General features: G+C 33.4%; 112 protein-coding genes, 10 tRNA genes, 1 rRNA gene, 1 other RNA gene and 5 pseudogenes (1 of these 129 only partly in view). 54 read left to right on the top strand and 75 right to left on the bottom strand.

The features are described from left to right. Positions 1–54: 54 nt before the first annotated feature. Positions 55–1,047 carry a hypothetical protein gene (locus ACN1AG_RS03420; RefSeq protein WP_417905455.1) on the top strand — a complete coding sequence of 331 codons (993 nt, stop codon included), beginning with the start codon at positions 55–57 and terminating at the stop codon, positions 1,045–1,047. Between the two features lie 242 nt (positions 1,048–1,289). Here the strand turns inward: ACN1AG_RS03420 and ACN1AG_RS03415 are convergent, their stop codons facing one another. From ACN1AG_RS03415 to ACN1AG_RS03405, 3 genes are all read right to left on the bottom strand, one after another. Continuing rightward, the gene (locus ACN1AG_RS03415) at positions 1,290–1,550 is read right to left on the bottom strand and encodes a hypothetical protein (RefSeq protein ID WP_417905454.1); all 261 of its coding nucleotides are present in this window, start codon (positions 1,548–1,550) and stop codon (positions 1,290–1,292) included. Between the two features lie 601 nt (positions 1,551–2,151). After that, entirely contained in the window at positions 2,152–2,832 is a 681-nt protein-coding gene (locus ACN1AG_RS03410; protein ID WP_417905453.1) for a MobA/MobL family protein, read from the bottom strand. Between the two features lie 647 nt (positions 2,833–3,479). Beyond that, positions 3,480–4,217 carry a hypothetical protein gene (locus tag ACN1AG_RS03405; RefSeq protein ID WP_417905452.1) on the bottom strand — a complete coding sequence of 246 codons (738 nt, stop codon included), beginning with the start codon at positions 4,215–4,217 and terminating at the stop codon, positions 3,480–3,482. Between the two features lie 585 nt (positions 4,218–4,802). On the opposite strand from ACN1AG_RS03405, the gene ACN1AG_RS03400 reads away from it, so the two are divergent. The 5 genes from ACN1AG_RS03400 to ACN1AG_RS03380 all read left to right on the top strand — a co-directional run bounded on the left by ACN1AG_RS03400 (position 4,803) and on the right by ACN1AG_RS03380 (position 9,019). Beyond that, positions 4,803–4,940 (top strand): hypothetical protein, encoded by a 138-nt coding sequence (locus ACN1AG_RS03400; RefSeq protein ID WP_341758559.1) that lies wholly within the window; start codon positions 4,803–4,805, stop codon positions 4,938–4,940. 48 nt (positions 4,941–4,988) lie between these two features. Next, complete coding sequence (locus tag ACN1AG_RS03395; RefSeq protein WP_417905451.1) at positions 4,989–5,117, top strand: hypothetical protein; 129 nt, start codon at positions 4,989–4,991, stop codon at positions 5,115–5,117. Positions 5,118–5,326: 209 nt separating this feature from the next. After that, positions 5,327–7,177: an AAA family ATPase gene (locus ACN1AG_RS03390; protein ID WP_417905450.1), complete on the top strand. Its 1,851-nt coding sequence runs from the start codon at positions 5,327–5,329 to the stop codon at positions 7,175–7,177. Between the two features lie 424 nt (positions 7,178–7,601). Further along, complete coding sequence (locus ACN1AG_RS03385) at positions 7,602–8,342, top strand: IS1380 family transposase (RefSeq protein ID WP_417905584.1); 741 nt, start codon at positions 7,602–7,604, stop codon at positions 8,340–8,342. A 155-nt stretch (positions 8,343–8,497) separates the two neighbouring features. Next, positions 8,498–9,019, top strand: coding sequence for a transposase (locus tag ACN1AG_RS03380; RefSeq protein ID WP_417905449.1), 522 nt, complete (start codon positions 8,498–8,500; stop codon positions 9,017–9,019). Positions 9,020–9,768: 749 nt separating this feature from the next. Here ACN1AG_RS03380 and ACN1AG_RS03375 read toward each other — a convergent pair. Next, on the bottom strand, positions 9,769–10,659 hold the full coding sequence (locus ACN1AG_RS03375) for an IS982 family transposase (RefSeq protein ID WP_367363772.1): 891 nt from the start codon (positions 10,657–10,659) through the stop codon (positions 9,769–9,771). Between the two features lie 264 nt (positions 10,660–10,923). Between ACN1AG_RS03375 and ACN1AG_RS03370 the strand changes: the two genes are divergently transcribed. Further along, entirely contained in the window at positions 10,924–11,487 is a 564-nt protein-coding gene (locus tag ACN1AG_RS03370) for a transposase (protein ID WP_417905448.1), read from the top strand. Between the two features lie 43 nt (positions 11,488–11,530). Continuing rightward, a complete protein-coding gene (locus ACN1AG_RS03365; protein ID WP_417905447.1) occupies positions 11,531–12,571 on the top strand; it encodes an IS630 family transposase in 1,041 nt (346 codons plus the stop codon). Between the two features lie 75 nt (positions 12,572–12,646). Here ACN1AG_RS03365 and ACN1AG_RS03360 read toward each other — a convergent pair whose 3' ends face one another. The 5 genes from ACN1AG_RS03360 to ACN1AG_RS03340 form a co-directional block, all read right to left on the bottom strand. Next, on the bottom strand, positions 12,647–13,600 hold the full coding sequence (locus ACN1AG_RS03360) for an IS110 family transposase (RefSeq protein WP_417905446.1): 954 nt from the start codon (positions 13,598–13,600) through the stop codon (positions 12,647–12,649). 826 nt (positions 13,601–14,426) lie between these two features. Further along, entirely contained in the window at positions 14,427–14,579 is a 153-nt protein-coding gene (locus tag ACN1AG_RS03355; protein ID WP_417905445.1) for a hypothetical protein, read from the bottom strand. A gap of 50 nt (positions 14,580–14,629) precedes the next feature. Next, positions 14,630–14,705: transfer RNA gene (locus ACN1AG_RS03350), tRNA-Thr, on the bottom strand. Positions 14,706–14,767: 62 nt separating this feature from the next. Then, entirely contained in the window at positions 14,768–16,096 is a 1,329-nt protein-coding gene (gene tolB / locus ACN1AG_RS03345; RefSeq protein ID WP_417905444.1) for a Tol-Pal system beta propeller repeat protein TolB, read from the bottom strand. Positions 16,097–16,204: 108 nt separating this feature from the next. After that, positions 16,205–16,281 (bottom strand) — tRNA-Val (locus ACN1AG_RS03340). Between the two features lie 278 nt (positions 16,282–16,559). On the opposite strand from ACN1AG_RS03340, the gene cmk reads away from it, so the two are divergent. The 3 genes from cmk (at position 16,560) to murA (ending at position 20,947) form a co-directional block, all read left to right on the top strand. Further along, the gene (gene cmk, locus ACN1AG_RS03335) at positions 16,560–17,222 is read left to right on the top strand and encodes a (d)CMP kinase (protein ID WP_417905443.1); all 663 of its coding nucleotides are present in this window, start codon (positions 16,560–16,562) and stop codon (positions 17,220–17,222) included. Positions 17,223–17,646: 424 nt separating this feature from the next. Further along, positions 17,647–19,389, top strand: coding sequence for a 30S ribosomal protein S1 (locus ACN1AG_RS03330; protein WP_417905442.1), 1,743 nt, complete (start codon positions 17,647–17,649; stop codon positions 19,387–19,389). Positions 19,390–19,672: 283 nt separating this feature from the next. Further along, positions 19,673–20,947 carry a UDP-N-acetylglucosamine 1-carboxyvinyltransferase gene (murA, locus tag ACN1AG_RS03325; RefSeq protein WP_417905441.1) on the top strand — a complete coding sequence of 425 codons (1,275 nt, stop codon included), beginning with the start codon at positions 19,673–19,675 and terminating at the stop codon, positions 20,945–20,947. A gap of 192 nt (positions 20,948–21,139) precedes the next feature. Here the strand turns inward: murA and ACN1AG_RS03320 are convergent, their stop codons facing one another. Next, positions 21,140–21,643 (bottom strand): CarD family transcriptional regulator, encoded by a 504-nt coding sequence (locus ACN1AG_RS03320; RefSeq protein ID WP_367364254.1) that lies wholly within the window; start codon positions 21,641–21,643, stop codon positions 21,140–21,142. 1,473 nt (positions 21,644–23,116) lie between these two features. Here ACN1AG_RS03320 and ACN1AG_RS03315 point away from each other — a divergent pair. The 10 genes from ACN1AG_RS03315 to ACN1AG_RS03270 all read left to right on the top strand — a co-directional run bounded on the left by ACN1AG_RS03315 (position 23,117) and on the right by ACN1AG_RS03270 (position 32,822). After that, positions 23,117–23,191: transfer RNA gene (locus ACN1AG_RS03315), tRNA-Cys, on the top strand. A gap of 278 nt (positions 23,192–23,469) precedes the next feature. Further along, positions 23,470–24,399 (top strand): site-specific tyrosine recombinase XerD, encoded by a 930-nt coding sequence (locus ACN1AG_RS03310; protein WP_341753515.1) that lies wholly within the window; start codon positions 23,470–23,472, stop codon positions 24,397–24,399. 225 nt (positions 24,400–24,624) lie between these two features. After that, positions 24,625–25,983, top strand: a complete 1,359-nt coding sequence (locus ACN1AG_RS03305; protein ID WP_417905440.1) for a PleD family two-component system response regulator — start codon at positions 24,625–24,627, stop codon at positions 25,981–25,983. Between the two features lie 104 nt (positions 25,984–26,087). Continuing rightward, on the top strand, positions 26,088–26,591 hold the full coding sequence (locus tag ACN1AG_RS03300) for an RNA pyrophosphohydrolase (RefSeq protein WP_341753513.1): 504 nt from the start codon (positions 26,088–26,090) through the stop codon (positions 26,589–26,591). A 680-nt stretch (positions 26,592–27,271) separates the two neighbouring features. Further along, a tRNA-Lys gene (locus ACN1AG_RS03295) sits at positions 27,272–27,347 on the top strand. A gap of 125 nt (positions 27,348–27,472) precedes the next feature. Then, positions 27,473–27,549 (top strand) — tRNA-Ile (locus tag ACN1AG_RS03290). Positions 27,550–27,565: 16 nt separating this feature from the next. After that, positions 27,566–29,071: a hypothetical protein gene (locus ACN1AG_RS03285; RefSeq protein WP_417905439.1), complete on the top strand. Its 1,506-nt coding sequence runs from the start codon at positions 27,566–27,568 to the stop codon at positions 29,069–29,071. Positions 29,072–29,312: 241 nt separating this feature from the next. Next, on the top strand, positions 29,313–29,885 hold the full coding sequence (gene folE, locus ACN1AG_RS03280; protein ID WP_417905583.1) for a GTP cyclohydrolase I FolE: 573 nt from the start codon (positions 29,313–29,315) through the stop codon (positions 29,883–29,885). A 14-nt stretch (positions 29,886–29,899) separates the two neighbouring features. Next, positions 29,900–31,198: a proline--tRNA ligase gene (gene proS, locus ACN1AG_RS03275; RefSeq protein ID WP_417905438.1), complete on the top strand. Its 1,299-nt coding sequence runs from the start codon at positions 29,900–29,902 to the stop codon at positions 31,196–31,198. Positions 31,199–31,784: 586 nt separating this feature from the next. After that, positions 31,785–32,822, top strand: coding sequence for an IS630 family transposase (locus tag ACN1AG_RS03270; protein WP_417904842.1), 1,038 nt, complete (start codon positions 31,785–31,787; stop codon positions 32,820–32,822). 34 nt (positions 32,823–32,856) lie between these two features. Here ACN1AG_RS03270 and ACN1AG_RS03265 read toward each other — a convergent pair. Further along, positions 32,857–33,108 (bottom strand): annotated as a pseudogene (locus ACN1AG_RS03265) (transposase family protein); the annotation flags it as partial. Between the two features lie 486 nt (positions 33,109–33,594). Between ACN1AG_RS03265 and ACN1AG_RS03260 the strand changes: the two are divergent. Genes ACN1AG_RS03260 through ACN1AG_RS03250 form a run of 3 tightly spaced genes read left to right on the top strand, consistent with a single transcriptional unit; the run spans position 33,595 to position 34,862 of the window. Next, complete coding sequence (locus tag ACN1AG_RS03260) at positions 33,595–33,726, top strand: hypothetical protein (protein ID WP_417905437.1); 132 nt, start codon at positions 33,595–33,597, stop codon at positions 33,724–33,726. Positions 33,727–33,783: 57 nt separating this feature from the next. After that, entirely contained in the window at positions 33,784–34,335 is a 552-nt protein-coding gene (locus ACN1AG_RS03255) for a winged helix-turn-helix domain-containing protein (RefSeq protein WP_417905436.1), read from the top strand. Next, positions 34,335–34,862 (top strand): IS630 family transposase, encoded by a 528-nt coding sequence (locus tag ACN1AG_RS03250; RefSeq protein ID WP_417905435.1) that lies wholly within the window; start codon positions 34,335–34,337, stop codon positions 34,860–34,862. The genes ACN1AG_RS03255 and ACN1AG_RS03250 overlap by 1 nt, the downstream gene beginning before the upstream one ends. On the opposite strand, the gene ACN1AG_RS03245 is transcribed toward ACN1AG_RS03250, so the two are convergent. Then, complete coding sequence (locus ACN1AG_RS03245) at positions 34,859–35,089, bottom strand: hypothetical protein (protein WP_417905434.1); 231 nt, start codon at positions 35,087–35,089, stop codon at positions 34,859–34,861. The two genes, ACN1AG_RS03250 and ACN1AG_RS03245, sit on opposite strands and share 4 nt — an antisense overlap. A gap of 453 nt (positions 35,090–35,542) precedes the next feature. On the opposite strand from ACN1AG_RS03245, the gene ACN1AG_RS03240 reads away from it, so the two are divergent. The 5 genes and pseudogenes from ACN1AG_RS03240 to ACN1AG_RS03220 all read left to right on the top strand — a co-directional run bounded on the left by ACN1AG_RS03240 (position 35,543) and on the right by ACN1AG_RS03220 (position 37,688). Next, a complete protein-coding gene (locus tag ACN1AG_RS03240; protein WP_417905433.1) occupies positions 35,543–35,791 on the top strand; it encodes a hypothetical protein in 249 nt (82 codons plus the stop codon). Then, entirely contained in the window at positions 35,775–35,960 is a 186-nt protein-coding gene (locus tag ACN1AG_RS03235) for a hypothetical protein (RefSeq protein ID WP_417905432.1), read from the top strand. Before ACN1AG_RS03240 ends, ACN1AG_RS03235 begins: the two co-directional genes overlap by 17 nt. A 146-nt stretch (positions 35,961–36,106) precedes the next feature. Beyond that, positions 36,107–36,421: pseudogene (locus tag ACN1AG_RS03230) on the top strand (hypothetical protein); the annotation flags it as partial. A 10-nt stretch (positions 36,422–36,431) separates the two neighbouring features. After that, entirely contained in the window at positions 36,432–36,632 is a 201-nt protein-coding gene (locus ACN1AG_RS03225; RefSeq protein WP_417905431.1) for a hypothetical protein, read from the top strand. 84 nt (positions 36,633–36,716) lie between these two features. Further along, positions 36,717–37,688 (top strand): recombinase family protein, encoded by a 972-nt coding sequence (locus ACN1AG_RS03220; RefSeq protein WP_417905430.1) that lies wholly within the window; start codon positions 36,717–36,719, stop codon positions 37,686–37,688. 555 nt (positions 37,689–38,243) lie between these two features. Here ACN1AG_RS03220 and ACN1AG_RS03215 read toward each other — a convergent pair. From ACN1AG_RS03215 to ACN1AG_RS03195, 5 genes are all read right to left on the bottom strand, one after another. Beyond that, positions 38,244–38,320 (bottom strand) — tRNA-Arg (locus ACN1AG_RS03215). 188 nt (positions 38,321–38,508) lie between these two features. Beyond that, on the bottom strand, positions 38,509–39,351 hold the full coding sequence (locus tag ACN1AG_RS03210) for a M23 family metallopeptidase (protein WP_367364383.1): 843 nt from the start codon (positions 39,349–39,351) through the stop codon (positions 38,509–38,511). Further along, positions 39,352–40,629, bottom strand: a complete 1,278-nt coding sequence (locus ACN1AG_RS03205) for an amino acid permease (RefSeq protein ID WP_417905429.1) — start codon at positions 40,627–40,629, stop codon at positions 39,352–39,354. It abuts the gene before it with no gap. Between the two features lie 316 nt (positions 40,630–40,945). After that, a tRNA-Glu gene (locus ACN1AG_RS03200) sits at positions 40,946–41,020 on the bottom strand. Between the two features lie 307 nt (positions 41,021–41,327). Continuing rightward, positions 41,328–41,789: an outer membrane protein assembly factor BamE gene (locus ACN1AG_RS03195; protein WP_417905428.1), complete on the bottom strand. Its 462-nt coding sequence runs from the start codon at positions 41,787–41,789 to the stop codon at positions 41,328–41,330. 386 nt (positions 41,790–42,175) lie between these two features. On the opposite strand from ACN1AG_RS03195, the gene rpmF reads away from it, so the two are divergent. From rpmF to tnpB (ACN1AG_RS03170), 5 genes are all read left to right on the top strand, one after another. Further along, positions 42,176–42,376 carry a 50S ribosomal protein L32 gene (gene rpmF, locus ACN1AG_RS03190; protein ID WP_341754105.1) on the top strand — a complete coding sequence of 67 codons (201 nt, stop codon included), beginning with the start codon at positions 42,176–42,178 and terminating at the stop codon, positions 42,374–42,376. 6 nt (positions 42,377–42,382) lie between these two features. Continuing rightward, positions 42,383–43,336, top strand: a complete 954-nt coding sequence (locus ACN1AG_RS03185) for a beta-ketoacyl-ACP synthase III (protein ID WP_341754106.1) — start codon at positions 42,383–42,385, stop codon at positions 43,334–43,336. Further along, positions 43,330–43,650 (top strand): HU family DNA-binding protein, encoded by a 321-nt coding sequence (locus ACN1AG_RS03180; RefSeq protein ID WP_417905427.1) that lies wholly within the window; start codon positions 43,330–43,332, stop codon positions 43,648–43,650. The genes ACN1AG_RS03185 and ACN1AG_RS03180 overlap by 7 nt, the downstream gene beginning before the upstream one ends. 223 nt (positions 43,651–43,873) lie before the next feature. Next, positions 43,874–44,299, top strand: a complete 426-nt coding sequence (locus ACN1AG_RS03175) for a hypothetical protein (RefSeq protein ID WP_417905063.1) — start codon at positions 43,874–43,876, stop codon at positions 44,297–44,299. Then, entirely contained in the window at positions 44,287–44,640 is a 354-nt protein-coding gene (gene tnpB / locus ACN1AG_RS03170; RefSeq protein ID WP_341757307.1) for an IS66 family insertion sequence element accessory protein TnpB, read from the top strand. Before ACN1AG_RS03175 ends, tnpB (ACN1AG_RS03170) begins: the two co-directional genes overlap by 13 nt. Here the strand turns inward: tnpB (ACN1AG_RS03170) and ACN1AG_RS03165 are convergent. Together ACN1AG_RS03165 and ACN1AG_RS03160 are read right to left on the bottom strand one after the other, a co-directional pair. After that, a complete protein-coding gene (locus ACN1AG_RS03165; RefSeq protein WP_417904515.1) occupies positions 44,637–45,746 on the bottom strand; it encodes an IS66 family transposase in 1,110 nt (369 codons plus the stop codon). The two genes, tnpB (ACN1AG_RS03170) and ACN1AG_RS03165, sit on opposite strands and share 4 nt — an antisense overlap. Positions 45,747–46,048: 302 nt before the next feature. After that, entirely contained in the window at positions 46,049–46,282 is a 234-nt protein-coding gene (locus ACN1AG_RS03160; protein WP_417904495.1) for a hypothetical protein, read from the bottom strand. A gap of 159 nt (positions 46,283–46,441) precedes the next feature. Here ACN1AG_RS03160 and ACN1AG_RS03155 point away from each other — a divergent pair, with 159 nt between their 5' ends. The 4 genes from ACN1AG_RS03155 (at position 46,442) to ACN1AG_RS03140 (ending at position 49,828) form a co-directional block, all read left to right on the top strand. Next, positions 46,442–47,266 (top strand): hypothetical protein, encoded by an 825-nt coding sequence (locus ACN1AG_RS03155; protein ID WP_417905426.1) that lies wholly within the window; start codon positions 46,442–46,444, stop codon positions 47,264–47,266. Between the two features lie 278 nt (positions 47,267–47,544). Continuing rightward, the gene (locus ACN1AG_RS03150; protein ID WP_417905063.1) at positions 47,545–47,970 is read left to right on the top strand and encodes a hypothetical protein; all 426 of its coding nucleotides are present in this window, start codon (positions 47,545–47,547) and stop codon (positions 47,968–47,970) included. 212 nt (positions 47,971–48,182) lie between these two features. Next, complete coding sequence (locus tag ACN1AG_RS03145; RefSeq protein WP_417904495.1) at positions 48,183–48,416, top strand: hypothetical protein; 234 nt, start codon at positions 48,183–48,185, stop codon at positions 48,414–48,416. Positions 48,417–48,718: 302 nt separating this feature from the next. Continuing rightward, on the top strand, positions 48,719–49,828 hold the full coding sequence (locus ACN1AG_RS03140) for an IS66 family transposase (RefSeq protein WP_417904515.1): 1,110 nt from the start codon (positions 48,719–48,721) through the stop codon (positions 49,826–49,828). Here ACN1AG_RS03140 and tnpB (ACN1AG_RS03135) read toward each other — a convergent pair. Together tnpB (ACN1AG_RS03135) and ACN1AG_RS03130 are read right to left on the bottom strand one after the other, a co-directional pair. After that, positions 49,825–50,178 carry an IS66 family insertion sequence element accessory protein TnpB gene (gene tnpB, locus ACN1AG_RS03135; protein WP_341757307.1) on the bottom strand — a complete coding sequence of 118 codons (354 nt, stop codon included), beginning with the start codon at positions 50,176–50,178 and terminating at the stop codon, positions 49,825–49,827. The genes ACN1AG_RS03140 and tnpB (ACN1AG_RS03135) overlap by 4 nt on opposite strands. Next, positions 50,166–50,591: a hypothetical protein gene (locus tag ACN1AG_RS03130; protein ID WP_417905063.1), complete on the bottom strand. Its 426-nt coding sequence runs from the start codon at positions 50,589–50,591 to the stop codon at positions 50,166–50,168. The genes tnpB (ACN1AG_RS03135) and ACN1AG_RS03130 overlap by 13 nt, the downstream gene beginning before the upstream one ends. Positions 50,592–51,091: 500 nt before the next feature. On the opposite strand from ACN1AG_RS03130, the gene ACN1AG_RS03125 reads away from it, so the two are divergent. Then, positions 51,092–51,394, top strand: coding sequence for a MerR family transcriptional regulator (locus ACN1AG_RS03125; RefSeq protein ID WP_417905425.1), 303 nt, complete (start codon positions 51,092–51,094; stop codon positions 51,392–51,394). Positions 51,395–51,552: 158 nt separating this feature from the next. Here the strand turns inward: ACN1AG_RS03125 and ACN1AG_RS03120 are convergent, their stop codons facing one another. The 9 genes from ACN1AG_RS03120 to mnmE form a co-directional block, all read right to left on the bottom strand. Beyond that, complete coding sequence (locus ACN1AG_RS03120) at positions 51,553–51,720, bottom strand: hypothetical protein (RefSeq protein WP_367364388.1); 168 nt, start codon at positions 51,718–51,720, stop codon at positions 51,553–51,555. 374 nt (positions 51,721–52,094) lie between these two features. Then, positions 52,095–53,840 (bottom strand): ABC transporter ATP-binding protein, encoded by a 1,746-nt coding sequence (locus ACN1AG_RS03115; RefSeq protein WP_417905582.1) that lies wholly within the window; start codon positions 53,838–53,840, stop codon positions 52,095–52,097. A gap of 23 nt (positions 53,841–53,863) precedes the next feature. Beyond that, positions 53,864–53,938, bottom strand: a tRNA-Thr gene (locus ACN1AG_RS03110). A 332-nt stretch (positions 53,939–54,270) separates the two neighbouring features. Further along, a complete protein-coding gene (rpsP, locus tag ACN1AG_RS03105; protein WP_341757928.1) occupies positions 54,271–54,606 on the bottom strand; it encodes a 30S ribosomal protein S16 in 336 nt (111 codons plus the stop codon). 14 nt (positions 54,607–54,620) lie between these two features. Continuing rightward, the gene (rpmG, locus tag ACN1AG_RS03100) at positions 54,621–54,791 is read right to left on the bottom strand and encodes a 50S ribosomal protein L33 (protein ID WP_341747615.1); all 171 of its coding nucleotides are present in this window, start codon (positions 54,789–54,791) and stop codon (positions 54,621–54,623) included. A gap of 152 nt (positions 54,792–54,943) precedes the next feature. Continuing rightward, on the bottom strand, positions 54,944–55,234 hold the full coding sequence (locus ACN1AG_RS03095; RefSeq protein WP_417905424.1) for a SemiSWEET family sugar transporter: 291 nt from the start codon (positions 55,232–55,234) through the stop codon (positions 54,944–54,946). Between the two features lie 26 nt (positions 55,235–55,260). Further along, positions 55,261–55,680, bottom strand: a complete 420-nt coding sequence (dksA, locus tag ACN1AG_RS03090; RefSeq protein ID WP_341747613.1) for an RNA polymerase-binding protein DksA — start codon at positions 55,678–55,680, stop codon at positions 55,261–55,263. A 63-nt stretch (positions 55,681–55,743) separates the two neighbouring features. Next, positions 55,744–56,688 (bottom strand): tyrosine recombinase XerC, encoded by a 945-nt coding sequence (locus tag ACN1AG_RS03085; RefSeq protein ID WP_367364390.1) that lies wholly within the window; start codon positions 56,686–56,688, stop codon positions 55,744–55,746. A 3-nt stretch (positions 56,689–56,691) separates the two neighbouring features. Then, entirely contained in the window at positions 56,692–58,155 is a 1,464-nt protein-coding gene (gene mnmE / locus ACN1AG_RS03080) for a tRNA uridine-5-carboxymethylaminomethyl(34) synthesis GTPase MnmE (protein WP_367364391.1), read from the bottom strand. A gap of 81 nt (positions 58,156–58,236) precedes the next feature. On the opposite strand from mnmE, the gene ACN1AG_RS03075 reads away from it, so the two are divergent. The 6 genes from ACN1AG_RS03075 (at position 58,237) to ACN1AG_RS03050 (ending at position 66,394) form a co-directional block, all read left to right on the top strand. Next, positions 58,237–63,060, top strand: coding sequence for an NAD-glutamate dehydrogenase (locus ACN1AG_RS03075; protein ID WP_417905423.1), 4,824 nt, complete (start codon positions 58,237–58,239; stop codon positions 63,058–63,060). Positions 63,061–63,066: 6 nt separating this feature from the next. Further along, the gene (locus ACN1AG_RS03070) at positions 63,067–63,420 is read left to right on the top strand and encodes a helix-turn-helix domain-containing protein (RefSeq protein WP_417905422.1); all 354 of its coding nucleotides are present in this window, start codon (positions 63,067–63,069) and stop codon (positions 63,418–63,420) included. Beyond that, complete coding sequence (locus ACN1AG_RS03065; protein ID WP_367364394.1) at positions 63,417–63,626, top strand: hypothetical protein; 210 nt, start codon at positions 63,417–63,419, stop codon at positions 63,624–63,626. Before ACN1AG_RS03070 ends, ACN1AG_RS03065 begins: the two co-directional genes overlap by 4 nt. A gap of 7 nt (positions 63,627–63,633) precedes the next feature. Further along, positions 63,634–63,951, top strand: coding sequence for a cell division protein ZapA (locus tag ACN1AG_RS03060; protein WP_341757919.1), 318 nt, complete (start codon positions 63,634–63,636; stop codon positions 63,949–63,951). A gap of 43 nt (positions 63,952–63,994) precedes the next feature. Then, positions 63,995–64,153, top strand: a non-coding RNA gene (gene ssrS / locus ACN1AG_RS03055) — 6S RNA. Between the two features lie 15 nt (positions 64,154–64,168). Further along, positions 64,169–66,394 carry a DNA translocase FtsK gene (locus tag ACN1AG_RS03050; protein ID WP_417905421.1) on the top strand — a complete coding sequence of 742 codons (2,226 nt, stop codon included), beginning with the start codon at positions 64,169–64,171 and terminating at the stop codon, positions 66,392–66,394. Position 66,395: 1 nt separating this feature from the next. Here the strand turns inward: ACN1AG_RS03050 and ACN1AG_RS03045 are convergent. The 3 genes and pseudogenes from ACN1AG_RS03045 to ACN1AG_RS03035 form a co-directional block, all read right to left on the bottom strand. Continuing rightward, a pseudogene (locus ACN1AG_RS03045) lies at positions 66,396–66,977 on the bottom strand (ATP-binding protein); the annotation flags it as partial. Positions 66,978–67,211: 234 nt separating this feature from the next. Further along, positions 67,212–67,568, bottom strand: a pseudogene (locus tag ACN1AG_RS03040) (AAA family ATPase); the annotation flags it as partial. Between the two features lie 118 nt (positions 67,569–67,686). Continuing rightward, complete coding sequence (locus ACN1AG_RS03035; protein ID WP_367364397.1) at positions 67,687–68,028, bottom strand: hypothetical protein; 342 nt, start codon at positions 68,026–68,028, stop codon at positions 67,687–67,689. A 423-nt stretch (positions 68,029–68,451) separates the two neighbouring features. Here ACN1AG_RS03035 and ACN1AG_RS03030 point away from each other — a divergent pair, with 423 nt between their 5' ends. Further along, positions 68,452–69,036, top strand: coding sequence for a helix-turn-helix domain-containing protein (locus ACN1AG_RS03030; RefSeq protein ID WP_417905420.1), 585 nt, complete (start codon positions 68,452–68,454; stop codon positions 69,034–69,036). Between the two features lie 78 nt (positions 69,037–69,114). Here ACN1AG_RS03030 and ACN1AG_RS03025 read toward each other — a convergent pair whose 3' ends face one another. The 3 genes from ACN1AG_RS03025 to ACN1AG_RS03015 form a co-directional block, all read right to left on the bottom strand. After that, positions 69,115–69,528: a helix-turn-helix domain-containing protein gene (locus ACN1AG_RS03025; protein ID WP_341754650.1), complete on the bottom strand. Its 414-nt coding sequence runs from the start codon at positions 69,526–69,528 to the stop codon at positions 69,115–69,117. Between the two features lie 218 nt (positions 69,529–69,746). After that, a complete protein-coding gene (locus ACN1AG_RS03020; protein WP_417905419.1) occupies positions 69,747–70,055 on the bottom strand; it encodes a hypothetical protein in 309 nt (102 codons plus the stop codon). Between the two features lie 72 nt (positions 70,056–70,127). Then, positions 70,128–70,490, bottom strand: a complete 363-nt coding sequence (locus ACN1AG_RS03015) for an ankyrin repeat domain-containing protein (RefSeq protein ID WP_417905418.1) — start codon at positions 70,488–70,490, stop codon at positions 70,128–70,130. 650 nt (positions 70,491–71,140) lie between these two features. Between ACN1AG_RS03015 and ACN1AG_RS03010 the strand changes: the two genes are divergently transcribed. Both ACN1AG_RS03010 and cydB read left to right on the top strand, forming a co-directional pair. After that, positions 71,141–72,502 (top strand): cytochrome ubiquinol oxidase subunit I, encoded by a 1,362-nt coding sequence (locus tag ACN1AG_RS03010; RefSeq protein ID WP_417905417.1) that lies wholly within the window; start codon positions 71,141–71,143, stop codon positions 72,500–72,502. Positions 72,503–72,960: 458 nt separating this feature from the next. Further along, positions 72,961–73,980, top strand: coding sequence for a cytochrome d ubiquinol oxidase subunit II (cydB, locus tag ACN1AG_RS03005; protein WP_367364401.1), 1,020 nt, complete (start codon positions 72,961–72,963; stop codon positions 73,978–73,980). A gap of 154 nt (positions 73,981–74,134) precedes the next feature. On the opposite strand, the gene ACN1AG_RS03000 is transcribed toward cydB, so the two are convergent. From ACN1AG_RS03000 to ACN1AG_RS02830, 35 genes are all read right to left on the bottom strand, one after another. Next, positions 74,135–77,143, bottom strand: coding sequence for an efflux RND transporter permease subunit (locus tag ACN1AG_RS03000; protein WP_417905416.1), 3,009 nt, complete (start codon positions 77,141–77,143; stop codon positions 74,135–74,137). A gap of 15 nt (positions 77,144–77,158) precedes the next feature. Continuing rightward, positions 77,159–83,191, bottom strand: a complete 6,033-nt coding sequence (locus tag ACN1AG_RS02995; RefSeq protein WP_417905415.1) for a hypothetical protein — start codon at positions 83,189–83,191, stop codon at positions 77,159–77,161. Positions 83,192–83,313: 122 nt separating this feature from the next. Continuing rightward, the gene (locus ACN1AG_RS02990) at positions 83,314–84,354 is read right to left on the bottom strand and encodes an efflux RND transporter periplasmic adaptor subunit (RefSeq protein WP_417905414.1); all 1,041 of its coding nucleotides are present in this window, start codon (positions 84,352–84,354) and stop codon (positions 83,314–83,316) included. A gap of 606 nt (positions 84,355–84,960) precedes the next feature. Beyond that, positions 84,961–85,770: a glycosyltransferase family 2 protein gene (locus tag ACN1AG_RS02985; RefSeq protein ID WP_417905413.1), complete on the bottom strand. Its 810-nt coding sequence runs from the start codon at positions 85,768–85,770 to the stop codon at positions 84,961–84,963. A 796-nt stretch (positions 85,771–86,566) separates the two neighbouring features. Next, positions 86,567–86,830 (bottom strand): 30S ribosomal protein S20, encoded by a 264-nt coding sequence (gene rpsT, locus ACN1AG_RS02980; protein ID WP_341748197.1) that lies wholly within the window; start codon positions 86,828–86,830, stop codon positions 86,567–86,569. Between the two features lie 30 nt (positions 86,831–86,860). After that, positions 86,861–87,274, bottom strand: coding sequence for a 50S ribosomal protein L17 (rplQ, locus tag ACN1AG_RS02975; protein ID WP_341757714.1), 414 nt, complete (start codon positions 87,272–87,274; stop codon positions 86,861–86,863). Positions 87,275–87,288: 14 nt separating this feature from the next. Further along, complete coding sequence (locus tag ACN1AG_RS02970) at positions 87,289–88,308, bottom strand: DNA-directed RNA polymerase subunit alpha (RefSeq protein WP_341754659.1); 1,020 nt, start codon at positions 88,306–88,308, stop codon at positions 87,289–87,291. A gap of 15 nt (positions 88,309–88,323) precedes the next feature. Beyond that, positions 88,324–88,716: a 30S ribosomal protein S11 gene (gene rpsK, locus ACN1AG_RS02965; protein WP_410521598.1), complete on the bottom strand. Its 393-nt coding sequence runs from the start codon at positions 88,714–88,716 to the stop codon at positions 88,324–88,326. A gap of 9 nt (positions 88,717–88,725) precedes the next feature. Continuing rightward, complete coding sequence (gene rpsM, locus ACN1AG_RS02960; RefSeq protein WP_367364408.1) at positions 88,726–89,103, bottom strand: 30S ribosomal protein S13; 378 nt, start codon at positions 89,101–89,103, stop codon at positions 88,726–88,728. A 61-nt stretch (positions 89,104–89,164) separates the two neighbouring features. After that, a complete protein-coding gene (locus ACN1AG_RS02955) occupies positions 89,165–89,803 on the bottom strand; it encodes an adenylate kinase (protein WP_417905581.1) in 639 nt (212 codons plus the stop codon). A 96-nt stretch (positions 89,804–89,899) separates the two neighbouring features. Further along, the gene (secY, locus tag ACN1AG_RS02950) at positions 89,900–91,201 is read right to left on the bottom strand and encodes a preprotein translocase subunit SecY (protein ID WP_341754662.1); all 1,302 of its coding nucleotides are present in this window, start codon (positions 91,199–91,201) and stop codon (positions 89,900–89,902) included. 3 nt (positions 91,202–91,204) lie between these two features. After that, a complete protein-coding gene (gene rplO, locus ACN1AG_RS02945) occupies positions 91,205–91,660 on the bottom strand; it encodes a 50S ribosomal protein L15 (RefSeq protein ID WP_417905412.1) in 456 nt (151 codons plus the stop codon). 10 nt (positions 91,661–91,670) lie between these two features. Continuing rightward, positions 91,671–91,880 carry a 50S ribosomal protein L30 gene (rpmD, locus tag ACN1AG_RS02940; RefSeq protein WP_341754664.1) on the bottom strand — a complete coding sequence of 70 codons (210 nt, stop codon included), beginning with the start codon at positions 91,878–91,880 and terminating at the stop codon, positions 91,671–91,673. A 413-nt stretch (positions 91,881–92,293) separates the two neighbouring features. Continuing rightward, on the bottom strand, positions 92,294–92,848 hold the full coding sequence (gene rpsE / locus ACN1AG_RS02935) for a 30S ribosomal protein S5 (RefSeq protein ID WP_341757717.1): 555 nt from the start codon (positions 92,846–92,848) through the stop codon (positions 92,294–92,296). A 15-nt stretch (positions 92,849–92,863) separates the two neighbouring features. After that, the gene (rplR, locus tag ACN1AG_RS02930) at positions 92,864–93,220 is read right to left on the bottom strand and encodes a 50S ribosomal protein L18 (protein WP_341751354.1); all 357 of its coding nucleotides are present in this window, start codon (positions 93,218–93,220) and stop codon (positions 92,864–92,866) included. Positions 93,221–93,236: 16 nt separating this feature from the next. Beyond that, entirely contained in the window at positions 93,237–93,770 is a 534-nt protein-coding gene (gene rplF / locus ACN1AG_RS02925; RefSeq protein ID WP_367364413.1) for a 50S ribosomal protein L6, read from the bottom strand. Positions 93,771–93,779: 9 nt separating this feature from the next. Then, positions 93,780–94,178 (bottom strand): 30S ribosomal protein S8, encoded by a 399-nt coding sequence (rpsH, locus tag ACN1AG_RS02920; protein ID WP_341757719.1) that lies wholly within the window; start codon positions 94,176–94,178, stop codon positions 93,780–93,782. Positions 94,179–94,452: 274 nt separating this feature from the next. Next, positions 94,453–94,758, bottom strand: a complete 306-nt coding sequence (gene rpsN / locus ACN1AG_RS02915) for a 30S ribosomal protein S14 (RefSeq protein ID WP_341748185.1) — start codon at positions 94,756–94,758, stop codon at positions 94,453–94,455. An 18-nt stretch (positions 94,759–94,776) separates the two neighbouring features. Next, a complete protein-coding gene (rplE, locus tag ACN1AG_RS02910; RefSeq protein ID WP_375359106.1) occupies positions 94,777–95,316 on the bottom strand; it encodes a 50S ribosomal protein L5 in 540 nt (179 codons plus the stop codon). Between the two features lie 2 nt (positions 95,317–95,318). After that, positions 95,319–95,651 carry a 50S ribosomal protein L24 gene (gene rplX, locus ACN1AG_RS02905; protein ID WP_341754669.1) on the bottom strand — a complete coding sequence of 111 codons (333 nt, stop codon included), beginning with the start codon at positions 95,649–95,651 and terminating at the stop codon, positions 95,319–95,321. Beyond that, positions 95,651–96,019, bottom strand: a complete 369-nt coding sequence (gene rplN, locus ACN1AG_RS02900) for a 50S ribosomal protein L14 (protein ID WP_341748182.1) — start codon at positions 96,017–96,019, stop codon at positions 95,651–95,653. The genes rplX and rplN overlap by 1 nt, the downstream gene beginning before the upstream one ends. Positions 96,020–96,121: 102 nt before the next feature. After that, positions 96,122–96,367 (bottom strand): 30S ribosomal protein S17, encoded by a 246-nt coding sequence (rpsQ, locus tag ACN1AG_RS02895; protein ID WP_417905411.1) that lies wholly within the window; start codon positions 96,365–96,367, stop codon positions 96,122–96,124. Positions 96,368–96,371: 4 nt separating this feature from the next. Further along, a complete protein-coding gene (rpmC, locus tag ACN1AG_RS02890) occupies positions 96,372–96,584 on the bottom strand; it encodes a 50S ribosomal protein L29 (protein WP_367364416.1) in 213 nt (70 codons plus the stop codon). Continuing rightward, on the bottom strand, positions 96,577–96,987 hold the full coding sequence (gene rplP / locus ACN1AG_RS02885) for a 50S ribosomal protein L16 (RefSeq protein ID WP_341757722.1): 411 nt from the start codon (positions 96,985–96,987) through the stop codon (positions 96,577–96,579). The genes rpmC and rplP overlap by 8 nt, the downstream gene beginning before the upstream one ends. Positions 96,988–97,002: 15 nt before the next feature. Then, positions 97,003–97,662, bottom strand: a complete 660-nt coding sequence (gene rpsC / locus ACN1AG_RS02880) for a 30S ribosomal protein S3 (RefSeq protein ID WP_341754673.1) — start codon at positions 97,660–97,662, stop codon at positions 97,003–97,005. 3 nt (positions 97,663–97,665) lie between these two features. After that, positions 97,666–98,025, bottom strand: a complete 360-nt coding sequence (rplV, locus tag ACN1AG_RS02875) for a 50S ribosomal protein L22 (protein WP_341748177.1) — start codon at positions 98,023–98,025, stop codon at positions 97,666–97,668. Positions 98,026–98,027: 2 nt separating this feature from the next. Continuing rightward, positions 98,028–98,306, bottom strand: a complete 279-nt coding sequence (gene rpsS / locus ACN1AG_RS02870; RefSeq protein ID WP_341748176.1) for a 30S ribosomal protein S19 — start codon at positions 98,304–98,306, stop codon at positions 98,028–98,030. Positions 98,307–98,319: 13 nt separating this feature from the next. Then, positions 98,320–99,141, bottom strand: coding sequence for a 50S ribosomal protein L2 (gene rplB, locus ACN1AG_RS02865; RefSeq protein WP_341754674.1), 822 nt, complete (start codon positions 99,139–99,141; stop codon positions 98,320–98,322). Further along, positions 99,142–99,441 carry a 50S ribosomal protein L23 gene (gene rplW, locus ACN1AG_RS02860; RefSeq protein ID WP_341757723.1) on the bottom strand — a complete coding sequence of 100 codons (300 nt, stop codon included), beginning with the start codon at positions 99,439–99,441 and terminating at the stop codon, positions 99,142–99,144. It lies immediately after the preceding gene. After that, the gene (gene rplD, locus ACN1AG_RS02855) at positions 99,438–100,061 is read right to left on the bottom strand and encodes a 50S ribosomal protein L4 (protein WP_417905410.1); all 624 of its coding nucleotides are present in this window, start codon (positions 100,059–100,061) and stop codon (positions 99,438–99,440) included. Before rplD ends, rplW begins: the two co-directional genes overlap by 4 nt. 5 nt (positions 100,062–100,066) lie before the next feature. After that, positions 100,067–100,717 carry a 50S ribosomal protein L3 gene (gene rplC, locus ACN1AG_RS02850; protein WP_341754793.1) on the bottom strand — a complete coding sequence of 217 codons (651 nt, stop codon included), beginning with the start codon at positions 100,715–100,717 and terminating at the stop codon, positions 100,067–100,069. Continuing rightward, the gene (gene rpsJ, locus ACN1AG_RS02845; RefSeq protein WP_341748171.1) at positions 100,717–101,040 is read right to left on the bottom strand and encodes a 30S ribosomal protein S10; all 324 of its coding nucleotides are present in this window, start codon (positions 101,038–101,040) and stop codon (positions 100,717–100,719) included. The genes rplC and rpsJ overlap by 1 nt, the downstream gene beginning before the upstream one ends. 141 nt (positions 101,041–101,181) lie before the next feature. Further along, positions 101,182–102,366 (bottom strand): elongation factor Tu, encoded by a 1,185-nt coding sequence (gene tuf, locus ACN1AG_RS02840; RefSeq protein WP_417905409.1) that lies wholly within the window; start codon positions 102,364–102,366, stop codon positions 101,182–101,184. 84 nt (positions 102,367–102,450) lie between these two features. Further along, a tRNA-Gly gene (locus tag ACN1AG_RS02835) sits at positions 102,451–102,524 on the bottom strand. A 20-nt stretch (positions 102,525–102,544) separates the two neighbouring features. Next, positions 102,545–102,630: transfer RNA gene (locus ACN1AG_RS02830), tRNA-Tyr, on the bottom strand. A gap of 456 nt (positions 102,631–103,086) precedes the next feature. On the opposite strand from ACN1AG_RS02830, the gene rlmB reads away from it, so the two are divergent. Next, positions 103,087–103,821, top strand: coding sequence for a 23S rRNA (guanosine(2251)-2'-O)-methyltransferase RlmB (rlmB, locus tag ACN1AG_RS02825; RefSeq protein ID WP_341757727.1), 735 nt, complete (start codon positions 103,087–103,089; stop codon positions 103,819–103,821). 387 nt (positions 103,822–104,208) lie between these two features. Continuing rightward, a complete protein-coding gene (locus tag ACN1AG_RS02820) occupies positions 104,209–105,801 on the top strand; it encodes a hypothetical protein (protein WP_417905408.1) in 1,593 nt (530 codons plus the stop codon). Positions 105,802–106,475: 674 nt separating this feature from the next. On the opposite strand, the gene ACN1AG_RS02815 is transcribed toward ACN1AG_RS02820, so the two are convergent. Continuing rightward, the gene (locus tag ACN1AG_RS02815) at positions 106,476–107,504 is read right to left on the bottom strand and encodes an IS110 family transposase (protein ID WP_417905407.1); all 1,029 of its coding nucleotides are present in this window, start codon (positions 107,502–107,504) and stop codon (positions 106,476–106,478) included. A 335-nt stretch (positions 107,505–107,839) separates the two neighbouring features. On the opposite strand from ACN1AG_RS02815, the pseudogene ACN1AG_RS02810 reads away from it, so the two are divergent. Further along, positions 107,840–109,152: pseudogene (locus ACN1AG_RS02810) on the top strand (IS1380 family transposase). A 396-nt stretch (positions 109,153–109,548) separates the two neighbouring features. On the opposite strand, the gene ACN1AG_RS02805 reads toward ACN1AG_RS02810, so the two are convergent. The 3 genes from ACN1AG_RS02805 to ACN1AG_RS02795 all read right to left on the bottom strand — a co-directional run bounded on the left by ACN1AG_RS02805 (position 109,549) and on the right by ACN1AG_RS02795 (position 112,689). Next, positions 109,549–111,051: ribosomal RNA gene (locus ACN1AG_RS02805) — 16S ribosomal RNA — on the bottom strand. Positions 111,052–111,265: 214 nt separating this feature from the next. Further along, positions 111,266–112,429, bottom strand: a complete 1,164-nt coding sequence (locus ACN1AG_RS02800; protein WP_417905406.1) for an FAD-dependent monooxygenase — start codon at positions 112,427–112,429, stop codon at positions 111,266–111,268. Next, entirely contained in the window at positions 112,429–112,689 is a 261-nt protein-coding gene (locus ACN1AG_RS02795; RefSeq protein ID WP_341754685.1) for a monovalent cation/H+ antiporter complex subunit F, read from the bottom strand. The genes ACN1AG_RS02800 and ACN1AG_RS02795 overlap by 1 nt, the downstream gene beginning before the upstream one ends. A 108-nt stretch (positions 112,690–112,797) precedes the next feature. Here ACN1AG_RS02795 and ACN1AG_RS02790 point away from each other — a divergent pair, with 108 nt between their 5' ends. The 3 genes in view from ACN1AG_RS02790 to ACN1AG_RS02780 are tightly spaced (at most 52 nt apart) and all read left to right on the top strand, a layout consistent with a single transcriptional unit that may run on beyond the window. Continuing rightward, positions 112,798–113,799, top strand: a complete 1,002-nt coding sequence (locus ACN1AG_RS02790; RefSeq protein WP_417905405.1) for an NAD(P)/FAD-dependent oxidoreductase — start codon at positions 112,798–112,800, stop codon at positions 113,797–113,799. Then, positions 113,799–114,680, top strand: coding sequence for a bifunctional 5,10-methylenetetrahydrofolate dehydrogenase/5,10-methenyltetrahydrofolate cyclohydrolase (locus tag ACN1AG_RS02785; RefSeq protein WP_417905404.1), 882 nt, complete (start codon positions 113,799–113,801; stop codon positions 114,678–114,680). The genes ACN1AG_RS02790 and ACN1AG_RS02785 overlap by 1 nt, the downstream gene beginning before the upstream one ends. Before the next feature lie 52 nt (positions 114,681–114,732). Continuing rightward, positions 114,733–115,343 carry the 5' portion of an outer-membrane lipoprotein carrier protein LolA gene (locus tag ACN1AG_RS02780; protein ID WP_417905403.1) on the top strand. 196 nt of this gene lie beyond the right edge of the window, so the window shows 611 of its 807 coding nt (coding positions 1–611); it begins with the start codon at positions 114,733–114,735; its stop codon lies beyond the right edge, outside the window.

Genomic DNA, 115,343 nt, shown 5'->3' with positions numbered 1-115,343 from the left:
AAAACTTCCCTAGGTTATTTATAAAATCTTAATTCATCAATGAGGAAATTACATATGAACTCAAGGATAATATCATTATTAAATATTTTATTAGCACAATTAATATTAATTAGTACCTGTAAAGCTGAGGGTAGTAACCTACCGAGTGCCAGAACTGGTAAATCTATATTACTACCAAAAGTGATGAGTCCTAATACAAGTACTAATATAACTATTATTTTAAATATAAATCAATCTAGCAATGATTCATACTTTACAATTGAGTTAGGGGCATATGAGAATAGAAGCCCATCATTAAAACTCACTATGGGATCAATGCTAGAGTTATATTCTCCAATCCAAAATTCAGCAAGTACTCAGCGAAAATTACACATAGTAATGCGTCCATTTCAAGAATCGAATCAATCATTAAATGAGTATCCTAATACCAAAGAACAAAGTCCTAGATTAAAAAAGGAGTTATTAAGAGAAAAAGTATTCAGAAAAACTTATCCTCAAGAAATAAAGCTTCAAAATGAGGAAGTATACTCAAATGACCAATCACGTTACTACGCAAATAATCAATCACTTTACTATTCTATCTTAATACCGAGTTTTAGAACTAATAGTGTCTTGGATTTGTTAGGCAGCAGTAAACTAGATGTCTGGCGGGCAGCTTGCCGACAAGCTTATGCAGATAGTTCAAGTCTATGGCGAGCTTTTAACCCAAAACATATTATTGAACCTGAGTTACGGGATATTGCTAAATATTTCGAAACTTACAATAACAAATTAACCAAGGAAGAGTTTGAGCAAAAATATGGTGAATCAGGTTTAAAGTATGACCATAATTTTACCGTTCAATTAGTAGAGGATATTTTAGAGAGGAAAAAGCAGCGAGAAATTAATGAATATATAATTGCTGCAGGTAAAGGTGGATTAGTTGAAGTTATTGTAAAATTTGGACTCGAGGTGATATTTGGTAATCTGTTCTTATTAACATTGCTGCTAGCTTCGTCCCTATTGTGGTGGGCAAGTAAGATGGGTGGCAATGGCTTTAAAAAATGATAAACTAGCTAACTCCCAAAAGTATAGAGGTTTTCCTCTATCAATGATTTTTTGGTAAAATTTGTTATAATAATGCTAAACTGGAGACAATAGAATTATTATTAAATTAAACACCTAATTTAGCTAATTAAGATTTAATGTGTGGCGACATTAATCAGAAATATCAAGTCGCTACACATTCAAATTTTTTATTTCATTACTCAAATAGCTACAATCTTTAAAAATAAGGGTAAATAATTTTATTAAAATTTACCACTTAAAGCATCAAGTATCACTTTATTATTGGTAATAATGGCATCCAAATATTTTATGACTTGTTGTAAATACCATATAATGGTTGTAGCACTATCACCTGAATAGTCGTATACTTTCTGCATTAGCTGATCATTAGAACAAAGCGTTTTTAATACCTTTGTTAATGTCAACCTTGCTTCAATCAATTCTGGCTGAAGCTCATGCAGATTAATAATTTCTTTTTGTTGATTTTGGTCGTTATTAGTCATATGATTTTCCTACCGTTTTTTAGGTTACAAAAAAATGGGGTACTAGAGGTTAGCTTGGTAAAATTTACGTTTTATTCTAACCTCTGTACTTGTTAGTTAACTAGATGGCACTTACTAACTTAACAACAAACTTAAACATATTAAGTGCTATCAACACCACATCTATTCCATATTAGAAGAGGAGTAAAGCAAATTGGAAAGTAAAATCAAATATTTTTCTAAAAAAATAAAGAAGCTGCAAATAAGAGACAGCGAAAAAATAACCACTGTAACCCGCAACTAGATCAGTTAAACTAAATGTTACTTATCGTTAATCTAATTTTTGATTTGGCAGTACTTTTTATAATTCACGTCAATTCGGGATAAGGATTAGTAAAAATGCTTTAGCTATAACTAATACAAGATTTTGGATATATATAAATTGCATTTCTGTGAATTCATACATTAATTGCTCTTCGTAGTGTATATATGTCTGCTATTTTGACTAATCCTTATCCCGAATTAACGTAATTCGTCTCAACAAATAAACCAAAATATTCCCTATAAAACTTACTATAGCAATTTCTTCCTTAGTAAAAACTGGCTTGTTAATTGATAATTTCTAAAAAACTAATTCTATATCTTCTCTAATCTTTGCGGCATTTTCTTTTAGTATTTGCACATTTGTTAATTTTAGCTTCGAGTCTTTTATATACCACGCTGTTCCTTCATGGATAGTCGGTATTAAATCAATTCCTCTTGCTTTATGCGATAAATGTGATACCTTAGCTAAATGACCATATTTTTCTAAATATTGGTTGATGAAATAGGCTACATTTTCCCGATAATAATATAAAAAATTTCTTCTTCCCCAATCACGTCCTTTCTCACCAAAAATTACTTCGCCATTTTCTAAACATAGTAGTTTTCTAGTAGTCATCTGAATGTGGGCATGAGGATTATTTGGATTGTCATAATGAATGTTTATATCTGCTATCATGCCATGGCTAACTAGGCACTCAGAAGCAAAGTGTTCAGTAAGTTCAGTATTTTGTTGTTGAGTTAATTCTTTTGGTAAGGCTATGGTCAGCTTTCTAGCGGTCTCAGCATTTTCTCTTGTTTTACGGTCAGTTGTAAAAAACTGCAATTTACTTCTTGAAATATAGCTACTTGCTGCAACTGCATTTTGTCCTTTGCTTCTTCGTACTTCTGATTTATTACAGTGATATATTGCCATTGCTATTACCGCTATAAGCTGTAAGTTTTGGGTAATAGCAATGACAAAAACTGAATCTTTGAGCACAGGCAAACTAGGTTTACCTAGTTTGCCCAAGTGCGGGTAGAGGGATTCCAAAAGCAAATGCTAAAACCTAACTTGTAACTACATAGTTTATTTTATTGGCAAGCTTTATATAGGCAGCAGAATGCTCCTTAAGTGGGTTGTTTAGGTAGGGTGGGTGAGTGAAGAAAAGAGAGGTAAAAAAGAAAATGGTTTATCTAAAAAATAGCTATAGGTGGAAAATATTAGTTGATTGTAAAATAAACGAACTGTATAAATTTAAGAAAAAGTAGCTATAATTTTATTGAATTGGTAGTAAGTTAAACGTATTACAAATTACTTTATTAAAAGTAAGCTTTTTGTAATAATAACTGCAAGCGTGAAAATGGGTTAGGAACTTTAATAAAAATACTTCTTTGTTTAAAAAGGCAAAAATTACAGATATATTGAGAATATTTAATGTTTTTGTAATAATATAAAACTGCTTAACAAGGTAGATTGAACTCGTACAAGACTCCTTTTGAGTTGGTTATTTTAGATCTTTTATCTGAAATTTGCTAAGGTAAGTAGAATTGGCAATGACGTTAATAAAACCAATCAATAAAGTTTTCAGTTAGTCTTTAAGAAAAATAACAATATCAAGACTAACTGAAAAAGTAGTGGAATTTTTTCTAGTTTATAGTTATACCATCAGTTTCTATATAGTTGTTCTCTAGATTTTCAATTAATAACTCTAGTTTAGGATCAATATTATTAAGATTAACATCATAATTTTCATTGCCGCCAAAACTCACCATTATTTTGCTGACAATATTTTTATTACTTAGAATTTTTACAAGTTTCTTTGCTACTTTACGACTAAAAATATTGTGACCTAGTGTTATTTCGGTTAGAGTCCTATTAATTTCTAAAGCCTTGAAAAGTTGTAAAGCCCCCTCATTACCAATATTATTACCATTAATATGTAATCGCTTAAGGGTTCTATTATTTGCTAAAAATTCAGCCAATATTATTGCTCCTTGTTCACCAATATCATTATGTTCAAGGTCTATTTCGTCCAAAGTATTATTATACTTTAACGCTTTAACAAGGTACTTTACTCCTTTATAGCCAATATTGCTTTCACCAAGATTTATGTTGGTTACAGTCTCATTATACTCTAAATCTTTACTAAGTATCTCAGCTCCTTTTGACCAAATATAGTTTCCAGCAAGGTTAATATGGGTTATAGCATCGTTATACCGTAACATACTACTTAACGACTCTATCCCACAATCCCCTATATCAATATCTCTAAGATCTAGGTATTTTACAGAGTTATTACGTTCTAGAACCCTAGCAAGTTCTCCAGCTCCCCAATTTCCAATATACGTTAATTCGGGATAAGGATTAGTAAAAATAGCAGACATATATACACTACGAAGAGCAATTAATGTATGAATTCACAGAAATGCAATTTATACATATCCAAAATCTTGTATTAGTTATAGCTAAAGCATTTTTACTAATCCTTATCCCGAATTGACGTGTCTTATATAATTGCTTAGCTAGCATCTTTTATATTCTCTGCTAATAGCTGATGCAACATCGCAAGATATTCATCTAAACTGGCTTAGCTTTACTATATTTAGCTAATTCAAACTTGGTCGCATCACTGCGTATAACTTTTTTAACAGTATTTTTTGATATATTAAGCTCTTAATTGCCTTGCCATCAACATGATACATTTTACGTATCTTTGCAATTGATTCCACGATAAACACTCCCTAAAAACTCCTTAAAAAAATATTTAAAATATTAATTTTTTGGAGATATTGTTACTTTTTTAGAGGGGGCATTTTTCGTTACAATCTTTGCTCTAAAGGGGTCAAAACCTGATTACAATTTACAAAGGTGCTGATCTTAAGGCTACAAGCAATGATGGCAAGACACCACTGGTTTTAGCTACAGAACAAAATCACGAGAAGATTATTGCATACCTACAACTAAAAAACGTGCTGAAAAGTGTTGATTTTCAAGGTCAAGATTTAGCTATAAAAGACAATACATCAGACTATCCTATTCCTCCTGAAGTTACAGAGCAAACCTTTAACTCTTTGTTAGGTTCTTTACAAGAGCCGCCGGATTTTTAAAACTGTAATTGTGTATCCTGTATCAGTAAGGCAGGTGTCACTGCTATAATGCTAGATCTACGGCATTTTGATAAAAGGTTTGCACCTAGACGTTTATTTGACGTGCCTGTAAAAATGGGGTGGATCAAGCATTCTACTTTAGAAAAAGATCTTAATCCTTATCCAATATTTTTTTAAAATGAGTACAATATGACGTTTATTATGGATAAATTAGGCGATGTTGTTACTAGATATAATTCTGTATTGAATCAAACTTATCTATACTATATCATATTTTTATCGAAATAGTCATACTAGCACATTTTATTAAAACTTAATCGGTAAAATAATTTATTAAAATTTAACTAAAAATTTTACTACCAAAAACATAAATATAATTGAATAATATGATAGTTGAACTTTCAGACACTAATACACATCTCAAGGGAACTGATACTGTTACGGAGAGTAGTAAGCTGCCTAAAATGCTAGTAGGTACGGATGATTTTAAAAAATTATTATTAAACAGTAATATCTTTGTTGATAAGAGTCTCCTTGTTAAGGACATAATAGAAGATAGTGGTGATGTTATATTAATCACTCGACCAAGACGTTGGGGTAAGAGCCTTAACATGGATATGCTTTGCAAGTTCTTGGAAATTGAAGTGGACAAGAGAGGTAAGCCTTTAGCTCAAGAAAAGAGAGTAAATCATAAATTATTTATCGGTGGTGAAATTGATTTAGGAGTAGCTAGTGGTAAAAAAAGACTACTTAAACCACTTCAGATAACACAGTATTCAGACATTATCTCTGACTACCAAGGTCAATTTCCTGTTATTTCCATAAATTTTAAGGACGTTAAAGGTAGTAGTTACCAAGAAATTGAGAGTGGGATAAGGATAAATATTAAAAATGCTTATGACCATCATAAATATCTAGAAAGTAGTGATAAACTTAGTGTAGAAGAAAAAAAGAATTTTCAAGATTATTTAACAGGTACAGATAAGCTAGAATTAGCACAGTTGAAAATTAGTTTAGCTTTCTTAAGTAAACTACTGTTTAAGCACTTTAATCAAAAAGCCTATATATTGATTGACGAATATGATACGCCTATTAATAGTTCATACATTGAGTTTGGGGATAAACCAAAAGAGTTTGAGGATGTACTAAAGATATTTCGCGGGATATTTGGTAGTAGTTTAAAGAGTAACCCTTATGTGGAAAAAGGCGTAATTACTGGGATATTACGGATAGCTAAGGCTAATTTGTTCTCAGATTTGAATAATGTTACAGAATATACCTTACTTGATGATGATTTCTCTAAGTTCTATGGTTTCACTCAAGCAGAGGTAGATGATTTGCTTACAAAAGTACCGCTCGACACTAATACTGAACAAATTAAGGATTGGTATAATGGTTACACCTTTGGTGGAGAGGTCATTTACAATCCGTGGTCAATAATGCAATGTTTAGCACATAAAGGTAAGCTTGATCACTACTGGCTTGATAGTGGTGGTACAGGTTTGATAGATAAAGTATTGTTATCAGATGAAATGCAAGAAGATTTACAGAGTTTAGCTGCGGGCAAAATCATTATTTCACCTATTACCAAACAAATAAGTTTTGCTGATATCAATAAACCAGTAGGATTACTCAGTCTATTACTGTTCAGTGGTTATTTAAATCCTACGGTTCAAAATTCAGAAGAAAATATTTATGAATTGTCAGCACCAAATCGGGAAGTAAGACACATATATAAGGCACGGATGCTACAATGGGTAACTGATCAGTTAAAAATTGATAGTTCTAGATATTACTCGTTTGTTAGCTTGTTACCAGTAGGTAAAATAGAAGAATTTAAAGAACGGTTACAAGAATTACTACAAAATTCTACCAGTTTCCATCAGACAGGAGAGAGAAAAGCAGAATTATTTTATAGTGGCTTTATGTTAGGACTTGTTAACATGTTAGCCTTCAGCTACATAATAGCAAGTGAACAGGAGTCAGGAAGTGGCAGAGCTGATGTGATCATGATCCCAAAAGCTGGTAGAGGAGATAAGGCAATTATTATTGAGTATAAGATAGCTAAAAATGCAGAAGATTTAGCCTCAGTAGCTAAAATGGGCTTAAAGCAAATTATAGATAAACAATATGATATAAAAATAAGACAATATCAATATGTTAAGCAAATACTCAAAATCTCTATGGCTTTTTGCGGTAAGAATATGGAGTTACAATACCAAGTTAATGAACTCTAATAATAGACTGTGAGCGTTTGAATAACTAGCAATTTTACGTCTATCGTGGTTCTGAAATTGTCCACTACGCCCCGCCATTCCCTATCAGCGATATTAGCAATATTTCCGTTAAAAGCCTGATACTCATGGTATTTCCTCCGGTTAATTAGGTTGAATTTTAATAGTATAGGAAATTGTATTACTTGTCAATTTACAACTAATTCGTAGGTTATTTTGGTAAAAAAACACATATCACGTCAATTCGGGATAAGGATTAGTAAAAATGCTTTAGCTATAACTAATACAAGATTTTGGATATGTATAAATTGCATTTCTGTGAATTCATACATTAATTGCTCTTCGTAGTGTATATATGTCTGCTATTTTTACTAATCCTTATCCCGAATTAACGTAATTTACCAAAGTAAAAAATCGTCAATTAGCAATAAATTTCACTGGTGGTGATATTAGTAGCGATGGAGGTGCGTTGTTGCTAGGAGAAGCAGATAGAAGACTTGGTATCACTAATGATTTGGCAAAATTATTTCCTGATAAACGTAATCCTAGTAAAATTACTCACAGCTTAGTTTCAATACTCAAGCAGCGTATTTACTCGATTGCTCTTGGTTATGAAGACTTAAATGATCATGATCATTTAAGAAAATGTCCAGCTTTACAAACAACTGTCGGTACACTCGAAGATATGGCTAGCAGCTCTACTTTATGCCGTTTTGAGAATAAAGCTGATCGTCAGTTTGCCATAGAGGTACATAAGTTGATGCTGGATAAATTTATTGCATCATATAAAACAGTTCCTTCGTCACTGATACTGGATTTTGATGCCACAGATGATGAGATTCACGGTAATCAGGAAGGTAAGTTTTATCACGGTTATTATCGTCATAATTGTTTTTTACCTTTATACGTATTTTGTGGAAAAAAGTTATTAGTTAACTATTTACGTCCATCAGATCAAGATCAAGCTAAGCATGCATGGGTGATATTATCGTTATTAGTAAAGTATCTACGTAAAGCATGGTCTGAGGTTGAGATTATTTTTCGTGGTGACGGTGGATTCTGCCGACATAAAATGTTAGATTGGTGCGATAGTAATAATGTGAAGTATATAGTTGGCATGGCAAAAAATAATAATCTTAATAAACTGCTTGCACCCATTATACGTTAATTCGGGATAAGGATTAGTAAAAATAGCAGACATATATACACTACGAAGAGCAATTAATGTATGAATTCACAGAAATGCAATTTATACATATCCAAAATCTTGTATTAGTTATAGCTAAAGCATTTTTACTAATCCTTATCCCGAATTAACGTATTATGCAACAGGCTAGTGAGCAATTTGCTGCAACAAAAGAAAAGCAACGTCTTTTTAGCGAATTTCAATATCAAGCTGGTAGCTGGAGTCATCAACGCAAGATAATAGGTAAAGCTGAAGTAGGTAGCCTTGGTGAGAATCCAAGATATGTAGTAACTAATTTAGCAGGTAAGCCTGAAGATTTATACGACAAAATTTATTGCACACGTGGCGATATGGAGAATCGTATTAAGGAGCAGCAATTAGAGTTGTTTGCTGATCGTACTTCTTGTCATAAATGGTGGGCTAACCAGTTGAGATTGCTTTTATCCGGGTTAGCATACACTTTGATAGAATATATTCGTGATAAACTATTGCAAGGCACGGAACTAGCCAAAGCACAAGTTGGTACTATACGTTTAAAACTATTTAAAATTGGAGCTATAATTATTCGTAATACTAGAAGTATCAAATTCTTGTTAGCTTCATCATATCCTTATCAGCATATATGGAATAGTGTCCTGAAGGCGTTAGCTCTAGAATGAGCTAACTATAGTGCTGTTCCCGGCACATATAAAAAAGGGGGTAAGGGGGAATTTTATCTAAAATCAGAAAAAATCATGATTTTAGATATATTTTGTAAGAAAATTAACCAGTATGTAAGATTTATATACTAATTTACGTCAATTCGGGATAAGGATTAGTAAAAATGCTTTAGCTATAACTAATACAAGGTTTTGGATATGTATAAATTGCATTTCTGTGAATTCATACATTAATTGCTCTTCGTAGTGTATATATGTCTGCTATTTTTACTAATCCTTATCCCGAATTAACGTAATTTACAACTCAACTCATATTCATACACACTTCATGCAATATGCGGGCTAGAATCTCTTTAGTAAAGTTAAATGAATTTTTTGCCATAAATACCTACCTTAAATTATATTTATTTAAGTGATAAAACTAACCTAGCTCAATTAAATTATTTTCATAAGTTAGTTAAATATTCAGTTTATATTTAAACAATTACCGCTGATAGAAATAGTTTGCAAGAATTAATTTATAAGAATGAAAATTAAAATAAGGAAATGTTTAAAAGTGGTATTTTGACAACTTGAATTATATTTTTAGTAATTAAAGCTAGAGCGGGCAATTATTTTCAAAATGGTAAGACTCAATTTTAAGTTGATTCAATTCATTGTTGATGATAGAAATAATTAACTATTATTTGCTAAGTATTTCAATAAATAAAGTGCTAAAAAATACTAATTTTGTGTGTACACGATATACGTCAATTCGGGATAAGGATATTGAGAACATGTAGATTAAAATCAAATTTTGTTGAAGGTTTATTTTTCTTTAATGAATAAGCAACAAGAGTAGATAATATATGGACAAAGGCATTTATTGGTGATCTATGTCTAGTATGTTCAAGGTTCATTTTATTTTTTAGATAATCAAAAACTGTTTCAATTAAGTTACGCTTTCGAAGTAAGATTTTTTCTTTCAAATCCATTAATTTATTTTCCATATTCTTCTTAATTCCATGAATCATTTTTAAGCCTCTTTCATATAAATTTAAGAACAAATTTTGCTTAATATAACCTTTATCAGCTGCTATAATTCCAGTTAATCTTTTTGTTAACTCCGGTACTGGAACCCTATCATCTACATTGCCTTTGGTCACTTTTAATGCCATAAACTCCCCTTTATTATTGATTATTACATGTAATTTAAAACCATAAAAATACCCCATAGAGGATTTACTATGTTTGGCTAATCCTTTAAAAACTTTATTGCTATAACGCCTTTTATTGTGACAAGCTTTAATCGTTGTAGAGTCAATAAAATAAATACCTGTTTCTTCACCAAACAACAAATGAATCAACATATTTAGCGGTATGAATAATCGTGCCATTAATTCAACAAATCTATTATAACTCAAGGCTTTAGGGAAATCATCCTTATGCATGCACTCTATATAACTTTTATAGAAAAATTTAAAATTCTTAGCATAGGATGTATGAAACATAATTATTATTGTTAACATTTCACTTAAACTCATGCTACAACAGCGATTTCTCTGCTTATTTGATGGTAATAACTTTCTCTGTTCATACTCCAAATAAATTTTACAAAAATCATCTATAAAACTATATAATTCTGTGATATCTTTTTTCATGCCTGTAGTTTGTTTTTTTGTTTAAAAATATAAATACTGCAGGCACTCCTTTTTGACAATCCTTTTATCTATTACTATTTCATCTATATCTTATCCCGAACTGACGTATAACGGGACTTTCACCCATAAGATTAATGCACCTTTTCTTGGCACACACACAAAAAAAATTATTGACTCTCGGAGTCTATAATATAGTTTGTGTAAGTTGCAAAAGAAGCAGTAAGAGATTACTGTAAAAAGAAGTAACTAAAACAAAGGGAAATTATGGCTAAAGAAATAGGTAAAGATAAAGAAAAATTAAACATAAGTAATCATCTAGTAGAAGAATTATTATCAAAAGCAAACCCATCAGAGTTATTTGGTCGAGATGGTTTATTTCAACAGCTAAAGAAACAAATAGTTGAGAAAATATTAGCAAGTGAGTTAGATCATGAATTAGGCTACTCAAAACATAGTAAAGTAGAAAAAGTAGATAATAATCGTCGTAATGGTAGCTATGAGAAGACAGTAATTGATGATGATGGTCGTAAGTTGACATTAGAAGTACCAAGAGACCGGGAAGGTGAGTATAATCCACAATTAATACCAAAAGGGCTGAGGAGATTTAATGGATTTGATGAGAAGGTAATTTCACTTTATGGTAGAGGAATGACAGTCAGTGAGATTCGTGGTCACTTAGAAGAAATATATCAAACTGAAGTATCTAGTGATTTAATATCAACCATAACAGATGGAGTACTAGAGGAGGTAACTAGGTGGCAAAATCGCTGTTTAGATAGGATATACCCAATATTGTATTTGGATTGCATATATACTACTCATAAATGAAGAGTTGCAAAGATAGGAAAGATATTATAAAGTTTAGGACATTATGAGAAAGAATGTATTGACAGAAGAACAAAGAGAAAAGTTGAAGGAACGTCATAAGACAGAACGAGACGGACGCATACGTGATCGTATTAAGGCAGTTTTGATGTATGACGATGGGTATAGTAATGTAGAGATTGCTAAGGTACTACTCTTGAGCCACGAAGCGATAAGAAAACATATTGTTGATTATCAAAAAGCCAATAAGCTTGATACCGACAATGGCGGTAGCACAAGCAAATTAAGTGATGGTGATAGGGCAGAATTAGTGACTCACCTAGAAGCAAATAATTATGTTTATGCTAAAGATATCATGCATCACATTGAGAACAAATATGGGGTGACATATACGATAACGGGAGTAACAAAATTACTATACAAACTGGGTTTTGTTTACAAGAAGCCGAAAGTAGTACCGGCTAAGCTGGATTTTGACAAGCAAGAATTATTTAAGTTAAACTACAGTTTACTAAAAGGGGATCTCAGAGATAAGGAAGCCATATATTTTATGGATGGTGTTCATCCTCAGTATCAAGCAAGGGCAAGGTGCGGTTGGATAAGAAAGAACCAAGATAAGACCTTACCAACATTCAGTGGCTGGAGAAGAAAGCACATGATTGGTGCTATTAACCTAGCCGATTTACAGTTAGTAAGCACAGAGAACCCCAAAATAAATGGGGAGCAGATAGTTAATTTTCTACAAAGGTTGGAAGAGGAGAATAGTGACAAGGAAAGAATATATTTAATCTGTGACAATGCTAGTTACCACAAATCCAAGAAAGTTAAGGAATACCTAGTAAATACTAAAATAGAGCTAGTATTTTTGCCACCATATAGTCCAAATCTTAACCCAATTGAGAGATTATGGAAGTTTATGCACAGTATTACAACTAATAATAAATTTTATCATAATTTTGAACAATTTTCGGAAGCAATAAACAAATTTTTTAGCAACATCGGCGATTATAAAGATAGGTTACGTACCTTAATAAACGATAATTTCCAGACTATTACCGTTAACCATTTTTGCAACTCTTCAGGTTAATTGAGTATATGTTAAATCTAGGGACAATCATATAACGTTAGCATCCGTAATGGAAGTCAATAAAAAAATAATAACTTAACATAAATTTTCATTCCAAGAAGAATTATTTTTGACAATAGAGTGCATAAAAGCGAGTAATTTACGCATAACAGCAACAAGAGCAACTTTTGCTGGTTTATGTTTAGCAATTAAGTGGTCATAAAAATTGCGTAAACGCTTATTACATCGTAAGGCAGCTACTGCAGCCATATACAGCACTCTTCGTAGATTACCTCTACCGGCAAAGATACTTCTTCTACCTTTATAACTGCCACTTTCTCTAGCAAAAGGGGCAAGACCTACTAAAGCAGTTAAGCTTCTAAAAGTAATATTACCAAGCTCTAGTGCTTCACATATTACAGTGGTAGCAAGAGTAATGCCAACTGCTGGAATAGAAGTAAGCTTATCAATTTTATCTTTGATTTCTTGATTCTTAGAAATTAAGGCTTTGATATTCTCATCAATCTCTTGTAATTGTTCTGTTAAACTAGTAATATGCTGGTTCAAAGATAAGATGATTACATGGTTAAACTCAGTATCCTGCCTAGCAACTTCTTGATTCTTAAATACTAATAATTGTTCCCTTCTTTTTAATAAAGCATGTAACTGTTGTTGGCTATTACTATCATAAGTAACTTTAATTGCTAGTGCAAAGCATGTTGCATAATCATGTAGTAATTTACTATCGATGTTATCAGTTTTAGCAAGCCATCCTCTAGCTTTAGCATAACTACGCACTTTATTAGGGTGTACTGTAGCAAAAGGTAATTTATTTATTTTTAAAAATTCTCTTAAGTGATATTCATATCCACCAGTAGGTTCAAAGACAACAATTAACTCAGATAAGAGCTGATAGTGTTTATTAATAGTGCTAAGCATAGTAGTAAAACCTTGCTGATCATTGGTAACCTCAAAAGCCTTGTTGGTAGCTGGTAGATAGATATTTAAAGTTTTTTTACTAACGTCCACACCAATATAAGTTGTTGCCATATAGAGCCTCATTATTTATATTAATAATAGGATATGCTACATACTCATACGCAAGGTTTAAACCTTATGACATCCGTTCGTAGTCTTTATCCAAAATAGGATGGGTCTTTGCTAACGTACGAAGTCTCTGAGCTTCAGAGCTTCAATTCGGGATACAGTTTACCCATCCTACCACTAATATAACTGATCACGTTATATTTATCATGGCTCTTTTATTGTATGATTCGGGATAAGGATTAGTAAAAATGCTTTAGCTATAACTAATACAAGATTTTGGATATGTATAAATTGCATTTCTGTGAATTCATACATTAATTGCTCTTCGTAGTGTATATATGTCTGCTATTTTTACTAATCCTTATCCCGAATTAACGTACCTACCGTTCGTATTTCACTTTGTGGTTCTAAGAGAAGTGTACCAAGATGACCTCGATCTTATGACCAATCCTGAAAACGGTATCACTTCTCTTCTTCTACCTTGACTCTTTTTAACGATATATTCAAGATACAACTCTGAGTTTATTTCAGTATCTAAAAAATCAAGTAGTTAGCATAAATTATCGTAAGTAAAATTTACAAATCAGCTTTACAACGATTTGAAGTGTAGAAAATCTCGGTTCGAGCGTTCGCACCTAAGACTCTCACTTGTCCGGGATAATGCCGCCGACTTAAACCGGACACCAGTGGAAATAAATTCAGGATGACGTTCCACGAGTCCAAAGATGTGGGTAATAGTAAGCTCTGAAGTAGCAGCAATACTGTTAGACTCTGATATGATGAAGAGTGCAAGATTCTATAGAGCCTTTTATTAGCTCTATTATCTCTTTCAATAGTGAGCAATCATTTCTTTCTGCTCTGTTAAAAAACATACAAAACATAAAGGTTTCTCTTTTGGAGATAGAGCTTGTATAGCACTTGGTATCAAACTGAATGTTTCTATATATACTTCTGATAAAGCTTGGGATAATTTAGAAATCAAACAAGCAGATATTAAGTTAATAAGGTGATATTATTGTATTACAATATTTATGGTGCCGATAGAGGGAATTGAACCCCCGACCTACGCGTTACGAATGCGTCGCTCTGCCAGCTGAGCTATACCGGCAATAGGTTAGCTCTAGGTTCTTATATCTTAAAAATATGTTATAAGTAGTTATAAGAATCTAGTCAATTTAACATTCTTGACCATTCAGGATCAGAAGCATCTTGAGGAGTGAGAATCTCTCTTTCATTATAACCAGTCAAATCAATGGAATATATACGATTTTTACCTGCTGTTTTGTTTCTAGGAGGCCAGCCTTTAGCAAACATAATTATCCTACCATTGGGTGACCAACACGGACCTTCAACTAGATAGCCACTAGTTATAATTCTTTCACTATTCTCATCACCATAGGAAAGTGCTTTCATCACTCCAATGGTAAAACCCTCTCCTTTAGAAAGTTTAGTAAAGGCTATATAATCTCCTCTAGGTGACCAACTTGGTGCAGTATACATTCCCCCGCCAAAACTGATACGTTCCACATTTGAACCATCAGAATTCATAATATATAATTGTCTTGTTCCACTTCGATCAGAATTAAAAACTATTTTACTGCCATCAGGTGAATAGCTAGGAGAAGTATTAATACCAATACCGTTGGTCAATTGCCTAGTTGCCATGCTATTCAGATCAATTTCAAAAATATGCGTAGCTCCCTTTCTTGCTATCGACATTATAGCCTTCTCCCCTTGAGGTGAGAATCTTGGAGCAAAGGACATACCAGGAAAATTACCAACCAATCTTTCCTTACCTGTTTTAAGATCACGAACATAAACATGTGGTTTTTGCTTGTGAACATAGGATAGATACATGATCTTATCTGCTTGTGGTGAAAATCTTGGAGTAAGAACCAAATTTTTACCATCTGACAGATATTTATGATTAGCACCATCATGATCCATCATAGCTATTTTCTTTACTCGTTTTAGATAAGGTCCACTCTCTGACACATATACTATTTTTGTATCAAAATAACCTGAGTCTCCAGTAATTTTCTCATAAATTTTATCAGCTATTTTATGTGCTACTCTACGCCATAAATGTGGTGGTATTTCAAAAATCTCACCTATAAGATCTTTTTCTAAGCTTGCATCCCATAATATAAAACTAACCTTTAGCTTACCAGAAGATAGCTTTATAACTTCACCATTAATCAGAAGATTAGCATTAATGTGTCGCCAAGCAGCAAAAAGAGGTTTATGTTTTATCCCCACAATTTGTTCTATAAAAGAAGCAGTAGAAATTGGGCGGAACATGCCGGAAATCTTTAGATCATTAGATATTACACTAATTATATCAGCACCAATTACATTATTCGCACTATCATCTGCATCAAATTTATTAATGGCTATCGGTATTGGATCAACATGTCCTCGCTCTATAACTATAGTTTCTATTGCATAACTATTGAAGTTAGCAACTAACAACAGTATAACACAAAAATACCTGACCACTAATACCACCTAGATCTTTTTTTAACAATATTTAACATCAACTTGTATTTAGGTTCTGTCGCCAAAAACAACCTAAATACAAATTGATGTTAATATATAATAAAAGTTTGGTGGGCGATAGTGGACTCGAACCACCGACCTTTACGATGTCAACGTAATGCTCTAACCAACTGAGCTAACCGCCCTTGCTTCTCTGATTTAATTTTATACTTAAAACAACAAAGTATACTCTTCTACTTTAAAGAATTGGTTTTTTAAATACTTGCGGAGTCTATCGCGTACTCACGTAGCAAATGTACGCCTAGTCGGTTTACCCCTTGTTTGTTGTTCCAATTCTTCAAATCATTTGAAATATATATCAAGTTTTCATAGTCACATGTCTAATCTATAATAGCTTCAATTTCAAGTTTTATTTGCATTATTTTAAATATTCAGCTAGAATCCGGCATAAAATTATAAGTAAATGACCTTAAAATCTCAAGCTTTTGATATTAGCAATAATTTTGTAGTGGCACTGGATGGTCCAGCAGCATCGGGTAAGGGTACAATTGGGCAAATGTTAGCACAAAAACTTAAGCTTACTTACTTTCAATCAAGTATTGTATATAGAAGCCTTGCTATTTCTTGTATAAACCAAAAAATTGATCTTACTGACATAAATGGAATAATTGAATTATCCAAATCTACGGAATATGTACAAAATTCAGAACTTGATAGTGAGATTGTAGGTAATGTAGCATCAAAAATTGCTATTATACCGGAAGTAAGAAATAACCTAGGAAAATATCTAAGAAAATTAATAAAAACAACTCCTAGAATTATAATGGAAGGTAGAGATATTGGAACAGTAGTTGCCCCAAATGCTGACTTAAAGATTTTTATCAGAGCAGATATTGTTATTAGAGCAAAGAGAAGATATAAAGAGTTGCAAGAAAAAGGGGGGGGGTATATATTTGATACAGTTTTGGAACAACTAAAAATAAGAGACAAACGGGATATAGAGCGTGATATTGCTCCAGCTCTTCCCCCACAAGGAGCTTTAGAAATTGATACTTCTTATCTATCACCAAAAGAAGTGATTGATAAGATCATGGAGTTTATTTCAGTTAACGCGAATTCGGGATAAGAATTTGTCAATTCTTATCCCAAATTCGGTGAAGTTATAGAAACAATCAGATTTGAGACGGCTCTGCATCTGATTGTTAAATTAATATTTTGCTAAAAACATGATTTTAAAAGATTAAAATCATGTTTTTAGCTTTAGAAAGGTTTAAAATGCATTCGTGTTAGCCGCTTTAAGAATGCATTTTTCCTTATATTAAAGCCAATTAGGGATAAGAATTAGTTAATTCTTATCCCTAATTGGGGTAGTTAGGTAACATCAACATATTTTATGTGCCATAGGTTGTTTTATCTACATTTTATTAACCCTTCATAGTTAATTCAGTTGAATTTGATTACTTAAGGCGAAGAACAACTCGCTTATGCAAATTCAAGTCAATTAACTATAATTTTTATACTAGACGGCACAACTAGTATTAGAGAATAATATGCAAAAATTTAAGAAAAAATTTGTTTCTCAACTTGCTGAAATTAGCATTCAATCTCACGAAGATTTTGCACAAATGCTTGAAGCCATAAGTACTAGTCACGTAAAAGAAGGTACTGTTGTCAAAGGTCAAGTAGTAGGGATTGCTAAAGGTATTATCATAGTTGACGTTGGATTAAAGAATGAAGGCAGAGTTCCTATAGAAGAATTTGCTCTAGCTAGTAATCAACCTTTACCAGAAGTTGGCGAGATAGTTGATGTATATATTGAGAAAATTGAAGGGCGTAACGGTAGAACTATACTAAGTCGTGAAAAGGCCATTAGAGAAGAATCATGGGGACATTTAGAAATTGCATGTGCCAATAAACAGTTTGTTGATGGTGTAATATTCGGACGTGTTAAAGGTGGATTTACTGTTGACGTATCAGGGGTTGTTGCCTTCTTACCTGGAAGTCAGGTAGATGTTAGACCAATAAAAGATATTTCTTCATTAATGGGTATCAAGCAGCCATTCCAAATTTTAAAGATGGATAAGAAACTTGGTAATATCGTAGTTTCTAGAAGAGCTATACTTGAGGAATCAAGATCTGAGGCTAGAGACGAAATGTTATCGAAAATTAAGGAAGGAATAATATTAGATGGTACAGTAAAAAATATCACTGATTACGGTGCGTTTATTGCTTTAGGTAATTCAGGTAATGTAGACGGTCTATTGCACGTTACTGATATTTCATGGAGCAGAATAAATCACCCTTCTGAAGTTTTATCTCTAGATCAAAAAGTTAGGGTTATAGTTATAAAATTTAATGAAGAAACTAAGAGAATTTCACTTGGTATGAAGCAACTTGATCATAATCCATGGCAAAGTATAAAAGAAGAATTCCCAGTTGGCAAAATAATGACTGGCAAAGTAACAAATATTGCTGATTATGGGGTATTTATTGAATTAAAAGATGGTATTGAAGGACTCGTTCATTCAAGCGAAATTAGTTGGGTAAAATCAAATCAACATCCTAAGAAAATGCTTACTATTGGTCAAGAAGTTCAATTCACAATCTTAGAAGTTGATACCGATAAACATAGAATATCTCTAAGTATTAAACAGTGTCAAGATAACCCAATCATTGGGTTTGCACATAGTCATCCAATAGGTAGTATAATTAAAGCACCAATACGAAATATCACTGACTTTGGTATGTTTGTAGCACTTGATGACAACATTGATGGTATGATTCATGAAACAGATATAAGTTGGGAAGGCAATGGTACTGAGCTGTTAAAAACATATAAAAAGAATGATCAAATAGAGTGTAAAGTTTTATCAATTGATATTGAAAAGGAACGTATAAGCTTAGGTATTAAACAACTAAGCTTTGACCCGCAGCAAGATGAATTTGACATGTACAAAAAAAATATGGTCGTTACTTGCTCAGTTACTGAAGTTAAAGATGATGGGATAGAAGTTATTTTAGACGACAAAATACTGGGTTTCATCAAAAAAGCTGATCTTTCTAGTGAAAAAGCTGATCAAAAAACTGAAAGATTTGTCCCTAATGACAGAATTGATGCAAAAATCATTACCATTGATAAGACATCTCGTAAAGTTACTTTGTCAATAAAAGCACTTGAAATAGAAAAGAGAGAAAAAGCTATCAAAGAATACGGCTCTGCTGATAGTGGTGCTAGTCTAGGAGACATACTTGGAACAGCTCTTGACGATAGTAAAGATGATAAGACAAAATGATGTTGAGTATTACTGGAAACGATTCTTCGTATGCATTTTATAGCTAACCCGTTAAGGTTCTAGATAACTCCCGTCATTGCGAGGAGCTACTTTAGTAGCGACGAAGCAATCCAAAAAGTGATTAGAAATGGATTACCACGACCACTACGTGGTCTCGCAATGACGCCTAGAATATCAATAACTTATTCGGATTAGCTATACCGCTTTAAACCTAATTAACTTATACCTGAATTTGATATAACAAGTTATATCAAATTCAAGTTATTATATATAAGGAACCCCTATGGACAGTTTAATAATTAAAGGTGGCATTCCCCTTGAAGGTAGTATTAGCATTAGCGGAGCTAAAAATGCGGCCTTACCAATTATGACTGCAGCACTACTTACAGATAAGCTTAGTATTAACAATATTCCAAAGCTTACTGATATTCTCACAATGAAAAAATTACTTGAGAATTTAGGTAGCATTGTCACTGTAACTGATCATCAAGATCACTTGAGTATGGATATCGATAGCAACAATATTAATAATTTTACTGCACCATATGATATAGTACGTAAAATGCGTGCTTCTATTTGGGTTCTAGGACCTCTACTCTCTAGATTCTCTAAAGCTAAGGTTTCCTTACCTGGAGGGTGTGCTATAGGTGCTCGGCAAGTAGATTTACATATAGCAGCTCTGCAAGCTATGGGAGCAAATATTGATGTTGATCATGGTTATATTAATGCTACAATCAAAGGCAGATTAAAAGCTGTACATTTTGTTTTTAAACAAATATCTGTTGGAGCAACAATTAACTCCATAATGGCAGCTACTTTAGCTGAAGGAGAAACGATATTATTTAACTGTGCTAGAGAACCAGAAGTTGTTGATCTATGCCATTGTCTTAACAAAATGGGTGCAGAAATAGATGGAATTGGTACAAGCGAAATAAGAATTATTGGTAAATCTTATTTAAAAAATACCAACTATTCGATCATACCGGATCGTATTGAAGCCGGTACCTACATGATGGCTGCTGCTATTACTAAAGGCAATTTAAATATTTACGGAATCAGCAATAATATCGTTGAAAATATAGTATTAAAACTTATTGAAGCTGGTATAGAAATTTTGCCTATTGATAATGGTTTAAGAGTCTCTTATGTAGGTAAATTAAACCCTGTGGACATCCATACAAACCCATATCCAGGTTTTGCAACAGACTTACAAGCTCAGTTTATGAGCCTTATGACTCTTTGCAAAGGTTCTTCTATAATTACAGAAAACATTTTTGAGAATCGCTTTATGCATGTTCCTGAATTATGCAGAATGGGTGCAAATATAACAGTTAACGGAAAGAGTGCTATAATAAGGGGTGTACCTTTTTTGACAGGAGCAGAAGTAATGGCAAGTGACATCAGAGCATCAGTATCCCTAGTATTAGCTGGACTTGCCGCCAACGATACAACAAAAATACATCGAATTTACCACTTAGACCGTGGATACCAAACATTGGAGAAAAAACTAACCAGTTGCGGGGCAAATATAGTACGAATTACTGGAGATAATGTTTAAATAAATTCGTTCTATTTAGGTAGAACTTCAAGAATTAAAATTCCCGCGACCTAAAGATCGAAACTACTCCGTTACTCATGTACGTTACGCTGCTCGACTTTGTTACTGCCTAGCTCTTCTTGAAGTTATACTATCGTCTATCAACTCTTGAAATCATAGCAGTGTATCACCTTGGGAAAATGAGTTTCCAATTTACGCAGCGAGCTTATCTCTCAATACTTCAATTAATTTATTAATTGCTTCCTCGGGATTTATGTTCTCAAGAATTGCAAGCTCCCCAGCTAGCCTATTTAAGGCTGATTCATAAATAGTCCTTTCGCTATAAGACCGGTCACTATCAACATTCTTATAGAGATCCCGTACCACTTCTGCTACAGATACTACATTACCAGAATTTATTTTACCCTCATATTCTTGTGCTCTTCTACTCCACATCCTATTACCTTGCTTAGCTTTACCTTGAAGCGTTGAATATATTACAGCTAAATCAGTTTTACTAACAAGTTTTCTAAGACCCGAAATAGCAGCTCTATTTACCGGTACTTTCAAAGTCATTTTGTCTTGAGGGAACGATATTACATAAACCTTAATATCAGTACCAGCTATGATTTGGTGTTCTACATTTACTATCTCTCCAACTCCATGAGATGGATATACAATTCTTTCTCCTACTTTAAATTCAGACGATGTTGACATGCTTACTCCTTTCCATTATAAAAACTTAGACCATGGTCAATTGATTTGAATTTGTGTCAGTGAGTTGCAAATAATTAAATCCTAACTATAGATCTTTTGCAAATCACAATACTAAAGATAACACTCCCTAAATATACTCGAATGTGACTCCGAATTAGATTTGAAAATGAGGAGAGAACACACTAGACGTACATACGGTACGTGAGTCCTTGATATTTTCAAACAACAATTCTTCGAAACAGAATTAGTATACAATACAGACTAATTTTACCCTGTGGTAGTATAGCATATTTTAGAAGGATAACAAAGTATAAGTTATAAAAAAATATTAGGGCAATTAGAGAGTAGACGTAAGCGTTACCACTTACGCCCCTCATTAGAACCTCATCGTGCGGTTTTCCCGCAATGGGCTCAAGATAAATTCCTTCACCTGATTATTTTTAATCTAGCTATCTAACACAGTTTAGTTGTCGTCAATTATTGAAAGTCTGTGCTTTCATAACGTTTCTCTGTGTTAGTCGAACTTACCCACCAGCCTTCCCTCCATTGGCATTACCCAATTTCATCAGTACTATGCTGGATCTGACTTCCTATATTTCTTTTTAGCTCCCTTGCGTTTTATACTTGTCGGCTAATACTTCTTAAAAGAAGAAAATATAGGATCTCCCACGTTTATAAATAAACTTTTATTACATACCATGCTCTTAGACCCCGGAGATCTAACACATACCTGCCTATTTATGGTATGTATTATGTTGCATTCCTGCCTTTTAACACAGTCTGCGATCCCAAAAGAATTGCTTAACGAGGCTCAATCACTTTAACCTTTCGGCTTACGGCCTATAATATTTCTGTCTACGCTTAACTGACTTTGTTACCAAAATCAGCTCAAGACTCGATACATAGTGTGCTAGGTCAACACTTCTATGGCTGTTCTTTCAACCGCTAGCTTATTTACACTTCGTGGCGCACTAAAAGTTACAATCGATAGTTAGTGTAAACATAACACTCCATTCAATATGTGATTTTAATTATTAAAATCACATATTGAATGATGAAAAAAGTTAAAATGCACTAGCAGAACCGTTTCAAGAGTGCATTTTTCCTTATAACAAAGTCAGTTCGATATAAGAATTATTAATTCTTATATCGAACTGAGGTTAAACATAAGTTTAACCATTCTCAATGTCATTCCCGCGAAGGCATTGTCCGCGTGGATCAAAAAGCCAACGTAAGTAATGGTACTTACAGGATCAAAAACGATGTCATTCCTAGCTAAAAGCGGGAATCCAAAAAATAGCCTGCAAAGGCTATTAGATATTATGGATTCCCATTTTCACGGGAATTACACCTTTGATAGCTAATGCTTGCTATATATTAACTACCGATTGTGACTTTTAAATTACTCTACCTAAAACAAAAGAAAAATAAGTTGCCTTTTGCTCTAATATTGGTTAGGATATAAAGCCTTTAGGCTAGGTAGCAAAGTGGTAATGCCGTGGACTGCAAATCCTCAATGCGCCGGTTCGATTCCGGCCCTGGCCTCCATTAAAACAAACTGTACGTAACCTGAATTCGATGTAACAAGTTACATCGAACTTTCGTGTTATATATAGAAACAATCAGGTTTGAAGAGGTTCTACACCTGATTGTTAAAATATAACACTCCATTCAATATGTGATTTTAATTATTAAAATCACATATTGAATGATGAAAAAAGTTAAAATGCACTCGCAGAATCGCTTCAAGAGTGCATTTTTCCTTATAACAAAGCCAGTTCGATATAAGAATTATTAATTCTTATATCGAACTGAGGTTACGTAATATGGTAGAGTTTATCGAACAATTCCTAGAAATGATGATAGCGGAGCGTGGTGTAGCTAATAATTCCGTACTTGGCTACAAAGGTGATCTGTTAGATTTTCAGAAATTTTTATCACAGAATAAATTGTTAGAGCTGAATATTAAAGCTGAAAATATTAGAGACTGGATAGAATATTTGGCGGGAAATGGCTTGCAGGCAAGATCAATCAACCGGAAGATATCCACTATAAAAAACTATTATGAATTTTTAATTAGCGAAAAGCATACCAATTATAATCCTGCTTTGATGGTAGATCTACCAAGATATCAAACTAAACTTCCTTCTACATTATCAATTGATAAAATCAAAGATTTACTTTTCTATTGTGATCAAGACAAAAATCCTGATTCCATACGCCTAAAAGCAATGATTCATTTATTATATGCAAGTGGGTTACGTGTTTCTGAGCTTGTCAGTATAAGGTTAACTGATATTTTAGTAAATCAAATGTCCCAAAATATTAGAAAAATATTTTCAATAATCGGTAAAGGTAATAAAGAAAGAATGGTGATAATCAATGAACAGGCTACCATGAGTTTGTCTGATTATCTAACTATTCGTAGTAAATTTATAAGCAAAAAACACCCTAAAAGTCAAATTTATTTATTTTGTTCTTCTTCAACTAGTGGTCATATGACTAGGCAGAATTTTGCAATTCTGTTAAAACAAGCATCTATTAAGGCTGGGCTAGACCCAAGTAATATCTCTCCACATACTTTACGTCACAGTTTTGCAAGCCATTTGCTAGAAGGCGGTGCAGATCTTAGGGTAATTCAAGAACTACTTGGACATGCTGATATCAGTACTACCCAAATCTACACACATATACAAACAAAGCATCTAAAACAGGCTTTGGATCGTCATCCGCTTAAATCATCTATACTCAAATGATTTAAATAATTAGAGCGTAATTTTTAACAGGGTAGTTAATTTTACTGAAGAATTAGCTTTTATGTAGATAGGGCTAGTATTTTAAATAAGTTTTGAGTAATATTACTTAGTGCTATGAAAAATTATGCTAAAATAAAAAAAATTTTTTCCAAGAAACATGAGACCTATTACAAAATTCACTTACGTGTAAGGATTTGAAGAGTCTATAGAAAAATATATTACTTTATGACAGCCAATGTACTAGTAGTTGATGATATAGAATCAAATGTTAAATTACTGGAAGCTAAACTTTTAGGAGAATATTACACAGTCTTTACTGCCAGTAACGGCAAAGATGCATTGGATGTTCTTGCCCTTAATAGAATTGATATTGTATTACTTGACGCCATGATGCCTAATATAGATGGATTTGAAACCTGCAAACGAATTAAGTCTAATCCTTACACTATTCATATACCAGTTATTATGGTTACGGCTCTTTCTGATACTGAGGATCGCATAAAAGGTCTTGAAGCTGGAGCTGATGAATTCTTAACAAAACCTATTGATGACACTGCTCTTTTTGCAAGGGTAAGATCTCTTGCTAGAATGAAGGCGGTTATTGATGAACTCAAACTTAGAAACACTACTAATGCTGAATTAGGTGGTGACGTTATAGAGATAAAAGATAATTTTTCAGATAGTAAAATACTTTTAATTAACGATGATATAGTACAGGCAAGAAACATAAATAAAATGCTTCTAAGCCTTACCCCCAATATCAAAATAATATCTGATATCAATGAATTGGAGAAAGATACCGAATATACCCCGGATTTAGTAATTATCAGCTGCCAATTAGAGCAAGGAGATCCTTTAAGAATAAGCGTGATGTTACGGTCTGATGCTAAATTCCACGATACGGTACTCATATTACAAGCTGAAGAAGAAAATACATCGATAGTTATCAAAGGTTTAGAGCTGGGTATTAATGATTATTTTACATACCCAGTAGATAAAAACGAGCTATTAGCTAGAATCAGAACTCAATTGAAAAGAAAACATTACCAAGATACTTTACGCAATGATTTAGAGTTAAGCGTAAATTTGTCGATCAAAGATGGTTTGACAGGCATATTTAATCGTCATTATTTTGATACACACATAAAGCAAATGGTAAAAAAATCTACTGATAGTAAAAGACCTTTATGCTTACTTATGTGTGATATTGATCATTTTAAGCAAGTTAATGACACTTATGGTCATCAAGCAGGAGACATAGTGCTAAAAACCATTGCTAATGTTCTGAAGAGTATTTTTAGGGTTACAGACTTGGTTGCTAGATATGGTGGAGAGGAATTTGCTATCCTTTTAAATGACATAACGATTGACGAAGCTATGTATATAGCACAGCGTGCAAGAACAAGAGTGGAGTCTATCGATTTTAAAGTTAAAACGCAAAAAGATCCTATTAAGAAAACTATCTCCATAGGAGTAACTGTATATAAAATGGGGGAATCTATTAGTGATTTTATAGAACGTGCCGATAAAGCTCTGTATCAAGCAAAGGAGGACGGAAGAAATAAAGTGATAAGAATAATTTAGATACACAAATGAAGATTAATCAGGTATATTAAATTTATTGTAACACTAGCTTATGAGAGGGGTCTTCTTAAAGAAGTCTACCTTTCATATAAAAACCTAAGATCATGAAAAATGAAACTATTTCTAAATGTTATCGTGAATTGCCATATAGACCAAGTGTAGGCATGATGATAATAGATAGTACTAATAGAGTATTTGTTGGTAAAAGAATAGATACTAAAATACCAGCTTGGCAAATGCCTCAAGGTGGTATAGATTTGGGAGAAACGCCCAGTGTTGCTGCCCTTAGAGAAATGTTCGAAGAGATAGGTTGTAATAAAGGTTATATTATTGCAGAAAGCAAATATTGGTATAGTTATGATGTACCTAAAATTTTAATACCTAAATTATGGGATGGTAATTTCCGAGGCCAAAAACAAAAATGGTTTCTAATTAGGTTTACTGGTACTAACGAAGATATTAATATTAATACTCGTAACCCAGAGTTTGAGGAATGGCGTTGGGCTAAGTTTGATGAGTTATTGTCAATTATAATTCCCTTTAAACGCAAGCTTTATAAAGCTGTAGTTAAGGAATTTGCCCCTATCGTTCATGATATAGTCAATTGATGATAAGTAGGTAGCGTTGTCTTCTCAATTGGCTCATGTACGCTCTGCTGCTCGACTTTGACACTCCTAGCTCTTCTTGAAGTTATACTCTCGTCTACCAACTCTTGAAATCATAGCAGTATATATGTTAATGTTATCTTAGTTAACCTCTATTCGATGTAAGACATCGGTTTAATAACCTAGGGCGTTATCCCTACTTCGGTGCGGAGTCTAAAAAAAATAGCATAGAAGGTATGTTATATAGTTTTAGATACCAGCTTTCGCTGGGATGACATTACCCCTAATAGCGATGATTACTTGAGCCTACTATTAATTTATTACATCGATACTCGAGGTTATTTCAGGGTAATTTAAAAATCGGGCTGCAAGCCTAATAGATAAAGGAAAAAGTGCTTAATATGCACTCGATGTCATTCTTAGCAACGGCGGGAATCTAAAAAAATAAGCCTGAAGATTATTAAGTAATATAGATCCCGCACCGAAGCAGGGATGACATCGGTAGTGGTTAAACTTGCATCTATAGCAACTAACGATTATGACTTTTAAATTACCCTAGGTTATTTACTAAAATTAAGTGTTGACAAGATAACATTTTTAAACGATAAAGTAAAGCTTATTATACATGGCTCTTAAGCATGGATTCCCGCTTTTAGCTAGGAATGATATCGAGAGCATATTTAGGGCTCGTAGCTCAGCTGGTAGAGCACTTGACTTTTAATCAGGTTGTCCCGGGTTCGAATCCCGGCGAGCCCACCACTTTAGGGTACTTAAAACCATAAACATATCTGCGTATGTTGGGTTTATAATCCCAAGTGAAGCCAGCTAAAAAAGTATATCTGATGCATGACACTGCTAACACTTGAAATGCTAAGGGTATTAATGGGTTTGTAGCTCAGCTGGTTAGAGCACACGCCTGATAAGCGTGAGGTCGGAAGTTCAAGTCTTCTCAAACCCACCATTCGTAAGTATTCTTTATGAATCTTGAGAATATAATTCCACAATTAAGCCGTAATAAGTTAGCTATTTACTGGCTTAGAAATGGTATATTTTCGCTTGCTCTTGCTGGGGTGTATTCAATAATATTGGTAATGCTCCGTACTCCAATGTTAGTTAACTTATTTCTAAATACAGAAATTTTTCGCTCAGCTTTGGTTATTCATGTTAATTTATCAATCCTAGTTTGGTTGATGTCAGTTACAGCATGTGTTTGGAGCTATAATTTAGAGTCGATGACTTTCAGCATAACATGTGTAATAATAGCATTTATTTCTACTGCACTAATAGCTTTATCACCATTTTGTGGGCAAAATTTTCCCGTAATGAACAATTACATACCAATGCTGGAGAATATAATATTTATTCTCGGAATTAGTTTGTTTGGTGTATCTGTATTGTTATTTGCCTTATATACATTATGGAACTGTTGCAAAATATCTTACTTTAACTCCCTCATTAATTTTACTATTCTTTCTACTGCAATAATGTGGGTGTTAGTATGGGTATGTTTTATTTGGTCTTATTGCCAATTACAAGAAATTATTAAACTTGTACCAGTTGATATAGAATTTTACTATGAATTGCTTTTTTGGAGTGGCGGGCATTTATTACAATTTATTTACACGCAAATTTTGATATTAGTAATGACAGTGTTATTCCATGTTTGGATAGGTAAGGAATTAAGATTTAAAAAGCTGTACCTTGCACTATTATATTTAAATTTTGTTATAAGTATTGCAGCTATTAGTGGACACTTATTATATGATATTATAGATGCTGAATTCAAAGAATATTACACTAAACAAATGAAATATGGAGGAGGAATAGCACCGGTTTTGTCTTTGATAGTAATGTTTTATGAGTTAGTTACAGCTAATCCGACTAACATTACTTCGTCATTGCGAGGAGATACTTTAGTAGCGACGAAGCAATCCAGAACATTGATTAGAAATGGATTGCTTCGTCGTGCTTATGCACTTCTCGCAATGACGGACACCAGTTTACTATGGATAAATACTAATAGTCGGGTTAGTTATATAAAGACAACCATAATTTGCTCCAGTATGTTATTTCTGTCCGGGGGATTTATTGGTATATTAATTACAGGTATGAGTGTCACTATTCCTGCACACTATCATGGTTCAATTGTTGGGATCAGTGTAGCTTTTATGGGTTTCTGCTTTCTTTTATGTGACGATAAACAGCAGAAGAATTCATATTTTTCAGCAGCAATTATGACGATAACTATAGGGCAGATGTTACATATTATAGCTCTGCTCTTTGCTGGTGGGTATGGAGTGTTACGCAAAACACCTTGGGTAGAAATGCCGGTTACCAATAAGTTACTTATGGGCATCATGGGTGGTGGAGGCGGGATTGCTATTGTTGGTGGCTTGATGTTTGTTATTATTTGTGGTAGAAGTATCTTGTTTAAACGCGAATTTGGGATAAGAATTTGTCAATTCTTATCCCAAATTCGGTAAAATTATAGAAACAATCAGATTTGAGACGGCTCTGCATCTGATTGTTAAATTAATATTTTGCTAAAAACATGATTTTAATCTTTTAAAATCATGTTTTTAGCTTTAGAAAGGTTTAAAATGCATTCGCGTTAGCCGTTTTAAGAATGCATTTTTCCTTATATTAAAGCCAATTCGGGATAAGAATTAACTAATTCTTATCCTGAATTGGGGTGTTTAAGTAACTGGAATAAAAATAATGGACTTGAAAAAACCTACTGCAGAAGAAGCCAAAGAGGCAGTTAAAACTTTATTACGATTTATTGGTGAAGATCCAAATAGGGAAGGGCTACTAAAAACTCCTGATAGAGTAATAAAAACTTACCAAGAAGTGTTTTCTGGGTATGATAGAGATGTGGAAGAAATATTAACGACTAAATTTTACGATACTTGTAACTTTCAGGATTTCATAGTATTAAAAGACATACATTTTAATTCATTTTGTGAACATCATATGTTACCGATAACTGGTACGGTAAATATAGCTTATATACCTGATAATTGTATAATAGGTATCAGCAAGCTCGCTAGGATAGTTGATGTTTTTGCTAGGAGACTACAGATTCAAGAAAAGATGACTGTACAAATTGCTGAAACATTACAGAAATATATTAAGCCCCTAGGTGTTGCGGTTAAGATTTCTGCATTACATAGCTGTATGACTCTTAGGGGAGTTATGCAGAATGATAGTATTATGAATACTATGCATTATACTGGCATATATGTAGAGCAGCAGAAGTACCGCCACGAATTCCTAAATATTATTTCCAAAAAATAATCCAAGGTAAACTCATGTTACTATCAAAATATTTTTTACCTGTGCTAAAGGAAGAACCAGTGGAGGCACAAGTGGTTTCTCATCGGTTGATGCTTAGAAGCGGTATGATAAGACAGCAATCTGCTGGGATTTATAGCTGGTTGCCGATAGGCTTAAAAGCCCTTAAAAATGTTGAAAATATCGTTCGACTTAATATGAACAAGGTAGGTGCTATTGAAATATTAATGCCTTGTATTCAACCAGCATCTTTATGGGTGGAATCTGGAAGATTTGAGAATTATGGCAAAGAAATGCTAAAATTCCAAGATCGCCATGATAATACGTTATTGTTTGGGCCTACTAATGAAGATATGGTTACTGATATTTTTAGAAATAATATTCAGTCCTATAAGGATTTGCCAAAAAACTTATATCATATTCAATGGAAATTTAGGGATGAAATTAGACCTCGCTTTGGGGTTATGCGTGGTAGAGAATTCTTAATGAAAGATGCATATACTTTTGATATAGATCAAATAAGTGCTGTAAAAACCTATAATCAGATGTATCTAGCCTATATGCAAACATTTCGTGATATGGGTTTAACTGTAATCCCAGTACTTGCTGATAATGGTCCAATTGGTGGCAATTTAAGCCACGAGTTCCATATTCTTGCTGATAATGGGGAGAGTACAATTTTTTATGATAAAAAATTTCTATCTTTAACAGACCAGGAAAGTTTAGATATTGAAAAATTACAAACCTTATATGCGGCAGCAGAAGAAAAACATGCCCCTGATAAATGCCTGTTATCAGAACATGATCTTGCCAGTAGTAAGGGTATTGAAGTTGGGCATATTTTTTATATTGGCACAAAATATGCCCAAGCCATGAATGCTTTAGTAAATAGTAATAATGGTAATCTTGTGCCAGTGGAAATGAGTTCTTACGGTATTGGTATTTCAAGACTTTTAGCTGCCATAATCGAATCAAGTCACGATGATAAAGGGATTATATGGTCTACAAATATTGCTCCTTTTATGGTATCAATATTAAATTTGAACATACTTGATAGCAAATGCAATGAACTATCACAAAATCTATATGATAAACTTGTGGCAAGTAAAATAGAAGTATTATACGATGATACCAATGAAAGAGCCGGTAGCAAATTTGCCACCCATGATCTTATAGGATCACCGTACCAAATAATTATTGGTCCTAAAAAAGCTGGCAACAATGTGGTCGAACTAAAAGATCGTAGAACAGGAAAAATAGAAGAATTAGATGTTGGTACTGTTATTGATAGAATATTGTTTGAATTTTTATTATAAAAATAACGAGCATTTTTATCTAATCATCTAGCCGTATAAACTACGAAATAATTATAAGATTAACCTGAATTCGATGTAACAAGTTACATCGAACTTTCGTGTTATATATAGAAACAATCAGGTTTGAAGAGGTTCTACACCTGATTGTTAAAATATAACACTCCATTCAATATGTGATTTTAATTATTAAAATCACATATTGAATGATGAAAAAAGTTAAAATGCACTCGCAGAATCGCTTCAAGAGTGCATTTTTCCTTATAACAAAGCCAGTTCGATATAAGAATTATTAATTCTTATATCGAACTGAGGTTAAGATTATTATTTTTTAAAGCTAAATTCAGTAAATATTGTGGGAGTGATAGAGTCAAATAAAGTGAGCCGAAGGAAAATATAGAATCAATTAATGTGAGCCAAGAAATTTTGAGAGTCAATTAAATCGAGCTAGACTGTATTTTTAAAGTCATTTAATTTGAGTCACTACCGATAAAAGCGAGCCAGTGTCATATTGAAAGCAAGCTGCTACAATTATACTGCTCGTAAATGAAGAGTTGAAAGAAGAGAAGAAAGAAGCTAGAATATGATTATGGGAAATATTTTAACATCTGAACAAAGAACGGCACTGAAGTCACGTCATGGTAATGAACGAGATAGGAGAGTATGTGACCGAATTAAGGCAGTTTTGCTGTATGATAAAGGTTGGAGCTATGAAGAAATAGCAGAAGCATTGCTGTTAAGTGAAGAAGCTATAAGAAAGCATGTAAGAGATTATCAAAAATTTAATAAATTAGAGACAGCTAACGGTGGTAGTGCAAGTAAGCTAAGTGAGCTAGAAGAGAAAGAGTTAATAGAGCATTTAGAAGTATGTAATTATGTTTATGCCAAAGATATTAGCAATTACATAGAAAAAAAATACGGTGTTGCCTATACAATAGCAGGAATAACAAAGCTATTAAGGAGATTAGGCTTTGTATATAAAAAGCCAAAGATTGTACCCGGCAAGCTTGATGTAGATAAGCAAGAACTATTTAAGCTAGAATATAGTTTGTTAAAAGGTAATCTCAAGGCTAAAGAAGCTATATATTTTATGGATAGCGTTCATCCTCAGTATCAAACAAAAGCCCGTTATGGTTGGATCAGAAAGAATCAAAATAAAACTTTACCAACATTTAGTGGTTGGAAAAGGAAGCATTTAATAGGAGCAATTAATTTATCTGATTTGCAATTAGTTAGCACAGATAATCCTAAAGTAAACGGTGATTATATAATCAATTTTCTACAAAAATTAGAAGCAGAAAATCCTAATAAAGAGAAGATATATTTGATTTGTGATAATGCTGGGTATCATAAGTCAAAGAAAGTAAAGGAGTATCTAGTAAATAGCAAAATAGAATTAGTATTTTTACCTCCCTATAGCCCTAATCTTAATCCGATTGAACGATTATGGAAATTTATGCATAGAATTGTAACAAATAATAAATTTTACCATAATTTTGCTCAATTCTCAGAAGCTATAGATAGATTTTTTGCTAATATTGATAAATACAAAGGTAATTTGCTTACTCTTATAACTGACCAATTTCAGACTATAACTTTTAATCATTTTGCCAACTCTTCAGGTTAATTGAGTATACATACTAGACCTCTTTCGAAACTGGTTAATGTAGTTCAAAATTATAAATGCTAGAGATCAAATTAAATCTAAGACCGAATCTTTTACGTCTATTTCGATATTTGTCAGCAATAATTTTGAACCGTTTTAGCATACCAATAACGTTTTCATTCAGAACTCTTTCTCCTGCTAACCTACGATTATTCTTTTTATCGTTTTTAGTTAAAGGATTTTTCTTGCTTTTTTTCTTTGGTAATTCAGAATTATTGTGAATTTTTTGTATACCTTGATATCCTGTATGTGCGTCAAGATAAGGTGCATTAATCTTATGGGTGAAAGTCCTGTTATGGAAGGAGTAGCTAGCTCCACCATATAGCGAGTCTTGTGCTGCTGAAGGTAACGACAGTAGTAAAGCGTAGACAGCGAAACAATCGAGCCGAAACCAAAAGGTGAACGTGATAGCCCCGAAATAGTCGGTAGTAGTGAGAGCTGATACTTGATACAGGGTAGTAAGCAATAGAATACTGGAGGTTATAACTAGCAAATCCGAAAGTATTTAATCACCGGGGTCGCAGGCGTCAGCGAGTTTGTAGAGATTAATGACACAACTTGAGAAGTCCTTATAACTCTTACTTCATTAAGTAAGTATTCAAAGTACAAGTGCCGAAACATGAGGCTTTGGAGATGGTGTAAGGATGGCTGAGTTAGCCATATTAGTGATGAAACTCCGTAATGGGAGTGGAGCGAAGGGCTAGCAGAAAAGTAAGAATGTGAGAGGGAAACAATGACCGTACACAGCGTAGACGGAAATACATGGTTAACGAAACTTGAGCGTATAAAGTTGCTATCATCGCAAAATCAAGACATAAAGCTTAATAATCTTGGACATATTATTGATTTAAAGATGTTATACTAATTATCTTTCAATATAGAATGAAGATGGTATAATTTAAGTTATAGAATAAAAAAGCTAATGTCAGGTTATCAATATGTTTATCCATCAGAAACAGTTTGTCGGATGGAATTTTTGTTAAAATCAGCCTCAGATATGATAGCATTTCGTAAGATTCAATGTATTTATTTACGTGCCAAGTTTTCATATTTACCTAAGCAGATTTCTGAAATTACCGGTTTAAGTATTAGTCGAGTTAGGCAAATTCATACAGCTTATTACAAACTCGGAGAATCAGTATTAAAAGAAACTAAAAGAGGTGGTAGGAATCATTGCTATATGGACGAGGCTAATGAAAGTAAAATACTGGAATCTTTTAATCATAGAGCATCACAAGGGGAAATTGTAGTAGTCAGAGAAATACAGAAAAAATATGAAGAAGTTTTGCAAAAGAAAGTAACTAAATCAGCAATCTACAAAATTTTACATCGTCATTGTTGGCGTAAAGTTTCCCCTCGTCCCCATCATCCAAAGCACAATAAAGATGAGATGGAAGCTTTTAAAAAAACTTCAGCTCAGTGGTTACCGCCGCAAATACACAATCTAAATCACAGGGACTTGAATTACAAGTGATGTTTCAAGATGAGTCTCGTTTTGGAAGAATAAATGATATAAAAAGATGTTGGAGTTACAAAGGCAACAGACCTGCTGTCGCCAAACAAGTGATCCGGGAGTATAGTTATATTTATGGAGTATTTTGTCCAATTACTGGAGTATCGGATATGCTAATCTTACCTTCTATGACATTAGAATGTATGAATATTTTTTTACAAGAATTATCCATAAGACATCCTGATAAGTTTATTTTGTTGATATGTGATGGGGCATCAAATCATCGTCAAACTTCTATAACAATACCACAAAACATAATGATTCATCATCTTCCACCTTTGTCTCCTCAACTAAATCCTGCTGAGAATATATGGAAAGAAATAAAAGAAAAGTTCTTTTACAACAAAATATTCCATTCAATGGAGGATATATTAAATAGAATGTCGGATGCTATATTAAAATATGAAGCAAGTCCTCAAATTATTAAGTCTATAACTAGTTGGAACTGGATTATTAATCCTATTAATTCTGTATTGAAAGCTAATTAGTATGAGATATTGTAGTAGGTTTCAATGAAGTCACTTAAATTCCCTCCGTTAATTAAGATATCAGTAACAATCTTTGCCAACTTCTGCTGATCCCATTCAACCTTCTTAACAACATCGCAACTAATCTTAAAGCCATTATCCTCGAGATGTATAATGCCGGTATCTTTCTCAAGGCGTAGCCTTTTAGCTCTAACATGTTCCCCATACTTTAAGCTAATGGTAGACAAAAGCCATTCTCTAGTTTTTTTTGCTTGCTCAAGTTGCTCTTATACTTGCTGCAATAACTGGTACAAATCTTGTATTTGGTATTTTGCCAGCGAGCCAATTGGTACGTGTAAAACATTATCTTTATTCATCATTAATCTCCTATTTGAAATATAAAATGCCCTTAATAGGATTCCTTGAAATTTCAATTTTTGCAACCTTAAGTTATTAAAAATAACTTGTTTAAACCGGATATCTAGCATAGATCAAGCAAAAAGCTCTTTAATTTAGTTGTTTAAAATAACATTTTTCCACAGATTTATAATTTTAGATTACAGTACCCATAATTAGAAATCAGTCCATGACTCAGTACGTTTCTAAAACTCCTATGTAGAACCTTTGATTTAACAAAAAATATTTTTCTATACATGACAGTTAGCTAGGTTTTATAACCTACAATTAAAATTAAGAAGATTATGAAACTTTCAACTTGGATGTCAGTAAATAAAATAAAGCCTACTGTAGCTACTCGCTTATTTGAAACAACTCATACCCATATTTACAGATATCTTTATGAAGCAGCTATTCCAAGAGAAAAAATTATGATGAAGATTTTTATAACTACTCGAGGAGCTGTAACACCAAATGATTTTTACGGAGCTACAGATGAATTTCTTGAACAAGAATTATTAAAGGAATTAAAACAAGATGACTACCGGTATTAAACGTAAACTTCAAACTATCCTAGCACTTGACCTTGGCACGACCCTAGGCTGGGCAATACGAGATCCAACAGGTCGTATTACCTTTGGTACAGTCACTTTCAAGCTAAAGCGATTTGAAGGAGGAAGCATGCCATATTTACGTTTTACGTTAATTCGGGATAAGGATTAGTAAAAATAGCAGACATATATACACTACGAAGAGCAATTAATGTATGAATTCACAGAAATGCAATTTATACATATCCAAAATCTTGTATTAGTTATAGCTAAAGCATTTTTACTAATCCTTATCCCGAATTGACGTGTTTTAAGTAGTGGCTTACTGAGCTTAAAAATAGCTGCATTACTATTGATGCCATCTACTTTGAAGAAGTAGTACAGCATAAAGGAGTTGCTGCGGCACATAAATACGGCGGGTTCTTGGCACATTTAACTGCTTGGTGTGAACATTATCAAATACCTTATCAAGGTGTACCGGTAGGAACAATCAAGAAGTACATTACAGGTAAAGGAAATACTTCCAAACAGGAAGTAATTAAGGCAGTTAAACGCAAAGGCTTTACTACAGAAGACCATAATGAAGCTGATAGCCTAGCATTGCTGGATTTAATTTTATCAAAATATAATTAAGGAAAGAATAATGGATAAAAAACCAACGACAGCATACAAACAACACTCACATATCAACCAAGATAAAAGGAGTAAAGATGAATTATATGAATCGATAGTTAACAACATCAGAGTAAAATATAACGGCAAATTATCCGACGTTGAAGCACATACAGCAGCTAGGAATTTGATAGAATTTGTCAAAATCTTACTTCATTTTAATCAAAGATAGAATAAGATAAAAATAAATTGACTATTAAGGGAGTTTAAGTTAAATCTTCTGTTAAAACAACTATGTTAATTGGAGATAGAAAATATGATAGAAAAACCATTAAAAGCTGTTAAAGCTATTTTACTTGCTCGCGTTTCAACAAAAGAACAAGAAGAAGGATATTCTATTGAAGCACAGAAATACCGATTGCAAGAATATTGTCTGCGTAAAGGTTTAGAAATTCTAAAGATATTTGAATTCTCGGAGTCATCAACAGTAGGTAATCGTAAAAAGTTTCAGGAAGCTATAGACTTTGCTAAAAAACAAAAAGAAATTATAGCAGTAGTTGCAGATAAAGTTGATCGATTACAACGTAGTTATAAAGAAACACCTCTACTAAATGATCTAATTGAAAGAGCAAAAATCGAACTACATTTTTACACGGAAAATTGTATCATCCATAAGCATTCTACTTCGCAAGATAGGATGGTATGGAATATGTTTGTAATGATGGCTCAAAATTTCGTTGACAGTCTTAGAGATAATGTAAATCGTGCTATTGCCCAAAAACTACGCCAAGGAGAGTGGGTCAGTACTGCTCCCATTGGTTACTTGCATGTAACAAGTGGCAATAGTAGAGATCGAGGTAAGGGGAAAATAATAGTTGATCCTGACCGTGGTCCTTTAATAAAAAAAATATTTGAAACATATGCTACAGGCAGTTATACTCTACCTGAGATACTAAAGAAAACCAAAGAATGGGGATTACGCAATTCTAGAGGTAATCAAGATTATTTATGCCACTCCCATCTTTATTCTATTATTACAAATCCATTTTATTACGGGGTAATGAGATTACTAAAAACTAAAAAAGAATACCAACATATATATCCTCCTCTAATTAGTAAAGAACTATTTGATACTTGCCAAAGGGTACGTGCTAACTGGAATAAAAAACCGTTTAAATATGGAGAAAAAGAATATATATTTAGAGGATTGATAAAATGTGCTGTTACTGGTCGTGTGATCACTGCGGATACTAAGAAGAAGACTTATCCTAATGGTAGTACAGCATAGTGGATATATTTACTAGGGTGGCATCCTGATAACCCTAATAAAAGGATATACGTGAAAGAAGAAATAATACTACAAGAAGTAGAAAAAGTATTAGCAACACTCCATTTAGAGCCTGAATTGCGATCTGAAGTAATTGGTTATATTAAAAGCTCAGCAAAAATAGAGCAAGGTTTTCATAAAATGCGTATAGGAGAGCTACATACTGAGCATACTAAGATTAAAACTCGTATGGATAGGTTAACTGATTTATTTTTAGACGGTGATATTAGCAAGGAAGATCATGAAGAAAAACGTCAGAAATTAATACAAAAACGTGAATATATCGTGAAAGAAATAGAAAACCATGATTATGCTGATGATAAATTTTCAGAATGCTTGGTTAACCTAGTAGAACTGGCTTCCGGAGCGTTAGAAACCTTTAAAGGTTCGACTACGGAGGGAAAACGTAAATTGATAAATTTAGTATTTACGAACCTAAAATTAAAAGACGGAAAGCTAGACTTTATGCTACGTCCACCATTTGACGCATTCGTAAAATGCACTAAAATCGGAGAATGGCGAAACCGGGGGGATTCGAACCTCCGACCTAGCGATTAGGAATCGCTCGCTCTATCCTGCTGAGCTACGGCTTCTTTTTTACTGCTTTTGAAGATTAATCATTAGACCTCTTGCATAATTCTACTTCTGCTGATAATTTGGGCATCGGGACTAGACTCGAATCCGTAACGGAACTAGAGTACGCTGCGGATCAAGATTCCGGCTCTCCTACAAATTCCTGAGCTAGAGCGAATTCTACAAGAGGTCTATTATAGCAAAATTTTCAACAGTTGCAAGCGTGTGACACAAAATCAAAAGGATTGACATGTTTATTATTGAGCCAAATTTCAAAATGTAAATGTTCCCCGGTACTATTGCCACTATTCCCTTGAAGCCCAATCATTTGACCTTTTGTAACCATATCTCCTGCTTTTACATGTATTTTTTTCAAGTGAGCATATTTGGTGATAAATTTATTTGAATGTTTTATTTCTATCAAATTTCCATAAGCACGTTCTCGCCTTATGGTAGTAATTATTCCATCAGCAGAGGCATAAATAGGAGCACTACTATAGGCTTTTAAGTCTGTCCCACAATGGAATTTCTTTTGTTTTTTCCTAGGGTGTTTGCGTACGCCGTAATGACTGGTAATCTTTACGTTATATTGTGGTAACATTATAGGAATAGTAGTAGTTAGCTTATCTAATTGTGCTAGCTCATTAATATTATGGGAACTATTTTTATTACTAGCTTTTTGAACAAGTCGTAATTCTTCTTGAGATAAGAACTTATACTTACAATTTAATTTTAGTAGTAAGTCCTTAATCTTGGTTGACCTGATCATTGCTTGGTTATTAATATTCTCAGCACAGCTGGCTTTAAACTTTTGTAAAAAAGCCTTATTATATTGGCTATCATTAATAACAAGACCAAAATCTTTTGCATAGATGCAGTTATTTTTACTTAGTGCTGCTAAATTATATTGTATAATTAAAGTGCCGTGATTTAGTTTATGATCTTTTTGTAATTGCTGAGCGGTAACAGTTAAAAGAGTCTTGTTGGTAGATGAAGAGCTACATCCTTGTAATAATAGTATAGTTAACAACAATATACAAAATTTAAGCATTTATTGCCTTTTATACCAAAGAAAATAAACCGGTACTCCGCTTAATATAAAAGAAGTACTAATTATTATATCTGTTAATGGTGTTTTATAAATAATCCATAGGCAAAATATTATTGATCCAATAGCAATTAGCCATTCATACAGTACAGATTCATCTAATTTAGTTAATAGTAGCTTCAAAAATGCTATACTACAAGTTAGATATACAAATAAAATTGAAACAACTGAAAAATCGATTACTTTTCTAATTTGTTTTAACAAGTCCTCACTTATAGTCATGATCAATAACAATAATATCCCTAAACAACATATAATTAAACTCCCAACTGGAGCACCATTTTTATTTATTTTAGAAAAAAACGATGGCATAAAACCGTCTTGTGCTAATCTTAAAGCAATTTGTCCACTAATTAATATCCATGCATTCAGCGTTCCAATACAAATAATGAAAGCAATCAGAGAAATAATTAAATGCCACTGTCCTCCCCAAATTATTTGAGCAGCATCTGCGTAAGGAGCAATTGAATGCATTAAGTTTTTTGTAGGAACTAAGCCCATTATTCCAATACTATTAATAATATAGATAATAGCAGCACAAAATGTACCGGTTATCATTGCTTTTGGTATGGTTTTTGATGGATTATCTACTACACTAGACTGAACTGTTGCTGATTCTACTCCAAAAAATCCCCAAAATGTTAATAATGTTACTTCACCCAAAATTTGATGAGAAGTTAAATTAGCTATTTTTTGATCCATAACAAAATTATTGCTATCAAATTGTAATAACGCCATAACTGGTATTATTATTAATGGAATAACTTTTAGTAAGGTTAGTATTAACTCAGAATAGCCAGCCGCTCTTATACCTCTAAGGTTTATTAACATAATAATAAGTAACAATAATATTTGTAAAAATAAACATATAAAACTGTTATATATACCAATTAAACGCATAAAATAACCAATAGCCTCAACAACAACTACTACTGAACTTACCCATGAAATAACCCAATAAGTCCAACCAGTAAAAAATGCTGCACTATTGCCAAATGCTTGTTTTACATAAATATGAAGACCACCAGTTTGAGGAAATCGCGCACAAAGCATAGAAAATAACAATGCTAAAATCATAGCCCCACAACTAGATATAACCCATCCAATTAAACTAAAAATGCCAAATGAAGCTAAACTGGCAGGTAATATTAGAATACCAGTACCGATTTGGCTGCTAATAACTAGAGCAAAAACTGACCAAAAACCAAGCTTTTGTGACATATAATCCTTAAGATGTAATAATCATAAACTTTACATAAAAAATAAAAACTTGAAAACTGATTTATCAATTTTCAAGTTTTTGCAAGCGATATATTATATTGTTGTTTCTTACGATTGCATATAGCTTTGCCAACGTGGATCATAAGTAGGTCATTCCCGCACAGGTAGCGGAATCTATAATATCTAATAGCCTTTGCAGGTTATTTTTTGGATTCCTGCTTTTAGCTAGGAATGACATCGTTTTTGACCTTGTAAGTACCATTACTTACGTTGGCAAAGCCTACGCAAGGATGACATCATTTTTACCTATAGATACTGGTGACCCCTACGGGACTCGAACCCGTGTTTTCACCGTGAAAGGGTAGCGTCCTAACCACTAGACGAAGGGGCCATAAACTCTTTGGTATAGCTAACCCGAGAAGGTTTTAGTTGCATGTTGATATCTTAGTTAAAAGTATGTCATCCCTGCGAAGGTAGCGGGATATATAATATCTAAATAGTCTTCTAGGCTATTTCTTTAGATTCCCGCCGTTGCTAAGAATGACATACTAGTGATCCACGTTGGCAAGCCTACGAATGACAAGGCTACCACTATTACTATGGCTAAAACATTCTCGGGTTAGCTATAGCCTATCTATATTCTCAGAATCAGAGCGTTCTATTTTATACAATATCTATGAAATATTGCAAGTATGATTTTATCGTTTCTTCTTATTTTTTCCGTCGGTAGTTTTATTGAACCTGCCAATATTTTTTACAAACTTTTGTAGCCCATTTAATTCTGTACCATAAGTTTTCGTATATTCTTTAATTAACATTATATCATCTTTATGTGAGTCATTAAGTACTAAAACTTCTTCAAGAATATCATTTTTATTAAAAGTAATTCTTACTATTCTTTGTTCAATCACTTTTGGTTTAAACCATGCTCTCCTAGCTAAAGAACGTTGAACATAATACCAAGTATTCGGTGTATAGTCAGGTATAATTGTTGGTGTGCCAATTAAATCTTTTACCTCGGATTTACTAAGCCTACTCTCCTCAAGCGTAGGTAATAAATTATCATCCACATACTGCCCTCTTGATTCTATAGTTTGACAACTACATAATGTAAAGAATATTGATGAAACAAGAAAAGTCCGAATTATAAAAAATTTCATAAAATTTATGTTTGAAATACCTAGATTTTGCAATGGAAGTATAATATACTGCTTCATCGATTTGACAAATACTTTTTGCACAGGATTATAAAATAACCCTATGTACGCGAATTTGGTATAAGAATTTGTCAATTCTTATACCAAATTCGGTGAAGTATAGAAACAATCAGATTTGAGACGGCTCTGCATCTGATTGTTAAATTAATATTTTGCTAAAAACATGATTTTAATCTTTTAAAATCATGTTTTTAGCTTTAGAAAGGTTTAAAATGCATTCGCGTTAGCCGCTTTAAGAATGCATTTTTCCTTATTTAAAGCCAATTCGGGATAAGAATTAACTAATTCTTATCCCGAATTGGGGTTATGTATAATTTTTAAGAGGCTATATGGCAGTTCCAAAGAAGAAAACATCAAAATCAAGACGTAATATGAGACGCTCTCATCTTGCACTTGGTAAGATTAATGTAGTAGTAGATTCTCAAACAGGAGAATATAAACTTCCTCATCATATATCTCTAGCTGATGGCACATATAATGGTCGTCAAGTTATTGTGAAGAAAGAAGAACAAGATGAAGAAGTAGCATAAAGCAAAATGGCTTGTAAAATTCTTGGGTGTGGTGCATATTTGCCGGAACGTATTGTTAGCAATGCAGAATTATCGTTATCGGTTGATACCAACGATGAATGGATTCGCTCAAGGACGGGTATATTACAAAGGCATATTGCCAGGAACGATGAATATACGTCACATTTAGCTCTTAAAGCCAGTCAGAATGCCCTAGATGATGCTGGGTTAAAGGCATCATCTATAGATTTGATAATTACCTGCAGCACTACTCCAGATAATAGTTTTCCTTCTATAGCTTCTAAGTTACAAGGTTATCTTGGGCTTAATAATGTACCTTCATTTGATCTCCAAGCGGTATGTTCGGGTTTTGTATATGGTTTACATGTTGCTGACTCTTTGATTAAATCTAGAAAATATAGAACAATATTACTGGTTGCTGCTGAAAAAATGTCGTCTTTACTAGATTGGAGCGATAGAACTACTTGTGTTTTATTCGGTGATGGTGCTGGTACTGTAATTCTGCAACATAGTGAGGATAGTTCTGGTATAATAGATAGTAATATTTACTCGGATGGTCGTTATTTTGATATTCTTTACACTGATGGTGGTGTAAGTACAGATGGCAAAAGCGGTAAAATAAAAATGAAAGGGCGGGAAGTTTTTAGGCATGCCGTAGAAAAAATGAGCAAATCAGCTGAAGACATACTACATAATAATAATTTTACCGTAGATGATGTTAACTATTTTATTCCACATCAGGCAAATATAAGGATTATAGATGCAGTTATAGAGCGACTAAAATTTAATCCAAGTAAAGTAGTAAAAACGGTTGCAGAACATGCCAATTGTTCTGCTGCTTCAATCCCTTTAGCCCTCGCTTCTCTTAAATCTTATGCTAATATCAAAAAAGGTGATATACTCCTTTTTACAGCTATCGGTGCTGGAATAACTTGGGGATCGGTTTTAATCAGATGGTAACAACTAAGACTATTACTAGAGAAAAAATTGCTCACATATTAAAATCTAAGCTGGGGCTATCAAGTATTATATGCGAGGAAATAGTCAATCAAATATTTAAGAATATTCAGCAAATGGCAAGCAACCAAAGATTGACGTTAGCAGGTTTTGGAAGCTTTTGTACTAGCACAAAAAAACCTAGGCCTGGCATAAATTTTCATACAAAAGAGACAGTGATAATTCCAGCAAAAGAGGTAATGCGTTTTATACCAACTAAAAAGTTAAAATTATTAGTTAACCTCAAATATCGATGTAATACCATTTCCCATTATTAACTACGCTAATACTACAGTTGTAGTTACTACCCAGAGCTGTCATTCCCGCGTAGGCGGGAATCTAAAAAAATAGCCTGAAAGACTATTAAACATTATTATATCCCAGCTTTCGCTGGGATGACATCGTTTTGACCTTAGTACTACAGTATACTTGCAGCAAAACTGCATAACTTTATCTAATTTTTTTGCTAGTATGAATTTTTTATACATTTGGGTTCCTACTATGCAAATACCATCAATTACTATTGAGCAAGTAGCTCAGCAATTTAAAGCTTGGCGTCAAACTAAAACTAACAAGTTTGATCCCATACCAAACCATCTAAAGGAATTAGTTCACCAATTACTCCATCATTATTCTTACCAAGAGATAGCTAAACATCTTAATATTAATAAAGCAACAATTAGTTCAATTAAAAAAGCCCATGAACCTACCCTCAAAACTTCTCCTGTCTCAGCTTCAAATCAAGCTCTACAACAAAATATTAATTTTGTCCCATTTCAACTAGTAAATTCTATAGCTACTGATCCTGTAGCGAACCCCAAACAAAATCACTATACTTGTCACATTATTAAACCAAATGGTACCAAGCTTATTATCCAAACACTAGAGCCAAAAACCATAATTCAGACATTTCTATGCTGCAACTAACCCCGGCGTCAGTTATTTTTGTTGCCACTATTGCCATCGATTTTCGCAAGGGTATAGATGGCTTAATCGCTGTTTGTAGACAAAAACTTTCTTCTGACCCTCTTAATGGTTCCTTGTTTTTATTCTATAATAAAAACAGAACTGCCATTAAAATTTTGTCCTTTGACGGTCAAGGCTTTTGGCTATGCTCTAAACGCCTATCCAAAGGTAAATTTACGGCAAAACTCTTCCCTTCTGATAATTTATCTTATCAGATTTGCCATAGAACCTTATACATTCTTATTCATAATGGCGATCCTAGTTCTGCCAAACTCTCTAATGATTGGCGTTCTGTCATTTAAGCTGCTGTCTTGATTAATTCCGTATTATTCATATATCTTGCATAGGCAAAAGGGCTATAATTCGCAGGATGCTTCTTTGCTTTGCTACTCTGCTCTTGTAGCCAATTTAAATATTTAAAGGCATTGATCTCGTTCTCACTACAAGTCTTTACTATACTATATAGACCACTATGTATCTCAGCACTATTGATTGTTTTAAAGAATAATGAATTCTTCCTTTGTAAAATAATGGTACGCAGTGATCTCTCAGCCCAATTATTATCAAGACTGCTAACTGGAATTTTTAAAAATTGGGTCAAACCTTCTTTATTATTTAACCAATATCTCATAACTTGTCCAAGCCTACTATTAGGCTCAACTTTCTTGTCGTTAAATAATTCGTCTATTTTGTTATATATGTTTTCTATATATTTACTGCTATGTTCCTGATGATACCCCAGTTTTTCTTCAGGGCTCATCTCTTTACATTGATGTTCATTGTGGTAAATACCACGTGTTTGTTTGAGAAAATATCCGCATTCTTCAGGGTAATATAGTTCATTCTCTGTAAATTTTCTCTGACCATGTGACAAACAATTGATCATCACTATTATTGCTAGTAATTCTTTATCTGCTTCTGATAATACCGGGTTATTATTGTTACTTGCGTCAGTCATTAATTGGATAGAATCTGTTCTATTCTTACGATTCTTTAGTACGTTACCAATATTCTCCCCGCCATGCTTATTACCTGTAAAATATAAAACTATCACCTCATTATTTGTAGTCTTAGCACATATAGTAGTAGTATAACAGCTGCGTCCTTTCTTATTTTGAGTACGTAATTTTTTATTGGCTATAGTAATTTCTAAAATCCTGGCTCTAGTATCATCAAGATTCAGTGAATTACATTCGGCAGCCATTTCCAATAATACCCCGTAAATCTCAGCTCCACCACCTTCTTGCCAAACATCTAAATATTGTTGCCACAACGAACTATATGCTACAGGAAACCCACTTAAACTTTGCAACCTAGATAAACGGTAGAAAGGAGTACCATAGGTCTTTTGTAACACTATTGCACTTCTGCTACTATTTGTCCATTTGTTGATATTTTTATTGTTCATAACTTTATAGTCGCAAGCATTACAGCGTAGCGTTTTCTTTACATATCTGTTGACTGTAATTGGAGCGTTACCTGTGAATTGTAGCAATTTTCTAGCTTCACTATTATATAGTTTGCCATTATAGCAGTGAGGACAGCTATCACCACTACAAAAATTCTCAGGAGCTAAATAGCTGGTATTCGCATCCTTATAATCATCAAACCCATATTTACCTTGCCAATTACTACGATCTATCTTTTTGGGCTTATCGCACTCTTCTTCATTACCACCATTCCCGTTATCAGATTCACTTGGCGGTTCTTTTAATGAATCTGAACTATCTTTTTTTTGTTATCTGCCTTAAAACCAATCAGCATTTCCTTAAGCTTATTTATACTGATATTTGATGATGCTAGCTTGTCTATTAGTTCGTTACAAAATTTCACAAGTTCTATTATCGCTTGCTGATCATTTCCTGTTAATGAATTTGCCTTAATATGTTGTATTAGTTCTTCTCGTTCTTCAGCACTTAAGGTCGCTACTTTTGGCTTTTGCATTTCGATTAATTATCATTATTGTTAATATTTCAGATGTTATAATATGACTGGTACTTTTTCAACTAGTTTTTTTATTAATCGGTGATATTTGCATAGTAGAAACCCAAATTTATAAAATAAATTTATACTAGCAAAAAAATTTAATAGTGTTATGCAGTTTTGCTGCAAGTATACGGAACAAACAAGCTTACTATAAAGCAGTACAGTAAACTATGCTTTGAATTATTAGAGAACTTTGGGAAACAGTTTAGTACTGTAAGGCAGAAGCTAGGTAAAAATAGTACGGAATTAGATTATGCAGTAAAGAAAGCAATCAATGATCCACTTAGCTTTACCAATTTGATAGAGCCTTTTACTTCTACTTATAAAAAGATGCTAACTACTATGAGTAATGATCAGGATTTACATTGTCACATTAATACATTCCTAAGACCTTTACAGGATTCATATAAACTGTATGGTCATTTAACAAGATTTCCAATCGAATATGGTAATATAGAAATAGAAGCACTTCCGAATTTGGATAATGTTCATTGTGAATCTAATATAGTAAATAAATTTCCATTTATTGATTTTCTAGATACAAATTATATAGGTGTTTCAAAGCTAAGTTGTGGATACTGTCATCCTTACTTGGAAAAAAAGGGATATATGCATAGAGGAACACATGGTGTATGTGATGAAGGATGGAACTTACAATCACCCCAGCTAGACAATTTTAAAAAGTCTATACAAAGTATAAGAACGCTTGATCAAAAAAATATCCCAACACAGCATCGAAGGTTGTCTACTGATGATTTTGAAGAAAATATTTTGGTATCTCTTGTGGAGGGTGAGGAGAAAAAATTAAATGGTCTAAAAATATTAGGCGATCTTGTTAATGTTTCTAACATTAGCACATCCCTTGTAGGTAGTGCTTATAATAACGAAACAATACACTTACCCTTAGCTGGTGATATTCCCTACCCTGCAGAAGGCGTTTAGAGGTTTTTAACGTAACCGTCTAGTAAAGGTGGTCAAAAGAAGGAAAATTTAAGTATTATTCTACAGTAGAAACAACAAAGGAATAATAGCATGAATAAGGTATACTTGCAGCAAAACTGCATAACACTATTAAATTTTTTTGCTAGTATAAATTTATTTTATAAATTTGGGTTTCTACTATGCAAATATCACCGATTAATGTATACTTGCAGCAAAACTGCATAACTTTATCTAATTTTTTTGCTAGTATGAATTTTTTATACATTTGGGTTCCTACTATGCAAATACCATCAATTACTATTGAGCAAGTAGCTCAGCAATTTAAAGCTTGGCGTCAAACTAAAACTAACAAGTTTGATCCCATACCAAACCATCTAAAGGAATTAGTTCACCAATTACTCCATCATTATTCTTACCAAGAGATAGCTAAACATCTTAATATTAATAAAGCAACAATTAGTTCAATTAAAAAAGCCCATGAACCTACCCTCAAAACTTCTCCTGTCTCAGCTTCAAATCAAGCTCTACAACAAAATATTAATTTTGTCCCATTTCAACTAGTAAATTCTATAGCTACTGATCCTGTAGCGAACCCCAAACAAAATCACTATACTTGTCACATTATTAAACCAAATGGTACCAAGCTTATTATCCAAACACTAGAGCCAAAAACCATAATTCAGACATTTCTATGCTGCAACTAACCCCGGCGTCAGTTATTTTTGTTGCGTATACTTGCAGCGTATACTTGCAGCAAAACTGCATAACACTATTAAATTTTTTTGCTAGTATAAATTTATTTTATAAATTTGGGTTTCTACTATGCAAATATCACCGATTAATAAAAAAACTAGTTGAAAAAGTACCAGTCATATTATAACATCTGAAATATTAACAATAATGATAATTAATCGAAATGCAAAAGCCAAAAGTAGCGACCTTAAGTGCTGAAGAACGAGAAGAACTAATACAACATATTAAGGCAAATTCATTAACAGGAAATGATCAGCAAGCGATAATAGAACTTGTGAAATTTTGTAACGAACTAATAGACAAGCTAGCATCATCAAATATCAGTATAAATAAGCTTAAGGAAATGCTGATTGGTTTTAAGGCAGATAACAAAAAAAAGATAGTTCAGATTCATTAAAAGAACCGCCAAGTGAATCTGATAACGGGAATGGTGGTAATGAAGAAGAGTGCGATAAGCCCAAAAAGATAGATCGTAGTAATTGGCAAGGTAAATATGGGTTTGATGATTATAAGGATGCGAATACCAGCTATTTAGCTCCTGAGAATTTTTGTAGTGGTGATAGCTGTCCTCACTGCTATAATGGCAAACTATATAATAGTGAAGCTAGAAAATTGCTACAATTCACAGGTAACGCTCCAATTACAGTCAACAGATATGTAAAGAAAACGCTACGCTGTAATGCTTGCGACTATAAAGTTATGAACAATAAAAATATCAACAAATGGACAAATAGTAGCAGAAGTGCAATAGTGTTACAAAAGACCTATGGTACTCCTTTCTACCGTTTATCTAGGTTGCAAAGTTTAAGTGGGTTTCCTGTAGCATATAGTTCGTTGTGGCAACAATATTTAGATGTTTGGCAAGAAGGTGGTGGAGCTGAGATTTACGGGGTATTATTGGAAATGGCTGCCGAATGTAATTCACTGAATCTTGATGATACTAGAGCCAGGATTTTAGAAATTACTATAGCCAATAAAAAATTACGTACTCAAAATAAGAAAGGACGCAGCTGTTATACTACTACTATATGTGCTAAGACTACAAATAATGAGGTGATAGTTTTATATTTTACAGGTAATAAGCATGGCGGGGAGAATATTGGTAACGTACTAAAGAATCGTAAGAATAGAACAGATTCTATCCAATTAATGACTGACGCAAGTAACAATAATAACCCGGTATTATCAGAAGCAGATAAAGAATTACTAGCAATAATAGTGATGATCAATTGTTTGTCACATGGTCAGAGAAAATTTACAGAGAATGAACTATATTACCCTGAAGAATGCGGATATTTTCTCAAACAAACACGTGGTATTTACCACAATGAACATCAATGTAAAGAGATGAGCCCTGAAGAAAAACTGGGGTATCATCAGGAACATAGCAGTAAATATATAGAAAACATATATAACAAAATAGACGAATTATTTAACGACAAGAAAGTTGAGCCTAATAGTAGGCTTGGACAAGTTATGAGATATTGGTTAAATAATAAAGAAGGTTTGACCCAATTTTTAAAAATTCCAGTTAGCAGTCTTGATAATAATTGGGCTGAGAGATCACTGCGTACCATTATTTTACAAAGGAAGAATTCATTATTCTTTAAAACAATCAATAGTGCTGAGATACATAGTGGTCTATATAGTATAGTAAAGACTTGTAGTGAGAACGAGATCAATGCCTTTAAATATTTAAATTGGCTACAAGAGCAGAGTAGCAAAGCAAAGAAGCATCCTGCGAATTATAGCCCTTTTGCCTATGCAAGATATATGAATAATACGGAATTAATCAAGACAGCAGCTTAAATGACAGAACGCCAATCATTAGAGAGTTTGGCAGAACTAGGATCGCCATTATGAATAAGAATGTATAAGGTTCTATGGCAAATCTGATAAGATAAATTATCAGAAGGGAAGAGTTTTGCCGTAAATTTACCTTTGGATAGGCGTTTAGAGCATAGCCAAAAGCCTTGACCGTCAAAGGACAAAATTTTAATGGCAGTTCTGTTTTTATTATAGAATAAAAACAAGGAACCATTAAGAGGGTCAGAAGAAAGTTTTTGTCTACAAACAGCGATTAAGCCATCTATACCCTTGCGAAAATCGATGGCAATAGTGGCAACAAAAATAACTGACGCCGGGGTTAGTTGCAGCATAGAAATGTCTGAATTATGGTTTTTGGCTCTAGTGTTTGGATAATAAGCTTGGTACCATTTGGTTTAATAATGTGACAAGTATAGTGATTTTGTTTGGGGTTCGCTACAGGATCAGTAGCTATAGAATTTACTAGTTGAAATGGGACAAAATTAATATTTTGTTGTAGAGCTTGATTTGAAGCTGAGACAGGAGAAGTTTTGAGGGTAGGTTCATGGGCTTTTTTAATTGAACTAATTGTTGCTTTATTAATATTAAGATGTTTAGCTATCTCTTGGTAAGAATAATGATGGAGTAATTGGTGAACTAATTCCTTTAGATGGTTTGGTATGGGATCAAACTTGTTAGTTTTAGTTTGACGCCAAGCTTTAAATTGCTGAGCTACTTGCTCAATAGTAATTGATGGTATTTGCATAGTAGGAACCCAAATGTATAAAAAATTCATACTAGCAAAAAAATTAGATAAAGTTATGCAGTTTTGCTGCAAGTATACGTACTACAACTGTAGCGCTAAATAGCGTAGTTAATAATGGGAAATGGTATAAGACATCGGTTTAATAGCCTAAGGCGTCCCTGCGAAGGGTTTATGTCATTCCTGCTTCGGTGTGCGGTATCTAAAAAAATAGCATAGAAACGCGAATTCGGGATAAGAATTGGCAAATTCTTATCCCGAATTCGCGTGTTACGGATTCTAGTACCGCACCGACACACGTCAATTCGGGATAAGGATTAGTAAAAATGCTTTAGCTATAACTAATACAAGATTTTGGATATGTATAAATTGCATTTCTGTGAATTCATACATTAATTGCTCTTCGTAGTATATATATGTCTGCTATTTTTACTAATCCTTATCCCGAATTAACGTGACACACAAATTACCAGCAGAAGTAGAATTATGCAAGAGGTCTAAAAATGCAGATTAAGAAATATTACTCCATTAGTGAAGTAACAAAACTTCTAAATATTCACTCTCACCAGCTAAGATATCTAGAGCGGCTACTACCAAACCTAACTATACATAAGATACGTAACAGACGATATTATACAAGACAAGATATTGAATATTTGAAAGCCCATATGACAACCAAGAATATACCGATAGAATCGCAGCCTATTATCTCAAAACTATCCGATAATCAAATAAATAAAATTGATTGCCTGATCAAAAACTTTTATGACTTATCGTTAACTATCCAGCAAATTATTTCTAGATAAAAATTAATAATTCTTACATCGAATTGAGCTTAGATAGGAATATTCTGCATGAATTGAATTGTCAAAGAAAAGCCTTGAAAGGACTGAATACGATTAATAATCATATTACAAAAAAGCTGGCATAGAAAAACTCCACACCAGCCTTAGAAAGAAGGGATTTATTTTTTCACTTCTTCTTTTTCTTCTTTCTTCGTGTCTTTCTTGTTCATGTTGTTTTCATCCATGTTTACTTCGTCTTGCTGCGGGTCTTTTTTCTCAGGAGCAGCTACAGCAAAAGCAGAAATAGAGAAAGCTAAAGTTAGAATAATAGTTAATAAATTTTTCATAATAAACCTCATTTTTTGTATTGGTGATTCTAGCTTAAACTTTGTAATATTCAAGTCAAATAATAGGTAGAATTACCTTTATTATAAAAATAAATTATTAATGTAATAACTCTGTGTCATTTTGGTTAATATATTTATTTTAAACCTCAATTTCGGATTAATTTCATTAATCCGAAATTGGAATGAGAATGTAAACAATCAGGCTTAAAGCGGGTTGACGCCTGATTGTTAAATATTTCATTTGCTAATAGATTAAAATGCATTCGCAAAACCGCTTTAAGAATGCATTTTTCTGAATATTCTAGCCAGTTTTGGATTAAAATTTTTAATTTTAATCCAAAACTAAGGTTTTAACGAACTCTCTATTCATATTTTTACAAGTTTATTGACTGTTCTTTGCAAATTATTTTATAAATTTCACATTTCTCAAGCAGTTTAGCATGAGTATCCCTTGCAATTAACCGTCCATGATCAATTACCAAAATTTCATCAGCCTGCTCTATACTTGAAATACGATGAGCAATAGATAATATAGTTTTGTCTTTCATTATTTTTTGTAATCTATCTAGTAATTTTTGTTCACTCTCGCTATCTAAAGCACTCATTGCTTCATCTAGAAGTAAAATCTCTGGGTTATATAGAATTGCCCTACTGATAGCTATTCGTTGTTTCTGTCCTCCAGATAATTTAATGCCCTTCTCACCAATTTCAGTATCTAGTCCTTCTTGAAGATTTTGAATAAAATCCATTATTCCGGTATTATTAGCTGCTTTTATTATTTCTTCTTCACTAGCATCTGGTTTAGCAAAAACGATATTTGATCTAATCGTACCAGAGAAAATACTTGAATCCTGTGGTACATAGGCAATCATACGCCTTATCTGCTGGTCATTAGTCTTTGATATATCTTGCTTGGCAATTCTAATGATCCCTTTTTTAGGAAAATAAAATTTTAACATTAACTGCATCATGGTACTTTTACCAGCACCTGATCTGCCAACTATACCAATAAATTTACCTCTATCTATTTTAAATGACAAATCATCTATAACTAAACTGTCTAATCTTGATGGATATGTAAAGCTTACATTTTCAAACTCTATAATCCTAGAAGTCTTATTATCTTGATAATCACATATTTGGATATTGGTGTGTTGATTTTTGGAAGAATAATCTATAAGAGCAAAAACCCTTTCTGAGGCTACAAGAGATGAGTGTACCTCACTTAAAAGCTCAAAAATACCCCCGCTGCTCATACCGGCGATTATAGCGTAATAAATAAATGATATCATCTGACCTGATGATAAATCGCCATGTACTATATCTCTACTACCTACCCATATAACTATAGTGATAGAGACTAGTATAACTGAAATAGCTATCGCGAAAAATATAGAACGGATTTTTAAGCGATCTGCCGTATGCTTTAAATAATCAGAAATTTGTCTATTGAAATCAGCTATTTTATTTGCCTGCTGATTAAAAGCTTGTATCGTGCAAATATTTGATACAGTTTCTTCTAAATTAGCTGCAATATTGGCTTGCGACTTGAGAGCATTTTTTGATAAATTTCTTACATATTTGCCAAATTTCATTAGTGGTAACAATAATAATGGTATAATGGTAATGACAATCACAGCGAGCTTAGGACTCTGAAAGAACATCAATATAATTCCACCAATTAGCATTATTGAGTTACGAACAAAGAAAGAGAGAAAATTGATAATCAACTTGGAGATAAGTTCTATATCTATAGTCAGGCGGGAGATGATATCACCAATTTTTAGCTCTTCAAAACAAGCAATATCAAAATTAATTATATTACTGTAGGCTTCTTGCCTAATTGTACTCACGATTTTTTCAGCAATATTATTAATGAAATAAGAACGGAAAAAACTACCTACACTAAAAATTATTATTAAAATAGTAATATATAATATCGATTGATCAATTGACTGCAGATAATGTGCTTTTAGACCATTATCAATTAACTGTCTAAAGCTACTACCTATTGCTAGCAACGAAACTGACACACATAATAAGGCCAACATAACAATTGCTAGATCTAATTTATAGAGCTTTAAGTAACTGATAAATCTATAAGGAATTGTCTTATGTATTGAAAACATAGTTATAAAATAGCTGGTGCCGGATGTCGGATTTGAACTGACGACCTACCGCTTACAAGGCGGTTGCTCTACCACTGAGCTAATCCGGCAAATAAGAAAAAGCTCTAAAGTGAAGCACCTATCAAGGTTGATGTCATTCCTAGCTAAAAGCTGGAAGGCTTTGCCCGCGTGGATCACTAGTATGTCATTCTTAGCAACGGCGGGAATCCATAATATCTAATAACCTTTGCAGGCTATTTCTTTAGATCCCTGCGAAAGCAGGGATGACATACTTTTTGCCCTGTAAGTACCATTACTTACGTTGGCTTTTTGATCCACGCGGGCAATGCCTACGCGGGAATGACATCGATTTGGGTGGTTTAGATTCCTGCCGCAGCTCGAATGACATCCCCCTCACGGGAGGAACATGTTTTTATTCACCTTAAGCTTTTTTTGACTCTTTCTTAGGAGGTTTTATTTTACGATTCTTAATTTTAACTTCCATTTTCTTTTTTATTGATGCCGGGAGTAATATACCAGCTTCTTCAATAAACCTAGCAACACGATCTGTAGGCTGAGCACCCGTACTTAACCAATATTCTATACGATCAGACTTTAAAACCACACGATTTGCATCACCTCTGACAAGCATTGGGTTATAAGTACCTACTTTCTCCAAAAAATCACCATCCCTAGGAGCTGTTGCATTGGCTACAACTACTCTATAATGAGGACGCTTTTTTGCCCCACCTCTTGCCAAACGAATTTTTGTTGCCATATACCTCTATTTCACTATTTAATCTTTTCTTCTTTAAAAGGAACGTGCTTCCTGACTACAGGATCATACTTCTTAAATGATAACTTCTCAGTTTGAGTTTTAGGGTTGCGTTTCTTTACCAAAAAATACCCTGTACCAGCTGTACTAACAAGCCTTACCAAAACATTCTTATTTTTTTTAGCCACAACTATCAGACCTTTTTGTATTATTTATAAAATAAACTGCTGGTCATAATAAAAGTAAGCTGGCAAATAGTCAAGAGAAAATAACCTGCTTGGTTCGATTGTTTGCCATATTTAACTAATGCAGGTGTTGACCGCTCAAAAAGTATAAACACTCAAGAAGCATAAAGTAATATACCAATCACCACCATTATCATTCCTACTAATCCAACTATTTGAGCAACAATGATTGTAATGTTATGGTGGATTATACCATAAATTAACCAACTCAAAGTAACAACAATTATCACAAGAAAACCATCAAGAGATAAGTCATCTGCACTCTTAGTAGTAAAAATTTTATAGGCCTGAGTATAAAACAAATATTGTCCCATTGTACCAGCAAATATCATATATCTATCAAAAAAAATAATTAGTTTATTTTTTGTTTTCTCTGTATATGCCATATATGCACCTATTTAACTATTAGACACTAAATATCTATATGCTGTTTCTCATAACTCTCATGTCGCTCTTGTGCTTCAATACACAAAGTTGCAACTGGTCTTGCTTCTAGACGTTTTAAGCCAATTGGCTCTCCAGTTTCTTCACAATAACCATATTCATTTTTTTCTATCCTTACCAAAGCTTCTTCGATTTTATCAAGAAGCTTACGATACCTATCTCTTGTCCTGAGTTCAATTGCTGTATCCGTTTCAATTGACGCACGATCATTCAAATCCGGCTCATTCCAATTTTCTTCCTTGAGATGGGTTAAGGTTTCTCGTGATTCCTCTAGTAAAGAACTTTTCCACTCAAGGAGTTTCTGTCTAAAATATTCTAACTGTTGAGGATTCATATATTCTTCATCATTGGAAGGTTTATACCCTTTTAGTAAAATAATTTTAGACATACAGGCTTCTCATATTCAAACATGGGATAATATAACCTATAATTAAAAAGCATGGCAAGAAGATTATAATAGTTTCCCATTAGATTTTGATATTGGGTGAGCATTATTATAAATATTTTCCAAATGTTTTAGACTAATTTTAGTATAACGCTGGGTAGTTGACAAACTTTTATGACCAAGTAATTCCTGAATAGACCTTAACTCTGCTCCATTCTCAAGCAAGTGCGTGGCAAAACTATGTCTAAAGGAATGAGCTGATAAATGTTCTGATAATCCATAGAAGCGGCGTAATTTTATCAGTTCACGATTAAATACTGGAGCTTGTAATTTTTTACCCATTTTACCTCGAAATATCGGATCTTTTTCATCTATACTATAAGGTAATTTACTCAAATATTGTTCTATTAAATCTCTAGCAACTGGCGTCCATGGTATTATCCGTTCTTTTCTACCCTTCCCTGTTATTTTTATAAAATCTAAGTTTTGTAGATGAGATGTAGTTATAGATAATGCTTCGGATATTCTAAGACCAGCAGCATAAATAAGCACTAAAAGGGCTTTATTTCTTAACTCCACCCATTCTAAATCAGCAAAATCATCAATATGTTCAATGGATAATTGAGCATCTGACTGCGATAAAGATTTCGGTAATATTTTAGCTTTCCTAGGGTTTTTGACGGAAAAAATTGCATGGCAAGTGATATTAGCAGTCTTCTCTAGATATTTATAAAAATTCTTTATAGCAGACAAACTTCTAGAATTAGAAGCTGTTAGGTAATTATCTTGTTGCCTTTTAGAAAGCCAGCTCCGTACTAATCTTATGTCAACTTGCCTTATAGAAGTAATGGTGATGATTTCAGAATTATAGTGAGTCATAAAATTCAGAAAATGTTCTAAATCATTCTTATAAGAAATTATGGTATGTTCTGAACAATTTTTTTGTAATTTCAGATATTTTTGCCATTTATCTATTAGCTCTAATACTTCTTGTGCTTTTTTCTGAATCATTGATCATTTACCTATACAAAAATTACTAAATATCTCTCCTAACACTTCTTCAACACTAATCTTACCAGTAACATTACTTAAACTTCTGATAGCCATTCTAACATCTTCTGTGGCTAGCACTAAGTCATTTTCAATATTAAAATTTTCTAAATATTCCAACGCTTTTTCTATACACGCTCGTTGACGTTGTCTAGTAATATGCGGCGATTCAGTTAAACCTGCCATATTATGGGCAATATTTTCGATTTCCTTTAATAAAATATCCAGTCCTATTTTTTCTTTTATAGAGATCTTTAAATAATTTTTGTTTAATAACAGCAATCTATCTTCCATAATGTCATTCCCGACTTCTCCGGTGTCATCCCTGCTTCCTTCAATGTCATTCCCGCGTAGGCGGGAATCTAGATTCCTACTTTCGCAGGGATAACAATGCCCCAAACTTTTATCCAAAAGATCAATTTTATTGACCAGCATTATGGTATTATCATCTATTAAATCTATAATATCAGCCATCTCCTCAAAATATAAGGGGGAGTTGCTTAACTTTATAGCATCAAGCATAATTATTTTGATATCAGCCATTTTTGCTGACTCAATTGCACGTTTGATACCTTCTAGCTCTATTAGATCATTACTAGACCTTATACCAGCCGTATCTTGTAATATAATTGGGTATCCCCCTATATCTAGATGCCCCTCAATTATATCACGAGTTGTGCCTTCAATGTTTGATACAATAGCAACATCTCTTTGCATCAAAAAATTAAGTAAACTAGATTTACCAACATTAGGAGTTCCTAAAATAGTCAATTTAATCCCAGTTCGTAGTAACTCCCCTCGTCTATTATCGTTAAGGTGTTTTATTATAGCATATTTAAGATCAGCACTAATAGTCATAACCCTATTTAATATTTCTTGTGGAATATCTTCATCAGGGAAATCGATATAAGCTTCAAGTAAGCCAATAATGGTAAGTAAAGTTTGTCTCCATCCATTATAAAGTTCTTCAAGCTCTCCACCAACTTGCTTAACTGCCTGCCTATGTTGCCAAACAGTTTCAGCTTCAATTAAATCGGCAATACCTTCTGCAGCAGTTAAATCAAATTTACCATTTAAAAACGCCCTACGGGTGAACTCCCCAGGCTCTGCAATCCTTAAACCATCTATGGTTAACAATGCTTCACTTAGCATTACGGCAATTGCTATGCTGCCATGTGTATATATCTCCACTACATCTTCTCCAGTAAAGCTGGCTGGAGCTTGAAAATATGCTACAACTGCATCATCAATTAATTCTTGATTTTTAGGATTTATGAGCTTTTTACAGTACATAATTCTCGGAACAAACTCTATATTATTATTCTTAAGCAAGTGTTTTAAGGCAAATAGGCTTTTAGGTCCAGAGATACGAAAGACTGCAACACCAGCTTTTCCTGGTTTAGAGCTTTGAGCAAAAATAGTTTCCACGACAGTAGTGATCCTCTTGCTTAAGTAATTTATTTAATTATACTATCTACTATGAAACAATTATAAAGTTTGGTAACAACTATGACAATAGAAAAGACATCTTTAGCTTTAAGTAAGCTTACTTGTCAAGTACCTAATTATAAATCAGAAATTTTATCACTGAGTACAGCAAAAAGTGGGAATCCACTTTATAGCACCCCTCTTTATAGTAAGTTTGTACAGAAATTTCTAGTGTATACCCCTGTAGACTATAGATTTAGAGATAGACAAGAATTATTTGGTGAGTTTACAAATAATGCCTTTCAGTTCTTTCAAGAAAAACAGCCTGATAAAAGAAAGTTGCAGATTGTCAGTACAGTAATTGAAAATGATCCTGCAATTAATATTCTGCTACTAAATGATGACAAATCATTTATAGTTGATTCGATCATTTGTTTATTAACAAGCCTAAATTTAAAAGCTAAATTTTTACTTCATCCTATTATAGCTTGTATAAGGAACAATGATGGTCACTTACAAGAAATATTGGATATAAAGAAAGATAGAGAGGAATCTTTAATCCATATCACTATCCTAGGGAGTTTTGATCAAAAAGATATTAGCTCTTTGGAAATGGCTTTAAATGAAGTTCTAGATCAGGTAGACACTACTTATAATGTATGGTCTAAAATCTTAAACAGAGTGACGTTAATTTCAAACGATATCCAAAATAATCAGCAATTATATAATGACAATCATTTAGATTATCATGAATCTACAAATTTCTTAGATTGGTTAAAAGATGATAATTTTACTTTTCTAGGTATGATTAACTTTGATCTAACTTCTAAAAATTTTTCATTGGAAGATGGTGTTAAAAAGATATGGCAAGATAGTGGTGAGGTTCTTGATATTATCGAACGCTCAGCAAATTCATTACATGAAAATAAACTAATTATTTTAGGTAAAATTAATATCTTATCAAAGGTACATAGAAGTAACTTAGTAGATTATATTTTAATTAAGAAAATTGATCAGGATAAAAAATATCACTCAGGTAGTATAATTTTTGGCTTATATAGCTCTGCAATGTATTATCAATTAGTTACTGATATTCCTATACTGAGACAAAAACTAAAATTTGTTGTAGATAAAGCTGCTTTCCCGATTGGTGGATATAATACCAAAAAGCTTAAAAATATAATTCAATCTCTGCCTAAAGAAGCTTTGATACAGATTGATGAAGGTGATTTATACTGTATGTGTTTACACGTACTCTCAGGGATAACGAGTAGAAAACTTAAATTATTTATTCAACAAGATTGGTCTGGTTCGTTTATTAATATCATAATATTTCTACCAAGAGATCGTTTGACACTAGAAGTACATAGTAGCATAAATTATTATTTATCAAATATACTTAGTGGTCTAATACTTTCAGATTATACTGCAGAAGTGGTAGAAAATTTTTCATATTTATTTGTTACGTTGGAGGTACAAGGTAAAAAGAATATTGATTTTGATGTTGAACTAATAGAGCAAGAATTAGATAAACTCTCCTCTCGTTGGAGTGAAGATTTTTACCAAAAGTTATGTAAAAAATTTGGTGAATACCAAGGGGGAGTAAATTTTAAGCTTTTTGACCCAATTTTTCCTATCGACTATAGAGAAAAATTTAATGGACAAACAGCTTTAATAGATATTGAGTATTTAAAAGAGGCTAGTATTTATCACAAGCCTATATTTAATTTAATTGTTGTAAATAATAAGGAATCTCAGCTAAAAATTTACAGCCCAACGCCTAAATTAGCTCTTTCAAACTTACTACCATCTATAGAAAATTTAGGATTCAAAGCCATAGATGAACAAAGCTTTGCCATAAAAGGAGCAGGAGATATTGAAGAAAGTTGGATATATGAGTTCACTCTCGAAGCATTGATAACTATTGAAAGTGATATTGATTTACTTAAAGCAAACGTAGAAGAGGCTCTAGATAAGATATATCTTGGACTTTTAGCTAATGATTCTTTAAGCAAATTAATAGTATTATCGGGCTTTAATTGGTGGCAAGTTAAGTTGGTTAAAGCATTAACTAGATATTTACACCAAACTGGCTTTATTTATGGTAAGGGTTATGTTCAGTTGACCTTAATAAAGCATTTTTTATATACTAAAATGTTAGTTGATTTGTTTGATACTAAATTTAATTCAGCAAATTTCTCAGATGCACGTTTAAAAACTATAAAAGATGGTATCTTTAACTATCTTAATACAATTACTAGCAGTAGTGAGGACAAGGTTCTAAGACAGATGTTTGATATTATTGAAGCTATTGTAAGAACTAACTGTTATCAGCCTAGCTCTAATGACTTGAAAAATGCAACTAACAAGCATAGTACAGTTAGTAAAAATTATTTTTCTTTTAAAATTGACTCGCAAAAAGTTCCTCACTTGCCTTTGCCAGTACCATTTGCCGAAATATTTGTTTATGCTAATGATTTTGAAGCTATCCATTTACGAGGGGGCATCGTTGCTCGCGGAGGTATTAGATGGTCTGATAGAGGTGAGGATTATAGAGTAGAAGTATTAGGACTAATGAAAGCCCAAATGACCAAAAATTCAGTTATTGTACCTGTTGGCTCAAAAGGTGGATTTTTCGTTAATTTCACTGATGATAATATGACTCGCCAAGAATATATGGCAAGAGTGGTGCAGTGTTATAAAAATTTTCTCCGTGGATTACTTGATATCACTGACAATATAATTGATGGCAAAGTTATCCAACCCAAAAATACTGTTATCTACGACCAAGAAGATCCATATCTAGTAGTCGCAGCTGATAAAGGTACAGCAAGCTTCTCGGATTATGCAAATAGTGTGTCGGCTGAATATAATTTTTGGTTAGGCGACGCTTTTGCTTCCGGTGGATCAGTAGGTTATGATCATAAGAAAATGGCTATTACCTCAAAGGGAGCTTGGATTTCTGTAGCAAGCCATTTCCATGCTATGGGTATTGATGTAAAAAAAGACCCTATTACTGTTGTTGGTATTGGCGATATGTCTGGGGATGTTTTTGGTAATGGCATGCTTAGATCCAATACTATAAAACTTGTTGCGGCATTTAATCATAAACATATATTTATTGATCCACAACCTGATCCAATTATTAGTTTCAATGAACGTATGCGACTATTCAATTTACCTACATCAAATTGGTCTGATTACAATCAAACGTTAATTTCAAAAGGTGGCAGAGTTTTTGAGAGAAGCAGTAAGTCTATCTCATTATCCCTAGAAGCCAAGTTATTGCTAAAGATAGACATTAACGAATTATCTCCTGAAGATCTGATTAGAGCTATCCTACAAGCAGAAGTTGATTTGCTTTGGAATGGCGGTATAGGAACTTATATAAAAGCTTCAACGGAAAATCACCTAGAGATAGGCGATAAGGCAAATGATAATCTTAGAGTCAATGGTAAAGATATCAGAGCTAAAGTAATAGGAGAAGGTGGAAATATTGGCGTATCACAACAAGGTAGAATAGAGTATAGCAAGCTAGGCGGGAGAATAAATACTGATTTCATTGATAATTCAGCTGGCGTTGATTGTTCGGATCATGAGGTAAATATCAAAATTGCTCTTAATCAGGCTATGTCCTCTAAGAAGATTAGTTTAGAAGAACGTAATAAGTTCTTATTTACTATGACAAAACACGTCGAAGAACTGGTCCTAGTTGATAACTATAAACAAAATCAGGCACTTGATATAATGCAATTATCTAGTACTTCAACTATCGGGGTATTTAGCCAATTTATTGATACTTTAGAAGAAGAAAAATTAATTAATAGAACTGTTGAGTTCTTACCAACTCAGGAAGAACTTAGTAAAAGGGCAATTAATAAGGAAAGTATGACCCGCCCCGAGCTTTGTGTATTACTTTCTTATAGTAAACGCTCAGTCTATCATGATTTAATAACAGCAACATTTTCAAAAGATAAGTATTTTGAATCTTATCTGATTAATTATTTTCCAAAACTAATGCAAGAAAAATTCCGTGAGGAAATTTTAGCTCATCCGCTTAAGCATGAAATTATTCGAACCGTTGTAACAAATAAAATTGTCAATCAACTAGGCGGACCATCACTTAATCTTATAAAACGTGAAACTCAGACTGCTCTTTGTGATATAGTTCGTTCGTATACTATTATCTGTGAAATTTTTGATTTAGATAATCTATGGGCTATAGTAGAATCTCTAGCAAGTAATATAGATCATAAAGTTAAAATTGACATGTTCACTGAGCTTGCTAAAATTATGTGTAGGGGGATCTCTTGGTTTCTAAAACATATAAAACATCCTATCAATATTAGCAATACCATTGATGAATTTTATGAACCAGCTAGAATGCTTAGTAAAGTGGTTGGTAATCTTCTTTTAGGAGAAGCAAAAAACAAATTCGATAATAAAGTTAAGCAATATACTTTATCAGGAGTGACAGATGAAATAGCTCACAGGATTGCGACTCTTGACAGCCTAGTGTCTGTCTTTGATATAATATATATTGCAAAAAAGACAAAAGCTAAAAATAATGATGTTGCTAATTTATATTTCACTACTGGTAATAAATTTAGTATTGATTGGCTTCGTAAATCTTGTGATAAACAACTAAACGATTCCTATTGGAGCAGATTATCAATTCAATCATTAAAAGATGACTTATATGATAAACAAAGACAATTATTGACTAAAATAATTAACAACTCTAAATTAAATATTGATTTAGATTTATGGATTGATAATAATATAAATTCCGCATGTATTTTTTTAGATTTTGTAAAAGGAATTAGATTGCAAGAAACTATTGACTTAAATATTTTAATTTTAGCAAACAAGAAATTTGAAACTTTTTTGCGTAAGCTTGAGTAATGCGTTATGTCGTCATCCCTAAAACAAGCGAGAATAGAATCTGGTAAAACGCTTGAAGAAATATCTAGCTGTTTGAAGATTAGGAAGCAATATTTGATAGCTCTTGAAGAGGAGGATTTTAGTTCGATGCCAGCGGAAGTTTATGTAAAGGGTTATCTTAAATTATATTCAAACTATTTAGGAATAGTTTTAAATCTCAGTGAGAAAGACAAGCAGGAATCTTCAAAAGATATTGACCTCAGAAATAGGTCAGATCCAATGATATTTGACCATAAATGGAAAAAACAACTAATTATTATTTCTGTTTTAATATTAATAATAATTCCAATAATTTATCACTTAATATTATCATCTGAATGAAAATAACTAATGATTTATTACTTAAGTTAATGCAAGAAGTGGACCAAGGTCTTGAAGGTCTCTTGTCAAATATCGCTAGGCAGCATGAAGAAATCAATAAACTGAAGGATGAAAATAAACAGCTCAGGGATAATTATGCAAAAATACTTGAGCAAATAGCCGTATATATTGCTGAACTTGAAGCAATAAAACATAAAAATACATAAAATAAAGATGTCTATAGTAACAATACTACTTGGTAGCAAAACTTTCCAACTCGCATGTAGTGAAGGAGCAGAAGAAGAATTATGCAATCTTGCAGCCAAATTAAATGAAAATATTGCTCAGATAAAAAAAGTTAACCCATCAGCATCATTTGAATTATTATTAGTTATGTCTGCATTGAGTTTACAGGAACAAGTACAAAACTTGACTAACAAAATTGCTAAAATTGATGGTGCTAATATACCTCCCGAAGAAGAAAAATTTGCAGAAACGTTAAGTACTATAGCAGGATATTTAGAAGACCTTGCGAGAAAGATTGGAAAGTGATATTATATAATCCCGTGTACGACAACATCAATGTTTGAAAGGTAATGGGCTGCTTGGTTCGTGAGCTTAACGTATTGCCCCGGGACTATAATTTTTATTATTAGGAAACCGTCCCTGTCTGAATCTATTATACAGATATATGGATTCCACCTTACATAGAGGTTCTTTGAGGATCTTAGGCAACGACCAAAGTGGTTCATTTTTTTAGGCAACTTTTGTGCTATATTACATAAACAGGATTTTTACTAATAATAGAGTGCAGTCTGCTTTATTAATGTTGGTGGGCTGTTCTACTGCTCTATTACTAGTGACTTATAATCCAAATGATCCTTCCTTTAATTCTGTCACAGACAAATATCCTAGCAATTTATTAGGTCATTTCGGTGCTTATTTGGCAGATCTTTTTTACCAGCTTTTTGGTATAGCGTCCTTTATTTTGCCAATTTGTTGTATTTTTTGGTCTCTGAGTGTATGGCGTTTAAAGAAGAAATGGGCTACCGTCAGGGTAATTGCGATGCTGCTGTCAATTATATCATTATCGATAGTCTGCACTAATATAAAAATTAATTATTTACCGGCAGGTGCAGGTGGGACAACAGGTACTATTATTTATCCAATAATCAAGCAACTGGACGCTAGAGCCGATTACGCTTTAATTATTACTACATTTATTTTATTATTTTTATTGACTGAAATAAAATTTTCAGTTTTTTGTACCGCTATAATTAAATTATTCAAACTAGTCCCTTATAAAAAATTTATACTTTTACCTACAATATCGACAAATGCCAAGTCAACAAAACAAGTTTTGATAAAAAAGATACCTTTTATTAATCAAGAAGAAGCAGCATATGCTCATAAAATAGATGCATTACAAGAAAAAAATAATGACATACAATCCCATTTTTTAAAACAACAATCTCCATTCAAAAAAGAAAATAGCGAACTACCATACTTGCCCCCTATCGAATTATTAAAACAAGCTAGTGATCCCAATATAAAAGCAGAGACTTTATCAGAACTACAACATAATGCCCAAACACTGTTAACTGTTCTTGGGGATTTTGGTGTAAAAGGTCAGGTCATTAATATTAGCCAAGGTCCAGTGGTAACGTTATATGAATTTGAACCAGCTGCAGGTACTAAATCTTCTAGGATTATAGGTTTATCAGATGACATTGCTAGATCTTTATCGGCAATATCAACTAGGATAGCCGTAATACCGGGTAGAAACGTTTTAGGTATTGAATTACCAAATAAACAACGAGCATTCTTTTGTCTAAGAGAATTAATCGAAACATTGGAATATCAAGATAACAGTATTATGCTACCATTGATTTTAGGAAAGGATCTAGCTGGCAAACCTTTTGTTGCAGATTTAGCAAAAATGCCACATCTGTTAGTTGCTGGTACGACAGGTTCCGGTAAATCAGTGGCAATTAACGCTATGATAATTTCCCTACTTTACCGCTATACCCCGGAGGAATGCCGTTTAATAATGATCGATCCCAAAATGCTTGAATTATCTACCTATGATGGCATACCACATCTTCTAACTCCAGTGGTTACTGAGCCAAGCAAAGCAGTGGTAGCCCTTAAATGGGCAGTAAAAGAGATGGAAAATCGTTATAGGGCAATGTCAAATATTGGGGTAAGAAATATAGCAGGTTATAATGCTAAAATTTCAGAAGCTGCGTCAAGCGGTAAAATATTAGAGCGTACTATTCAAACAGGATTTGATCCAGAAACTGGTAAACCTATCTATGAAACAATTGAAATGAATATGGAAAAATTACCATTCATTGTAGTAATTGTTGATGAAATGGCCGATTTAATGTTGGTAGCTGGCAAAGACATTGAATTGTCAATACAGCGTCTAGCTCAAATGGCAAGAGCAGCAGGTATTCATATTATCATGGCAACTCAAAGACCTTCTGTTGATGTTATTACTGGGGTAATCAAAGCTAATTTCCCAAGTCGCATCAGTTTTAAAGTAACTTCTAAGATTGATAGTAGAACTATTCTTGGTGAACAAGGGTCTGAGCAGTTACTAGGTATGGGAGATATGCTTTATATGGGTAATTCTTCAAAGATTACTAGAGTTCATGGTCCATTTGTTGATGATAAAGAAGTGGAGAAGGTTACCCAATATTTAAGGTCCACGGGAATGCCTGAATATATTTCAGCAGTGACCCAACAACTAGACGATGATGAAGTAAATGGCGAAAGTCTAGGAGATGATTCAAGCAGTGATGAAACTTTATATAAAAGAGCAGTACAAATCGTACAATTAGAACGAAAAGTATCAATCAGCTATATACAAAGATGTTTACGAATTGGCTATAATAGAGCAGCTACTCTTGTTGAAAAAATGGAACAAAATGGGGTAATATCTCCTCCTAACCATACTGGTAAGAGAGAAATATTATTGCCAGAAAATTAGTTCACGTCCATATATTATTTCCCCATAACATATCTAGAAACTCTCTTATAGGCCAAATAGTAATTTCTTTATTGTCTAATACGATTACACGTTTTGTTTTTTCTAAGCTAATAACATGTAATTTAAAATTATGATCTTTTGCAAATTCTAAAAGTCCTTTTAAATGATTTTTTTGTATAGAAGAGGAAATTTTAACTTCAAATGCATTATCCTGTACGATAAAATCAACCTCGTAACCTTCTTTCGTACGCCAATAACATAACTGATCTCTTTTATCATTTAGATATTTATATGCTATAAATTCTAGAAACACATAATGCTCAAAAGCTTTACCAGCTTCAAATCCTATCATTTCTTGATACTCATATTTTCTTAAATAATTAACAAGAGCAGTATCAAAAAGATAGAATTTAGGTGTTTCTGTAATAATTTGTCGTTTAGTACGTGATCTATAAGGATATAAATGATACCCAAGATACATATCCTCTAATATTTCAAAATATGTTCTAACAGTTTTTGCATCTACTGCACAATCCCGAGCAATATTACTATAATTGATCATCTCACCATTAGAAATTCCTATAATTTCTAAAAATCTAGCAAAAGCCTCTCTTTTCCTCAGACTTGCCTCAAATTGGACTTCCGGTAAAATATAATCATATAAATATGAAGCTAAATATTTATGAATATTCTGCGAAGCTATATAATGGTCTGGAATAAGCCCATGATTACATATTTTATGCCAATTCAGCTCTTTCAGTTCAGGATAACATAGTGGTAAAAACATATATCTCCAAGCTCTACCTCCAAGTAAATTAGCTCCAGTTGATTTTAATCGCCTTGCACTTGATCCACAAAGAATAAATTGTAGAGAATTATTTGCCAAAAACTTATTTGATTCTATTAAATGATGCACTTCATCAAGAAGCAAAGGTACTTTTTGTACTTCATCGATAATGATAGTAGATACTTTATTTTGTGCGTTTATTTCTTCTCTTAAACGTTCTGGATGTTGGAAATAAATTTGATATATATCTGCTTGCAGTAAGTCTATATAAAGAGCGTTTGGAAAGCATTTTTTTAAATATGTTGATTTACCAGTTTTACGAGCTCCCCATAAAAAACAAGATTGCTTCTCAGGTAATTTTAAATTTAAACATCTCTTGATAATCATGAATATATTCCTAATAAATCTGATATTTAAAGATTATATTCCTAATATATCTCTTTGTCTCTTATTTTTATATATATTGAGTTAGGGTATACTCGAATAAATCTTGAACATATAAGGATTATTCTTGTTTCTTGGTCTTTGGCGTAGTATTGCTAGAAAATACTCTAAATTCATCAAGTAGCATTTTTATGTATAACTGCATCTCTTCCAAATGAAATGTGATCTGTGATACACCTTGCTCTTTCTTAGTAGTTAGAGTAATTAACTCTTTTATTTCTTTATGCAATAGTGCCACTTCATCTTTTGCCTTGATGTAGGTATTGGGGAAATCTTTACTGGTGCTAAGAATATTGTTATAGTTTAGTTTGATATTATTAAACCACCTAACCAATAACCGAATTAACAACATCTGCCCAATGATTATGCTAAATGCTAGAATGACTAATAGTGGGTAATACATATTCTATTTCCATTGTATTGTTCTAAGATTGATACCATTTACATTATAAAATTATAGTATTACTAGGATTGTAAAAATAAATGGGGTTGAAATAGGTTGATTTGGGGTTGATTTGGTTAAGAAATTTGTATATGATCATAGTATACCTCAATAAAAGGGTTATTATTTAAATAGCATTTGATGCTATTTGATTAATGCTAATAGTAAGTACTTAGAAATTTTGCGAACTTGAAAGTACTTACCAGTTGACTATAATATTCAATATAATACTTGAGCTTTATTTAAGAGTAGAGCTTAAGTATTATATTGTTTTTTTAGTTTGAGATTTAGCAAAATATATTCTTTGCTTTAAAAAATTAATCAATAATCATTGATCTCTTTTTTAATAATCTCATTCTATTTTGCTAGTTTATTATAGTTATTTTGAGGTGTCAAGAAAAAATATTTCTACAGTGGAAGTATTTAATTTTTAATTGTTCTGAGTATATGGCTCTTGTTCACCCAATACAAGAATTCCTCAAAAGAAAGTTTGATGAATTAAAATTAACAAGAAAAGATTTTGCTGAACAAAGTGGCATTTCTTATTCTACTGTAACTAATATTATGCAATGTCTGAAAGCTAACCCAACTATTAGCAATATATTGAAAATTGCTGACTACTTTAAGTGTTCTATGGATGAAGTTGTAGGAAGAAATAAATATATTTCTTTACCTAATGTAGAAAGTCTAGAATTTTATAAAATTATACCAAGTGACATTACTTCTAATATAAAGAAGTTTTTGATTGATAAGGTAAATAAACAAAATTTAAACTTATATAAATTAGGCATGAATATAGGTTTTAGTAATAACTCTTTACATAGTTTTGTTAATAGTAATAGGGGACAAAAAACTTTAAATAGTCAAATTGTAGTAGCCCTAGCAGATTATTTTCAAGTATCACTAGATGAAATGGTTGGTAGAATTGCTCCTACTAAAAATACTGACAATGTTAAGTCTTCTGATTGAATTTTTAGTTGCTACTGACAGGCACTATAAATTTACTCATCTGACAATTATCTTGTAACCGTGTCTATAATCACACAATTAAGGTTTATGATATTTATCAATTATCCAATCTATAAATGTATTATCAACAGACTGCTTCTTCAAAGCATACTCATATACTTCTTTTATTAGAGTTGTAAGGTTTTTCAATGAGAAACTTAAGTTTCTTTCAATTAACATATTAATTGTTGCACTAGTAGCTTTACTAAAAATTTTTATCTGATCAACAGTTAGTATCTCAAGGTTTATTTCATTATCAACAACAAGAGCTTCCAAGTTAATGTCTAAGGCTTTTGCAATCAATTGTAAATTATTAGCACTAGGATTTTTTGAACTACCATACAAAATGCTATAGACAGTATTTCTACTTAGTCCAGTTTCCCTCTCTATATCTATAGCATTTATCTTTCTTTGAGCCATTAACGAGTTAAGTTTGACCTGTAAATTTGCCATAAGTAAGACTTTGTATACAAAATTAATATTTTTTAAATATAAGGTATAATAATCAAAAAGTAAATACCAATTACATTATTTCCGTGTTAATTCTAATTATTTCTGCTGCTCTAGCTGTTGTTTTTGTCTATATATAACCTCGAGTATCGATGTCTTACATCGATACTTGAGGTTAATATATGTTTCATCCATTTTCCAGTTGCTACCCACTTGCTTCATTAAGAATCAAAAGATAACCCCTCATCTGCCCCTGACAATGGAACAGCTGCACCAATACCACGATCAAGTACATTTTGGTATATAGTAGTATATTTATTATTAAATGAATAATCCGTAGTGTCATGACTTATTGCTTCATATAAGGAGTCTACAATATCACTTATCTTTTTTAAATGAGCATCAGATGATAAAGCCATTGATTTGTTCTTCAATAATTCCCGAAAATCATTTATATCTTTCTGTATATTCTTACCCAGCTGAGCCTTAAACAAATCTGGTTTTGTAACTTTATACTGATTATCTTTCAAAATAGAATTAACATGGTATCATGGTATAATTTAGTATTAGGTCTATCATTAGTTAGAATTAAATTATTAATTCTATTTTGAAAGATAATCAGTATTAGCACCATATTCTTCTAATAGACGAACATTTGGATAATTACCATTTATAGAAGCAATGTCTAATGGTGTATTACTGTCCTTATTAGCTATATTTGGATCTGCTTTCATTTCTAATAACATTTCAGTGATCTTAGTACTCTTAGGATTGTTCTTATGTTCTGTTGCATAATGTAGTACAGTATTACCATCTTTATCTTGATTATTTACATTACCTTTTGTAACTAAATGATCTACTAACTTTACGTTACCTGTTTTTACAGCTGTAAATAAAGGATTTTTATCAAATAAAGTAGTTAAACCACCATAGCGTACTGTATTAAACATCATTCCAAACTTCATATTTATTCCTCCAGTTAGTTTTTATATCACGAATATCCGTTTCAAACGGAAATTCGTGGTCATAGTACAGTAAAATTCCATTACATGCAAGCAATATTTAAAAAAATTTTAAGATATCCGAACAGGGTAATTTAAAAGTCGGGCTACAAGCCTAATAGATAAAAGAAAAAGTGCTTAATATGCACTCGACGTCATTCTTAGCAACGGCGGGAATCTAAAAAAATAAGCCTGAAAGACTATTAAGTAATATAGATCCCTGCCTTCGCAGGGATGACATCGGTAGTAGTTAAACTTGCGTCTATAGCAACTAATGATCGTGACTTTTAAATTACCCTGTATCCGAAGGGGTAGAGATAACATAATGGCGGTAACATCACCCCTAATGGCGATGATTACTTAAGCCTACTATTAATTTATTACATCAAATTCAGGTTAACTTAACGTGACAATCTAGTGTGCATAGTGTATGGTAGCATTTGAAAATAAAATTGACTATAGTATTTTTTATCAAAGAAGCCTCTTATCGGTTGTAGTCAATTCAGGAGGATTGGGTAGCAGGAGCGATGGAGCGACGCCTAATGTAATAGGCGATCGATCGAAGACGACGCTACCTACTTCTCATCAATTGACTATAGCAAAAAAGTAACAATATGGAATTCGATCCTAATCTACTATCTCGTATACAATTTGCCTTTACCATAAGTTTTCATATAATTTTTCCGTCCTTTACCATTGGTCTTGCTAGCTGGCTTGCTGTCGTAGAAGGGTTATGGATTAAAACTGGCAATAATATTTATCAAGAAATATATAAATTTTGGATTAAGATTTTTGCTATTACTTTTGGTATGGGAGTGGTATCAGGCGTTGTTATGTCTTATCAATTTGGTACTAATTGGTCAGGTTTCTCTGATAAGGTAGGTAATGTACTTGGACCACTATTAGGTTTTGAAGTGCTTACTGCATTCTTTTTGGAATCATCTTTCCTTGGAATTATGCTATTTGGCTGGAATAGAGTCAGTAAAAATATGCACTTCGCTGCCACTTTAATCGTGGCAGTTGGTACAATTATCTCTGCTTTTTGGATTCTTGCAGCTAATAGCTGGATGCAAACTCCTACTGGTTATGAAGTACGAGCAGATAATATTTTATACCCGGTCAGTTGGTTAGAAATTATTTTTAATCCTTCATTTCCATATCGTTTTTGTCATATGATTGTAGCAGCATATTTAACTACAGCTTTTGCAATTGGTGGTGTTGCTGCATGCTATCTTTTACATAAAAAATTTGTTAACCATGCTAGAATCATGTTTGGCATGGCAATGTTAATGGCAGTAGCTGTTACCCCCATACAACTTCTTATTGGTGATCAACATGGGTTAAATACTCTAAAACATCAGCCGGCAAAAGTTGCTGCTATAGAAGGTATATGGGACACGGAGAAAGGAGCAGGTCTTAGACTCTTTGGCTGGCCTTCAGCAGAAGAAGAGACGACAAAATATACTATAGAAATACCAAAAGTTGCTAGTTTATTACTGACACACAGCTTAGATGGAGAAGTAAAAGGTTTAAAAGAATGGCCAAAAGAAAATCGACCTCCTGTATTAATAATATTTCTTTCCTTCCGAGTAATGGTAGGAATCGGTATATTAATGGTAATTACTGGGGTTATTGCATTAGTTTTATACTTACGTAAAAGATTATTTGATACAAAATGGTTTCAATATTGGTGCATGTTGATGACTCCATCTGGTTTTATAGCAATATTAGCAGGTTGGTTTGTTACAGAAGTTGGTAGGCAACCTTATATAGTATATAATATACTCAGAACATCTGAAGTATCTTCACCAGTATTAGGTCAATATATCTTTGCCTCACTAATTGCTTTTGTTATAGTGTATGCTTTTATATTTGGCGGAGGCATTTATTATATTATAACTTTAATAAAAAAAGGACCTACTACTACAACTATAGTACTAGGTGAAGAGCTATCATCCCCGCATAGCCGGGAATGACATCGTTTTAACGTTAGTACTACAAACTGTAGTATATGATATAGTCAATTCAGGAGGATTGGGTAGCAGGAGCGATGGAGCAACGCCTATATGTAATAGGCGAGCGTCGAAGACGACGGTCACCAACTTCTCATCAATTGACTATAATAGACGATAGAATCAAAATCAAGATAGTAGCAGGAGTGTTCAAGTCGAGGTGCTAGGCGTACATATAGTACGTAAGCACCGCTAGAATCTTGAACAACGACAACGCAATTCTTGATTTTCATCGAGTATACTGCTATGATTTCAAGAGTTGGGTAGACGATAGTATAATTTCAAGAAGAGCTAGTGTCAAAGTCGAGCTGCTAGGCGTACATTAGTACGTGAGCAGCGGAGATCTTTAGACACGACGACGCCAATTCTTGAAGTTCACCGAGTATATACTAGGAAATCCAACCGGTAAGGATATATCAACCATGCTTAATTTTGCTCCCTATATAGATTTACCTTTGGTTTGGGGTGGAATAATTGCCACAGCAATCTTTCTTTATGTATTATTAGATGGTTTTGATCTAGGAATTGGTATATTATTCCCATTTGCTCCTACTCAAGATTGCCGCAATAAAATGATGAACTCTGTAGTACCATTTTGGGACGGTAATGAAACTTGGTTAGTTTTAGGTGGTGGTGGGTTATTTGCCGCATTCCCACTAGCTTATTCAGTTTTGATGTCAGCCTTCTATATACCAATTACCGTAATGCTTTTGGGATTAATCTTCCGCGGAGTAGCTTTTGAATTTAGATTTAAAACCTCTCTAAAATATTGTTTTATATGGGATTACTCTTTCCATTTTGGCTCTATCATCGCTGCATTATTTCAGGGGATTATGCTAGGAGCTTTTATACAAGGAATTAAAATTGATGGCAGGGTATTTGTTGGCAATGCTTTTGATTGGCTCACACCTTTTTCTATCATGACAGGCATTGCTCTAGTATTTGGTTACGCTCTTCTTGGTGCTACTTGGCTGATAATGAAGACTGACGAAAATACCCAAATATGGGCTCGTAAATCCGCATCATACGTATTAATGTATGTTATATTATTTATGGGTTTAGTAAGTTTATGGGTACCGTTTTTAAATGAGCGAATTCGTATATTTTGGTTTAGTATGCCTAATTTTATATATCTCTCATTAATCCCCATTTTAACTATTTTTACATTATTTAGGTTACTTTCATCTCTTTATAAGAATAAAGAATTTCAGCCTTTCTGTTACTCAGTTTTACTTTTTGTTCTAGGCTATTTGGGGCTTATCTTAAGTATTTGGCCTTTTATAGTACCACATCAAATATCTCTGTGGCAAGCGGCAGCGGCAGCAGAATCACAATCTCTAATGTTGGTAGGAGCGGCAACACTTTTACCAATAATATTGGGTTATACAACTTATTGTTATTATATATTCCGTGGAAAATCGACTCATCACCCTATGTATTAGCAAGTTGAAAAAAATTTTTATTTTTCAACAATTTTCTCAAAAATCCAAACAATGGCTTTGGTTTGTAATATTATACTTAGTGGGGTTAATATTTGTGCTATCATTATCCTGTATAATTAAAGCTATCTTTTATATATTTAATTAATAGCTTTTACTACTGCCCCCTGCCTCTTCTAACTTTCGACAGTTGATGAAAACCAACATAAAGCAAAGGTGTTACATAAAGTGTTAATATCGATCCAACAACAATCCCTGTTACCAAAACTATAGCCATTTGAAAACGACTATTGGCATAGTTGCCATTATCAAAGAAAAGTGACAACAAACCAATACTCATAGCTAAAGAAGTAATTAAAATTGCCCTGATTCTTGATGTTGCCGCTGTTACTATTGTTTTTAGAGTTCTTTGCCCCTTCTGATGCATTGCACTACACAACAACACACTATGCTTAGTCATTAATCCTGCTAATGTGATAAGTGATATTTGCGTATATATATTTAACCCCCCTTGAGAAAAATATAAGCTCAATAATGCTACACTTAAAGCGGCTGGAATTCCCCCAACTAAAATAAAAAATGATAGAATTGAGTCGTTAAAGCGTGCAAACATTAATAAGTAGAGTCCAAGTACAGATAGTAAAATTAGTACTGTAAATGATGATGTTGAATCAATAAGTATTTGCGTTTGCTCACTATAGCTAATATCACTATCATTTGGTAACTTGCTGTTTAACTGATTAATAAAATGAACTGCATCCTGTAATTTAATACCATGTTTAGCAGTGGCAATTACTTCAATGGAATATTGCTCATTATAACGCATAATTTGATTAACGGTATTCACCCTATTAATATCACATATATCCTTAAGCTGAATAAGGTTTTCTCCATTTTTCTGTGTTGTAATGAACATATTTTGTATATTACTTAGTGTCTTGCCAAATTTAGGATCTGATTTAGCGATGACATCATAGGTATTATCATAGTGCTTAAAGTTCCCTATCTTCCTAGCATTAAACAGAATATCTAACGTACTTGATATATCTCTCTGACTTAAACCATATTTAAATAACTTATCCTGATTACACCAAATTTTATAATCTTGTACAGGTGAAGCCTCAATAGCTATAACATTAGTAAATAAATCTTTTGAGTTAGTCTGTATAAAATGAACAGCCTGCCAAGCATTCTCCATGGATGATTGGTTATTGACATAAAAGCTTAACTCAACGTTACCCTTTGCTGAACCAGCATTTTTCCCTTGAGCAAATTTCACTGAAATATCTCCACCCACTGCTATTTTTGCTAGTTTAGCTTCAATTTCATGCAATGTTTGTACCGCTTTAGTTTTATCTTTTAATATCAACCAAATCGTTGAACGTGGTGATTCTTCAATGTTCAGAGTATATTTTATATTATCATTATCCTTGATTATTTTAGTAATTTTCTCCATATAGTGATGGATGTAACTTAAATTGGTATTAACCATAAAGGTGTTAGTAAGTATAAGCATATCTTTTTTTTCAAATGGCTCAATTTCTATTTTCATATTGTTAACTGCAACATATGTACCAGCCGCTACAACGATAGTCACCAAGGATAAAAATATTTTGGCATGGCGTATAATAAAAAATAAAGACCCCGTATATTTATAGGTAATCATATCCAGCATCTTATTAACAATTTGAGCAAATTTGCTTTCATACGTATTATTTGCTAATTTTAAAAACAATATGGGTGTTAAGGTAAATGCAACAATAAAGGACATCACTAAACAAGCAATTACTGACAAAGCAAATTCCTGCAAAATTTTTCCTACTTCTCCTTTAATAAACAAAATAGGGACATATATTACTACTAGCGTAAACATCAATATTAAAACAGATAAAAAAAGACTATAAATTGCTTGCAATATACTAGTTAAAGCATCTTTATTCTTCCGATAATAATGTTCAGCATTCTCAATCACTACAATAGAGTCGTCAACCACTAACCCTATAGCCAGTACCATAGCCAACATCGTTATAGCATTGAGTGTAAAACCACATAAGTACAGCATAACAAAACAAGCTGCAATCGAGACTGGAATTGCACAAATTGCAATAATTGAATATCGCAATGATCCCATTAGCAGTAAAACAATTACTGACACCAACAAGACCGATTCAAGCAAAGTTTTTCTTACTTCTTGAAATGCTTGTAAAATATCTTGGCTATCATCGATAATAACCTGAAAGATAAATTGGGGATTGGCTTTTTCATAATGTTCTAGGAAATGTTTTACACTCTTTGATACATCGATTGGATTTGTATCCGACTTAGCAAAAATACCTAATAAAACAATTTTATCCATGTCAAAATAAGCAAGGCTATGTGCTTCTTTATCTGATATTGTAATGTTGGCAATATTTTTTAATTTTACAGCAACATTATTACTTTCTAAATTGATTTCGCCAAAATCACTCAACTTATTAATTGCTGTATCAAAAGAAATATACTCTGTTTTATATTGATTTGATAACTTACCACCAGAGAAATCACTGTTTTGTAGTGTTAACGAAGCAAGAATACTATCTAACGGGATATAATATTTTGCAATCTTTTCAGGATCAATATCGATATTAATCACTTTTTCAGTTACACCAAAACTAGATGTATTGGCTACACCATCGACATATTTAAGCTTTTTTTTGATCAACTCAATATCATCAGCAGTAGTTGATACATTGTTCTTAGAACTCACCGCAATATACATCATTGGTAAAACAGAAAAGCTTTCAGTAGATATTATAGGCTCTTTTGCCCCCTCTGGCAGGAGAGCCTTATTTTTTAATATCAAATCTCTAACTTGATTAATTGCTTGTTCTATAGGAACTTTTTTGGCAATAGTTAGAGTTATTTTACTCTCTCCTAACTGACTAATAGCAATAATCGACTTAAGACCATCAATATGTGAAAAAACTTCCTCAAAAGGTTTGGTAGTATATTTCTCTATCAGGTCCGGCTTTACATTCGGATTGATGATAGAAATATAAATATTTGAAACAGGAATGTTTGGTAAAAGTTGAATTTTCAGCTGCAAATATGAGTATATACCAAATAGCACAACCACAATATTTATCACAATAAAGAAGCTACTATGTTCCAACAATCTTTTTATCATAAAAGTTTTTTCATATTAAATCTTATTATTAGTAGAACTCGGCGGTCCTATTTGCCTCGGTAGGGAGTGCGGGATTTTGGGTTGCGACTTGACATTGTTTCTTTTAGTTACAGCTGTGGTTGTAGTTGTTGATTTTCGCAGGGTATTGTCTATTCCCTTTACAGCTGTAGTTACTTTTACTATCGCTGGATCGATTACCTTAGGCAGCTTTGAGGGTACAAGTTGAGGACTACTCTGTTCTTTTGATGCGTCCCTAACTCCAGTTCCTACTTTTACTAGACTAACTACCTCAGTTGGGGATTCTTTTTGGCTTACAACTGGAGTTGTATCGCTCTGTTGTGCTAGTAGGTTAGTTGCAGCAAGTTTCTGATCTAATGGATTATCGGGCGATTTTGTTAAATCATTTACATTACGAGATATATTACTAGGTCTCTTAATATGACTAACTCTCTTAATGCCATTGTTTGCTACAGCTCCATCTATATGGTCTGGTTGTTTTAACTTCTCCATTGCTTGTTGTGTGCCAGCTAATTCTTGCTGAGCTAATGCACTGTTTGGCTGTTTTGTTTTATTCAAAGCTATTTGATCTTTAAGAGACTGATTTTCTTGTTGATACTTTACCAACTCATTTCTATTATTTTGCTGCAAATCTGTAATTTGTTTTTCCAGCTCTTGAATCTTATCCTTGTCTTGTTTCTGTTGAGCCACAACTTGCACTGGTGGTTTATAACTGTTAGTCAGATTTGTTAGAGTCTTCTTTGATGTTTCAAGTGCTTTTTCTTGTGTTTTATGAGCCTTAGTCAAGTCGTCTAAATTTTTCTTTATCGTATCTTTTTCTGATTTAAGTGCTTGCTCTTTTGCTTTAAAAGTGCTATTCAAATTTTCAACTAGCTTATCATGCTTCTCTTTAACTTCTTGTGCTTTTTCTTTGGAATCCTTATTCAACTGTTCAACTAGCTTATCATGCTTTGCTTTAAGTTCTTTCTCTTTTTCTTTATGAGTGTTATTTAAGTCTTTTATCTCTTTCTCCATCTTCAGTTTTGCTGCTTCAAATTTTTGTGTTTGTGTTGCAATAGTATCAGTTAAAGTTCTTATCTCTTCCTCTTTTTCGCCAATAGTCTTAGTTGAATTTTCTATCTGTTGCTCTTTTTCTTCAAGAGTCTCATTTAAATTTGTTAATTGTTGTTGTACTTCTCCTAATTGTTGTTGTACTTCAACTAATTCTTGAGATTCTGAATCTGCTGTAGTCACAGACACATCTTGTTCTCCACTCACCTTTGTTTTTTTAGCCTTTGCTGCAATTTGGTATGCAGTACCCTGATCTGCTATAGCCTTGCGTACTATCTCCTTAGACCGTTTTATAATCTGCTGTGCTGTACTCTGGGCGGAGGCAAATTTTTTGTTAGCACTGCTTACTACCCTCCTAGACTGTGCTAGAGTCTGATATGCTACACTCTGAGCGGAGGAAAATTTTGTGTTAGCATTTCTTACTAGACTCCTAGACTGTGCTATAGTCTGCTGTGCTGCACTCTGAGCGGAGGAAAATTTTGTGTTAGCACTGCTTACTAGAGCTCTACCCTCTCTTTTTTTATCATCTAAGTAAATACTAGCTGAGTCAACTATTTTATTAGCACTTCTTCGCATATTCCTCGCCTCTGTTTTCTTAGTCTCTAAGAAAATAGTAGCTGTTGCAAGTTCTTTTCTAGCTTGTGCTAATTGCTGACCAATCTGCACCTTCATCGTTCTTATTTGCTCCTGTTGTTGCGTAATGGTGTTAGATTTCTTAGCATTATCTGCATTTGCCAAGCCCCCTTTATCGTTCTTCAACTTTTCTAGTTCAGCTGCTAACTCCCGTTCTTGTTCTTCTAAACCTTTAAGCATCTCTTCTTTTTCTTCAATTTCCTGTTTATAAAGTGCACTCTCTGCATCTAAATTTTCTATTTCCTGCTCTTTTGCTTCTAGATCTGCAAATATCTCCTTATTTGCTGCAATTGCCTCTTCATAATTTGCAGTCAGATCTACTAGTTCCTGCTTTTTTTCTGCTAGCTCTTTAACTGTCTCATCATTTGCTTGAGTTAAATCTGCAATTACCTTTTCATAATCTTTAGTTAAATTTTCTATTTCCTTTAGATCGTTAACTATCTGCTCGTTTTTTTCAGTCAACTCTATTAGACCTTTAACTACCTGCTCTTTTTCTGCTAGCTCTTTAACTGTCTCATCATTTGCTTGAGTTAAATCTACAATTACCTTTTCATAATCTTTAGTTAAATTTTCTATTTCCTTTAGATCGTTAACTATCTGCTCGTTTGCTTCTTTTAATTCTGCTAACTCTTTAGCGGCATCATCTTTTGCCTGTTTTTCTTTAAGCAAATCTGCATTCAAAGCCGCAATTTGTTTTTCATGAGCTTCAACTGCTTCAGTTAACTTAGCCTGCTCTTTTAATGCCTGTTTTTCTTTTGTCAAATCTTCCTGAGCTTCCGTCAAAGCTGGTACTTCTTGCTCTTTTGCTTCTAGCTCTTTAGCGACCTTCTCTTTTGCTTCTTTAGATTCTTGCTCTTTTGCTTTATGAGTTTCAACCACTTCAGTTAACTTAGCATTCTCTTCTAATGCCACCTGTTTTTCTTTAGTCATATCTGTTAGAGCTTTAACCGTCTCATCTTGTTTTGCATTCAAATCTGTTATTTTTTGCTCTTTTTCTGCTAGAGTTTGATTCAAATCTGTAACTTTCTGCTGTTGGACTTCCAACTCTTTAGCTACAGTATCTTTTTCTGCATTCAAACCAGCAATTTGTTTTTTATGATCTTCAACCGCTATAGCTAACTTATCTTGTACCTTTTGTAATTCCACATTTTGCTCCTGTTTCTCTTTAGTTAAAGCCGCCATTTGTGCTGCAAATTCCTGCTCTTTTGCTTTCTGAGTTTTAACCTCTCCGTCTAACTGAGCCTGTGCTACTTTTAATTCTTCATCTTTTGCCTGTTTTTCTTTAGCCAAAGCTTCCCTCTGATCTTTTAAAGCTGTTATATTCTCTTGCAAATTTAGAGACTTATCACTTTCCTCCTTAAGCTTGCTCTCCTTTTCTATTAATGCTTGCTGAGCTAATTCTAATGCCTGTTGTTTCTTTGCTATTGTGTCTTGCGTAACTTGTTTGTCTAATTCGTGAGCTGCTATCGTTTCATTCAACTTATCTTGTACCCTTTTTAATTCCACATCTTTTGCCTGTGTCTCTTTAGTCAAAGCTTCTGCATTTTTTTCAGCATCTACTAAATTCTTTTCCAACTGCTTATTACCATCCTCTAAGGCTGTCATCTTTTTTTGTAGATTCTTACTTTCTTCCTCAAATTTGTTCTTATCTTCCACTAATTTTTGCTGAGCTTCTTCATACTCACCCTTTACCTTTCTGAATTCTTCATCCTTTACCTGTTTTTCTTTAGCCAAAGCTTCCATCTGATCTTTTAAAGCTGTTATATTCTCTTGCAAATTTAGAGACTTATCACTTTCCTCCTTAAGCTTGCTCTCCTTTTCTATTAATGCTTGCTGAGCTAATTCTAATGCCTGTTGTTTCTTTGCTATTGTGTCTTGCGTAACTTGTTTGTCTAATTCGTGAGCTGCTATCGTTTCATTCAACTTATCTTGTACCCTTTTTAATTTCACATCTTTTGCCTGTGTCTCTTTAGTCAAAGCTTTTGCATTTTCTTCAGCATCTACTAAATTCTTTTCCAACTGCTTATTACCATCCTCTAAGGCTGTCATCTTTTTTTGTAGATTCTTACTTTCTTCCTCAAATTTGTTCTTATCTTCCACTAATTTTTGCTGAGCTTCTTCATACTCACCCTTTACCTTTCTAAATTCTTCATCCTTTACCTGTTTTTCTTTAGCCAAAGCTTCCCTCTGATCTTTTAAAGCTGTTATATTCTCTTGCAAATTTAGAGACTTATCACTTTCCTCCTTAAGCTTGCTCTCCTTTTCTATTAATGCTTGCTGAGCTAATTCTAATGCCTGTTGTTTCTTTGCTATTGTGTCTTGCGTAACTTGTTTGTCTAATTCGTGAGCTGCTATCGTTTCATTCAACTTATCTTGTACCCTTTTTAATTTCACATCTTTTGCCTGTGTCTCTTTAGTCAAAGCTTCTGCATTTTCTTCAGCATCTACTAAATTCTTTTCCAACTGCTTATTACCATCCTCTAAGGCTGTCATCTTTTTTTGTAGATTCTTACTTTCTTCCTCAAATTTGTTCTTATCTTCCACTAATTTTTGCTGAGCTTCTTCATACTCACCCTTTACCTTTCTAAATTCTTCATCCTTTACCTGTTTTTCTTTAGCCAAAGCTTCCATCTGATCTTTTAAAGCTGTTATATTCTCTTGCAAATTTAGAGACTTATCACTTTCCTCCTTAAGCTTGCTCTCCTTTTCTATTAATGCTTGCTGAGCTAATTCTAATGCCTGTTGTTTCTTTGCTATTGTGTCTTGCGTAACTTGTTTGTCTAATTCGTGAGCTGCTATCGTTTCATTCAACTTATCTTGTACCCTTTTTAATTTCACATCTTTTGCCTGTGTCTCTTTAGTCAAAGCTTCTGCATTTTCTTCAGCATCTACTAAATTCTTTTCCAACTGCTTATTACCATCCTCTAAGGCTGTCATCTTTTTTTGTAGATTCTTACTTTCTTCCTCAAATTTGTTCTTATCTTCCACTAATTTTTGCTGAGCTTCTTCATACTCACCCTTTACCTTTCTAAATTCTTCATCCTTTACCTGTTTTTCTTTAGCCAAAGCTTCCATCTGATCTTTTAAAGCTGTTATATTCTCTTGCAAATTTAGAGACTTATCACTTTCCTTCTTAAGCTTGCTCTCCTTTTCTATTAATGCTTGCTGAGCTAATTCTAATGCCTGTTGTTTCTTTGCTATTGTGTCTTGCGTAACTTGTTTGTCTAATTCGTGAGCTGCTATCGTTTCATTCAACTTATCTTGTACCCTTTTTAATTCCACATCTTTTGCCTGTGTCTCTTTAGTCAAAGCTTCTGCATTTTCTTCAGCATCTACTAAATTCTTTTCCAACTGCTTATTACCATCCTCTAAGGCTGTCATCTTTTTTTGTAGATTCTTACTTTCTTCCTCAAATTTGTTCTTATCTTCCACTAATTTTTGCTGAGCTTCTTCATACTCACCCTTTACCTTTCTAAATTCTTCATCCTTTACCTGTTTTTCTTTAGCCAAAGCTTCCATCTGATCTTTTAAAGCTGTTACTTTCTGTTGTTGTTCTTTTAGATCATTAAGTAGCTGCTCGTTTGCTTTAGTCTTTTGCAGATGATTTAATGAATTATCTTTTATCTCTGGGTGTTTAGGCAATTGTGATTGTAGTTGCTCTAGTTCTTCAAATGCTAATTTTTTCTCCACATAAGCATTATTCAAATCATTTTCTCTGCTCTGCAACTCTAATAATTTTGCTTCAGCTTTTTCAATATCACTCTGCAATAGTTCAAATTTCAAAGTATTTTCACGTGTTTCCAGCAATTCATCATCTGAATCCAATTGGTCAATTTGACTATTCGATTGCTTATTATCACCTGACATTATTTCTTGTTGGTTCGAATTTCCAGTTATATCACTTGGTAATTGATTAGTTTTCTGCACAGAATCAGTAGTACTTGGAACTTTTATAATATCAAGATTTTTGTCATCATTTACATATACTGTAGAATTCATTTGAGAACTTGCATTATCTTGAGTATTACGATTATTACTACCAATATACTGTTCTGGAGCAGAATTATTACTACTATTAGTTCTTTGTCCAGTATTCGATGAAGAATTTGAGTTATCTGAGGTATCACTACCATTAATATTTTGAGATTCCTCCAGTTCTTGCTCTTTTTTCTCCAATTCTTCCCGAAGCTTAAGTTCCTTCCTCTTTTGATCCTGTATAGTACCTGCTTGAATTCTGTTTAATTGCTTAAGTTGAGCTGTGTTATCATCATTATTCTCACGAGCATTAACAGCACTACAAAATAGCAGTATCATAAAAAAGTATAGTTTTTGAATTTTTTTATTCATTTATATTCAGTCCTCCGACAATGAAAGAAAGTATTAATATATTGTAAATATAATTGAAATATCCTCGATTTATCAAACTATTATTATAATTTGTCAAGTTTCGATTCCAGTGCGTCAATAAGTTATGGTCTATTTCGTATTGTTGAGTGAGTTGTCTCATCTTCAATCAAAACCTTTACTCCGTCATACAATCCCTTCTTTCCTGAAATAACCACTTGGTCATTCGGTTTGATGCCACTAACTACCTCTACACTTTGACTATCACTATCACCTATTTCAATCCTTACTTTTTTAGCTGTATTATTCTCAATAATATAGACATAGTAATAAGAGTCAAAAAAAACAGCTGAATTTGGCAATTTTATCCGTTGCTTGTTGCCATTGAAAATAACATTTACGTTAACAAATAAGCCCGGCATAATTGAATTATCATCATTTGGAATAAATGCCTCAATATAGACTGAGTGATTCTTATCTTGGGCAATTTCTGAAGTTTTAAAATCACTTAGTTTAAGGGCTAAGTTTAAAGCGGGAATATAGATATTGACATAGCTCCCTCCCGAACTTTTAAATTTTTGATAGTCACTTTCATCAAGACCAAACGCAACCTTGATAATATGAATATCATAAAGAACGACTATTTTATCCTTTTGTGTAACAAGCTCCCCAACAGTGACAAGTTTTCGTTCAACAATTCCACTTAATGGTGCAACAACATAATGATTGGTTTTTTCATCAAGTAATGTATAATATTTTTGTTTAGCATCCAAGTATTCTATGTTATGGTTCACATACTCTGTATATCTAATGAGATTCTTATCCAATAACTGCTTCATCGCATTAGATTTTTTCTCTTTAAGACGATACTCTTCATTTGCCAGTTCAATCAGATAGTCAATTTGCGTGGTATCTAATACCGCTAAAATATCACCTTTTTTAACATAGCTACCTATAGGCAAGTCAAGTTCTTTAATTCTTCCTGTTGTATTGACTTTAACTGCATGTGTTTCATAGGCTAAGGTTTTGCCTGTTGTAACCAATATATCATTTGTCTCCTCTGAATATTGAGCCTTAACCACTTCAACAGGAATTACGACAGCTTGATTGTCAACTTGCTGTGCTGGAGCTTGTCTATTGACTACTTTTTTGATAGAAACTATCACTACAACAGTCACTACTGCAACAAATAATAGTCCATATATATAGTATCTTCGACTTATTAATATCTTCCCTAGGGTCATTTGAACTTTACCAATATTTATTTTTGATTAGATTGCCGATAATCTCTTTAATCTATTCATTTTCAACCTCGATTATACTCAAATCATTTGAGTATATATTTCTTATAACAAAAACCGTAACAAACGGTTTTATTATTTCTAGTCATACATACAGTAAAATTTTATTTTGTGCAAGCAATTATTTTAAAATTTTTTAATTTTGTTTACAGAAAGTAGTAGTGTAGCTAACATGGAAATGTTTTAGCCATAACTAGCGTATAGTCTTATATACATTATAGCTAACCTAGAAATGTTTGAGTCATAGTAATAGAATTGATGTTCCCCTTGCGAAAGCAAGGGTCTACAATCTATAAACAACCCCTCAGGACATTTTTTTAGATCCCGCACCGAAGCTGGGATGACATCGACAGTAGCTAAATCTATATTTATACCACCCACTAGTAGCGACTTTTAAACTGCCCTGTATTTATGTCTATATGCTGAGCTTGCTACTAAACTCCTTACAAAAATTGTAGACTATTATGTAATCTACGCTTCTATGTTGTTATCGTCTTTTTTATTATTTAACAACTCTCTTACTTTAGCAAGTCTTATAAACCGTGCAAAAGCAAAAATTATAGAGTCAACAAAACCATCAAAACCAAATACCCAATATCGTCTTATAAAAAATGATTTAAAAAAATAAACCATAGTTTCTGTAACAATTCTTGTTTTTGATGGACTCCTACCTAGTTTAACTAAATTTTCTGCTTGCTCGGAGGAATAGCAATTTGCTTTAGCTATCAGTTGTTCAATTGACGTGCCAAGCCTACGATAAATTATACCATTTAAATCATATATTTTGTTTTGTGAACTAATATTTAGATTAAATAACACCGAATCATGGGTAGTAATGTTATTATTATCAGAAAAACTACTATATTTACGATTATACAATCGGATGCATTTATTATAAGGAGCAAAGCAGCGAGTCTTATCATCATTACGGTGCAATGTGACAATTTTAGTGCGATAGGCTAAATAGTTATCTTGATTATTTGAAGCGAATATAAACTCTATTTCATCCTGTAATTCTTTTGACAATGCTTCATCAGCATCAATATTTAATATCCAATCATTCTGACATAAATTTTCACCAAAAGTTTTTTGTTTAACATATCCATTCCATTCGTTGGAAATGACTTTGGCTTCCAAATTTCTAGCAATTTGCACTGTATCATCGGTACTCCCACTATCAATAACAATAATCTCCTCCACAATGCCCTTAACACTATTGATAGCTCTTGCAACTCTAATAGCTGCATTTTTTGTGATAATAAAGGCTGAAATCTTTAGCATATACTACTCGTAAATGAAGAGTTGATAGACGATAGAATCAAAATTATAATAGTAGCAGGAGTCAAAGGGTCGAGGTGCTAGGCGTACATTTAGTACGTGGCTACCTACGATCCCTGAAGACGACAACGCAATTCTTGATTTTCATCAAGTATATCCCTCTCAACTAGGTCCTTGCATACATTTTCTATCTAGCTGTGAAGGTTTCATTTTTATGGTCTATCTGTTCGTTATTTTGGGGAAGTACCCACAAATTGAATAATTTTTGAGGAATTTCTGAGTAAAAAAGTAGCCAAGTAACCACAAGCAGTACGTATATGTCCATGTATAGTACCCTACATTTTTCTATAATCGTCATCGCGAAGCATCTTTAGATGCCGTGGCGATCTAGGTAAACAGCGAAGCTGTTTTTTCTAGTACGCTTCGCGTATCCTAGATTGCCGCGTCGCCGCTTTCATCGACTCCTCGCTAATAGACGATCAGCAGCCATTTTAATAGTGGATAAAAAATATAGGGACTATGATGTCCATGAGGAACGAAAGCAAATTTTGACAACAAAATTACCAAAAAGAATCAATTCGTGGACACTCCTTTTTGTTCTCGAATCCTCACTTATATTTACATACCTACCATTACCCACATCTTTTAAAAGTCGTATATTTGAACCTACTGACGTCATATATGACGTCCCACAAATCTAGAGATGTGGATAATAGTAAGGCGAGGGGGATGACACCGAGGCTATTAAACCGTTTTTCATCGAACTGAGACACAGAAGGTATACACAAGAAGCTAGAAGCTAATTCATATTTTTAATTTTTTGAGATAATCTACTGATTTTACGTGAGGCTGTATTTAATTTGATAATGTTTTTTGTTACGCCTTTCATTATTTCAGATTGTGCAACAGTCAAAGCTAATTTAGCTGATTCTTTTGAGCCACTAATAACTTCTTGCAAAACTTTTTTTATGTATGTTTTAATTCTACTTGACCTATTCTTATTTATTAAAGTTTTTTTTATTGTTTGTCTTATTGCCTTTTTTGCTGATGAATGATTAGCCATATTGATTATTTTCCTACAGATTCATTAATTTTATTCTTCATGGTTATGGCTTTCTGCTTTTGGAAGTCCACAGCCTTTACTATTTACATCTCTATCAACGAACTCAATATAAGCTACTGATGCCATATCCCCATAACGAAAACCAGCCTTTATTATCCTAGTATAACCACCTGGACGTTCACTATATCTTTTGCCTAAAACACTAATAAGTTTTTCAGTAGCAACTTTATCTTTGATTTTAGCAAGCACCATTCTTCTAGTCGCTAAATCAGATTTTTTGGCCTTAGTTATCAGCACTTCAATATATGGTCTAAGCTCTTTAGCCTTAGGTAAAGTTGTTTTTATTTGCTCATTCATCACAAGTGCCACAGCCATATTAGCAAACATCGCCTGTCTATGACTACTTGTTCTATTAAGCTTTCTACCCTTAATTTTATGTCGCATGTTATTACCTTTTATTAATATGGATCTTCATAACGCTTAGATAGCTCCTGAATATTTTCTGGAGGCCATCCTGGTATGTCCATACCAAATTTTAAACCAAAGCCTGATAATATATCCTTAATCTCATTAAGAGATTTTCTACCAAAGTTTTGAGTTCTAAGCATTTCTGCTTCTGTTTTGATAACAAGATCGCCTATATAAATTATATTATCATTTTTTAAACAATTCTGAGATCTAACAGATAATTCTAATTCCTCAACTTTCTTCAACAATGCTGGATTAAATGCTAATTCTTCTAACTTATCCTGTTTATCTTCTGTTTGTTCTTCAAATGTAATAAATAATTGTAACTGATCTTGCAGAATTCTAGCAGCAAGTGCTATAGACATCTCCGGAGTAATACTACCATTAGTTTCAACGGTCATAATTAGTTTGTCATAATCTGTAACTTGACCAACACGTGTATTATCAACTTTATAGGTAACCTTTCTTACAGGACTGAATAACGCATCTATTGGGATTACGCCAATAGCTAATTCCGAACTAACGCTGCTTGCAGCAGGAACATAACCTTTTCCCGTCTCACACACTAATTCCATTTCAAGCTGAACCCCTTTTGCCAAAGTACAAATCACATGATTAGGGGTTAGTATCTCCACATCATGCTCTGTTCCAATCATCCCAGCAGTTACAACGCAAGGACCAGTAGCCCTTAATCTGACAATCTTTCTTTCTGAAGAATGCATCTTAATGACCACAGACTTAAGATTCAAAACTACATCAACTAAATCTTCCTTAACCCCAGGTATAGCAGAAAATTCATGCACCACCCCTAGTATCTTTATTGATGTTATTGCAGCACCCTGAAGAGATGAAAGTAGAATTCTCCTCATAGCATTACCTATTGTTAAACCAAAGCCTCTCTCTAAAGGTTCAACCACAATTTTTACTATATTACTACTCTTATCAGGACTGTCATAAACTATCTTAGAAGGTTTTATCAATGCACTCCAGTTTTTATTTAATGATAACATTATTTACCTATGCCCCTATACTCTTCTTCTTTTTGGTGCTCTAACACCGTTATGTGCAACAGACGAAACATCCAAAACTGACGTAACTATAAAATTTTGACTAAATACCGCACGCATAGCTGATTCCCTTTGAGCTCCTGCACCTTGCACTCTAATTGAAACAGTTTTCAGACCGTGTTCTTTTGCAGCTTCTGAGGCTTTATCAACAGTTATTTGAGCAGCATAAGGCGTAGCTTTTCTAGCCCCCTTAAAACCATGTGTACCTGCTGTTGAAAAAGCTATAGCATTACCTTGCACATCTGTAAAAGTAACAATAGTATTATTAAAAGTTGTTTTTATATGAACAACACCAAGAGTAATATTTTTTCTTTTTTTCTTGACCTTAGTATTAGCAGCCTGACTCATCATTATACCATATTACTTTGTAACTTTTTTCTTACCGGCAATCGCAACAGCTTTACCTTTTCTTGTTCGAGCATTAGAATGAGTATTCTGACCTCGAACAGGCAACTTTCTTATATGTCTAAGACCTTGGTAACTCCTAATATCCTTTTTCTTTTTGATATTAAGATTCACTTCTCTTCTTAAATCACCTTCTACTTTATATTCTTTTTCAATAATATTACGTAAAATAATAAGTTCTTGATCTGTTAAGTCTTTAACCCTTTTATTTTCAGATATTCCAGTTTTTTGACAAATCTTTTCTGCAGCAGAAAAACCAAGCCCATAAATATATGTTAAGCTCACTACTAATCTTTTGTTTGCTGGAATATTAACACTCGCTATTCTTGCCACAAATAATCTCCAAAATTTCGATAATAACCAAAAGGGAATAATATAAAAATATCCCTTAAAGTCAAATCATTTTTAACACTTTATATAAAACAAGTTCTACTTCTTCTTTATCTTTATTTGCATCAACAACATAGAACTCACTATTATCTCTATAATAGTTAAGTAACGGATAAGTTTCTATTTTATATTCTTCTATTCTTTGCTTAATAGTCTGTTCATCATCATCTTGTCTGTGCATAAATTTATCTGATCCACAAACATCACAGACATTATCAACCTTAGGTTTAATGAAATAACTATTATAAATTTGTCCACAATTTTCACAATTAAACCTACCTAGAATCCTCTTGATAATCACTTGATCGTCTATGTCGAAAAACACAACTTTAATCTTTTGATTAGCAAACCTTCTTAGAAAATTAGCTTGCTCTAAATTACGAGGATAACCATCTAGAACATAACCGTTTTTATATATATCCTGAGTTAAAAACTCCTTAACTACATTATTCACCAATTTAGCAGGGGCAAGTTTTCCTTGTACCATATACTCTTTAATTAACAAACCATCCTTGTTATTAACCTTTACCATTTGCCTAAATATATCGCCAGTAGACACATGAGGTAAATTTAACTTTCTTGCCAATAACTGCCCTTGAGTTCCCTTCCCTGAACCAGGAGACCCTATAAGCACTATAATCATTTGAAACTCATCTTTAAACATAACATAATATATACCCTCCACTAAGTTAAAATGTATAATTTTTTGCTTTAAAGAATTGTTTTTTTATAATATCAGTTAGTTTTTTAACTTCATTTTTTTAATTAACCCCTCATACCTACTGCTAAATAAATGAGTTTGAATTTGTACAAATGTATCTAGAACAACATTAACAACAATTAAAAAACTTGTACCCCCTAAGGCAAAAGATACGGCATATTTATTCATTAACATTTCAGGAACTATACATATAAAACTAAGATATATACCACCTATTACAGTTAACCTAGTTAACAAATAATCAAAATATTCCGCAGTATTCTTACCAGGCCTTTTGCCAGGAATATATGCTCCATATTTTCTTAAATTATTTGCTGTTTCTTCTGAATTAAAAACTACTGCTGTATAAAAAAAACTAAAAAACATTATCAACGCAACATACAACAAAATATATAAAGGCTTTCCATGCCCTAGATGGAAAGTTAATAAACTCATAATTTCCGAATTATTGCTAGAAAAATTAGCTATTGTCACAGGAAACAATAAAATCGAACTAGCAAATATTGGCGGAATTACCCCAGAAGTATTAAGTTTCAGAGGCATATGAGTCGAATCACCACCATAAATTTTATTGCCAACTTGTCTTTTTGGATATTGTACCAAAACTTTTCTTTGTGCCTTCTCAAAGAAAATTATTATAGCTATAATTACAATAACTCCTAAACAAATAGCCATAACTACTATCGGAGACAAACCACCACTTCTTGACAACTCAAACATGCTTATAATAGCACTTGGTACCCCCGACACTATACCTATAAATATAATTAAGGACGATCCATTGCCAATACCTCTACCAGTAATCTGTTCACCAAGCCACATTAAGAACATAGTACCTACAACTAAAGTGATAACGGTAGTAACCTTGAAAAAAAGTCCCGGTATAATAACTACTGGACCTACATTAGTCACAACATGTTCCAAACTTATTGCAACACCATATGCCTGAAAAGAAGCTAATAAAACAGTTAAATACCTAGATAATTGATTGATTTTCCTTTTACCAACCTCACCTTCTTTTTTTAAATTCTCCAAAGGCTTGTAGGCTATTGACATTAATTGAATGATAATTGAAGCAGTTATATATGGCATAATTGCTAAAGCAAAAATAGACATTCTACCTAGAGAACCCCCAGATAGCATATTAAACATACCAAGTATACCAGATTGATTTTGTTCAGCCACACTGCTTAACGCAACTGAATCAATACCCGCTATAGGAATAAATGACCCAAATCTACATACTATAAGAGCCAAAATAGTAAAAATAACCCTATTAGCTAAGTCTTTATTAGATTTTTGTGTGGAATTTAAACTCATAAATTACAATATTTGACCACCAACTTGTTCTATTAACTTCTTAGCAGAGCCAGAATAAGCATCTAATTGAAATGATAAGGGACTATTAAATTCACCACTGCTAACAAATAGTAACTTAACCAATAAGTTAGTGTTCTTAATTAATCCGACTTCAACTAATTTCTCTTTTGTTACAACTTCTGTTGAGTTCAAACGATTTTCTGCTATTAAAAATTCTATATCAGCAATATTTACTACACTATATTTCTTAGAACTAGGACAGCTAAAGCCTCTCTTCGGCAATCTTTTAATTATAGGCATCTGCCCACCTTCAAAACCTTTGATAGCTACACCAGATCTAGATTTCTGCCCCTTAACGCCTCTGCCACATGTTTTACCTTTACCACTGCCAATACCGCGACCTACTCTTTTTTTATCTCTCTTGGCACCAAAATTGTTAGATAACTCATTTAATTTCATTTTCTAAACTCTAATTTATATTTTCTACTTTTAACAAATGTTGTACCTTCTTGATCATCCCTCTAACAGAGTTTGTATCTTTCAAAATAACAGATTTATGCATTTTATTCAGACCTAAACCTACCAAGGTTTTTTCCTGATCATATTTACGACCTATACTACTACCAATTTGGGTAACTTTAACCTTTGCCTCATTTACTTTTTCTTGATCACTACTCATAAATTCCTACAACCCAATTATTACTTTACTTTAATATAAAGACTCACTATAGCCTATTGCTTCAAAGCCCCATTCACGTGTATACTCTTCTGCTTTAAAGAATTGTTTTTTGAAAATATCAGGAACTCGCGTACTCATATACTAAATGTACACTCCGCTTACTCGCCCCTCATTTTCAAATCCAATTCGTAGGATCATTCGAGTATACATAAGTGTCAACTTAAACAATTTTGCTGTTATCCCAACACCTCCAATGTCATATATGTCATTCCCGCACTAGGTAAGCGGAATCTATAATACATAACAACCTTTTCTAGGCTATTTCTTTAGATTTCGCACCGAAACAGGAATGACACATCGAAACTTCTTAAGTGACACCCCATGAGTCTACGCTGGAAAGGCTATTACACTACTTAAACTTGCACACTTGGTTCTGATATTATTTGTTGCCCTTTTGTAGATTTAGTTGACACCTCATTTATCCTTTTTCCTCTCCTTTCAGCAATATTCTTTGGAGAAGAGAGTTGAGATAACGCATCAAAAGTTGCAGCAATCATCGCATATACATTACTAGAACCCAAAGATTTGGCAACAATATCATGAACTCCTAAAGAATCAAAAATTGCCCTCATAGCACCACCAGCGATAACACCAGTACCGGCTTTGGCTCTTCTTAAAATGACTTTAGCTGCTCCACTTTTACCAATGACATCATGATGAATAGTTCTATTTTGATAAAGAGGAATTCTAATCATATCTTTCCTTGCTTCTTGAGTAGCCTTAGCTCTAGCTTCTGTTACCTCTTTCGCTTTACCATGACCATAACCAACCTTACCAGCTTTATCACCAGCAACAATACAAGCAGAAAAAGAGAATTTTCTACCCCCCTTTACTACTTTAGTAACTCTGTTTACATCTACCAAAGTTTCTGTTAGTGCTTCACCCGTATTTTTTTTAGCTTTAGCCATTTCTTAAACCTAAAATTAAAATTTCATTTTCTTTCTTGCTGCATCAGCTAAAGCCTTAACAACACCATGATATTTATAACCACCCTTATCAAATACAACTTCTTGTACCCCTTTAAGCGATGCTCTTTCGCCTATTAAATCACCTACTTTCGTGGCTGTACCAATATTACAGTTGGATTTTTTTAACTGTCTAATTTCTTTATCTAAAGTCGAAGCAGATGCAATAGTTATTGACTGTTTGTCATCTATGACTTGTGCATATATGTGCTTTCCAGACTTAAAAATAGACAGTCTGAGCCTGTTTGATACCTTTGATATCTTAGACCTTACTCTAGCCTTTCTTATATCAAACTTTAACTTTGAACTACGCATATTTAACTCTTAAATTTTAATTTTTCTTACCTTCTTTCCTCTGAACATATTGACCTTTGCGTTTAATACCTTTACCTTTATACGGTTCAGGTGGTCTCTGCTTTATAATAATTGATATAAACTGACCTAATTTTTCTTTATCAACACTTTCCAATATAATCTGATTTTGTTTAGGAGCGGTAACTTTAATATTTTGAGGTATTTCTACTTTAGTATTATGACTTTTAGCAAGCATTAAGTTTAAATATTTATCCTTCACCAAAGCCTTATAACCAACACCGTTGACTTCAAGCTCTTCTGTAAAACCTTCTTTAACACCTTTTATCATACTATTTATTATACTTCGTGCCGTACCCCACATAGATCTAGCACTTTTAGTCTCTGCTAATGGTTTTACAAAAAGCTGATTATCTTGCAATAAAATTGCTATACTTCCTGCGAAAGTTTTGGTTAATTCTCCCTTGGGGCCAACAACATTGACTTTCAACCCATCAAGTTCAACTTTCACCCCTTCAGGTACAGGGACTGGCAATTTTCCAATACGTGACATTTTTATACCTTAAAACACTTTACAAATTACTTCACCGCCAATTTTTTGGCTATGTGCTTCTCTATCTGATAAAACTCCTCTAGAAGTAGAAAGAATATAAATACCCATATTGTTATAATATCCTTTTAGTTTATCAATAGAAGAATAAATCCTCTTACCTGGTTTTGAAACTCTATTTATTTCACATATAGCAGGTTTGCCATTAACAGAATATTTTAGATCCACTTCAATATGACTTATATTACCATCCTTGACAACTACATACTCTTTTATATAACCTTCTTTTTTTAAAACGTCCAAAATAGCACATTTTATTTTTGAGCAAGGTAGAGATATACTCATCAATTTACTTTTTTGACCATTTCTAATTCTAGTCAACATATCCGCTATATTATCTGTCATTGACATACGATAAACCTACTATTTTAACCTCAATTCTATATAAAAATTAATAATTCTTATATCGAATTGGCTTTGTTATAAGGAAAAGTGTACTCTTGAAGCGGCTGACACGAGTACATTTCAACTTTTTTTATCATTCAATAGGTGATGTTAATTATTAAAACCACCTATTGAATGGAATATTATATTTTAACAATCAGCTACTAAACCGCTTCAAACCTGATTGTTTCTACTTAACCCCTGAATTCGATATAACAAGTTATATCAAATTCAAGTTATTTTACCAACTTGCTTTAATCAAACCAGGAACTAACCCCTTACTACCAAGATCTCTCAGCTTATTTCGCGATAGACCAAATTTACTATATACTCCTCTTGGACGTCCAGTAAGCTCACACCGATTTCGAACTCTATTCATAGCTGAGTTTCTAGGTAACTTAGCTAAAACCATCACTAGCGAAAATCTTTCTTCCAAAGATAAAGTTTTATCGTAAATCTTGTCCTTTAATTTAGCACGCTTGTTATATAAACTTTGTGCCATCTTTCTTCTTCTATTATTCTTTTTTATAGAACTTACTTTAGCCATCTATTTTTCTTCTAAACATTAATTATAAAAAGGCAAATTAAAGCCAGAAAGTAATAATTTACCTTCTTCATTATTCATAGCACTTGTAACAATCGTGATATCCATACCACGAATTACATCTATCTTGTCGTAATTAATTTCTGGAAAAACAATCTGTTCTTTTATACCAAAAGTAAAATTACCTCTACCATCAAAACTTTTGCTTGAAAAACCTCTAAATTCTTTAATACGCGGTAGAGCAACAATTACTAATCTCTCTAGAAAATCATACATTCTATCTTTGCGTAGAGTAACTTTACAGCCAACTTTCATACCTTCACGAAGCTTAAAAGTAGCAATAGACTTTTTGGCCTCAGTCACTAAAGGCTTTTGTCCTGAAATTAGAGTCAGATCATTGACAGCATTATTAATTATCTTAGAATCCGCAACCGTTTCACCAACCCCCATATTAACAACAATTTTTACAACTTTAGGCATTTGATGTTTATTCTTATACGCAAACTCCTTCTGTAAGTTTGGTACAATCTCTTTAGTGTATAAATCTTTAAACCTGAGCAACATTACTTACCTTCCTTACTACTGATAATTTCACCAGACTTCTTAGCTACTCTTACTTTAGAGCCATCTTCTAGAAATTTAAAAGCAACTTTTGTATGGTTACCTGTTTTAGGATCTATGTGAGCAACATTGGATATATGTATGGATAACTCCTTTGACACTATGCCACCTTCACTTGTTTTACTCGCCTTAACATGCTTGCGAACAATATTTATACCCGAAACAATAGCTCTATTTTGTTCAGGCAAAACCTTTAAGACCTTACCCTTTTTTCCCTTATTTTTTCCGGTGATAACAATAACTTCATCACCTTTCTTAATTTTTAGCTTAATCATTACAACACCTCTTCTGCAAGTGACATAATCTTAACGAATTTTTTTGCCCTTAATTCTCTAGTTACAGGACCGAAAACTCTCGTACCTATTGGTTCCCCTTGCTTATTTAAAAGTACTGCTGCATTGGAATCAAACTTAATTGTACTACCATCTGCCCTTCTAACACCCTTTTTTGTTCTAACAATTAGAGCCCTATGTACGTCACCTTTTTTTACTTTTCCGCTTGGTAAAGCTTCTTTTATAGATACCACAATGACATCCCCAAGATTTGCTATCATGTGATGTGAACCACCAAGCACTTTAATACACATAATTTTTTTAGCACCAGAGTTATCCGCAACATCTAAGATGCTCTGCATCTGAATCATAACTTACTTCCACTTGAGAATTTAATAATGCAACAAAATAAACAATCTAAACAACAAAGTCAAAGGATAAAACTCACCATTCTGTAACAACTAAACCTATTATTAGAGAGATACCTTTACATCCCCTAACACTACCCAAGACTTAGTCTTAGATATAGGGCGACTTTCAACTATACTAACCTTATCACCATCCTTATAAGCATTTTCTGGATCATGAGCAGCGTATTTTTTAGAGACTTTTACAATTTTTTTGTATATAGGATGCTTAAACCTACGTTCTACTTTAACTGTAATAGTCTTATCAGTTTTCGAACTTACAACAACGCCCTGTAGCACTCTTTTCGGCATTTCCCTATTCTCCAGTTTTTGATCTTATAGTTAACTCTGTATTAATACGAGCTATTGTTTTTTTTACAAAAGAAAACCTGCTAGTATTGTTTAATTCACCTAACGTCCTTTGGAATCTTAGATTAAAAAACTCTTTTTTAAACAAAATTCTCTTTTTGTGAAGTTCTTCCGTAGTCTGCCCAACCAATTCCTTTGCTGATAACCCCAAATTATTCATAACGCCTCACTATCTTTGTTCTTACAGGCAATTTTGCACTAGCAAGCTCAAGTGCTTTCGTCGCTACATCATCTGTAACCCCTTCCACTTCAAACATAATTCTTCCAGGTGATACTCTCACTGCAAAAAATTCAGTAGAGCCTTTTCCTTTACCCATCCTAACTTCTGCAGGCTTTTTTGACACAGGCAAATCAGGAAAAATTTTAATCCATAATCTCCCCTGCCTTTTCATACAACGAACTGCAGCCTTTCTTGCTGCCTCTATTTGTCTTGCGGTAACCCTTAAACCATCTAATGATTTCAAGCCAAAAGAACCGAAAGCTAGCATAGTACCAGCCTTTGCTTTTGAGGGCACTCTCCCCTTATGTGCTTTTCTAAATTTTTGTTTTTTCGGAGCTAACATTATTTTACTTCAAAATTAATTATGTTTCTTTCTATTTTCCACATGATCACCCCTATAGACCCAAACCTTTATACCTATAACTCCATAAGTTGTCATAGCTTCAGCAGTCGCATAGTCAATATCAGCTCTCAAAGTATGTAAAGGTACTCTACCTTCTCTATACCACTCTGTTCTCGCTATTTCAGCTCCAGCTAAACGTCCAGAACAAGCAACCTTTATACCTAACCCTCCTTGCTTGAAGCAGGCTTGGATAGCAGTTTTCATAGCTTTTCTAAAAGATACTCTTTTTTCAAGCTGCATAGCAATCGTTTGAGCAATAATATTAGAGTCTATATTAGGCTTCTTTACTTCATGTATGTTAATATATATTTCTTCTAAACCCGTAATTTTTTGGACAGATTTTTTTAATTTATCAATGTCGTTACCACTTTTACCTATAATAACTCCAGGCTTTTTAGCAAAAATATTAATTATAACATTCTTATTAGAAGGTCTCTCTATTAACACCCTACTAACTTGTGCTTGCACATAGTTTTTATTAACTAGATTTCTAACCTCTAAATCTTGGATAAGAAGGACTTTATAGTGCTTCTTATCAGCATATAACACCGAGTCCCAACCTTTAATTAATGTCGGACCAACTCTAAAGCCATGCGGATTAACTTTTTGCCCCATATCTTATTTCCCCTCAACTTCAGTAACTGTAATATATAAATTACTAAAAAATTTATTAATCCTTGTTGCTCTTCCTTTAGCTCTTGGCATAATTCTTTTCATCACCAACGCCTTACCTACAGTTGCAGAAGTAATAAACAAAGTATCAATATCTAAACCGAAATTATTTTCAGCATTAGCAACAGCAGACTGTAAACATTTTTTTACATCTTGAGCAATTCTTCTAGGGGAAAAGGTAAGCTGAATTAGAGCCTCAGACACTTTCATATTCCTAATAGAAGTTGCAACCAAATTCAATTTCCTCGGACTCACTCTAAGAGACTTAGCAATTGCTGTAGTAGAGCCTTTATTCACCTTCACCATATCTATTTTCTCTTAACTTTTTTATCTGTACCATGACCATGAAAAGTTCTAGTTGGAGAAAACTCACCTAATTTTTTACCAACCATTTCTTCACTTACAGTCACAGGTATAAATTTATTTCCATTATGTACAGCAAATGTTATTCCAACAAAAAATGGTAAAATTGTTGACCTTCTAGACCAAGTCTGGATCATTTCTGATTTACCAGATTCAATCAATTTTTGTACTTTTTTTATCAGATAACCATCTACAAAAGGTCCTTTCCAAACTGAACGAGCCATAATTACTACCTAATTACTTTCTTCTCTTAATAATAAATTTTGATGTAAGCTTATTCTTACGTGTTTTCTTACCCTTAGTTGGGAAACCCCATGGAGTCACTGGATGACGACCACCAGAAGTTTTCCCCTCTCCTCCCCCATGTGGGTGATCGACTGGATTCATTGCAACACCACGAACATGTGGTCTCCAACCTAGCCATCTATTTCTTCCGGCCTTACCTAAATTGGTATTTTTTTGATCAGGGTTTGAAACAACACCTATGGTAGCTTTACAATCTAACGGTATCAACCTAAATTCTCCAGATCGAAGCTTGATCTGTGCATAACCCGAATCCTTACCTACTAAATTAACAGAAGTACCAGCAGATCTTGCAATTTGACCACCTTTACCAACTTTCATTTCTACATTATGTAAAGTAGTACCAACAGGAATAGATTTCAAAGATAAACAATTTCCTACTTTTATGTCAGCTTCATCACTTGATACTATTCTATCTCCTACGATAAGCTTTTGTGGTGCTAAAATATAAGAATACTCACCATCATCGAATTTAATTAAAGCAATGAAGGAAGTTCTATTAGGATCATATTCTATTCTTTCAACAGTGGCAAATATATCCTGTTTATTTCTTTTAAAATCTATTATACGATAAAGCCTTTTATGCCCTCCTCCTCTATGCCAAGAAGTGGTTCTACCCAAGTTATTTCTACCACCAGTCTTAGATAAACCTTTAGTTAAAGGTTTATGAGGCTTACCCTTCCAAAGATCAGATTTATCAACCTGTACTAATTCTCTAAGGGATGGAGTAACTGGATTAAACGTTTTTAAAGCCATTTATTTAATACCCCCAGTAAAATCAATAGTATAATCTTTTTCTAACGTCACAATTGCTTTCTTTTTATCTGATTGTCTACCATTAACACCCTTGAATCTTTTTCTCTTACCTTTTACATTCATTATGTTAACTTTTTTAACCTTAACCTGAAAAATCTTTTCAACAGCCATCTTGATAGAAGCTTTCTCAGCACTATCAGCAACATGAAAAGTAAACTTATTTTGTTGCTCAGATAAAATATTGCTCTTCTCAGTAATCACAGGATTTCTAATAAGATCATAATGTTTATAAGATTTCACTTTAACCTCTTTTCTAAAGCATCTACAGCTTCTTGTGATAACAAAACATAATCATGGCGTATTATATCATAAACATTTGCACCAATTTGCGGTACTGAAATAGTATTTGGAATATTTTGTACTGCCAAAGAAAAATTGATATCAACCTCATCACCACTAACAATAAAATAACTCTTACCATGAAAATTACTTAATAATTTTATAAGATTAGAAGTTTTTGATTCATGTAATTTTAAAGAATCTACTATTAGCAATTTTCCCTCAGCCAATTTTTCTGACAAAGCATGTTTTAAACCAAGTTTTCTAACTTTTTTTGGTAATTTTGTAGCATGACTCCTTGTTACTGGACCGTGAGAAACTCCACCACCTCTCATTTGGACAGATCTTAAAGATCCTTGTCTTGCATTACCCGTACCTTTTTGCTTAAAAGGTTTCTTTGTAGTACCAGATACTTGCGACACTGTCTTTGTTTGATGTGTACCAGCCATAGCTTTAGCTCTCTGCCAATCAACAACAAGCTTGATAATATCTTCCCTAACAAAATCTACGGCAAACACTTCGTTATCTAAATCAATTTCACCAACAGCTTCATTTTCAAGATTTAATAATTTGGCTTTCATATAGTTTATCCTATAGCTGTAATGGTTTTCTTAATAGCATCCTTAATGTAGACATAAGATCCTTTTGAACCGGGAATATTTCCACTAACTATGATTATGCTGTTTTCCATATCAGTATCGACTACTTTCAAATTTTGAATAGTAACTCTTGTACTTCCCATATGACCAGCCATTTTCTTATTCTTAAATACTTTACCAGGATCTTGTCTACCACCAGTAGAACCATGCGAACGGTGAGACACAGATACACCATGTGAAGCTTCAAGCCCTCTAAAATTATGCCTTTTCATACTACCGGCAAAACCTTTACCAATAGTAGTACCTACAACATCTATAAACTGACCAATAACAAAATGATTCACGTGCAATACAGAACCTACATCAAGGAAACAAGTTTCAGAAATTCTAAATTCCTTCAATTTTTCCTTTGGCGTAACTTGAGCATTAGCAAATACCTGCTTCATTGGTTTTGTTACTTTAGATAATTTTTTATCTTTTACCCCAATAACCAAAGCACTATAGCCATCCCTTTCTAAGGTCTTTTGTCCTACTACTTGGCAATCTTCAACTTGTAGAAAAGTAACGGTAGATCTCTCTCCCTTTTCATTAAAAATTGAACTCATACCAATTTTTTTAGCAATTAAACCGGTTCTCATCACTCAACACTCTCTAACTTAATCTCAACATCAACACCAGCAGGCAAATCAACTTTTTTTAAAGCATCAACAGTCTGAGGAGTTGGATAACTTATTATCAAAAGCCTTTTCTGAATTCTAATCTCAAATTGCTCCCTTGATTTTTTATTGACATGTGGAGACCTATTAACGGTAAATCTCTCAATTGTCCTTGGCAGCGGAATTGGACCAATTATATCAGCACCGGTTCTTTTAACAGCCCCTACTATTTCTCTAGTACCTTGCTCAAGCGAGCGGTGATCAAACGACTTTAAACGAATTTTGATTTTTTGATTATTTTTCATTAACTAAACCTTTTTATAAACAGCTAGACCAGTCAAAGCACATTCTTTAATAGACTTACTCTAATTAAGCCTAATTAAACATATTTTGCCTAACCTTAAAAAAATAGTCATCCTGAACTTTCTCAGGATGACTATTTTTTATTATTTTATAATCTTTGATACTACACCGGCTCCTACTGTCCTACCACCTTCACGTATAGCAAAACGTACGCCCTCTTCCATAGCTATCGGAGCGATCAATGCAATTTTTAGATTCGCATTATCACCAGGCATCACCATTGTTTTACCATCTTTCAAAGTTATTTCTCCAGTTACGTCAGTCGTTCTAAAATAAAACTGTGGTCGATATTTATCTGTAAATGCTGTATGACGACCACCTTCTTTCGTGGTAAGTACATAAACTTCAGCTTCAAACTCAGTATGCGGAGTTATACTTCCAGGCTTAGCTAACACTTGACCTCTGCATACATCTTCTCTTTTAGTTCCACGCAGTAATATACCAACATTATCACCGGCTTCACCTTGATCTAATAGCTTCTTAAACATTTCCACACCAGTACAAGTAGTTTTTTGAGTATCTCTTATACCGACAATCTCTACCTCTTCACCAACTTTTACTATACCTTTTTCGATTCTACCAGTAACAACCGTACCTCTTCCAGAAATAGAAAATACATCTTCTATTGACATTAAAAAAGGTTTATCTGTATCTCTCTCAGGCTGAGGTATATATTCATCAATAGCATTCATCAACTCTTTAATCGCAGCTTCACCTTCAGGTTTTCCTTCTAGAGCCTGTAAAGCTGAACCCCTGATAACTGGTATATCATCTCCAGGAAAATCATACATTGATAACAGTTCTCTGACTTCCATTTCTACTAAGTCAAGCAATTCTAGATCATCAACCATATCAACTTTATTCAAAAATACAACTATTGCAGGTACGCCAACTTGCTTAGCAAGCAATATATGTTCCCTTGTTTGGGGCATTGGACCATCAGCAGCAGATACTACCAATATAGCAGCATCCATTTGAGCTGCACCGCTTATCATATTCTTTATATAATCTGCGTGACCAGGACAATCAATGTGAGCATAATGCCTTCTTTTAGTTCTATATTCAACGTGAGCAGTAGCAATAGTTATACCCCTTTCCCTCTCTTCAGGAGCTTTATCAATGTCATCATAATTAGTAGCCTGTGCTCCACCTTCTTTTGATAACACTAAAGTTATTGCAGCTGTTAAAGAAGTCTTACCATGATCTACGTGTCCTATAGTACCTATATTACAATGGGGTAGATCCCTTTCAAATTTTACCTTTGCCATAATTCATTCTCCACAATTTAAGATTTAATACAATTTAACATAAAAATACAAATTTATCCAATTTCCAATTATCACCAATACTCTTGGAGCGGGTGATGGGAATCGAACCCACGTGGCCAGCTTGGAAGGCTGGAGCTCTACCATTGAGCTACACCCGCGTATCTACCTAACCAACTTGTGGTGGAGGAAGAAGGATTCGAACCTTCGTACGCTCACGCGGGCAGATTTACAGTCTGCTGCCATTGACCACTCGGCCATTCCTCCAAAGAATTTACGCAAGTATTAAATGGTCTAATTAAACGTAAAGCATAATATAAATTAGTATAAGTGCCAACAAATCTTCTCTGCTCTTTTCCAAGAACATTTGAACTTCGGACTACAAGCCTTTACAAATAAGGATAAAACCCTTAATACAACATCAGTATCATTCCTGCGTAATCGCATGGGTGTCAACTTAAGAAGCCTCGATACCCTTCCCGCGGTGAAAATCCAAAAAACAGCCTAAATAGCTGCTAGGTATCATGGATTCGCCTACGCAGGAAGGACATCACATCTTTTTTGTTATAAAACTGAAGCTCAAATGACCCCGAATCTTTTCTCTTGAACCATCCTAAATAAGCTAATATTAAACTTACGTTACTTCAGAACGTTTATCAGTTGTAACTTTCTATAATAAATAGTAGTTTGTGTCAAGAATAAATTACTCTAGGTTCTAATAAGATGAGAAATAAAGCTAAAATTTCTAAAGATTTGCACTATATATATGGCAAACATCCAGTATTTGCAGCATTAAGCAACCCAAAACGTTATATTCAAAATGTTTTATGTACAGAAGATATTTTCAATTTGCACAAAAATTTAATCTCTAACCACCCGTATGAGATTACCAATATAGATTACTTGACCCGTCTTTTTGGTTCAAATCATAATCATCAGGGAATAGCCGCTAACGTTAAAAGTATCTTCTCTAATCGCATTGAAGATATTGACATAACTATTCCTAATTGTAAAGTTGCTATTTTGGATCAAATAACTGATCCACAAAATATTGGTGCTATTATTCGTAGCGCAGCTTCCTTTGACATCACAGCCATAATATTACCTCTAGATAATGCACCCGATGAAAATGCTACCATAGCAAAAACAGCTTCTGGAGCTTTAGAACTAGTACAAATGGTTAAAGTCACTAATTTAAGGTGGTCAATAGAATATCTAAAAAAACATGGGTTTTGGATTATTGGTCTTGATGGTAACGCAACACAATCTTTAAGTACAAAAATATTTTCAGATAAAATGGCAATAGTACTTGGCTCTGAAGATAAAGGAATCAGACGTCTAGTTAAAGAAGCATGTGATCACTTAGTTAAAATACCCATTTCAAGCAAAGTAGAAAGCTTAAATGTCTCAAATGCTGCTGCAATAGCGTTTTATTTGATTTCATTAGAGGCAAAATAATAAAGCTTAACTATATAACACCCCAATTCGGGATAAGAATTAACTAATTCTTATCCCGAATCAGCTTTAATATAAGGAAAAATGCATTCTTAAAGCGGCTAACGCGAATGCATTTTAAACCTTTCTAAAGCTAAAAACGTGATTTTAATCTTTTAAAATCATGTTTTTAGCAAAATATTAATTTAACAATCAGATGCAGAGCCGTCTCAAATCTGATTGTTTCTATAATTTTACCGAATTTGGGATAAGAATTGACAAATTCTTATCCCGAATTCGCGTATAACATGAATTTTTGCAAAATTATACTAAATAATTAAGTAATTTAGTATATAATAACTGACATAATCCGTTTTAAACGGATTAAAATTTAATATAGGTAGGAATTACATGCCAAATTTAGAATATGACAATAACAAAATATTAAAATTATTAAAAGACGCTGGAAACAGCATAAGAACTAACACCTTAACTATTAACGACCATATATTGAACACCATTGGCTTTGAAGGAATCCAGTATATTTTACAAAATAAAGCACAATTTCTAGGAATGCTTGATAATGTCGATTCTATTAAGATTGAATATCTTAATCAAGGTCATTTTAATGACTTTAAAGAGTTTATTTTATCAACCCCTCTGCTACAATATATACAACTAGGTCGCCATAATTGCCATGATAATCACATTACATCTTTAAGCATAACATCTGGAGTAGAAATTAAATTTAATGCAAAATTTAGTGTAACCGATACTTTAATTAAAAATTTTCATAGCCAAGTTAAGGACTGTGATACTAATAATCTAAGCAATGATGACTTAGCTAAGTTTGTAAAGAATGCTTGTAATACCTATAATGAAGCGAAATCTACAAATGACAAATCAATGCAGTATTTTCATGCTTTAAAAATACTCACGAATTTTGATTTTACTGCAATTGCTCAACGACATTCTAATCTTAAAGATAAATTAAAATCTATATATGAATCACAAGAGGTAAAATCAGAAATTTACCATTTACAACAAGAAGATCTTCATTTCTATATGGTGAAAGTCACAGAAAAATGTGATATGTGGTACGAATATGCTATGAATCAGATGCAAAATAGCAAGAACTATGATAGTACACATACAGGTATAAAAAATGCAAACATTGGTATTATAGGATTTTTGCCTAGTTTACGTTATCATGACCAGGATCTTACAGAAACATATGTTGCTTTTGTTGCAAATAAAATTTGGCAAGATCACAATAAGATTGACCAAGAATCAATTGAAATGTTTGTGAGTATGATGACATCTAAAAATGCTCATTTTACTGGACATGTAGGGATTGCAAGAGCCCCTTCTTATAAAGGGGAATTTCATAAAAATCTATCAACAAACTTGCATAGTTTTATTGCTAAAGCTACATTGGAGCATCATCTAGATAAAGAGTATATGATAACTGTTCCATCCTCACATATGAGAACAATATTAATTAAATCATTTGAAGATAATGGCAAGAATAGTAAGATTCTTATAGGAGATAATTATACAGAATATAGCAAAAAGCCTCTAGAATCATTGATAAAAAACCATAAAGAAATGGTTATTGCTGGATATAATAAAACTGATAGTGCGAGTGCGAGCCATGACTACTATCAAAATTTACTATCAATTCATTTATTAAAGCAACAAGCATTATTGGAACAAGAAAACACCAAGATGCCTTTAGAAGTTAAAAAAGGTAATGGCTATAAAAACTATGAGTCATTTAAACTTTCAGCAGACAATGGTATTATATTAAATGACTTAACTGCCAAGGATATGGACAAGGGGGAATACGGATGGTTTTTTAAAAGCCCATGGCTTTTTAAGAGTTCTTCTATCTACAACCCAACAATAACATGCGACCTCAAAGCTCTCGCAGATTTTTTACCGACATCTACAGAGCTGGAATATCAATCATCTGTAGAACTTATTGGTGATACAGCATGTTGACTATCCTGTATATTCGCTACAACTAACTAACCTCGAGTATCGATGTAATAAAGTAATAGTAGTCTCAAGTAATCATCGCCACATTAGGGGTGACATCACCCCTACCGCCATTATGGCAGAGTGTGAGCTAATAAGCGATGAGCCGCCACTTTGCTAAAAAAGCATTATATCACCCCAACGAAAGCTTTACCAACGTACGTTAATTCGGGATAAGGATTAGTAAAAATAGCAGACATATATACACTACGAAGAGCAATTAATGTATGAATTCACAGAAATGCAATTTATACATATCCAAAATCTTGTATTAGTTATAGCTAAAGCATTTTTACTAATCCTTATCCCGAATTAACGTAACGTGGATCGCTAGTATGTCATATATGGACGAGTAAGTAAGTCAATAAGAAAAATGATGCGGGAGTAATAAAAAAATAAGCTGTCATATATTCGGCATCTAGTGCCATAATAGTTTTCGCATTCCACGCAATCCTTGGAGTTATCCACTCATTCTTACGGCTTCTAGAGCCTTGACATAAAATCTCGGTCTTGTTTTTGGAATGCCCATTTATTATCTCCAATCACTTTCGCTTATATCGTACCTCTTAAATCCTATTTACTTACTTCTTCTTTTTATATAGATAAAATACAGATAAATCTATATACACCACCAACTATCAAGCATATGCACATTTTCTTGTAACACATACATACGCTATTCTAGCTAATTTGTTTGCTATTGCCACAGCAGCCTTATTAAAGCTCATCCTTTCCAGCAATTTCTTTGCACATTGCACTAAATGATCAGTAGGATCCTTTTGTATTTTTGCTCTGATTGCAATAGACCTTGCTCCTTGTATCAGCATAGTTCTAACATATCTCTCTCCTTTCTTAGTGATAGATCCAAGACTTGTTTTACCACCTGTGCTATTTTGCTTAGGTACTAATCCTAAACTTGCAGCAAAACTTCGACAATCATCATAATTTTCATATGCTGCTATGCTTAGTATATTAGCATTAATTTCTCCAATACCTGGTATTGTTTTTAATAAAGTAGCTGTTTCAGATTCTTTATTTATTGCTATTAGCTGTTTATCTATTGCTGATTCTTGTATTAATAACGTAGCAATTTCTTCAGCTATTACCTTCATTTCCTTATACATTCTCTCTGAAATCACACCAGCATTTTTGGCATCTTCTACTATATTTAATGCCTCACGGGCAAATTTAGATTTACTCATTTTTATGTAATAACCAAATTCAAGTAAATCACTCATTAAACCATTACTATATTGTACTCTTTGTCTAATAATATGTTGCCGACGTTTATGTAACCAACTAATCTCTTGTTGTGATATATTTTTTATACGAACCGATTTTAACTCCGGATCTTTTCCTGCTCTTGCTATTGCCAAAGCATCATTTGTATCATTTTTTTGCCGAGTTTTTGCAAAAGCTTTTACATCACATGGTTTAAGTAATTTTACTGTAAAACCTGATTCCATAAACTTATTGCTCCAATAATGACAACTGCCACATGCTTCCATTACCAATAAACTATTCTTGGGAATGTTTGTTAAAATGTAGTCTTCAAATTCTTCTCTGTGTAATTTTTTAGCTAATATTTTTTCACCATCTTTATTTAATGCAACAATATGAAAAATTGTTTTTGCTAAATCAATGCCTAGTATGTTAATATCTTTCATGGTATGGACTCCTTTTTAATTATTAAATAGTATAATTATGTGACCGAATTATATTCGTGATCACGGTAGTAAGTAAAGTTTCTTTTACTTACTCGTCCATACCATCATTCTTAGCTAAGATAACATATAGCTAAAGCCTTCTCGGGTTAGCTATATCATGGATTCGCGTATACCCTTCTGCTTTAAAGAATTGTTTTTTGAAAATATCAGGAACTCGCGTACTCATGTACTAAATGTACACCTAGCCTGGATATTGCATGAGATAGGAGGAGACAAAACCCCTGTAGTGATATATAATACTAGTGTTACAAAGCATTAAAGCAAGGAGTTTTGCCATGACAAATTGTATAGCATCAAATTACCAATTTACCAAAGTAAAAAATCGTCAATTAGCAATAAATTTCACTGGTGGTGATATTAGTAGCGATGGAGGTGCGTTGTTGCTAGGAGAAGCAGATAGAAGACTTGGTATCACTAATGATTTGGCAAAATTATTTCCTGATAAACGTAATCCTAGTAAAATTACTCACAGCTTAGTTTCAATACTCAAGCAGCGTATTTACTCGATTGCTCTTGGTTATGAAGACTTAAATGATCATGATCATTTAAGAAAATGTCCAGCTTTACAAACAACTGTCGGTACACTCGAAGATATGGCTAGCAGCTCTACTTTATGCCGTTTTGAGAATAAAGCTGATCGTCAGTTTGCCATAGAGGTACATAAGTTGATGCTGGATAAATTTATTGCATCATATAAAACAGTTCCTTCGTCACTAATACTTGATTTTGATGCCACAGATGATGAGATTCACGGTAATCAGGAAGGTAAGTTTTATCACGGTTATTATCGTCATAATTGTTTTTTACCTTTATACGTATTTTGTGGAAAAAAGTTATTAGTTAACTATTTACGTCCATCAGATCAAGATCAAGCTAAGCATGCATGGGTGATATTATCGTTATTAGTAAAGTATCTACGTAAAGCATGGTCTGAGGTTGAGATTATTTTTCGTGGTGACGGTGGATTCTGCCGAGATAAAATGTTAGATTGGTGCGATAGTAATAATGTAAAGTATATAGTTGGCATGGCAAAAAATAATAATCTTAATAAACTGCTTGCACCCATTATGCAACAGGCTAGTGAGCAATTTGCTGCAACAAAAGAAAAGCAACGTCTTTTTAGCGAATTTCAATATCAAGCTGGTAGCTGGAGTCATCAACGCAAGATAATAGGTAAAGCTGAAGTAGGTAGCCTTGGTGAGAATCCAAGATATGTAGTAACTAATTTAGCAGGTAAGCCTGAAGATTTATACGACAAAATTTATTGCACACGTGGCGATATGGAGAATCGTATTAAGGAGCAGCAATTAGAGTTGTTTCTGATCGTACTTCTTGTCATAAATGGTGGGCTAACCAGTTGAGATTGCTTTTATCCGGGTTAGCATACACTTTGATAGAATATATTCGTGATAAACTATTGCAAGGCACGGAACTAGCCAAAGCACAAGTTGGTACTATACGTTTAAAACTATTTAAAATTGGAGCTATAATTATTCGTAATACTAGAAGTATCAAATTCTTGTTAGCTTCATCATATCCTTATCAGCATATATGGAATAGTGTCCTGAAGGCGTTAGCTCTAGAATGAGCTAACTATAGTGCTGTTCCCGGCACATATAAAAAAGGGGGTAAGGGGGAATTTTATCTAAAATCAGAAAAAATCATGATTTTAGATATATTTTGTAAGAAAATTAACTAGTATGTAAGATTTATATACTAATTTACAACTCAACTCATATTCATACACCCTTCATGCAATATGCGGGCTAGTTCGCTCGCCACTCGCACGCCTAGCCAACTCTTGAAATTCATCGGGTATATATATTGGGAAATGTTTATTTTGCTAGGCTTGCTGAATACAGAAAAATACTTAAAGAAAGAGCTGTTTTTAAAATTTGATAAACAATCAGTTAAAGGTAGTGACAGCGAAAGTCGGACTTAGGCAAGTATTACAAAAGTAATAACATGCTATAATTAAGTCTTTAAAGGAGGTAATCCAGCCGCAGGTTCCCCTACGGCTACCTTGTTACGACTTCACCCCAGTCGCTAATTTTACCGTGGTTGGCTGCCTCTTACGTTAGCTCACCACCTTCAGGTAAAACCAACTCCCATGGCGTGACGGGCAGTGTGTACAAGGCCCGAGAACGTATTCACCGCGGCATGCTGATCCGCGATTACTAGCGATTCCAACTTCATGCTCTCGAGTTGCAGAGAGCAATCCGAACTGAGATATCTTTTAGGGATTTGCTCCACGTCACCGTCTTGCTTCCCTCTGTAGATACCATTGTAGCACGCGTGTAGCCCAACCCATAAGGGCCATGATGACTTGACATCGTCCCCACCTTCCTCCGGCTTATCACCGGCAGTTTCCTTATAGTTCCCGGCATTACCCGCTGGCAAATAAGAATGAGGGTTGCGCTCGTTGCGGGACTTAACCCAACATCTCACGACACGAGCTGACGACAGCCATGCAACACCTGTGTGTGGTCCAGCCGAACTGAAGGGATGCATCTCTGCTTCCCGCGACCACCATGTCAAGGGTTGGTAAGGTTTTTCGCGTAACATCGAATTAAACCGCATGCTCCACCGCTTGTGCGAGCCCCCGTCAATTCCTTTGAGTTTTAATCTTGCGACCGTACTCCCCAGGCGGAGTGCTTAATGCGTTAGCTACGAAACCGAAAGAAATTCTCCCGATATCTAGCACTCATCGTTTACGGCGTGGACTACCAGGGTATCTAATCCTGTTTGCTCCCCACGCTTTCGTGCATCAGCGTCAGTTGTAGCCTAGATGACCGCCTTCGCCACCGGTGTTCCTCCTAATATCTAAGAATTTCACCTCTACACTAGGAATTCCATCATCCCCTACTACACTCTAGATTAGTAGTTTTGAAAGCAGTTCCGAGGTTAAGCCTCGGGCTTTCACTTCCAACTTACTAAACCGCCTACGCACTCTTTACGCCCAGTAATTCCGAACAACGCTAGCCCCCTCCGTCTTACCGCGGCTGCTGGCACGGAGTTAGCCGGGGCTTTCTTGGTCAGGTACCGTCATTATCTTCCCTGCTGAAAAGGGCTTTACAACCCTAAGGCCTTCGTCACCCACTCGGTATTGCTGGATCAGGCTTTCGCCCATTGTCCAATATTCCCCACTGCTGCCTCCCGTAGGAGTCTGGGCCGTGTCTCAGTCCCAGTGTGGCTGATCATCCTCTCAGACCAGCTACAGATCGTTGGCTTGGTAGGCCATTACCCTACCAACTACCTAATCTGACGCGGGCTCATCCATCAGCGATAAATCTTTCCTCCGAAGAGAATATACGGTATTAGCATTTATTTCTAAATGTTATTCCGTACTGATGGGTAGATTCCCACGTGTTACTCACCCGTTTGCTACTAACTAATTCAGAGCAAGCCCTAAATTAATCCGTTCAACTTGCATGTGTTAAGCATACCGAAAGCGTTCGTTCTGAGCCAGGATCAAACTCTCAAGTTTGATTCTGTCTACTTTTTATTCAAAAAATTGACAGGTTTAATTTATCACTTTTAGTGATAAGTACATTTTGCTGTCACTACCTATATCTGATTATTTACTTTTAAAAACAGCTACGAACAATTAATGTTCGTCTTTTCGTAGGAGTAGTTATATGCAAAATCTACCATCCTGTCAACTGGTATTTTGAACTTTTTTTATAATTTCCTTATTCATTTTATCTACGACCCATAGCATACTCTACTAACAAATTCTTAATAGTCTGTATATTATCAATAGTTTTAAGCCCCAAACGTCTTAGATACCACAAGGGTTTTGAATGGTTTGAGAAAATACTATTTAAGCTTTCAGTAATCATATACATATGAAAATTATCATTTTGTCTTAATTTTTGATATCGTTCTAGCATTCCTACACTTATACCACTACTGACCACTAACCCCGTTAAAGTTTCAATATCCTTTATTCCTTGATTCAAAGCCTGACCAGCTAGAGGATGAATTATATGAGCACTATCTGCCACAACTGCTATTTTATTATAAAAATATTTACTAGCTATACGAGCCTTTAAAGGAAAAGAGCTAATAGTACTATCTAAAGCAATAGACCCTAAAGAATTCCCACAATTTTTACTTGCTAAATACTCAAATTCTTCCTTTGGTAAACTCATCAATAATGCAGCCTGCTCTTGGTCCGTAGTCCATATTATAGATGAGGTTTTTTGGTCCTTGAGAGGTAAAATGGCAAAAGGACCAGATGGCATAAAATGTTCAATAGCACAATTTTCGTGATCTTTCTCATGCTTAATATCAAACGTTAAGGCAGTTTGGTTATAGGTTTTCTCTATTTTATTAAAAAAATAATATTGTCGAACTTTAGAATTACGCCCATCACAAACAATCAATAAGTCACTATTCATAGTCTTATTGTCATCCAAATATATGGTTGAATGATCAGGTTTACTATCAACTTTTTTATAATCACACTGATCAATTACCTTAATCAAAGGGTTTTTTCTAACATTTGCTAGTAATATTTTCTTAAATTCACTATTTTTTACTATATAACCTAGTGCATCATTTCCTTTGATATTTGGCATACATAACATCTCTGGTGCTTTATTATCAACAACATAGACTTCAAGCATTTTGCTAGCTATTTTCTCAATCTCAAACCATACATTAAGGCCTCTTAAAAACTGCACAGAAGCAGGGGTTAAGGCGGTCGTTCTGATATCAGTACAAAAATTATCAGAATTTATCGATTGATACTCAAGGATGGTAGTCTTAATATCTTCTTTCGCAAATAATAATGCCGTAAGCATACCACTGAAACCACAACCTAATATTACTATTTCTTTTTTCTCTACTCGTTTTCGCATCACATCACCTTATTAGATTGACCAATAAAATACTTTAAATATGCTCCACTTGCTATAAAACTTAAGAGAAAATAAATTAGAGCAATATCTAAATAACAATTATTCATTTTAAATGAACCAAGAAAACAAATGAATAAGGTTATTATACTAGTTAAACTATTTAGCACTAAGAGTTTGACAAAAATATTTACATTTTTAAGTAATAAATAGATCATTAAACCAATAAACAAAATATTGATAACTAAATAAAAATTTATCATGATACAAAATTAATTTAAACTGATTAGTTGATTATTTATCCATTCTAACATAAAATCCCGGTATCGTTAAGAGTTTGACTATTTTTTTATTTATAAAAATTTTATTTTATGCACGACACTGATATTATAATAATTGGTGCAGGTCCAGTTGGTCTATTTGCTATTTTTCAAGCTGGGATGCTTGGTATGCGTTGCCATGTTGTTGACTCGCAGGAGATAATAGGAGGGCAATGTAGCCAACTTTACCCGGAAAAACCTATATATGACATACCAGCATATCCTAAAATTATGGCAGAAGAGTTGATAGCACAATTGGCATTGCAAGCACAACCGTTTGATCCGGTTTATCATCTAAATCAGCAAGTAGTGCAATTGAAAAAAGAAGAGGGGCGATTCCAAATTACCACTTCTAAAGACATCCTAATTACTGCTAAAGTTATTATTATAGCTGCTGGATGCGGTTCTTTTGGACCTAACAGACCTCCATTACCTAATATAGAAACATTTGAGGGAAAATCAGTATTTTATTTTATCAATAACCGCAATAGTTTTGCCAACAAAGAAATTGTAATAGCTGGTGGAGGGGATTCAGCTGTAGACTGGGCAATATCACTCTCTGAAATTGCTAAAAAAATATATTTAGTGCATAGGCGTGAGAAATTTCGAGCGGCGAATGAAAGTATAAGACAACTCAAAGAACTAGCAAATAGTGGCAAAATTGAGTTAGTAATTAATTATCAACTAGACCATTTAGTAGGAAAAGACGGCAAACTAGAAGCCGTCAACGTCAAAGATTTTGAGGGGAATATTTGTACTTTACCCGCGAATATTTTATTACCATTCTTCGGGCTTGCCCAAGAATTGGGACCAATAAAAAATTGGGGATTAAATCTCAAAACTAATCATATAATTGTAGAACCTTCATATTTTGAAACAAATATTTCAGGCATTTATGCAATTGGCGATATTGCTAGTTATCCGGCAAAATTAAAATTAATTCTTACTGGTTTTGCCGAAGCAGCTAGCAGCTTACATCATGCCTATGGCAGGGTATTTGAGGGTAAGGCCTTACACTTCGAATATTCAACTACCAAAGGAGTACATAAATAGTGAATGAACGTAGTAATATAATCAATGGTAAATATGTTGCAGAACAAATATTATCTAAGTTACGGGCAGAGATTAATTTAATCAAGGAGCAACACAAGTTAGTACCAACCCTTGCTATTATACTAGTGGGTGATAACCCAGCTAGTAGTATATATGTAAGAAATAAGATCAAAGCAGCAGGAGCAATTGGTATGAACGCTTTGCAAATAAATTTGCCCAGTGAAATTGACATTGACCATATGCTGCATGAAATCAGCATGCTCAACAATGATTCAAATATTTCTGGAATTATTGTACAACTTCCTCTACCTGAACATATCAATAAAAATTTAATCTTATCTGCCATTGATCCTAGCAAAGATGTCGATGGTTTCCATCCTATAAATGTTGGTTATCTACATAGTAACTCAGGCAATGGCTTTATACCTTGCACGGCTCTTGGTTGCATTGAGTTACTTAAACAAGTTGAACCAAATTTAGCTGGAAAAAATGCTGTAGTTATAGGGCGTTCTAATATTGTAGGTAAACCATTATCAGCTTTATTACTTAGAGAAGATTGTACTGTGACGATATGCCATTCAAGAACTCAAAATTTAAGTTCTATAACTTCCCGTACTGATATAGTAATATCTGCTATTGGATCTCCTTTAACATTAACAAAAGAATATTTCAGTCCTAACTCTATAGTTATTGATGTTGGTATTAGTAAACTTCCTAATAGCGACAAGATGGTAGGAGACGTTGATTTTACCAATGTTGTTGATAAAGTGAGATATATAACACCAGTTCCAGGCGGTGTTGGACCAATGACTGTCGCTTGTTTGCTAAAGAATACACTTAAAGCAGCGAAACAAAATATAACACACGCGAATTCGGGATAAGAATTTGTCAATTCTTATCCCGAATTGGGGTAACACATATTAGGTATAAAAGATGAGCTTGCTTTGTAAAGGTATTATTGCCATTTATTGGTTTCTAACCATAGCCTATGCTGAAATAGAGTTCTTGCATAATTCTACTTCTACTGGTAATTTGGGCGTCGGTACGGTACTCGAATCCTCACGTACACTTGCCGTACTGCTTGCGGTTCCGCGTTCCGATCCTCCTACAAATTCCCTAGCAGAAGCGAATTCTGCTAGAACTCTAATATTAGAGAATAGACCTCTTGATAACAAAGCTATTGATCAACTTAAAATATATTTACGTGAAATAAAATCCATGGCTGTGGACTTTAGCCAAGAGGATTCAGCAGGGAATAAAGCTGAAGGTAAGTTATTAATAAATAAGCCTTCTAAGTTTCGATGTAATTATTACCCACCATTTCCTTTGGTGGTTATTGGTAATGCTAATTATGTTTCTGTGTATGACTATGATATGAAACATGTAAGTCGTATTAAGGCAGAGGAGAATGTATTTAATTTTTTATTAGAAGATAGTATAGATTTTGATAAATATTTCAAAATTGAGTCAGTAATAGATCAAGATAATATGTTTAAAATTACTATTTATCATACTTTATCAGAGCGGCGTAGTCAGATTACCTT

It is taken from the genome of Candidatus Tisiphia endosymbiont of Micropterix aruncella (assembly GCF_965178575.1).
In the GTDB taxonomy this organism is placed as follows: domain Bacteria; phylum Pseudomonadota; class Alphaproteobacteria; order Rickettsiales; family Rickettsiaceae; genus Tisiphia.
The sequence above is the reverse complement of the archived record's forward strand: the minus strand, read 5'-3'. Positions and strand labels throughout refer to the sequence as shown.

Excerpts from the sequence above, each read along its gene's own strand:
- ACN1AG_RS03420 (WP_417905455.1), top strand. The coding sequence starts at position 55 with ATGAACTCAAGGATAATATCATTATTAAATATTTTATTAGCACAATTA.
- ACN1AG_RS03415 (WP_417905454.1), bottom strand. The coding sequence starts at position 1,550 with ATGACTAATAACGACCAAAATCAACAAAAAGAAATTATTAATCTGCAT.
- ACN1AG_RS03405 (WP_417905452.1), bottom strand. The coding sequence starts at position 4,217 with ATGTCTGCTATTTTTACTAATCCTTATCCCGAATTAACGTATATTGGA.
- ACN1AG_RS03395 (WP_417905451.1), top strand. The coding sequence starts at position 4,989 with ATGCTAGATCTACGGCATTTTGATAAAAGGTTTGCACCTAGACGTTTA.
- ACN1AG_RS03390 (WP_417905450.1), top strand. The coding sequence starts at position 5,327 with ATGATAGTTGAACTTTCAGACACTAATACACATCTCAAGGGAACTGAT.
- ACN1AG_RS03380 (WP_417905449.1), top strand. The coding sequence starts at position 8,498 with ATGCAACAGGCTAGTGAGCAATTTGCTGCAACAAAAGAAAAGCAACGT.
- ACN1AG_RS03375 (WP_367363772.1), bottom strand. The coding sequence starts at position 10,659 with ATGAAAAAAGATATCACAGAATTATATAGTTTTATAGATGATTTTTGT.
- ACN1AG_RS03370 (WP_417905448.1), top strand. The coding sequence starts at position 10,924 with ATGGCTAAAGAAATAGGTAAAGATAAAGAAAAATTAAACATAAGTAAT.
- ACN1AG_RS03365 (WP_417905447.1), top strand. The coding sequence starts at position 11,531 with ATGAGAAAGAATGTATTGACAGAAGAACAAAGAGAAAAGTTGAAGGAA.
- ACN1AG_RS03360 (WP_417905446.1), bottom strand. The coding sequence starts at position 13,600 with ATGGCAACAACTTATATTGGTGTGGACGTTAGTAAAAAAACTTTAAAT.
- cmk (WP_417905443.1), top strand. The coding sequence starts at position 16,560 with ATGACCTTAAAATCTCAAGCTTTTGATATTAGCAATAATTTTGTAGTG.
- ACN1AG_RS03330 (WP_417905442.1), top strand. The coding sequence starts at position 17,647 with ATGCAAAAATTTAAGAAAAAATTTGTTTCTCAACTTGCTGAAATTAGC.
- murA (WP_417905441.1), top strand. The coding sequence starts at position 19,673 with ATGGACAGTTTAATAATTAAAGGTGGCATTCCCCTTGAAGGTAGTATT.
- ACN1AG_RS03320 (WP_367364254.1), bottom strand. The coding sequence starts at position 21,643 with ATGTCAACATCGTCTGAATTTAAAGTAGGAGAAAGAATTGTATATCCA.
- ACN1AG_RS03310 (WP_341753515.1), top strand. The coding sequence starts at position 23,470 with ATGGTAGAGTTTATCGAACAATTCCTAGAAATGATGATAGCGGAGCGT.
- ACN1AG_RS03305 (WP_417905440.1), top strand. The coding sequence starts at position 24,625 with ATGACAGCCAATGTACTAGTAGTTGATGATATAGAATCAAATGTTAAA.
- ACN1AG_RS03300 (WP_341753513.1), top strand. The coding sequence starts at position 26,088 with ATGAAAAATGAAACTATTTCTAAATGTTATCGTGAATTGCCATATAGA.
- ACN1AG_RS03285 (WP_417905439.1), top strand. The coding sequence starts at position 27,566 with ATGAATCTTGAGAATATAATTCCACAATTAAGCCGTAATAAGTTAGCT.
- proS (WP_417905438.1), top strand. The coding sequence starts at position 29,900 with ATGTTACTATCAAAATATTTTTTACCTGTGCTAAAGGAAGAACCAGTG.
- ACN1AG_RS03270 (WP_417904842.1), top strand. The coding sequence starts at position 31,785 with ATGGGAAATATTTTAACATCTGAACAAAGAACGGCACTGAAGTCACGT.
- ACN1AG_RS03260 (WP_417905437.1), top strand. The coding sequence starts at position 33,595 with ATGACCGTACACAGCGTAGACGGAAATACATGGTTAACGAAACTTGAG.
- ACN1AG_RS03255 (WP_417905436.1), top strand. The coding sequence starts at position 33,784 with ATGTCAGGTTATCAATATGTTTATCCATCAGAAACAGTTTGTCGGATG.
- ACN1AG_RS03250 (WP_417905435.1), top strand. The coding sequence starts at position 34,335 with ATGTTTCAAGATGAGTCTCGTTTTGGAAGAATAAATGATATAAAAAGA.
- ACN1AG_RS03240 (WP_417905433.1), top strand. The coding sequence starts at position 35,543 with ATGAAACTTTCAACTTGGATGTCAGTAAATAAAATAAAGCCTACTGTA.
- ACN1AG_RS03235 (WP_417905432.1), top strand. The coding sequence starts at position 35,775 with ATGACTACCGGTATTAAACGTAAACTTCAAACTATCCTAGCACTTGAC.
- ACN1AG_RS03225 (WP_417905431.1), top strand. The coding sequence starts at position 36,432 with ATGGATAAAAAACCAACGACAGCATACAAACAACACTCACATATCAAC.
- ACN1AG_RS03220 (WP_417905430.1), top strand. The coding sequence starts at position 36,717 with ATGATAGAAAAACCATTAAAAGCTGTTAAAGCTATTTTACTTGCTCGC.
- ACN1AG_RS03210 (WP_367364383.1), bottom strand. The coding sequence starts at position 39,351 with ATGCTTAAATTTTGTATATTGTTGTTAACTATACTATTATTACAAGGA.
- ACN1AG_RS03205 (WP_417905429.1), bottom strand. The coding sequence starts at position 40,629 with ATGTCACAAAAGCTTGGTTTTTGGTCAGTTTTTGCTCTAGTTATTAGC.
- ACN1AG_RS03195 (WP_417905428.1), bottom strand. The coding sequence starts at position 41,789 with ATGAAATTTTTTATAATTCGGACTTTTCTTGTTTCATCAATATTCTTT.
- rpmF (WP_341754105.1), top strand. The coding sequence starts at position 42,176 with ATGGCAGTTCCAAAGAAGAAAACATCAAAATCAAGACGTAATATGAGA.
- ACN1AG_RS03185 (WP_341754106.1), top strand. The coding sequence starts at position 42,383 with ATGGCTTGTAAAATTCTTGGGTGTGGTGCATATTTGCCGGAACGTATT.
- ACN1AG_RS03180 (WP_417905427.1), top strand. The coding sequence starts at position 43,330 with ATGGTAACAACTAAGACTATTACTAGAGAAAAAATTGCTCACATATTA.
- ACN1AG_RS03175 (WP_417905063.1), top strand. The coding sequence starts at position 43,874 with ATGCAAATACCATCAATTACTATTGAGCAAGTAGCTCAGCAATTTAAA.
- tnpB (WP_341757307.1), top strand. The coding sequence starts at position 44,287 with ATGCTGCAACTAACCCCGGCGTCAGTTATTTTTGTTGCCACTATTGCC.
- ACN1AG_RS03165 (WP_417904515.1), bottom strand. The coding sequence starts at position 45,746 with ATGAACAATAAAAATATCAACAAATGGACAAATAGTAGCAGAAGTGCA.
- ACN1AG_RS03160 (WP_417904495.1), bottom strand. The coding sequence starts at position 46,282 with ATGCAAAAGCCAAAAGTAGCGACCTTAAGTGCTGAAGAACGAGAAGAA.
- ACN1AG_RS03150 (WP_417905063.1), top strand. The coding sequence starts at position 47,545 with ATGCAAATACCATCAATTACTATTGAGCAAGTAGCTCAGCAATTTAAA.
- ACN1AG_RS03145 (WP_417904495.1), top strand. The coding sequence starts at position 48,183 with ATGCAAAAGCCAAAAGTAGCGACCTTAAGTGCTGAAGAACGAGAAGAA.
- ACN1AG_RS03140 (WP_417904515.1), top strand. The coding sequence starts at position 48,719 with ATGAACAATAAAAATATCAACAAATGGACAAATAGTAGCAGAAGTGCA.
- tnpB (WP_341757307.1), bottom strand. The coding sequence starts at position 50,178 with ATGCTGCAACTAACCCCGGCGTCAGTTATTTTTGTTGCCACTATTGCC.
- ACN1AG_RS03130 (WP_417905063.1), bottom strand. The coding sequence starts at position 50,591 with ATGCAAATACCATCAATTACTATTGAGCAAGTAGCTCAGCAATTTAAA.
- ACN1AG_RS03125 (WP_417905425.1), top strand. The coding sequence starts at position 51,092 with ATGCAGATTAAGAAATATTACTCCATTAGTGAAGTAACAAAACTTCTA.
- ACN1AG_RS03120 (WP_367364388.1), bottom strand. The coding sequence starts at position 51,720 with ATGAAAAATTTATTAACTATTATTCTAACTTTAGCTTTCTCTATTTCT.
- rpsP (WP_341757928.1), bottom strand. The coding sequence starts at position 54,606 with ATGGCAACAAAAATTCGTTTGGCAAGAGGTGGGGCAAAAAAGCGTCCT.
- ACN1AG_RS03095 (WP_417905424.1), bottom strand. The coding sequence starts at position 55,234 with ATGGCATATACAGAGAAAACAAAAAATAAACTAATTATTTTTTTTGAT.
- dksA (WP_341747613.1), bottom strand. The coding sequence starts at position 55,680 with ATGTCTAAAATTATTTTACTAAAAGGGTATAAACCTTCCAATGATGAA.
- ACN1AG_RS03085 (WP_367364390.1), bottom strand. The coding sequence starts at position 56,688 with ATGATTCAGAAAAAAGCACAAGAAGTATTAGAGCTAATAGATAAATGG.
- ACN1AG_RS03075 (WP_417905423.1), top strand. The coding sequence starts at position 58,237 with ATGACAATAGAAAAGACATCTTTAGCTTTAAGTAAGCTTACTTGTCAA.
- ACN1AG_RS03070 (WP_417905422.1), top strand. The coding sequence starts at position 63,067 with ATGTCGTCATCCCTAAAACAAGCGAGAATAGAATCTGGTAAAACGCTT.
- ACN1AG_RS03065 (WP_367364394.1), top strand. The coding sequence starts at position 63,417 with ATGAAAATAACTAATGATTTATTACTTAAGTTAATGCAAGAAGTGGAC.
- ACN1AG_RS03060 (WP_341757919.1), top strand. The coding sequence starts at position 63,634 with ATGTCTATAGTAACAATACTACTTGGTAGCAAAACTTTCCAACTCGCA.
- ACN1AG_RS03035 (WP_367364397.1), bottom strand. The coding sequence starts at position 68,028 with ATGTATTACCCACTATTAGTCATTCTAGCATTTAGCATAATCATTGGG.
- ACN1AG_RS03025 (WP_341754650.1), bottom strand. The coding sequence starts at position 69,528 with ATGGCAAATTTACAGGTCAAACTTAACTCGTTAATGGCTCAAAGAAAG.
- ACN1AG_RS03015 (WP_417905418.1), bottom strand. The coding sequence starts at position 70,490 with ATGAAGTTTGGAATGATGTTTAATACAGTACGCTATGGTGGTTTAACT.
- ACN1AG_RS03010 (WP_417905417.1), top strand. The coding sequence starts at position 71,141 with ATGGAATTCGATCCTAATCTACTATCTCGTATACAATTTGCCTTTACC.
- cydB (WP_367364401.1), top strand. The coding sequence starts at position 72,961 with ATGCTTAATTTTGCTCCCTATATAGATTTACCTTTGGTTTGGGGTGGA.
- ACN1AG_RS03000 (WP_417905416.1), bottom strand. The coding sequence starts at position 77,143 with ATGATAAAAAGATTGTTGGAACATAGTAGCTTCTTTATTGTGATAAAT.
- ACN1AG_RS02995 (WP_417905415.1), bottom strand. The coding sequence starts at position 83,191 with ATGAATAAAAAAATTCAAAAACTATACTTTTTTATGATACTGCTATTT.
- ACN1AG_RS02985 (WP_417905413.1), bottom strand. The coding sequence starts at position 85,770 with ATGCTAAAGATTTCAGCCTTTATTATCACAAAAAATGCAGCTATTAGA.
- rpsT (WP_341748197.1), bottom strand. The coding sequence starts at position 86,830 with ATGGCTAATCATTCATCAGCAAAAAAGGCAATAAGACAAACAATAAAA.
- rplQ (WP_341757714.1), bottom strand. The coding sequence starts at position 87,274 with ATGCGACATAAAATTAAGGGTAGAAAGCTTAATAGAACAAGTAGTCAT.
- ACN1AG_RS02970 (WP_341754659.1), bottom strand. The coding sequence starts at position 88,308 with ATGTTATCATTAAATAAAAACTGGAGTGCATTGATAAAACCTTCTAAG.
- rpsK (WP_410521598.1), bottom strand. The coding sequence starts at position 88,716 with ATGATGAGTCAGGCTGCTAATACTAAGGTCAAGAAAAAAAGAAAAAAT.
- ACN1AG_RS02955 (WP_417905581.1), bottom strand. The coding sequence starts at position 89,803 with ATGATTATAGTGCTTATAGGGTCTCCTGGTTCAGGGAAGGGAACTCAA.
- secY (WP_341754662.1), bottom strand. The coding sequence starts at position 91,201 with ATGAGTTTAAATTCCACACAAAAATCTAATAAAGACTTAGCTAATAGG.
- rplO (WP_417905412.1), bottom strand. The coding sequence starts at position 91,660 with ATGAAATTAAATGAGTTATCTAACAATTTTGGTGCCAAGAGAGATAAA.
- rpmD (WP_341754664.1), bottom strand. The coding sequence starts at position 91,880 with ATGAGTAGTGATCAAGAAAAAGTAAATGAGGCAAAGGTTAAAGTTACC.
- rpsE (WP_341757717.1), bottom strand. The coding sequence starts at position 92,848 with ATGGCTAAAGCTAAAAAAAATACGGGTGAAGCACTAACAGAAACTTTG.
- rplR (WP_341751354.1), bottom strand. The coding sequence starts at position 93,220 with ATGCGTAGTTCAAAGTTAAAGTTTGATATAAGAAAGGCTAGAGTAAGG.
- rplF (WP_367364413.1), bottom strand. The coding sequence starts at position 93,770 with ATGTCACGTATTGGAAAATTGCCAGTCCCTGTACCTGAAGGGGTGAAA.
- rpsH (WP_341757719.1), bottom strand. The coding sequence starts at position 94,178 with ATGTCAATGACAGATAATATAGCGGATATGTTGACTAGAATTAGAAAT.
- rpsN (WP_341748185.1), bottom strand. The coding sequence starts at position 94,758 with ATGGCTAAAGTAAGTTCTATAAAAAAGAATAATAGAAGAAGAAAGATG.
- rplX (WP_341754669.1), bottom strand. The coding sequence starts at position 95,651 with ATGATTAAGCTAAAAATTAAGAAAGGTGATGAAGTTATTGTTATCACC.
- rplN (WP_341748182.1), bottom strand. The coding sequence starts at position 96,019 with ATGATTCAGATGCAGAGCATCTTAGATGTTGCGGATAACTCTGGTGCT.
- rpsQ (WP_417905411.1), bottom strand. The coding sequence starts at position 96,367 with ATGCCGAAAAGAGTGCTACAGGGCGTTGTTGTAAGTTCGAAAACTGAT.
- rpmC (WP_367364416.1), bottom strand. The coding sequence starts at position 96,584 with ATGAATAATTTGGGGTTATCAGCAAAGGAATTGGTTGGGCAGACTACG.
- rplP (WP_341757722.1), bottom strand. The coding sequence starts at position 96,987 with ATGTTAGCTCCGAAAAAACAAAAATTTAGAAAAGCACATAAGGGGAGA.
- rpsC (WP_341754673.1), bottom strand. The coding sequence starts at position 97,662 with ATGGGGCAAAAAGTTAATCCGCATGGCTTTAGAGTTGGTCCGACATTA.
- rplV (WP_341748177.1), bottom strand. The coding sequence starts at position 98,025 with ATGGTGAAGGTGAATAAAGGCTCTACTACAGCAATTGCTAAGTCTCTT.
- rpsS (WP_341748176.1), bottom strand. The coding sequence starts at position 98,306 with ATGGCTCGTTCAGTTTGGAAAGGACCTTTTGTAGATGGTTATCTGATA.
- rplB (WP_341754674.1), bottom strand. The coding sequence starts at position 99,141 with ATGGCTTTAAAAACGTTTAATCCAGTTACTCCATCCCTTAGAGAATTA.
- rplD (WP_417905410.1), bottom strand. The coding sequence starts at position 100,061 with ATGAAAGCCAAATTATTAAATCTTGAAAATGAAGCTGTTGGTGAAATT.
- rplC (WP_341754793.1), bottom strand. The coding sequence starts at position 100,717 with ATGAGAACCGGTTTAATTGCTAAAAAAATTGGTATGAGTTCAATTTTT.
- rpsJ (WP_341748171.1), bottom strand. The coding sequence starts at position 101,040 with ATGAAAAATAATCAAAAAATCAAAATTCGTTTAAAGTCGTTTGATCAC.
- tuf (WP_417905409.1), bottom strand. The coding sequence starts at position 102,366 with ATGGCAAAGGTAAAATTTGAAAGGGATCTACCCCATTGTAATATAGGT.
- rlmB (WP_341757727.1), top strand. The coding sequence starts at position 103,087 with ATGAGAAATAAAGCTAAAATTTCTAAAGATTTGCACTATATATATGGC.
- ACN1AG_RS02820 (WP_417905408.1), top strand. The coding sequence starts at position 104,209 with ATGCCAAATTTAGAATATGACAATAACAAAATATTAAAATTATTAAAA.
- ACN1AG_RS02815 (WP_417905407.1), bottom strand. The coding sequence starts at position 107,504 with ATGAAAGATATTAACATACTAGGCATTGATTTAGCAAAAACAATTTTT.
- ACN1AG_RS02800 (WP_417905406.1), bottom strand. The coding sequence starts at position 112,429 with ATGCGAAAACGAGTAGAGAAAAAAGAAATAGTAATATTAGGTTGTGGT.
- ACN1AG_RS02795 (WP_341754685.1), bottom strand. The coding sequence starts at position 112,689 with ATGATAAATTTTTATTTAGTTATCAATATTTTGTTTATTGGTTTAATG.
- ACN1AG_RS02790 (WP_417905405.1), top strand. The coding sequence starts at position 112,798 with ATGCACGACACTGATATTATAATAATTGGTGCAGGTCCAGTTGGTCTA.